Genomic DNA, 110987 nt, shown 5'->3' with positions numbered 1-110987 from the left:
TCTCTCGGAAGAAGCCGGTCAGCTTCGTCACGACCTCCGGCACGTATTCCTCCTTGTCGTAGAGGTCGATATGGGTGGCACCTTCGATCCAGTACAACTCTTTCGGCTCGTTCGCCTTTTCGATCGCTTCGCGGCTGAAATACGCGGTATCGGCTTCCGTGCCGGCAATCATCAGCAGTGGGCGCGGTGAAATGAGATGGATGAGGTCATACGAGGAGTACTGAGCGATCTGATCGACGCTTCGGGCGACCCACCAGTTCGGGGAGTTGGGATGCTGGGCGCGAGGGGTCCGATAGTAGTCGCGTCCCTCTCGGTACAGAGTTGGCATGCCCTCCGCCTCCTCTTCTGTTTCAGGGACGACGCGCAGCAGACGGGGCTCCTTTCCGAGGGCTTCCTCGGTACGGTCCATCCCTGCCTCGTCGAGCATCCCACGGATGACGTCTTCGCTCTGGCCCCCGCCGAGGCCCTCACGGAACAGCGCCCCCATATCGGCGCCGCTGACGGTGGCTACGGCCTTGATGCGATGCTCGGTTTGGGCAGCGTACGGAACGTAGCCTCCAGACGCACAGATACCGAGAGCGCCAATTCGCTCTGGATCGACCTCGTCGCGTGTCGTCAGAAAGGTAACGGCACTCTTGATGTCCTCGGCACGGGCAAAGGGGTTTTCGAGGAAGCGCGGCTCACCTTCACTCTCTCCCTGGTAGGAGGCGTCGAAGGTCAATGCGACGAAACCCTCGTCCGCCAACTTGGTGGCGTAGAGGCCGGCGGTCTGTTCTTTCACGCCACCGAAGGGGTGGGACACGACGATCGCAGGACGACGCGCGCTCGTGGCGTCATCATCGGGGGTGTAAAGCTGCCCGGCGAGCATAAGCCCATTGCTTGGGAACTTGACGTCTGTTTTCATCTTGATCTCCTGGTGAGGGTGCAAACGAGTTCTCGAGGACCTCAGCGTGCAATTGATGGGCGCCGTAAGCATCTCGGCTGGCCACCTAATGAGCCTTGCACAGCCGCGAGCGGCTCAACAGGGGAAGTTTCGTCCAGGGAAGGGTCCTTCCCCCTCTTGCCGGAAGGTGTGCTCCTGCGACAAGCACTGCGTGTCCTCCATCCTGCGCCGGTGCCCCTCCCGAACGCCTGGCGAGGTGGGCTGGGGGCGGATGCGGTTGGCGGGCACTCGACGGCGTCCTGCGTGACTGCGGGGGTTTGAGTCGTGGGAGGCCCCGCTGTATCGGCAAGTCGTCGTGCGGCGGCTCGACGACCACTGACCGCTACCGCTACCGCTTCGTGTGCGGTGGTCCTTCCAGCCCGTTCGTCATGAGCCGGACCATCACGTCGGTGGTGTGGGCGATGGATGTCCGGACCGTATCGGGCCATTTGATGATCTGCTCGGAAGTGTGCACGACGAAAAGGTGGAGGACGAACGGGTCGATGTCCTTACGGATCTCGCCGGACTCGACAGCAGCGATCACCAACTGGTCCCATAGGGACGAGAACGCCTCGAGTTCCGGACGCAAGCGTTCACGCATGTCCTGGGGCAGGTCCCGGTAACTGCGGATATGTGCCGGCGACATGCTGCCGATCTCGAGCCGCACCTTCACGAACGCGCGAATAGCGGCGAACAGACGTTCTCCCGCAGTGGCTGGGCCGGGCAGGTCAGCGACTGACTGTCGCACTCGTTCGTGGGCCACGCGGACGCCGCCGTCCAGAGCCTCCTCGACCAGCGCCTCCTTGGAATCGAAGTAGTAGTAGAGGCTGCCGGTCTGCATGCCGGCCTCCGCTGCGATCGCAGATAACCTCGTGTGCTGATACCCGGTCTCGGCGAGGACCTTGCCCGCGGCGGCGATGATCCGAGCCCGGGTCACCTCAGATTTGGACATGCGCGCCGCGGTGACGTCGTCGTGCTCGGTCGCGGTCATCTGACTCCTCGTGTCGGGCTCGTCCGTACGACTGTATCGCCGACGAATTCTGCAACGGCATTAGATTGTCGTTCCAGTCTAGGCGGAGTCGCCGGATCCGCGTGTTCTCGACGTCGCCGTCGTTCTGGACTGTGCTGCTCACCGAGGTCTGCGGTCGATCGGTGGTAGTCGCGGCTGGGGCCATCGGCGAATCAGGACGCCGGTGGAGACGAGACCAGATACGGCCACTCGCCGTCGGTGGAACGGGTCACGGTCACCGGGACGGAAGTGACATGCAGGGAGCGGGAAACCGGCGTCCGGTCACCGCCCCGGCTGAGCCTCGTAGCCGGCGATCGTGTCGAAGAAGGTGTTGGCGAAGTAGATGAAGCGGCCTCCTTGCTGAAGACCGGTCGTATGGGAGCCTCCTCGTCCACCGGCACCAGATTTTCCTGGGCGGATCGCAGACTGAGTCGCCCCTGCCATTGCGTCTCTTTCTACTTTAATCTAAAGTTTTGTTAGAAATCTTCGCTGCTATGAGGTCCTCGAATTCGAGGAGCGCAGCAACGTCAACGGCTCGGGCATTCGGTGGGACATCCTGTCGGCGCCGCGGCGTCCACATCCTGGCGACCATGCTCCGCGAGTTGGAGCGTCGCGCAGCCGCTACGCGATCAAGACAATGCGTATCGGCGGCGGCCAGGGCCTCGCAGCGACCTTTCAACGAACGTCCTGACCACATCGACGACTACCGCGGCACAGCCTGCGGAAGACCAGCCAAGCGTGAATCCCGCCATATATGAAGGAGAAGGCGAAATGGCAATTCTCAAGACCGATCTCTGCGATCTGCTGAACATCGAGTACCCGATTCTGCAGGCCGGCATGGGCGGTGTGGCCTTCGGCCCACTGGCCGCGGCCGTCTCCAAAGCCGGAGGCCTCGGCACTATCGCGGCGATCTCGCCGACGCCCGAGCGGCTCGAGGAGGAGATCAAGTACGTGCGCAGTGTGACCGACAAGCCGGTGTGCGTGGACATCGGATTTCCGCCGCGTGCACCCCAGAAGCCGGAGCCGGTCAAACACGAGGATCTGCCCGATCCCATCAAGGAGTTGCAAGCAGAGGTCGAAGCGCTGGGCATCGAGGTCAAGCCGGTCGATGACCAGGCGATGGGTATCGACGACGCCAAGCGCAAGATGGAGATCTGCGAGCGGTACGGAGTCGAGGTCATCGCATGTGCGCTGGGAACGCCGGAGTGGGCGGTACAGCACGCGCACAGTTGGGGCGCCAAGACCATCTCGATGGTCGGTCGGGCCTCGCATGCGAAGCGCGCGATCGCCAACGGCACGGACATCGTCGTCGTGCAGGGTACCGAGGGCGGCGGGCACACGGGTGACATCGGTCTGGTGACGTTGCTGTCGGAGGTTCTCGAGTTCGCCACCGTTCCGGTGGTTGCTGCCGGTGGTCTGGTGACCGGCGCCCAGATCGCCGGTGTGCTGACCCAGGGCGCGCAGGGCGCCTGGATCGGCACTCGGTTCATCAACACCGAGGAGTCCAGCGTCGGGCCGAATTACAAGCAGTCGATCGTGGAGGCCGATCACGACACCACGATCCGTTCGCTGCTCTTCGACGGTCTGTACGTGCGCCAGCTGCAAAACCGTTTCACTGAGGTGTGGCAGGGCCGCGAGGATCAGTTGCTCGGTTATCCGAAGCAGCGCGTGGCCATCGGCCCGGTGCGATTCGCTGCTGCCGAAGCGGATCTCGAGAACCAGCAGGCGCTGCCCGCCGGACAGGGCTCGGGTCTGATCCGCGATGTCCTGCCGGCCGGCCAGGTGCTCGAGCGTCTCGTCCGAGAGACTGCGGAGGCCCTCGACGCATCCAGTGGGCGAATCAAGTACTCGCAGTAGATCGTCGCGGGTGGCGCCGGCCTGAACAGGTCGGCGCCACTCCCTCCCTTCGGAGACCGAGTCAAGCGGACCTCCGCCGAGCGACATCCCGACGAAAGGTCTTCGGTGTCTCTGTCTGCGTTCTACCGAGTCGATTCCCATGTCCCCGCGTCTCCCGAACGGGAGATCCTGAGTCCGTTGCCTCGTGCCTTCGGAGGATGGGGGAGTCGCATGCTGCGTGGCATGGCGGTGAGCGGGGTGTTGGCCCGAGCGGCGGAACGGAGAGTCGCCGACCTCGGTCGGTCCGACCTGTCTCCGGCACGATGGACCCTCGATCTGTTCCGTCCGGCGGGCGAGTCACCGTGCTCAGTCGCCACCACGGTCTTGCGTCAAGGACGCAGGCTCTGTCTGCTCGACGCCACGCTGATGCAGGCTGGCGCCGCGGTGGCCCGTGGGACCGCACTGTTCCTGCGTCCAACAGAGTTGCCGCACAGCGGTATCGACGTGATCGCTGAGGTCCCGCAGCCGCCTCCGCCGATTGGCGGTATCGAACGCGTCTATCGCCGGCACGAGGGGGACTGGCTCACGGACGGCGCAGTGCCGCGCGACGCACACGCCAAGAGCGTCTGGCACTTCCCAGTACCGATCGTCGAAGGCGAAGACCTGACGCCCTTCCAGGCCGCAGCGGCTGCCGCCGACATCACCAACGCGGTGGCGAACGCAGGACCTGACGGCTTGGCCTTCATCAACGCGGATCTGACGATGAACATCGTCCGCCGTCCCACCGAGACCGCATTGGGCATGACGCTTGCGGAGCGGTTCGAGGGCGACGGATTGTCGGCCGGGGTGGCCACGATGTTCGACTCCGCCGGGGGATTCGGTTCGGTGTCGGTGTCCTGCCTTCAGCAGCGGCCCATTGTGCTGCAGTAGGTGATGCTCGAGCAATGATCAGCGCGGTGTGGCCGACTACCCGGATCGCCGAGTCAGAACAGGTTGAGTGCTGACCGAGGCGTCGGGAGAGGTTGACGCTGCTGACGATGCGGAGTGGAGGAGTCGACCTCAGGACATCTCGAGCCGGCACTGTTCGGGCGCGCGGGCGTTGTCGATGACGCAGAACCGGTTGCCCTCGGTGTCGGCCAGCACGACGAAATCCGAATCCTCTGGGTACCGGTCCCACGGCACCCGCTGCGCGCCGAGACCGACCAGTCGCTCGATTTCCGCCGCCTGATCGTCGCCGTCGCGGGCGTGCAGGTCGAGGTGCAGCCGTGGTTCGGGTTCCGCGTCGTGTTCGCTCTGCTGGATCGCGAGCAGTGGCCGGCCGTCGGGCTGCGTCAGGTTGGTGAAGCCGTTGTCGCCGACGGGCGGGAGCGCGGTCAACCCGAGTGCCTCGGTCCAGAACCTGGTTGCGCGCCCCACGTCGCGGGCCCCGATCACGGTCGTTCCCAGAATGAGCATGCACCGAATTTATCCGCTGTGCGGGGCCTACGTGGACGATGTGGGGTGTGGAATTCGAAGATGTGGTGTTGCAGCCCCTTGCCGAGCGGTTGTGTCTCGTCGACGGGGTCGTCGGTGTCACGCTCGGCGGCAGCCGCGCCCGAGGGATGCACACGACGGAATCCGACTACGACCTCGGCGTCTATTACCGCGGGGCTCTCGACACCGACGCGCTGAACAACCTCGCGCAGGAGTGGGCGGGCGCGGGGGCGTCGGCGACGCGGACGGGAGAGTGGGGACCGTGGGTCGACGGCGGGGCATGGCTGTCGATCGACGGCAGGGCCGTCGACTGGCTGTACCGCGACCTCGACCGGGTGACCTCGGTCTGGCAGGACACGCAACAGGGTGTGTACGGGTTCCACGCCCAGACCGGTCATCCGTTCGGGTTCGCGGACTTCGCCTACCCGGGCGAACTCGCACTGTCGGTGATTCTCGCCGATCCGTCCGGACATGTCACCGCGCTCCACACCGACGTGCAGCAGTACCCGGACCCGTTGCGCGAAGCGCTGGTGCGGCGACTGTGGGAGGCGGACTTCGTCACCATGCTGGCCCGCAAGGCGATCCCCCGCGCCGATGCGACGTATGTGGCGGGTTGCCTGTTCCGTGTGGTGTGCCTGTGCACCCACGCCCTGCACGCGCATGCCCGACGTTGGCTGATCAACGAAAAAGGCGCCGTCGCCGCGGCCGGTGCGCTCCCGAACGCACCCGCCGACTTCAGCACTCGCGCTCACGCCGTCCTCGGCCGGCTCGGAACGACACCGGACGAACTGACCGCCACCCTCACCCTCGCCGAGCAACTCGTCGAGGACACCCGGAACGCCTGTCCCCTGACGTGACTGTGCGAACCGTCAGGCGTTCTCCCCGAACCGCCCGCGGGCCTCGACCGGAATCAGCGGATTCTCCGCCCGCGCCTTGATCTGCTGGACGGCCCACGTGTTGCCGTCGGGATCGGCGAAACCGAAGAACGTTCCCCCGTCCCGCTCGTCGAACACCGTGATCTCACTGACCTCGACGCCTCGATCGAGCAACTCCTGCCGGGCCGCCGCGGCGTCGGCAACCACCAACTGCAGCCCCCTCAACGACCCCGGCGTCATCTCCGTCTGCGACGGGAGGTCGCCGATCACGATCGAGCAGCCCGAACCGGTCGGGGTCAGCTGAACGACGTGCATGTGCTCGTTGACGGTGTCGTGATCGAGATGGAAGCCCAGCTTGTCGCGGTAGAACGCGACGGATCGATCGATGTCACTGACGGGCAGAATGACCACTTCGAGTGTCCAGTCCATGATGCGACGCCCTCCATTTTTGTGGGGAGTGAAAATGCTTCGCATCAGATGGTGGTGCATCGGCGGCCTCGTTGCCGTTGTTCCGCCGAGAAATCGGGACTACCAGCCGCGCAACCGGCCCGGGGTGACGCGGATGAGCGTCGAGTAGTCCTGCTGGAACTTCTCGGGCGTGTACTCCAGACCGGCCATGTCTCCACTGTACTTCTCGACGTACGCCGCCCACTCCGCAGGCGTCGGACCGTCCGCGTCGACGCGGCCCGTCCCGGTGAACACCGACACCTCACCGCCCTGCGCGCTGCTGTTGAAATTCAGCGCGACCTGCGGATTCTTCTCGATGTTAGCCAGTTTGGCTGTCTCCGGTCGGCTGAAGATCAGGAACTCGGTACCCGACCATTCGAACCACACCGGGGTGGGAACCGGCGTGCCGCTGCGACCGACGGTCGTCAACCAGACGATGGTCTCCCGCTCCAGTCGGTCGGCTACGGATTCGGGGATCGCGGACGCTGAAAGAGTCATTGCGTACTCCTGTGTCGTTTCCGATGCTCAACCCTCAACCGGTATCAACCGCGGCGCAGTGCGCGATCTTCCCGATCGAGGGACTGGCGACTCGCGTCGGTCGAAACGACCACAGCATTGTCGACGTCGTTTCCTCCGACAGATGCTGTAGGAACCGACCCACCCACAGTCCGGGTCAGTTGGTTCGAGCGGGTGCTGCGTCGTCCGCGCGGTTGTGCGACTGGCGCTGTCTGGTCCCACGGACGAGCGCCAGGCTGCACACCAGGCAGGTGATGGTTCCCAGGGCCATCGCAAGGCGAGCTGAAGTCGCGTCGATGATCGAACCTGCGATAACCGCTCCGACCGGTGCGACGCCGACACTGCTCATTGTCAGGAGCGCCGACGAACGACCGAGCAGATGCGTTGGGCTGAGAGTTTGCACGGTGCTGTTCAGTGAGCTTTGAAACCCGCCCAGACCTAGTCCGATGAGCGGCGACACAACCAGATAGAACGCGATAGTGGGCGACAATGCTGCAAACCCCAGCGCGCCGCCGAGTACCACTGTGGTGGCGGCGACGATTCGGAGGCGCACACTCGGCAGCATTGAGATAACGACGCCTCCGATCACAGCGCCGACCGCGTTGAGGGCGTGCGCAGCGCCGAGCTGCGCGGCAGTGCCGTCGAGGGTGACGGTCACCATCGCCGTGACGACCACCATGAAGTTCATCGCGAGTACGGTCACCGCGACGTTGGTCGCGAAAAGTGATCGCAAATCCTTGTCGGCGAGGAGCGATCGCGCCGAATCGCCTACCCCTTTTCCGCTTTCACGCCGAGTCTGGTTCTGTCCGAGCGAAGTCGAGTTCATGAAGCACAACGCAACAATCACGAATATGTACGTTCCCGAATTGATCGCGAAGCAGGTCGCCGGCCCAGCCGCTGCGTATGCGAGGCCGGCCAACCCGGGGCCGATCGAGCGAGCCGCGGACAGCGCAACGGTATTCAGAGAAACGGCCGCGGCGAGTTCCTTCGCGCCGACGAGTTCGAACAGGAAGGACTGACCGGCTGTCCGGTCGAAAGCTTGCACCACCCCGGAGACGGCAATGATCGCGAACAGCACGGGCATGTGGTCAGGTCCGGACCTCGCCGCAACGGCCAGCGCCGCTGCGCACAACGACGACAATGCTGCTGTGACGAAGAGTATTCGTCGTGGCCGGTGTCGGTCGGCGACGGCCCCGGCAAACGCACTGAGGAGCAGAATCGGCGCGAACTGGCACACCGTCACCAACGCGAGCGCTCTGGCGCTTTCGGTTGTCTCGATGATCCACAGACTCAATGCCAAGTTCTGGAACCACACACCGGTGCTGGATGCGACCTGACCGGTGAAGTAGAGGGCGAAGTTGCGCCTACGGAGAGGTCGCGGAACGAGGGAAGACATGGACAGTCAGACCGCGATCCTCCGTTCCAGAAACTCCCCGATCGAGCGCTCGACCACGGCCGCCGAATCCCCACGTGAGTCAGCGTTGCTGGCGTTGATCTCGAGCACCGGAATGCCCGCCTCCTCCAACGCTGCAGTGGTGAAGGTGCCGCCCGGCACGTCGTCGGCCACGAGGTGCACGACGGCGTCGACACCGTGGGCGAGCGCCTCTTTGACGTACCATTGGGACGACCACGGCGGTGTGTAGAGCTGATCGGTGAACCCGACGAAGCGCGCAGCGAGGGTGCGCATCGGGTCGTTCCCGTACCGCGGATACCCGTCGGCGGCGATCGCCAGGTACATCGACCAGACGAATACCGCCCCGTACTTGTCTTGAAAGCGTTGGTAGAGGCCCAAGTCGAACCACAGGCCGCGCCCGATCCACATGAGCCGGATGCGCTCGTCGGGGCAAACGGCCCGACCGCCGCGCACTGCCTGCTCGACCTCGAGGTACAGCGAGCGGGCCGCGTCGCGAGCCCACTCGCTGCCGCGGTGCCACTGCGGGATCATCACGGCGGGAATACTGTCGTTGATCGACACCGGAGTGGGACGAGACGAGGCCAGAAGGTCGCGGGTCCGTCGATTCCACTCGGCCTGCTCGTTGACCAGGCCCATCACTGCGGCCAACCGGTCGAGGTCGAACGTGCGGCCGGTGCGTTCGGTGAGAAACTCGACGAGTTGCCAATTCTCACTGGTCATCAGATCCAGGCGGTCGCTCGCGTACGCATCCTCCCAGCGGTGCGGGACGACATCCCACCAGTCGTCGGGGGCAGTGGTTGCCGAGGACCGCTCGAACGCGAAGAACTCTGTGTCCGGATGCTTCGCCCAGAGGTCGAATACCTTCCGAGTAGCATCGCCGCTGCTCTCGGCAATGACGAAGTCCGGCCGTGGCATACCGCCCCACGGCGCCCGATCGGCAGGCAGGTCCATCGATCCCAGACCGATCGCGTCGTACTGGTACGAGTCGTCCGGATAGCCCTGAGCAGAAATACTCTGCAGACTCTGCGGACCCATGCGCTTGGCCGCCACCACAGACGCCCACCATTGGTTGACCACATAGGGAATGCCCATTGCGCGTAGGATCTCCTGCGGCGCATCCGCGTTGACCAGCGCCAGCGGGACGCCGGATGCCACCTCGGCCCGCATCTCGGCGAACCACTTCTTCTGGTGTGCGGTGGCCGCGGTCGCGGCCGCGAGTCTGCCGATCGGCTCCGCGTGTGCTGCACTCATCGTGTGGATGCCTCGCATTCTTCTCGTTCCAACTGCTCGATGGCCGCGACCAGTTCCTCGCGCTGCCAGGAGTAGGTGGCACCGGTCAGTTTCGCCGTCGGAACAACACTGTCCAATTCCTCGACGAGCGATGGGTAGTCCCATCCCGGCGCGGGGTCATTGCGGCGGACCAGGGACAGGACGGCCTGCGCGCCGGAGCGACGCACGCACTCGGCGCTGTATCGGGCGCGCTCGCCCAGTCCTGAAGTCTGTGCCAGGGGCGAGCACTGGAGCCGGTGTGCTGCGATCGTCGAGTGCGCTGCGCCCAGGTGGGTAGCCTCGCCCACCTCCGTCCAGAGATCCGCCAATGGATCTCCCCAGCTGTGATCCTCGCCTACTACCTGGGCGCCGCCGGCCTCGAGCGCGGCGTAGTCGTGGTCGTGGTCGTGGGCGCTGCCGGTGACGAATATTCGCACTCTGCCCGCTACCGGTTCCCGGGCGGACAGAATGGAATCCGTCAGGCTGAGAGACTCTTCCGGAGGCACGGTCTGGCTCAGCGCATACAGCCGGAGAGCAGTCGTTCCCGACACCGTCGGCTCCTCCGCGCTCCTCCGGGCGCGGACTTCCCGAAGGCGGCCGGCAAGCTCCGCCCGCACGGTGCACGCCGTGCGCAGATTCTCGATCGTGTGCGTCCGGCCTGTCCACTGCGCTACGGCCGCAGCGAACTTGTCGATCTGGTCGACGTTGTACTTCCTGGTCGACTCGCGTCGTATGTGCAGCAGGTCCACGAGGTGGATCGGGGGCACGGTTCGCCCCTCCGCCGCCAGGGCGCGCAGCACGTAGAAGAGCCGCAGCGACGACTGACTGTCCCGCGAGATCACCAGCCCACGAAGGAAATCGAAGTCCCCTGCAAGGATCTGATCGAGGATCGAGTGTGCGCTGGCATCGACTGCACCGCCGAGGAGACGAACCGCCTCGACGGTGGGTTGCCGATCGACGGCGGAGAGCCTGTACGCGCGAGCGCCACAGGACTCGATGATCTCGACGGGGACGTCGACTCCGACGACACCGATCACTGGTCGACCGGTAGCCGCACGCGCTTGATCGAATCGGCTCTCATACCATCGCTGGACACGATCGGATGCCGTCCAGACAGTCATAGCACGTGGCTTTCGGCGAGTTCTGCGATGCGGCCCTGGTCGTAGTCGAGCAGCTCCGCGAGTACCTGCGCGGTGTGTTCGCCGAGAGCGGGTGCAGGCCGCTCCAGGCTGGTCTCGCTCTCGGACATGGTGATCGGCAGTCCGCTGCCGAACAATTCCACGACGTTGCCGTATGTGGGATGGATGAGCGGAACCACCTCGCCGCGGTCGACAACGATCGGGTCGCGCACCGCGTCCCGTGGTGTGCGCACCTCAGCGCAGGGTGCACCGTTGCTTTCCAGCTCCGAAATGACCTTCGCGACAGGCTTGTCGGCAGCCCACTGTCCGATCATGGCATGCAATTGGTCGGCGTTGTGAACTCGTCCGTCCCGGCGGGCGAACTTCGGGTCCGCGATCAGGTCGGACCGGCCGATCGCCGTCAGCACACCGTGCGCGAATCCGTCGGTGGGAGCGCAGATCGCGAAGTACCCGTCCTCGGCCTCGAAGGTGCCGAAGGGGGCGAGCCGGGGCACGAGTGCGCCGGTGCGGGTGGGAAGGCCGATCATTTCGAACGCGTCGAAAGGTTCTGCAGCGACCATCGAGGTCAGTGCGCCGAGCATGGAGACGTCGACGTGCTGGCCGCGGCCGGTGCTCTCCGCCTGGATGACCGCCGACAGGGTACCGATCACGGCGAACAATGGGGCGACGAGGTCACCGATGGGCAACCCGAACCTGATCGGCGCGTCACCCGGGCTACCGGCCGTCATCATCACACCGCTGAGAGCTTGGATGATGGTGTCCATCGCCTTGCCGGTACCTGGGCCACCCTGGCTACCGAATCCGCTGATGGAGGTGTACACGAGTCGTGGATTTGCTTCGACGACAGCCCCGTAGTCGATTCCCAGTCGTTCGGTGACACCGGCGCTGTAGTTCTCGACGACGATGTCGGCGCGGGCGGCGAGGTCCAGGAACACCTGCCTGCCTCGCGGGTCCTTCAGATCGAGGGTGATCGATTCCTTGTTCCGCCCGCGCGAGAGCATCGACACCGACATGTCTTCGTCGCTTGTGCGCTGTACCGACAGGCCACCGGGGGTGACGTAAGGAGAATTGTTGCGGGCGGCGTCGCCGCCCCGTTCGGGGTTCTCGATCTTGATCACGCGGGCCCCGAGTCCGGCGAGCAGAAGTGTCGCGTAGGGACCGGCGAGCGCGGTGGTCAGGTCGAGGACGATCTTTCCTTCGAGGGGACGCTGAGACATCATCGAATCCTTTGCTGTGCTGCGGGTGCGGTGACGACGACGACATCCCCGTCACGTCGAAACTCGGTGGCGAAACCGGCTGTTCGGGAGATCTTCTCGATATAGTCCACCACCCCTTCGGCGCGGCGGTCGTCGGCGGTCAGAGGCACCGGCCGGGCGTCGTCGTCGATCCAGCAGGGCACGAAGCCGGCGCGGACCAGTCCGCCACGGTCGAATGAGCATGTAGCGATGGCCGTGTTCCGGCTCTCCGGATGGAACGGGTAGGACGGCATGGCAGGGTCCGGGCTGAAACCGAACATCTTCTGCCGGCGGTCCGCCCACTCCCGGCGCTCTGCGGAATCACCCCCGGTCGGGCTCAGTGCGTGGGTAACGGTGACGAAATTGCCCAAGCCGTGGAAGATCGGCCTTCCCCTGTATATCTCGATGCCTCGCATGATGTGCGCGTGGTGCCCGATGATCATGTCGGCTCCGGCGTCGATTGCGGCGTAGGACACCGGAGACTCGTAGTCGGCGAGAAGGGCTGGGGTATGGCCGATTCCCTTGTGCAGCGCAACGGCTACGACATCGACCTGATCTCTCAGGGCGGCGATGTCCGATTTCATCCGGGCCAGGCTGTCCGGCGTTGCGAAGGTATAGATGGAAGGCGGGCCTCCGGGAGTGGCGGAGTCGAGTTCATAATGAGTCAACACCTTCACGTAGGCGGCGCCGGCCTTTTGCGACGCAGCCCACGACTCACGCGGCCCGACGCAGTTGTAACTGAGCACACCGACGCGGAGACCGCCGCCCTCGAGCACAGCGGGTTCGCGCGCCTCGGCGAGGTTCGCTCCCCCACCCGCGGTCTTCAATCCTGCCCGGCGCGAGTATTCGATCGTGTCGAGTACACCCTCGGTGCCGACGTCGTAGAAATGATTGCCCGCGAGTGTCACCACGTCGAAACCTGCGTCCGAGACCGCTTCCAGCGCCTTGGGGTCCGCCGGAGGGGCGGGTACATCGGTGCTCGCCTGAACGGTACTGGTCGAATGGGGGACCTCGATGTGCCCGACTGCCACGTCGGCCGACCGGAAAATGTGTGTACTCGGCGCGAAGTAGTACTCGGGGTCGGGCTCGTCGAGGACGAGGTCGCCTACCGCGACCACGGTGCAGGTCTCGCTCACTGTGCCTCCCGGACCAGTTGTCGTTCCCGGTTCACGCTCTGCGACTGGGTAAATCGGGTGAGGAACCGCTGCAGGCGCTCCGTCTGTGGACGCTCGAAGAACTCCTCGGTGATGTTCTGCTCGACCACCTTGCCTCCGACCATGAAGACGCAGCGGTCCGCAACCTGACGAGCGAACTCCATTTCGTGGGTCACGACGATCATCGTCAGCCCCGTGCGCGCGAGATCCTTGATGACGTTGAGAACTTCGTCGACGAGCTCTGGATCGAGAGCGCTTGTCGGTTCGTCGAACAACAGAACGCGGGGACGCGTGGCGACCGCCCGCGCGATCGCGACGCGCTGCTGCTGGCCACCGGAGAGCTGCCGTGGGTAGGCCCCTGCCTTGTCGGGCAAGCCGACCTTCTGCAGAAGCGTTTCGGCCCGAGCCTTCGCGTCCTGACGGGACATTCCGTGCACAGCGACAGCGGCGTCGGTGATGTTGCGAAGCACCGTCCAATGAGGAAAGAGGTTGAATTGCTGAAACACCATCCCCATGCGTCGGCGCTGCCTGGCAACCTGCTCGTCGGTCAGCGGTCGGAGGGCGCCGTGCCGGTGCGCGAATCCCAGGAGTTCGTCGTCGAGGTAGATGGCGCCGCCGTCGATCTCCTCTAGTTGGTCGATACAGCGGACCAGGGTCGACTTGCCTGATCCCGACGGCCCGAGGATCACCACCACCTCGCCTTCGGCAACGTCGAGGTCGACCCCGTCCAGGGCAGTGGTTCCGTGGTAAGTCTTCCGCAAATTCGACACCCGCACAACGGGTGTGGGACGGTCGGTCATCGAGAGATCCTTCGTCGGGTCAGGCCGGAGCGCCAGTTGATCTTGGGTACCTCTTCACGCCGTTGACCCTTGCCGTATCGGCGTTCGAGTCGGCGTTGTACGACTGTCAGCAACGAGACGACGACGAGATACCAGATGCAAGCGACGATGAGCAGCGGAACGACCTGATAGGTGCGGTTGTAGATCAACTGGACGGAGAAGAGCAGATCGGTCATCGCGATGACCGAGACCAGGGAGGTGCCTTTGAGCAGTGAGATGAACTGGTTTCCGGTGGGCGGAACGATGATTCGCATGGCCTGCGGCAGAATGACCCTCGAGAAGGTCCGCCACTTCGTGAAGCCCATCGCGAGGGCCGCATCCCGTTGCCCTGCGTCGACGGCGCCGAGACCGGAACGGATGATCTCGGACATGTAGGCCGCCTCGTGCAAGCTCAGACCGATCAAGGCTGCGGTGAGTGGGCTGATCAGTTCGGTCGACGACCAGGAACCGAAAGTCGGCCCGAATGGGATGCCGATGGAGATGTCCGGCAACAGGTACGCCAGGTTGAACCAGAAGATCAGCTGCACGAGCGGGGGGATGCCGCGGAAGACGCCGACATACATCTGGCAGACCAGGCGGACCGGCAGGAAGTCACTGGATTGGCCGGCTGCGAGGGCCACACCCAGCAGCGACCCGACCGCCATGCCGATGACGGTGATGAATACCGACATCGCCAGGCCCTTCAGGACCGTCGGATAGAAGAGGTAGCCCCAGACGATGTCCCATCCGAAGCGGTCGTTGTTCACCACGAAGTACGCAAGTTGCGCGGCCAGTACGAGAAGAACGGCGGAGATTACCCACCGCATGGGGCGCAGACGCGGACGCGCCTCGGAAACGTCGGCGTGTTCGGGTGTGTGCTGGGTACTGGCCGGCTTGGGCAGGAAGGTAGTCATCGGGGTTGCTTGGTCCTCAGTCTCGAGATGGGCACCGAGGCGCCGGCTCAATCGGCGGGGGTGGGGTTGAGAACAGGAGCGGGAATCGCAATGTCCTCCAGCTGCCACTTCTTCACCAGCTCGGTGTACTGCCCGTCCGCGAACAGCAGCTTGAATGCCTCGAAGAAGACCGGAGCGAGCTCGTTGGTCTTAGGAGACAGCAGAACGAGCTGGTCAGCGAGCGCGCCTTGTTCCTCGGTCTGCGCGACGGTTCGCCAGGTGTCGGGCTGCGCGGCAGCGGTATCGATTGCCCCACTCTGTGTGAGGGCAGCCGAGTCGGCTCGTCCCGACTGGACTGCCAGCAGCGTGGAGTTGGTGTCGGCCAGACCGACGAATTCGACCGGCAGCCCGCCCTTGTTCACGCACCAATCCGAGAGTTTGCGCACCTGCTCCTCGGTGATGGAACCCACCACTCCGGCGGATCGGGTGCCACAGAGCTCGTCCGTGTTCTGCGCCGCGATCCCGCCGGTCTCCGGGATGAGGTACGACGTGCGACTGGTGAGCCATTGAACGCCGTCGAACTGTGCAAGCCGCTCCGGCGTGGCCTTCACCGGCCCGTTGAACGCGTCGTATCGGCCGGACAGCATCCCGGACAGCATTGCGGGAAGCCCGCTGGTGATTTCGATGCGCACGGGGATGCCGAGCACACCTGACAGCGCTTGCTGGATATCAGGATCCATGCCTGTGACTGTCGTGCCATCCGGTCCGACAGTCCGGTACGGGGGATGCGAGTCCCCCGCGAAGACGATCTCGCCCTTGTCTTTGATGGCCTGGGGCAGTTGGTTGTAGAGAACGCCGGCATTTGCCCCCGGTCCCGACAACTGCTCGGTCTCGGCGTTCTTCTGGTCAATCGATGTACAACCTGTCATCGCCAGCGCAGACAGTGCGATGACGGCGAGCAGGGCCTTCGAACGGGCGAGCCTCATGGTCCCTCACTTGATTGTCAGAGGGGCTTCGAGACTCGACGGTCTCCGAAGCCTCGAAGTGACGCGTGCAACGGGACCGAAGCTAGTTGAAAGTATAACGTTCGTCAAGATTCTGACGAGACTTCTATTCGTGGCCGGTTTCGGTGGGGCGTAGATCGAATCGCTCGGCGGCCTCCGCCCGGGCCACCGGATCCAGCCGGTCGTGCAGGTCACGAAACAACTGCTGAGCAGGGGAAGCCGGCCAATCGGCCGGCAGATGATCCAACGGCAGTCGAGGATCCTGCCGAATGACGTCGAGCCACTCCGTCACCAGCAACAATTGCGTTCCGAGCGCGCTCGCCGGACCTGGTTGCCCGGGACCGCCCCATCGCCCGAGGAACCGCTCGTACCGATGCGCGATTTCCTCGATGTCCCACGCATCTCGCAGCATCGCGGGAACGTCCATACTCGATTCGGCACGGCTGTAGAACACCCGCACACGATCAGCGCCCTCGATCCCGTCCAGAACGTCGGCGACGTCCCGAGATGACGGCGAAATCCACAGTCCACCTTGCAAAGAACCGAATCCTGCCCATTGGAGTCGCGCACGAAGTTCGTGGCGCTGCCGCTGCCAGGAGTCGGGAAAGCTGAAGCTGAGCAGCGTCCAGGTGCCGTCCCAGTTGCTTTCGACGGCCCCCGTGCGCCAGATCCGGACGTGACCATCCTGCAAGATCGCCCTCGCCCGCGGCGTCAGGCCTACGTACGCATTGCGTCCATAGCGATGCCGCGTCAGAAGGGCGCCGTTGACCATGCGGTTGAGAGCAGATCGCGTCGCGTGCTCACCAACCCCCAGGGAAGAGAGAGCATCGAGAATGCTGGACGTACTCACAACCACGTCGCGGCCGAGTACATATTGTCCGAGGACCGTCAGTAAGACGCTCTGCGGCTTCACGCCGACTACGGATTCGTTATGCACATTCGCTGCGTTCGTCACGAAATTGACAATACTCTCCTGAGCGCAAAAGGGCAGCATCGATCGCCACGCGCAGCCAACGCTCGCATTGACGCCGCGGTGCGGCCATCAGCCTGCGTGCACCACCGCAAGTCGGCGCAGAAGTGCATCCGTCAGTTAGAAGACAAATTAACGACCCTTCGGACATTGGAAAGTACTGTTTGATGATAGAGGTCCGCATCACATTTGCCTAGCGGCAATTGTGCGGAGGGCCGACACGGGTGGACCGCCACCGCTGTCCAGGCCCATCGACCAGCCGATTCCGTCGCTGCACGCAATAGAGAATCGCGACGCTAGGCTGTCACAGTGAGTGACAGCTCGACGCGATCCCGATATCAGGACTCGCAGCGCCTCCTGACCACCCTGCTGGGTGACTACTGGTTCTGGCGCACCGAACCGTTGCCGTCGAGAGTGCTCGTGGACCTGCTCGCCGAGTTCGGGCTCGCCGAGCCCGCCGCCCGTGCAGCAATCCGCAGGCTCGCCGCCCGCGACCTCGTCGTGGTCTCGAAAGTCGGCCGAACCACCTACTACGGTGTCCCACCGAAGACCGATGAGTTGGCTGCGGCTCGACTCCAGAAGATCTTCCGGTTCGGTTCAGGAGACCGTTCGTGGGATGGTCGGTGGACGTTCGTGATGTTCTCAGTCCCCGAGGACCAGCGAGAAATGCGGCGGATCCTTCGCACCCGGCTTCGTACCCTAGGCCTCGGATTGCTGTACGACGGCGTATGGGTGTCTCCCTGGGATCTCACGCACGACGCCCTGTCAGTGCTCTCCGAAGTGAACGCCGACCGAGCGACAGTCACTCGTGCAAGATTGGCGGACGGCAACTCGGCGAGCGGACATCCTGTTGCCGCATGGAGTCTGCGCGAAATCGCTGATGAATACGAAAGTTTCGCGGACGATACGTCCCGGCTACGCTCCCGAGTACTGCAGGGGCGCACGTCACCGGCCGAAGCGCTGGTCACTCGAACCAAGGTGATGGCTCGGTGGAAGAGTTTCGCCGAAATAGACCCAGACCTGCCGCTCGAGGTCCTGCCACACCAATGGCCGAGAGAGAAGGCGCGACGCTGCTTCATCGAGATCTACGACCACCTCGGTCCACTCGCAGAATCGAGGATGCGAGAGATCGTCGAACGACACTCACCGGAACTGGCCGAATTCGCCGTCCACCGGACAAGTACGGATCTATGGAGAGGCGCACGGATACTGGAACCCAGCGCTGAGTGACCTGGAGTCCGTCCACACAGATACCGCAGTAACACGTCGACCACGTGCTTTCGAAAGATGACGGAAAGGTCCCGCGCGGTCTCCGTCGGCGTTCGGTCAGCCGTGCCTATGCAGCGGCTTCCCCGACAGCGCGAGCATTGCTTCGCCCAGAGCCTCGTTCTGCGTGGGGTGCGCGTGGACGAAGGGCGCCACGTCGGAGGGCAGGGCCTCCCAGGCGACGGTGAGCTGCGCTTCGCCTATGAGTTCACCGACGCGGTCGCCGACCATGTGCACTCCGACGACGGGGCCGGTGTCGCCGGCCCGCACGACCTTGACCCCGCCGGCGGTGTTCAGGATCTGGCTTTTGCCGTTGCCGGCGAGGTCGTACACGACGGACGTGACGTCGCCGTACCGTTCACGGGCTGCGTCCTCGGTGAATCCGACGGACGCGACCTCCGGGTGCGAGTACGTCACCCGCGGAACGAGGTGCTCCGCAACGGGAACGGGTGCGAGTCCGGCGATCTCCTCGGCCACGAAGACGCCGTGCTGGAATCCGCGGTGCGCCAACTGAAGTCCGGCCACGACATCCCCGACGGCATACACGCCGTCGACGCCGGCGCGCAGCCGTTCGTCGGCAACGACGAAGCCGCGGTCGAGAGTGATTCCGTGTTCGGCGAATCCGCCGTCGGCGGTGCGGGGCCCGCGCCCCACAGCAACGAGCAGGACGTCCGCGTCGAGGGTCTCCCCACCCTCGAGTTCGACGAGGACCCCGTCCGCGGATTCCTTCGCCGACTCGACTTTCACACCCGTGCGGGCGGAGATGCCGCGCTTGCGGAAGGCCCGCTCGAGTTGCTTCGAGCACCACGGATCCTCCGCGGCGACCAGCCGGGGAAGCGCCTCGACCACGGTCACCTCGGCACCGAACGACGCCCAGACGCTGGCGAATTCGACCCCGATCACCCCGCCGCCGAGAACGACAGCCTTCTTCGGGACGAACCCGAGCTTCAGTGCGTCGTCGCTGGTGACAATGCGCTCACCGAGTTCGATGAACGGCACCGTGCGGGCGTACGACCCGGTGGCCAGCACCACGGACGACCCCGTGTAGCGGACGCCGTTCACCTCGATCGTCCGGTCTCCGACATAGGTGCCGTGCCCGCTGACGGTGGTGACCTGGTGATGCGCAATCAATCCCTGCAGGCCCTTGTACAGCCGGTCGATCGTGCCGTTCTTGTACTCGTGCACCGCGTCGAGGTCGATGCCGTCGAACGTCGTGCGCACACCGAAAGCTGAGCCGGTGCGGGCGGTGTCGGCGACCTCGGCGGAATGCAGCAGCGCCTTGGTGGGGATGCAGCCCCGGTGCAGGCACGTTCCGCCGACCTTGTCGGCCTCGATCAGCGTGACCGACAGTGCGAGTTGTGCGGCGCGGAACGCGCAGGCGTACCCGCCGGAACCGCCACCGAGAATCAGGACGTCGCTGTGCGTGCCGGTCATCTACAGCCTCCCCAGGACGGCGATCGGGTTTTCGAGGTAGTCGGCGAACAGTCGGAGGAATCCGCCGGCGACGCCGCCGTCGCAGACTCGGTGATCGAAGCTCAGCGACACCTGGGTGACCTTCCGGACGGCCAGTTGCCCGTCGACGACCCAGGGTTTGTCGACGATGCGGCCGACACCGAGGATCGCGGCCTCGGGGTGGTTGATGATCGGGGTGGACCCGTCGACCCCGAACACGCCGTAGTTGTTGAGGGTGAACGTGCCGCCCGACAGTCGCGCCGGCGGGAGTGTTCCCTCGCGGGCCAGATCCGTGGTGTCCCGCAGGTGTTGTGCCAGTTCGACAGTGGTGAGCGCGTCGGCGTTCTCGATCACCGGGACGACCAGTCCGCGCGGCGTCTGCGCCGCGATGCCCAGGTGCACTTGGTTGTAGCGGACGATTTCGTTGCGTGCGGTGTCGACGGTCGAGTTCAGTTCCGGGAACTGCCGGAGCGCGGCGACGGCCAATCGTGCGAGCAGTGCCAGCAGGCCGACCTTCTCGTCGTCGGGCAGTGCCGCGTTGATCGCCCGGCGGGCTGCGAGGAGTTCGGTGGCGTCGACATCCACCCACGTTGTCGCGTCGGGGATTTCCCGGCGACTCGTCGACAGCTTGTCGGCAACGGCCTTGCGCAGACCCTTGATCGGAATCCGCTGTGCGTCGGCGGGCGTTGTGGTGATGGCCCGCTCGACGTCCGCGCGGGTGATGACCCCGCCGGGTCCGGTGGCGGGCAGGGCGGTCAGGTCGACGGCGTTGTCCCGAGCCAGGTTCCGCACGATCGGCGAAATGACGCGCACGCCGCCCGTGGACCGCGGTGCAGGTGCGACCTCCGGGCGACGCACACGCCGGCGCCGCTGCCGGGTGTCCTCGCTGGTGCCGTATCCGATGAGGACGTTGCCCGATCCGGTCCCGGCTCGTTCTTCCTCGCGGTACTGCCGGTGCGCGGCCGGGGCCCCGCTGACGGTGATCAGCGGGGTGCCCACCTTCAGCGTCGCGCCTTCGTCGCCGTGCAGGGAGATCACGGTGCCCTCGAAGGGAATCGGCACCTCGACGGCGGCTTTGGCGGTTTCGACCTCGACGACCACCTGGTCGATGGTGACGGTGTCGCCGACCCGGACTTTCCATTCGGCGATGTCGGCCTCGGTGAGTCCTTCGCCGAGGTCGGGGAGCAGGAACACCTGGTTGCTCATGCGGTCACCGCCCAGCGGGTGTCGACGGAGTCGTTCCACTGCAACCGGTCGACGCTGTCGAGGACGCGGTCGACGCTCGGCAGGTGGAGGTGTTCGAGTTTCGGTGCCGGGTAGGGGATGTCGAATCCGCTGACCCGCAACACCGGTGCGTGCAGGTGATGGAAGCAGCGTTCCTGGACGCGGGCGGCGATCTCGGCGCCGACCCCGGCGAATCCCTGCGCCTCCTGAATGACGATGCACCGACCGGTCTTCCGGACCGACGCCATCACGGTCTCGTCGTCGAACGGCACGATCGACCGCAGGTCGATCACTTCGATGTCGCGACCCGCCGCCGCGGCCGCTTCGGCGGACTCGAGCGCGACGGTCACCGACGGCCCGTACGCGACGATGGTCGCGTCCCGGCCGGACCGGCGAACCGCGGCCTGCCCGATCGGCGCTCCGACCGCGAGGTCGACGTCTGCGCGGGAGAAGTACAGGCGTTTCGGTTCGAGGAAGATCACCGGGTCCGGGTCGTCGATCGCCTTGCGCAGCAGGGTGTAGGCGTCCTCGACGGTGGACGGAGCCACCACCTTCAGGCCGGGGGTGTGGGAGTAGTAGCCCTCGCTGGAATCGCAGTGGTGCTCGACCCCGCCGATGCCGCCGGCGAACGGGATGCGGATGACGATCGGCACCGACAGCGCTCCCTTGGTGCGGTTCCGGATCTTCGCGACGTGCGAGACGATCTGCTCGAACGCAGGGTAGGCGAACGCGTCGAACTGCATTTCGACGACCGGCGTGAACCCGGCCATCGCCATGCCGATCGCGAAGCCGATGATGCCGGATTCGGCGAGTGGGGTGTCGAAGCACCGGTCGTCGCCGAAGTCGCGGGTGAGGCCGTCGGTGACGCGGAAGACCCCGCCGAGGGTGCCGACGTCCTCCCCGAAGACGACGACATTCTCGTCGGCGGCGAGGGCGTCGCGCAGCGCGGTGTTCAGGGCCTGGGCCATGGTGAGCACGGGCATGGTGTCAGTTCTCCTCGGACTCGGCGGCCAGTTCGGCTTCCGCCTGCGCTTGCTGCTCTCGAAGTTGCGGGGTGGGTTCGGCGAAGACGTACCGGAACAGATCCATCGGGTCGGCGGTGCGGTCGACGTTCATGCCCGCGCGCAGCGTCGCCGCGGCGGCCTCGGCCTCCGCCGCGAGGGCGTCCGCGGATGCGTCGTCGAGGAAACCCTTGCCCCGCAGGTACTTCTCCAGCCGGGCCAGCGGGTCGCGCCCGAGCCACTGCTCGACCTCGGCGGAATCACGGTAACGGGTGGCGTCGTCGGCATTGGTGTGCGCATCGATCCGGTACGTGTGGGCCTCGACGATGACCGGACCGTTGCCGGCGCGGACGAATTTCGCGGCCTCGTCCATCACCGCCAGCATGGCAACCGGGTCGTTGCCGTCCACCTGCTCGCTGCCGATTCCGTAGCCGACGCCCTTGTGCGCCAACGTGGGCGCCGCGCTCTGCCGGGCGAGCGGCACACTGATCGCGAAGCCGTTGTTCTGCACCAGAAAGACCACCGGAGCCTTGAACACGGCGGCGAAGTTGAGGGCCTCGTGGAAGTCGCCCTCACTGGTGGCGCCGTCGCCGCAGAACGCCAGCGCGATCGTGTCGTTTCCCTTGCGGTGTTCGCCGTAGGCGACGCCGGTCGCGTGCAGGAGTTGGGTCGCCAGCGGGGTGCACTGCGGCGCACTGCGGTGCCGGGCGGGATCGTAGCCGCAGTGCCAGTTGCCGGCGAGCATGCTGAGGATCTCCACCGGGTCGATGCCGCGCGCGGCGAGCGCCACCGAGTCGCGGTACGTGGGGAACATCCAGTCGCCGGTGTGCAGGCTCATCGCCGCCGCGATCTGGCAGGCTTCCTGACCCCGCGACGACGGGTACACCGCCAGCCGGCCCTGCTTCGTCAACGCTGTCGCCTGCTGATCGAAGCGCCTGCCCAGCACCATGTTCCGGTACATCTCCACCAGGCGGTCGTCGCTCGGCTTCGGGTACCGCGCCTCGCTCTCGGTGAGCTCGCCGGCCGCGTCCAGATACTGCACCGCGCGCTCGGCGGGAAGGAACTTCCGATATGGCCTCGCCAGGGGCGGCTCTACGAGCGTCACGTCTACCTCCAGATGCATTGTGTTCGTCAATGCTCGCAATCGGATGACCGATAGACAACGAGAAGCTGGAACTGGAGACGAATGGCCTAAACTCGCATTGTCGGGAGCAGAATGTCTCTCCGGGGTGTGAGCGACCACAGCAGGGATGGACAGATGGCAGACGACTCAGCGGACACGTACCGACTCGACGCGATCGACCGCCGGATCATCAAGGAACTCGTCGCCGACAGCCGCATCTCGATGCGGGCGTTGGCGGAGAAGGCACACATCTCCCGCGCACACGCGTACGTCCGCATCGAGCGGTTGCAGGAAGCGGGGATCATCGAAGGTTTCACCACCCGGATCTCGCACTCCAAGGCGGGACTCGGATCTTCCGCGTTCATCGCCCTCTCGATCAGGCAGGACTCGTGGCGGGGAATTTCCACCCAACTGCGGACGCTGCCCTTCGTCGAGCACTTCTCGCTGCTGGGCGGCGATTTCGACGTTCTCGTCCTGGTTCGCGCACCGGACAACAGCGCACTGCGTCATGTCGTCCTCGAGCGCCTGCAGAGCCTCGAAGGAGTGCAGGCGACCAAGACGTGGCTGATCTTCGAAGAGGCCAACGGGCCCGGACCGGAATGGGTTCGTTGACGGGACCGATAGGATTTCGTCATGCGCAGCGACCTGATGAAGAACGCCGAACGCAGTGGCGAGCCGGGCACTTTCGTGTTGCAGAACCCGCGAATGCTCAAGGTGGACTTGGCCGGAACCGAGGGACACTTCTTCGCCCGGCAGGGATCGATGGTCGCCTACCAGGGTGATGTCGACTTCGCCTACCAGGGCAGCGGCGGCGTCGGGAAGTTCTTCAAGAAGGCGTTCACTGGCGAGGGCATGTCGTTGATGAAGGTGTCCGGCACCGGTGACGTGTTCCTCGCCCGCGACGCCGACGAGATCTTCCTCCTCGAACTCGAGGGCGAGTCGGTGACCGTCAGCGGTTCCAACGTCCTCGCCTTCGACAGTTCCCTGAACTGGGACATCAACCGGGTCGAGGGCGCGTCGATGCTCAGCGGCGGACTGTTCAACACGACGTTCACCGGCCGCGGCGTCCTCGCCGTCACCATCTACGGCACTCCCGTCGTCCTGAACGTCGATACCCCCACCTACGTGGACATGCAGAGCGCGGTGCTGTGGTCGACGGGTCTGCAGTCGACCATCCGCAAGACCGCGAAAATGGGCGCCGCGATCGGCCGCGGTTCCGGTGAGGCCTATCAGTTGTGCCTCACCGGAACCGGGTTCGTCGTCGTTCAGGCGTCGGAAGGGCACCCGGTTCCCAAGCCGTAACCGCTGCGGCTGCGCGGGGTGCCCCGCTCACTCACCCTGCCCGCACGCGGGCGAGCGCACCGACCGCGACATCGACGAGGAGGAACGCGATGAGGCTGAGGCCGAGCAGCGGCACGAACCAGCCGACAAGGACGACGCCGGCGACCCCGACGACGGCCGTGGCCGGGTGGATTCGGCGCCAGGCGCCCCGCACGGGTGGCCTGCCCATCGGCCGGCGGGTGCCGCGGGTGGGCCTGCGCCGCCACCACAGGAGGTAGCCGCGGACGATCACGGCGAGCAGCGCCACCGCGAGCGCGGCGAGAACCAGTTGGTTGAGCAGGCCGAACAACAGCCCCATGTGCAGGGCGATGCCCCAGGACGTCAGCTTCGCGGCGAGCGGCCAGTCGCCGAACCGCGACAGGTCCGTCACCGCGCCCGTGGCTCCGTCGACGGCGATCGAGTCGGTGGAGAACTGCCACGGCTGACGGGTCTCGGTGACCGTGAACGCGGTGGAGGCGTCGGCGGGGACGGTTGCCTCGACGGCACCGGTGACACCGCCCCGCTCCGCCACGTCGAGGACGGTGTCGAGTTCACCGACGTTGCGGTCGAGGATTCCCGGATCCGACGCCGGGGTGTGCCCTGCGCCGTGCCCGTCGTGACCCCCCGACGCTGCGCTGCCGCCGGCGGGGGCCGACTCCAGTTTCTTGTCGAGCTTCGGGGTGGTCCAGCTCAGGGCGGTGCGGAGTTCGTCGACGTTCTCGCCCGCGTACCTCGACCAGGTCAGTCCGGTGGCCGAGAGGAACACCAGGCCGACCGCGATCCAGATGCCGACCACACCGTGCCAGCTCAGGGTGCGATTGCGGCCGCGGCTGGACCGGTCGAGGGTCCACAGCCGCGCGGTGTCGGCGTTCCGTGCGCGGGCGGTGCGGTAGCGCTGCACCCACAGGTACACGCCGCCGAGCGCGATCACCCACAGCCACGACGCGGCGAGTTCACTGTAGATGCGGCCGGGCTCACCCAGGTGCAGGTGCCGGTGCAGCTGGGAGATCCACGTTCGCATCGGCAGCGCGCCGCTGCTGCCGTACACCACCAGCTCGCCCACCGACCGCGCGTCGACCGGATCGACGAACACGGCGAGGCGTTCCGACTCTCCCAGCGTGGGGTCAGTGAACATCACCCGCGTCGTCTCACCCGGCTCGCTCGCCGGACGCACCGCGGCGACGGCGAGGTCGGGGCGAACCTGCTGCGCTGCCCGCACCTGCTCGGACATTGGCGCTTCGTGACCGGTCGAGTCGACGTGCAGGTAGTCGCGGTAGACCAACTGCTCGACGGACGGTGCCAGGGCGTAGAGGCCGCCGCTCACGGCGGCGATCACCAGGAACGGCGCAACGAGGATCCCCGCATAGAAATGCAGCCGCAGGATCAGCGGGCGAAGACTGCGCGGCGGCGAGGAATCCTTCGACACCGCGGAGGACGGGGCGGACGCGACCGGGTTGTCGCGTTCGAGTTCGGGGATGGACATGACGCTCTCGATTCGATTTCGGGTGAGTCGGGCACCCGGCCCCCTCGAGGCCGCGCAGAGGTGCGCGCCGCTGACTCGAGGTGACACGTCAGGACGCGCCGACTCAGGAAGTGATCGGCACCGGGACTCGATGGAGAATCTGCTGGTGCCGTGCGAGGACACGCCGGACCGGCGAGTCACACAACGGGTGTGCGCGCCGGGCGGCGGTGAGAAATCTGGATCAGACGAGAGCGGGCGGTCCGCGGGTGCCGGCGCCCGCGGCGACCAGCAGCCACAACGACAGTTTCGCGCGGTAGACCGGGATGGCCGTCCACGTGCCGGTATCGACCTGCAGCGGGGCCAGAACGGCGAGCGCGATGCGTGACAGAGCGGCCAGCGCCCGCAGGCATGCACGCTCGGCGGACCGCACCAGCACCGCGGCCGCTGCGATCGCGGCGAGGTGCGCGGCGATCATCGGGGCGGAAAGTCCCAGCCCGTGACCGTGACCGGAGGCCAACGCCAGCGTCGTGTGGCCGATCATCTGGCCTGCCGCGAGCACCGACACAACGAACAACCATTCACGGCCGGCCACCCGGACAGCGGCGACCGACGCGCCGACTGCGGCGCAGGCCGCGAGAAGCAGCACCACCGAGCCCTCGCTCGGCGGCATTCCGCCCCCGGCAACGCCGTGCGCGGCGATGCTGACCGCCCCGGACAGAGAACCCACGAAGGAGCCGCGCACCCGCGCGACCACATCCAACCGTGAATTCACCCCGCGAGGATACCGCTCGACGGGTCAGACGGACGCCCCGGTGGCCGGGTGCAGTCGGGCGAGGACGTCCGTCAGCGTGACGACACCGATCAGTCGTTGATCGTCGGTGACGATCGCCAGATGGCTGCGGGTCTCGCGCATGATGTGCAACGCCTCGTACACCGCGGCGCCTGCGTCGAGCGTCAGCACCGGGCGCATGAGGTCGGCGGCGGTGACTCCCGCGCCGGCCTGCAGACTGTCCCGGACATGCACCACACCGCGGATCCCGTCCTCGTCACGCACGAGCAGTCGGAGGTGACCGCTCCGATCCGCGGCCCCCCTGATCGCCGCCGCGGGGGCGTCCGGGGCGACACTGCTCGGGGACGTGTTCGGCCGCATCATGTCTCGCACGGCGAGCGATTGGAGTTCCAGGGCGCTGGTCAGCTGTCCGTGGTACCGCTCGTCGAGTGTGCCCACCGTCGCCGAGTGCTCGACGAGGTGACGCAGCGCGTCGGGATCCTGGCCCGCTCCCACCTGGTCGACCGGTTCCACGCCGAACTTCCGCAGGCACCAGTTGGCCATGCGGTTCAGGGCCACCAGCACGGGGCGGGTGGCCCACATGAACCCGCGCATCGGGATCGCCAGCAGTGTCGCGGACTTCTCGGGGTGCGCGATCGCCCACGACTTCGGGGCCATCTCGCCGACGACGAGGTGCAGGAACGTGACGATGATCAGGGCGATCACGAATCCGAGCACATCCGCCAGCCACAGCGGGGCGCCCCACCCCTCGAACGCGGGGGTGAGCCAGTGATGCACGGCCGGCTTCGTGACGGCGCCGAGCGCGAGAGTGCAGACGGTGATACCCAGCTGCGATCCGGCCAGCAGCACCGACAACTCGGATGCGCTGCGCAGAGCGGCGCGGGCCGCCCGGCTGGTGGGCGCCGCGTCTTCGAGCCGGTGGCGGCGAGCGGCGATCAGGGCGAACTCGATCGCCACGAAGAACGCGCTGGCCGCGATCAGTCCGACCGTGACCACCACGATGATCCACGGATTACTCATCGACCGATTCACTTTCCAGCACCCGGAGCCGCACGAACAGCGAGGACGGAACGTGCTTGTCGACCGCGCGAACCTCGACGTCGAGGCTGCGGACGGGTGGCTCTGCGTCGTTGATCAGGTCGGCCGGATCCGGATTCACCCGGATCGCGACGACATCCCCGACCACGGGGAGAGCACCGAACTCCGCGATGACGGCGCCGGCGAGCGTCTCGAAGTCACCGGACGGCAGGTCGTGGCCGAGTACGCGTTCGACCTCGTCGATGTGCAGATCGCCCGGCATCGTCCAGCCGTCGGACTCCGAGCCCGTCACCGACACATCGAGTTCGGGATCGTGTTCGTCGGCGATCTCACCGACGAGTTCCTCGGCGAGGTCCTCGATCGTGATGACACCGGCGAAACCGCCGTATTCGTCGACGACGAGCGCCATCTCGTCGCCCGCCGTCGTCAGGTTCTCCAGCACGTCGGGCAGCGGCAGCGACGTCGGCACGACGACGGCCGCGCGGGCCCGAGAGCCGGCCGCACCGTCGGACTGCTCGCCGAGCAGGTCGTGCAGGTGGATGACACCACGGAGATCGTCGGTGGACGTCCCGACGACGGGGTAGCGGGTGTGGCCGGCACCCATCTTCTCGAGAACGCTGCTCAGGGGTTCGTCGGTGTGGACGGTGTCGACGTGGGCGCGAGGAATCATCGCGTGTCCCGCGGTGCGGGTGGGGAAGTCGAGGATTCGGTCGAGCAGCGTCGACAATTCCCGCGGCAAGTCCCCGGCATCGCGCGATTCGGCGACGATGTGCTCGAGGTCGCGGGGGGTCGCCGAGTGCTCGACGTCGTGGACCGGCTCGATCCGCAGCGCGCGCAATAGCAGATTCGACGACTGGTCGAACAGCCAGATCAACCAGCCGAAAAGCTTCAGGTAGAGGGTGGTCGACAACGCGAGCCACCGTGACACCGGTTCGGGCCGGGCGATCGCCAGGTTCTTCGGGAAGAGCTCACCGAAGAGCATCTGGACGAAGGTGGAGAACAGCACGGCGAGGACGGCGCCGACGCCGATCCCGACGGCGGTCGGGATGCCGACTCCACCGAGGAGTTCACCGAGGCCGCGGCCGATCAGGGGTTCGGCGACATAGCCGACGAGCAGGCCGGTGACGGTGATGCCGAGCTGGGCGCCGGACAGCATGAACGACGTGCGGCGAGTGACGGCGAGGGCGCGGGCCGCTCCGGCGTCGCCCGCCTCTGCCCTTGCCTTCAGCCGCGAGCGGTCGACCGACATGTACGCGAATTCCTGGGCGACGAAATAGCCGGTCAGGGCGGTGATCAGTGATACGACGACCACACCGAGAAAGATGCTCAGGAGGGTCGTCATGGGTTCACCCGCGACGTGCGTTCGATGCTGCGGGGGTCACGCTGGGGCGGGCTGGGTCTTCGGGGGCGCGAAGCGCTGGTCATGGCTCTCTCTGTATGCGGGGGATGAATCACCCATAGTAAAGGACTCTTTACTCTCGCGGTCGGCGGGTGCTCGGTCTCACTCCGCGTGAGCTGCCGAGAACGCTCGCATCACCGCGGCCGGGATCCGTCCCTTGTCCGACACCGCGATCCCCTGAGCCCGAGCCCAGGCGCGGACGACCCCGGGGCTCTGCAGGTCCACTTCCGCAGGCACCACGGGCGGAGCCGTCGCAAACGTCGTTTCGAGATCGCTGGTCGCCTGAGCTGATTCCCATTCGTGCAGGCAGGCACCCAGCCAGCGGTAGGTCCACTCTTGTCCCAGTTGCCGCGTCTCGCAGAAGGTCACCGGCAGCGTCGGGAACCGAGCCTGCAATTCGGCCAGCGCCTCCGCGACCTTGGCGCCGCTGACGTGTTCGAGCTTGAACAGCCGGCTGTACCGGTCCTCGACTACCACGGCGGCCCGAGGCAGCGCAGCCAACTCCGCAGCGGCGTACGTCATCCGCCCGGACAGCAGGCTCGCCGCGAGATCCTCGAGCGTTTTGCGTTCCACCACTGCCACGATCTCGTCGCCGACCTCAACCGCGTAGTCGCCCGCGGACAGTCGTCGCCGAATCGTGGTCGCCTGCTGCTTCCCGAAGGTGTACGGATACTTTTCGGCGGTGTCGACGACGATGTCGAGCACGCGGCCGTGGGCCCGCGCCGTCGGCACCGTGACGGCAGGCCTCGCCTGCTTGGCGGTGCGCGGCGACTGCCAGAAGATCATCTCCCGGCCCCGCGCTCGGGTCACCACCAGCTGGGAGCGGTTCTCCCGGGCACGAGTGAGCACCAGGTCGATCGCAGGGCCTCGCCGGGTGCACGAACGGACCTCGAGCCGCTCGAGGATCTCGGCGTCAGCCGGCCACCCCTCGGCCCGGTGGCAGTACACCTTGGATTCGCGGGGCCAGGGCTGCCTTGCCTTCACAACAATGCCGCCCGGTCCCAGCGGAACCCGCACCAGATAGGGAAGCGTCGAATCCGCTTCCGGATTCCGCGCGATCAGCAGGTCGTCGGGCATAGCGCCAGAGTAAGGGACCGTGCGTGGAACACACCACGAAAATCGACGGACAGTAGATCCCGCAGAAACATCTCGAGTTCTATGGGCAGGTCGCGGAATCAGTCGACGCTCTTGATCGTCTTCATGGTGATCAGCGACGTCACCCGCGACACTGCCGGGAGTCCGCTGAGCTTCGTGGCCATGAAGTTCTCGTACGTCGCGAGGTCGCGGACCGCGACCCGGATGAAGTAGTCGGGGATCCCGAACAGCCTGCGGCATTCGATCACTTCGTCGAAGGCAGCGACCCGCGACTCGAACTGCTCGATCGTCGCCTGGTCGTTGACCCCGATCTCCGCGGTGACGATCACCTGGAAGCCCCGATCGAGTGCCTCCTGGCTGACGATGGCGCGGTAACCGGTGATGATGCCGTCCGCCTCGAGCTTCTTGACCCGGCGCAGGCACGGGGACGGCGTCAGACCCACCAGATCCGCCAATTCGGTGTTGGTCAGACTGGCGTCCGCGCGCAGGTGGTCCAAAATTGCCTCATCGATGGCATCCATCGCACTATTATTGCGCATGATGCCACTTTCGGGCATTTGCTCGCAATCGTGCACCGCGATAATTGCTATAGATTTGCGTGGTGATCGATCCAGCAACCCTCCCGACGGCCGCCGCCGACTCCGACCGCCGGCACACCCCGGAATGGCGACGCGCCCTGCAGGCGTCGCTCCCCGTCGGAATCGGGCTCGTCCCGCTGGGGATCGCCCTCGGTGTTCTCGTCGTTCAACAGGGTTTCAACCCCTGGTGGGCATTGGTGTTCACCTCGCTGATCTATGCCGGATCACTCGAATTCATCGCGGTCGGCATGGTGGCCTCGATGACGCCACTCCCGTACATCGCGCTGACGGCGCTGCTGGTGAACTTCCGACACGTGTTCTACGCGTTGAGCTTTCCCCTCGACGCCGTCAAGGGTCGAGCGGCCCGCCTCTACAGCATGTTCGCCCTGACCGACGAGGCGTACGCCATGACGGTCACCGGCGATCGTAAGTCGTTGTCCGGCCGGGTCATCGTGTATTCGCAGTTGTATCTCCACGCGTACTGGATCGGCGGGGCGATGCTGGGAGCGACTGCGGCGCAATGGATCCCGGAGAACATCGTCGGGCTGGACTTCGCGCTGACCGCCTTGTTCGTCGTGCTGTCCATCGAGGCCATTCGGGCCCAACGCGGCTACGCGGTCCCCGCGATGGCGGTGCTGTGCGCGCTGACTGCGCGACTCGTCGACCCCGCACACATGCTGCCGATCGCGATGGGATCCTTCGTGGCCCTGCTCGTCGCCCGGTACCTCCTGACCCGCAGCAAGGTGACCACCCGTGCCTGACGCCGGCTACATCCTCACGGCCATCGCGATCATGGCCGTCGTCACGTTCGCCCTGCGCGCCGTCCCCTTCGCGATCGTCATGCCGTTGCGCTCGTCCGCTGTCGTCGGCTACCTGGGCGTCTACCTGCCCGCGGGAATCATGCTGATCCTGGTGGCGTACTCGCTGAAGAACGTCTCCGTCACCGCGCCGTCACACGGGATACCCGAACTGATCGCGGTGGGGGCGACGGCGGCCGTGCACCTGTGGCGCAAGAACGCGGTGCTCTCGATCGTCGTCGGGACGGCCCTGTACGTCGTCCTGATGAACTGGGTATTCGTCTGAGCCCGGCGCGCCTCACGTTTACGACGCAACCGCGCGGGTAGGCAGGAACCACACGACAGTCGGCCACTTCTCGGGAAGGACGCACTGATGAGTGAACAAGAAGCAGGTTCGGTGACGGGCATTCGGGACAAGGACTACAACCTGATCTGGTTCGTCGAAGCGTCACTGAGCAACGCTCTGCGTCTCGAGGGCTACATCTCGGACGCCGACATGGACGGCGACGCCGAACTGGCCGACTTCTTCCGCCGTGCCCAAGCCGTGAGCCGGAAGGGTGGCGACCTGGGCAAAGCGATGCTCGCCGCCCGCCTGAAGAAGGAACAGTAGGCAGCTTCGCTGCCCGTGAGTGGTTGACGAGCATGGGGACTCGTCAACCACTCACGAGGCGCGCAGCGCCCTATGCAGGCACAAAGAAGCCGCCGGCACCTTACGGTGCCGACGGCTTCGGCGACGGTGCCGTCATATCGCCTCTCGGCAAGTGGTCGCTCGCAGCGACGTCATTAATGTGGTACCCGGGGTATGTCCGACACCGTCAGCTCTATTCAACACCATTCCGGCTCCGATATTCCTGCCAACGAGTCATCCGTTGTGACCGACAGCTGTCGAATGCGCGATCGCGAGCAGCGCAGGCACGTCCTGGCCGGGCCAGATGCCCCCGAGCGCGAGCGCTTGATCGTCGGGGACGCGGTCGGAATCGAGCACTCGGACCAACTCCACGTCGATGTCGCCGGACGTGATGACGGTGTTCGCTCCCGCGCTCGCACACGTCACGGCGTCGACGACGGGTACCGCCGAGCGGGGCGAGCCGCTGCCCGACACCCGGGTGGTCACCTCGGGTCGCTCACCGGGCGAGGCGAACTCGAGTTTCGCCTCGGTGCCTCCCGCCACGATGGCCGTCACCAGGGCCCGCACGTAGACGGGGTCGGCGCAGGCGTCGTACACCCACCGCTCACCCAGCACGGAATGGTGCATCGTGGTGATCAACGCCGACTCCGCGCCTGCCAACGGTGCACCGCGATACGTCACCGGCACCTGCACTACCTGCCCGTCCGCCGTCCGGACCAGGTGGGTTTCGATGCCGACCTCCCCGTCGGGATCGTCGAACCGGTACGCACCCGCCACCTCGAGTGACGACGCGTCGGCCGAACCGATCCACGGCTGGCGCGGAATCCAGTCGCGGAGCATCGCGGCTTTGGTCGGGGTCAGCTGAGCCTGGTAGATGAGGGCCACACCGCCGACGCTACCTCGTCAGCCCGGGCTGTCCGGCTCTGCCAGTGTGGCGGTGAGACCCGAGAGAAGGATGTCGAGGCCGCGTTCCAATTCGGCGGCGCCGTCGTAGGACGCCAGCACCGGCGCCAGGCCACGCAGGCGGGGAAACTCGCCGATCGGCAGGCGGTGCAGCCCGAGGCGCAGGAGGTCGTCGGATTCGTCCGGGCTCTCGACCAGTTCCTGCAGCTCGTTGAGGACGTGACCGTAGAGGAAGCCGAACAGCGCCCGGTAGACGTGCAGCGCGTCGGCGTCGGTGAAGCCGGCCGCGGTGAGGAGCGTCAGGATGTTCTCGAGTGGGCGCAGGGTGCCGAGCGGTCGAAGCCCGAGCGGTGTCGACAGCGGCCGGGTGACCAGCAGCGGCACCACCTGGGGATGAGCGAGCGCCAACCGGCGGAAGCCCCGCGCGACCTCCCGTAGCTGGGCGGTCCACTCACCAGCGCCGGTATCGACCTCGAGTTGTCCGAGGACGCTCTCGGCGACCCCGTCGAGTAGCGCGGCCTTGTTCGGGGCATGACGGTAGAGGGTCATCGGGTCGCGGCCCAGCGCCTTGCCGAGTCGGCGCATGGACAGGCCGTCGATTCCGTCGCGGTCGATGAGGTCGAGCGCGCACGCGAGGATCCGCTCGCGGGTGATCGGGACTCCGTCGGAGTGGATCGAACGGTGAGCGGGCGCCTTGGCCATCACGACTGCTGCGCGCCTTCCATTCGTCCACTGTAGGCCTATACCGTAGATCTACACTGTTGACAGCTGCTGGCCTGCGGCGTTCACTGGTGAGTGCAACCCCGCCGAGAGACGAGAAGCATCGCCATGAGCATCGGGAAGAAGATCCGGCACAAGACCGAAACCGCCGAGGGCGTCGCCAAGAAGAACGTCGGTAAGGCGCTCGGAAACGAACGCATGGAGGCCGAGGGACGCGCGCAGGAGGCGAAGGGCAACGCCAAGCAGGCCGGCGACAAGATCAAACAGGCAGGACGCAAGATCAAGAACACGTTCAAACACTGACCCCGCTCACGCACAATTCCCGAGGTTCGACACCCCGCCCGTGACGTGGACGGGTTCGGAATCCGGAGCACACCCATGGCGATATCGGACATCAAGGAATACACCCACCTCACCGCGGAGGACGTCGAGGCGCTGCGCACCGACCTCGACGCCATCCGGCGTGACGTCACCGATTCACTCGGGGAGCGGGACGCCACCTACATCCGGCGCACGATCGCCTTCCAGCGTGCGCTGGACGCTGCCGCGCGGCTGATGATCTTCGGAAGCCGGGCGAAGGCCGGATGGGTCGCCGGAACGACGGCTCTCGCCGTGGCCAAGAGCATCGAGAACATGGAGATCGGGCACAACGTGTCGCACGGGCAGTGGGATTGGATGAACGACCCGGAAATCCACTCCAGCACCTGGGAATGGGACATGGCAGGCCTGTCGTCGCAGTGGCAGTACTCCCACAACTATCGCCACCACGTGTTCAGCAACGTCGTGGGGATGGACGACGACCTCGGATTCGGCGTCATCCGCATCACCCGCGACCAGCCGTGGAAGCCGGACAATCTGTTGCAGCCACTCCGGAACCTGTTGCTGGCGGCCACGTTCGAGTGGGGTATCGCCCTGCACGGCCTGTATGCCGAACAGTCCCGAGCCGGCACCGCCGCCGAGAAATCCGCCGACACGCGAGCCCTGATCGGCAAGATCGCCCGGCAGTCGGGCAAGGACTACCTGATCTTTCCCGCGCTGAGCGGGCGGCGGTGGCGGCGGACGCTGAAGGCGAACCTCGCCGCCAACCTGCTGCGGAACCTGTGGGCGTATGTCGTGATCTTCTGCGGACACTTCCCGGACGGCGCCGAGAAGTTCACGCCGGCGGAACTGGAGAACGAGACCCGGGCGGAGTGGTATCTCCGCCAGATGCTCGGCACCGCGAACTTCCGGGCCGGCACCGTACTGGCGTTCATGAGCGGCAACCTCTGCTACCAGATCGAGCATCACCTGTTCCCCGACCTCCCCAGCAACCGCTACGCGGAGATCGCGACGAAGGTGCGCGCCCTCTGCGAGAAGTACGATCTGCCCTACACCACCGGTTCGCTTGCGCGGCAGTACTTCCTCACACTTCGCACCATCCACAAGCTGGCGCTGCCCGACCGCTTTCTGTCCGCCACCTCCGACGACGCACCCGAGACGGCGTCCGAACGGAAGTTCCGCGCTCTGTCCACGATGCCCGCGGGCGCCGGACTGCGCACGGCCCTGCGGGCTGCGGTCGAGACCGCAGAACCGGACCGGTTTCGGGAATCACCCCGGGGGTAATTGCTCTGTATGGGTGCACGAGAGAGGGCGAGCGGCCGGACCACACCGGCCGAGCCTGCCCGCCGGCGCACGGCCGGCAAAAGTACGAAGGTTGTTCGTGAGGAACGGACGACAACCGCCGAGCCCCGCCGGGCGGCTCGGTCGTCCACGACGGCGAAGAGGCCCGCGACGACCCGCACACGCACCCGAGACGGCGGATCCCGTGCGTCCGGGCGCCCGCGTCCCGCCGCACCGCAGCGCCCACGCCGAGCAGCACCGGCTGTCGACGAGAACGAACGAGACTGCCCGGCCGACGCGGCGCGCACCCCGCTGCCGCCGCTGACCGACATCCTCGTCAACTGGCTGAAGGCAGAGGTTCAGCGGCTCCTGGACGCGGCGCGAAGTCGCGGCGACGCGGTGACGGCGACGATTCAACAGAAGATCCAGGAATGGACGGACACGCTCGCGGAGGCCGTCGCGGACGGCGGACCCGGCGCGATCGCGGGGCTCGAAGGACTCCGGGCCGCACTGGCGGGCAAGAATCCTGTGTGGGCCGCGATCAAAGGGCTCGTGTCCGGACTCAGCGGCAAGGCCAAGGTCGCCCTCATTCTCCTCCTCGTCGTCGGCCTCCTGCTCGGCCCGGTGCTCCTCCTCGTCCTGCTGCTGGCCCTTCTCGTCGCGGCGCTGATCGCCGCAGTGCGGGCCGCCGCGGGCTGAGCCACCACGGACGAGAATCGGTGAGCGGCACCTGTTCCAGGCGTGGATCGGGGCGGTCCGCCGGTAACCTGTCGGCACCCGAATTCGAGGAAGAGCGGCCGCCACGTAGTCGCCCGAACCGAGGGTCGCGCCGGTGGTTGAGCGTCGCGCGGCTGGGGTAGTCGGCAAGGGCGCACCTCACCGCGCACGGTATTGCGGAACATCACCGAGAACGGTCCTGCGACACATTGCCGAAGTTGGCGAGAAGTGCGCCTGGGACTACTCGGTGAAGGGGTTCGACGATGAAAACCAAAGGTCAGGTGGCATTGGCCGTCGGCGCCGGCTACATGCTGGGCCGAACACACAGAATGAAGATGGCGCTGATGCTCGCGGCCGCGGGTGCGACGGGACGATTCCCCGGCGGACCGCGAGACCTCTTGGAACGCGGTACGAAAATGCTCGCGAGCTCCCCCGAGATCGCCAAGATCGGCGACTCCGTTCGGGGTGAGTTGGTCAACGCGGCGAGGGCGGCCGCGATCACTGCAGCCAGCCAGCGCATCGATTCTCTGAGCAATCGGCTGTTGTCGGGCGGCGAAGAGGTCACGGGCACCGTCAGCGGTGTCACGGACACTGTCGGGGGTGTCACGGACACCGTGAGCGACGTCGCCGATGTGGGTCGACTCGGACGCAAGAAACGCTCTCGTGCACGGGACGACGAGGACGACGAGACCGCTGCCGACGAACCCGAGGACGAGTACGCGGACGAGGACGACGAGTACGAGGAGCCCGCCGAAGACGAGGACGAGGCCGAAGAGGAGCCTGCACCACGCAAGCGCCCCGCGGCGCGGCGTCGCGCGTCGAGCAACGGCAGCAGCCGGCCCTCGAGCAGGTCGCGGACCAAGAAATCCGACGACGACGAAGAAGAGGCACCGGCACGCGGACGCAGGACGCGGGCCAAGGCCACCACTGATTCGTCACCCGTCCGACGCGGCGAGGGGTGAGGGCGATGGCGAACGCGGCGAAGAAGCTACAGGAATCCGCACCGGGAAACGGGGGCATGTCGAGCGTGCTCCAGGAATCGCTGCAACGGCTGGTCGGCACGGTCGCCGAGAAGGCCCTGACGTCCGTCTCGGACAAGGTGGCGAACACTTCGGGAAGGCTCAACGACTACGCCGAGGGCGGCGGCGGAAGCCTGCTGTCCGCAGTCACCGGCAAAGAGCAAGGCAAAGACCAAGAGGGCGATGGCAAGTCGCCGTTCTCCGCGCTCGGCTCGGGCCTGACCGGGCTGAAGGACAGTGTGAAGGACACGGCCTCCGACCTGAAGGACACGATCACCGGCGGCGGTGGCGGCGGGGGTGGCGGTAAGGGTGGCAAGAAACTCAAGCTCACCAACATCGTCGAATCGATCGATGTCGGTGTCCCGGTGCAACTGGCCTACAACCAGTGGACACAGTTCGAGGACTTTCCGTCCTTCATGAAGAAGGTCGAACGGGTCGCACAAGAATCGGACGAGAAACTCGAATGGAAGGCGAAGATCTTCCTCTCGCACCGAACCTGGGAAGCGTCGATCCTCGAGCAGGTGCCCGACGAGCGGATCGTGTGGCGGTCGAAGGGCGCCAAAGGTTACATCGACGGTGCGGTGACGTTCCACGAGGTGACCCCCGATCTCACCCGCATCCTCCTGGTCCTCGAGTATCACCCGAAGGGCTTGTTCGAGAAGACGGGAAACCTGTGGCGCGCACAGGGACGACGAGCGCGCCTGGAACTGAAGCACTTCGGACGTCACGTCATGACGCAGTCGATCCTTCATCCTGAAGATATCGAGGGTTGGCGCGGAGAGATCCGGGACGGCGAGGTAGTCGAGCCCGAGCAGGACGAGGTGGAACCGGAAGAAGACGAGCAGGACGAAGTCGAACCGGACGAGGGCGAAGAAGACGAGGTCGAGGAGGACGAGGGCGGAGAGCCGGAGGAAACAGCCGAGGACGAGGACGAAGAGGAAGAGACGGCGTCCGAGGAACCCGACGAGGAGCCGGAGGACGAGGAGGCTGAGGAGGCTGAGGAAGCACCGAAACGCCGACGCCGCCCCCGTAAGACCGCGGCCTCCAGTTCCGAGCAGGCACCCCCGAAACGTCGGGGCCGCCCGCGCAAGACCGCAGCCAAGTCGGCCGGCTCCCGGCAGGGAGCAAACCGATGACCGCAGTGCAACCCGCAGGTGGTGGCGGCGGCGGAGTCAGCGGCGGACCGAGCTCGAGTAGCCTCGCCGACGTCATCGACACCATCCTCGACAAGGGCCTCGTAATCGATGCGTACGTGCGCGTCTCGCTGGTCGGCATCGAATTGCTGACCATCGACGCGCGCGTCGTGGTCGCCAGCGTCGACACGTACCTGCGGTTCGCGGAGGCGGTGAACCGGCTCGAGATCGGCAGTGGCGAGCCCAAGGGCCTCACGGACCTGGTGGGGGACGTCACCGAGGGCGGCGCCAAATCGAAAACCAAGGGCGCACTGGAGTCCGCCGGTGAGAAACTCGGCGACATCCTCGGCGGCGGACAGGAAGAACCTGAGCGAGAGCGTGTTTCACGTAAATCCAGTCGAGGTGACAAGTGATGGCGAGTTCCAAGGAGACCACCGACGAACCGCAAGTCAGCGGTGTCTACGTGTACGGCATCGTGCCGGCCGACGTGGAGACCGAAGAGGACGCGGTCGGTGTGTGCGACGGGTCGGTCAGCACGGTCAAGCACGGCGACATCGCGGCACTCGTCAGCGAAATTTCGGTGGACAGGCCGCTCGGCAAACCCGAGGACCTCCAGGCCCACGCGCACCTGCTGGACGGCACGTCGCGTGTCGCACCTGTCCTCCCGCTCCGATTCGGGGCAGTCATGACCGATGAGGACGCCGTCGAGGAGGAACTGCTCGCGGCGCACGCCGACGAGTTCGCTGCGGCGTTGGAGGAACTGGAGGGTCGGGCGCAGTACGTCGTGAAGGGGCGATACGTCGAGAAGGCGATCCTGCGTGAGGTGATCGACGAGAACGAACAGGCAGGCAAACTGCGAGACACCATCCGAGATCAGCCCGAGGACGCCACCCGCGACGCACGGATGGCGCTCGGCGAGATCGTGAGCAACGCCATCGTGGCCAAGCGGGACGAAGACACCGCGAAGGTCGTCGAGGCGCTCACGTCGCTGACCGATTCGGTCAACGTGCGGGAACCGACTCACGAGGAGGAGGCCGCGCAGGTCGCCGTCCTCGTCGAGGTCGCTCGGCAGGACGAACTCGAGAAGGCGGTGGGAGCACTGGCCGAGGAGTGGGACGGCCGGGTCGACATGCGTCTGCTCGGACCGCTCGCCGCCTACGACTTCGTGGTGACTGCGAAGCCGGAGGGCTGACCGATGGGTCTGCTGTCGTTCATCGCCACGCTGCCGCTCCAACCGGTGAAGGGTGTGATCTCGTTGGCCGAGTTGATTCAGCGGCAGGTCGACGAGGAACTGCACAACCCCGCGAGTGCACGCCGAGCCCTCGAGGAGTTGGAGGACGCCCGCGCGGCGGGTGAGATCTCCGCCGAGGAGGAAGAGCAGGCGCAGCAGGCCATCCTCGACCGAATGACCGGAACGGGACCGCCCACCACTCCGGAGAAGGAGTGATCGGCCATGGCGGAAGAGCAGCCGCCTCCGTTGCCGGCACCCGAAATCGCGCAGGTCGCACTGCGTGACATCACGCAACTGACCGGCAAGAAGCCGCTCGGTGCGACTTCGGTCATGCCCACCGACGACGGGTGGACGGTGGAAGTGGAGGTCGTCGAGGACCGGCGGATCCCGTCGTCGACGGACATGCTCGCGTTGTACGAGGTGGTGCTGGATCTGGACGGACAACTGTTGTCCTACCGCCGAACCCGGCGTTACGTCCGCGGTGTCGGTGACAGCGGGAGCGGGCAGTCATGACCGTCGCCGGCGGCGGGACGAGCAACCTGCCTCAGAGCTCCGGTGGCGGATTCGGCGGTGGGCACCAGTCCACGAACCTCGGGGACATTCTCGAACGAGTACTCGACAAGGGACTGGTGATCGCCGGGGATATCCAGGTCAATCTTCTCGACATCGAACTGCTGACGATCAAGGTCCGGTTGGTCATCGCCTCCCTCGAGACCGCGAAGGAGGTGGGCATCAATTGGTGGGAGAACGACCCCTGGCTGACCGGGAAGAGCAGCGACCTCGAGCTCGAGAATCGGAAGCTGAAGGAACGCATTGCCGCGCTCGAGTCCGACCGGTCGGTGCGCCCCGCCGTCGAGGCCGGCGAAACGGTGCAGGTGGAGGGACGACGTCGAGGGGAGGACGATGACCGAGAGTGACGGTGTGTGGCTGTACGGCATCACGTCGGCGAGCGTCGGCGATGCGCAACTGTCCGGGGTCACCGGTGTGGCCGGCGAGCCGGTGCGGGTGGTGGCGTCAACGGCCCTCGCCGCGGTCGTCGGATCGGTGAGCCTGAGCGAGTACGGGGAAGGTCCGTTGCAGCGGAACCTCGAGGATCTCGACTGGCTGGCCGCGACCGCGCGAGCCCACGACACGGTGGTGGCCGCGGTCCTGCGCTGTGGGCCCACCATTCCGCTGCGTCTCGCCACCCTGTACCTCGACGACGATCGGGTTCGCCGCCTCCTCGACGAGCGTCACGAGGAGTTCGATGCCGCACTGCGCCAGGTCACCGGGCGGACCGAATGGGGAGTCAAGGCCTACGGTGACCCGAAAACACTGGCGCAGCCATCCGCCGAGGAACCGGGCGCGAAGGGCGGCGGCGGCAAGGGGACCGCGTATCTGCTGCGCCGCCGCGCCGAGTTGACGGCCCAGCAGGACGTAGAACGCAAGGCGGCTGACCATGCGCGCGAGATACATTCCGCCCTGCTGTCCCACGCCGTCGACGGCCGACGCCAGCAGGTGACCGATCCGGCCATCACCGGCAGACGAGCGTGGATGATCTTCAACGGCACCTACCTGGTGGCCGACGAACTCGTCGACGAATTCGCCTCGGCCGTCACGGCACTCGACGCCGACCACGACGGAGTGACGCTCGAACTGACCGGGCCGTGGCCCCCGTACTCGTTCGCGGGGATCGACCAGGCGAACCCATGAGTGAGATCGTCCCGGCCGAGGACAACCGCCGCATCGCCCTCGTCGACCTGCTCGACCGAGTGCTCGGTGGCGGAGTCGTCATCACGGGCGAGATCACCCTCTCCCTCGCCGACGTGGACATGGTGCGAATCTCGCTGCGCACCCTGATCGCCTCGGTGAGCGCACTGGTGCCGGGGCCGGAGGCCGAGGAACCAGTCGATGAGTGATTCCGTGGACCAACCCGAACCGCATACGCTGGACGGGGAGGGGCGGCGCATTCTGCCGCAACGCATCGACGCCGACCCCGAATCGGTCGAGAAAGGCCTGGTGACCCTCGTCCTCACCCTCGTCGAACTGCTGCGCCAGTTGATGGAGAGGCAGGCGCTGCGCCGAGTCGAGCACGGCGATCTCAGCGACGAGCAGATCGAGCGGATCGGTACGACACTGATGCTTCTCGAGGAACGCATGACCGAACTGCGTGACCACTTCGGGCTGACACCCGAGGACCTCAACATCGACCTCGGACCGCTGGGGCCGCTGCTGTCCGACGAGTAGCAAAGGGGTGGGGTCTGCGCACCCTAGGGTGGCTGTCGACGCTGCTGCTGGGAAGGCAGTGTTGGTGTGACCAAGGAAACACCCGACCACACCACCAAGGACACAGCATGTTTCGCCACACCGCCATCCGCGCCGGCCTGATGATCGCCGCAGTCGCAATCTCCGTCACCGGCGCAGCCGGAGTCGCGACCGCCATGCCCACCGCCTCGGGTTCCGACGTCGCACACGTCTCTTCGTCGGACCGCGACGCCCGCGACCGCGACCGTGCCGAACGTTTCGACGACAACACGGACAAGGCGTTCTGCGAGGGCAAGGCCGTCATCGCCAATCCTGGCTGCTCCTCCCTGCCGTACTGAGACGTGTCGGGCGGCGTATCGTCTGCTGCAAGGTAACCCCGCGCCCGGTGGCGTCGTCCATCGGTCCGTCTCTTGCGCGGGGCTTCGAGATGATCGTCCTACGGGAACACCACCCGCCTGAGCACGTCCCGTTGCAGTGGATCGTGGCCTTTGTCGACGACGAACCAGTCCCCGAGCTCTGGCACCCTGGCGACAACGTCACCGCATGCCTCGCCTGGCTCGACGAGTGGCAACTACCCGCCGAGGTTCGATCCCTGGCCGAGGACGTCGAGGTGCGACCGAACGAAGTTCTCCGCGGCGGTTTCTACGTCGACAGGTACCCGAGTTGCGCACCTCGACCCGTGCAGCCCACCAGCGGCGTGGTCATGTCGATCGAGTTCGTCGCGAACATCGAACTCCACACCGGCCGCGGCTGGAAGATGCTGCCCGGCAACGTGCAGCTGCGTCACGTGCCCGACACCGGCACGTGGCGCATGCCGAATCGGCAATTCTCGGTGCCTGGAACCGCCGGTGATCTCCGGTTCATCGAACAGAGCGAGTTCGTGACGCGGTACGGCGTCACCGCACCGGCGTTCCGTCGGGATTCCCGATACTTCCGTGTCGTCCTATGTCTGACCTCGCAAGAATGAATCAGACAGTGCCGCTTCATTTCTCCTCGGTGGAGGGTCGAGCGACGTCGCCTGTGCCCTCCCGCCATCTCCGTTCGATCTGCCGCATCATCGCCGGGTAGACGATCAGGTGCCGGAACGGGGCGATCGCATACATATAGCAGGTACCGAGCAGCCCGTTCGGCTTCGCGTAGACCGCCATCTCGCCGCGGTAGCCGCCGGCACCGTCGGGTACCCAGCCGAGGTGCATGACGCCGTGAACGGTCCGATTGGCGATCTCCGAGGCCCACTCGTCGTCGAGCAGGAAGATGGAGGTGAACGGAGGCAGGTCCGGGCCGGATGGGGCGTCGCGCAGATCCGCCGGCAAGCGGTCGCGGAGCGTCGGCACTCGCGAGCCGACACCGGAGCCCGAGCCGTCCCATCGCAACACGCGCCCGATCGCCCACCGGATCGCGAAGAGGGCCCGGGTGGCGCGGGAAGTGACGTTCGACGAGTCGCCCGACGCGGCCCCCTGCAGTAGCCGGGGGAACTCCTGCACCAGCCGGGCGAAGTCGTGACGGCCGCCCGGAGTCGGCAGCGCCCACACGTCCTCGAGCGTGAAGTCGCGGGTGAGTTCGTGGATTCGCCAGGGCCGCGAGGTGTGCACGCTGTTCGCGATTCTCATGCCGATCCTCCATCCAGACGGCGCCGCTTCTCACGCTAGCACCGGGGGTCAACGCCGCCGCTGCTCCTCGAGGAGCACGGACCAGGAGACACCGGGATGCTCCCTGAGCAGCGCCCGGCGCTGCCGTTCCGTCATCCCGCCCCAGATACCGAACTCGACGCGATTGTCGAGCGCATACGCGCCGCATTCCGTCAGCACGGGACAATGCCGGCACAGGGCCGCGGCCTTGCGTTGCGCGGCGCCTTGCACGAAGAGCCGATCCGGGTCTCCTTCCCGGCACCGCGCCCGCGTGATCCAGTCGAGTTCCACGGGGTGGTCGAGATCGGGGCGCCTGTTCGGAGTGCACATGTGGAGTCATTCCCCTCTCGAAGACCGAACACAGCCGGGTCACTCGGAGGATCGGCCATCCGAGTGTTCTGTCCCGTGCAGGCTGCACTGCATGCCAGAAGCATCAAGCGATCGAAAGATCCATTTGTGTAACACTTTTCGCGGCGCATCGGCGGCAGCGACGAGGCGCGATCAACTACTACCGTGCAGACAGATTAACCGCACTCCGTGCCGATTGCGCGGCGAGCAACAGTCCTGACGTCGTGGGTGCAGACTGGGCCCATGGTGTCGACGCAGCGTGAGCGGGAAGACAAGTACGAGGTGGGTCTCGAATTCGTCCTGCCCGACCTCGAGGACGTGATCCCGCGGGGAGGACGGGTCGAGCAGGCCACCGTGAATCTGAGCAGCGTCTACTACGACACCGCCGATCGCGACCTGCTGCGCCAGCACCTCACGTTCCGCCGGCGGACGGGGGATGCCGACGTCGGATGGCACTTGAAGGTTCCCGCCGACAAGGACCGCACCGAGATCCGGATGCCTCCGGGCGAGAGTGACACGATTCCCGACGAGCTGGCGACACTGATTGTGGGTGTCGCACTGGGTAAATCCGTGCACCCGGTGGCCACTCTGACGACGGTGCGACGCATGCAGCGTGTCCTCGACTCGGATGACCGCCTCGTGGCGGAAGTGGCCGACGACCGGGTGCGCGGCACCGTCGCGGGGGATCGTGCCGTCGTGAGTGAGTGGCGTGAGGTGGAGGTCGAGGCCGGCGACGCCGGAAGCGAGAAACTGCTCGGGAAGATCGGGAAACGCCTCACCCTCCGCGGTGCGAAGCCGTCGCGGTATCCGTCGAAGCTCAGTCGCGTGCTGAGCACCGCTCAACTTGCGGTCGACGGCGGGGACACGAGCCGGGGCACGACCGAATCGGTGCTCGCCGGCTACCTGGACGCCCAGGCGCAGGCGATCGTGGCCGGCGACGTGTGGTTGCGCCGCGGTCTGGACCCGGTGCATCCCACCCTGGTGGGAATCCGGCGGTTCTGCAGCACCCTCCGGGTCTTCACGCGCCTGCTCGAGCCGACCGCCGCGACGGAGCTCGCTGCGGAGTTGTCTTGGTATGCAGGGCTACTCGGCGAAGTGCGGGACCGTCAGGTGCAACGCGCACGCTTCACGGACGCGCTCGCCGACCTGCCGTCCGAACTGGTGATGGGTCCGGTGGCCGCGCGCATCGAGAGCGACCTGATTGCGGAGCAACAGCACCACCTGCAGGACGTGATGGCCACCGTCGACGGTGACCGCTACCGCGCGTTGCTGGCCGCGTTGGCCCGGTGGCGTACGAATCCGCCGCTGACAGCCGCGGCAGCGGACGGTCCCCGGGTGATCGAGCGGGCCTTGCGGAAAGCCGAACGGAAGGCCCACTCCCGGGTAGCGACCGCGGCTGTCGGCACCGACGACACGGCGCTGCACCGGGCACTCGAGGCCGCCACACGTGCCCGCTACGCCGCCGAACTCGCCGCGCCGGTGCTCGGGAAGAAGACCGCGAAGAAGAAGGCAGCCCACTTCGAGAAGATGCAGAAGGTTCTCGGCGAGCACCGGGACAGCGTCGTCGCCGCGGAGACCCTCCGAACGCTCGGGGCCCGCGCCGGTACGACGTCCGGCGAGAACGGTTTCACCTTCGGCCTGCTGTACGGCCTGGAACTGGAGCGGGCGCGGCAGGCCCGCGAGGACGCCGCCCAACTCGCCGCGGACTAGAAGGAGAGCGCGGTCAGTTGGCAGGGGCGGGCGCGAGGTACCGCAGTGTCGGGGGCAGGCCGGTCCCGCAATCGACGAACCAGGCGCCGCCTTTCGCGGTCGCCCCCGACGGAGGGACACCGGGTATCCCGTGCGTCCGCGCGAACTCCGCCAGGGCGTTGAGGACCTCCCCGTGGGTGCAGAAGACGGCTCGATCGGCGTCCGGCGCGTGCAGCACCGCGAAGAGTTCATCCGGCGGTGCGTCCGGACCCAGCAGGGGGTGATCGGCGATGCTCAGTCCGCGCTCGTCGGCGAGCGGCAGAAGGCTCTGCCGACAGCGAGTGGTCGGACTCGAGAACAGCGCCGCGACCTCGATGCCGGTCAGCGCTTCGACGAAGCCCTGAGCCTGCCGATCCCCCAACGTGCTGAGCGGGCGGTCGGCGTCGGGGCCGTCCCAGTTCTTCTTCTCACCGGCGTGGGCATGCCGGAACAGGACGAACAATTCACACACCTCCTCCCGGTCACTTCACGCGACGGGTGCAGCGGATCGTCGTTGAAGGCTCCCACGCGACGACGCCGTTGACCACCCCCGGACCGATGCGCCTCAGCCCGACGAGTGCGAAGACCGAACTCCGCCGCGCGGCGCGAATGCCGCTCGGACCGCGTAGATCACAGCGCCCACACCGAGAACGATCACTCCCGACATCACCGAAACCAGGGGAAGGAACACCGCGAGGACGACACACCCCACGGCGCCGACCACCGTCACGAGGCGCGGCCACACTCTCCCGGAGAGTGTCCAGGCGGACGCATTGGCGATCAGGTAGTAGACCAGCACCGCGAACGAGGAGAACCCGATGACCCCGCGCAGATCCGCTGTCGCGGCGAGGATCGCGACCACGACGCCGACCGCCAACTCCGCCCGGTAGGGCACCGCGAACCGGGGATGTACGGCGTCGAGCAGACGCGGCAGGTGACCGTCGCGGGCCATCGCGAACGTGGTCCGCGAAACACCCAGAATCAGCGCGAGCAGCGAGCCGAGCGCGGCAACCACCGCGGCCACCCGGACCACCGGTTCGAGCTCGTCGAATCCGGCAGCGGCCACCGCCTGCGCAAGCGGGTCCGTGGCGCCGGCGAGTGCGTCGGCGCCGAGGGCCGTCAGCACCGCGACCGAGACGAACAGATATACGACGAGTGTGATGCCCAGCGCGATCGGGATCGCCCGGGAAATGGTTCGGCGTGGGTCCTTCACTTCCTCGCCGAGGGTCGCGATCCGGGCGTACCCGGCGAACGCGAAGAACAGCAGGCCCGCCGCCTGCAGGACCCCGGTGACGCCGTTGCCGGAGTCGATCTCGAGTTCCCCGAGGGTGGTGTCGGAGCCCCACAGGCAGGCGAAGACGACCACCGCGAGGACGGCGAGCACCGCGAACACGATGATCCGGGTGACCAGGGCCGACTTCTGCACCCCCAGACAGTTCACGGCGGTGATGGCGGCGACCGCGATCACCGCGACGACGTGCTCGCGGCCCGGCCACGCATAGGCGCCGACTGTCAGGGCCATCGCGGCGCACGAGGCGGTCTTGCCGACCACGAAACCCCAGCCCGCCAGATACCCGAAGAACGGTCCCAGGCGTTCACGGCCGTAGACGTAGGTGCCGCCGGACTGCGGGTACAGCGCGGCGAGCCGAGCCGACGAGTTGGCGTTGCAGTACGCGATCACCGCGGCCACCGCGAGCCCGACGAGCAGCGCACCGCCGGCGGCGGACGCGGCAGGTCCCAGCGCTGCGAAGATCCCGGCCCCGATCATCGACCCGAGGCCGATCATCACCGAATCGAACACCCCCAGGCGGCGGCGTAGTCCCGGCGTCGCAGCCGGATGCGCGTGGTCTTGTTCCGAAGCGTCGTTGGCGGCCATACGTGGCAGTTCCCCTTCTGGCGTGCGGAAGTCGACCATGTCAACGGTAGTGGCCACTATCGTCAACCCGTATGACCGCACCCACAGCCGTCGGACGAGTCGTCGCCGCCCTTGTGATCCTTGCGATCTCCGGGTTCCTGGCCTCGGGCACCGCAGCAGCCGCGCCCAGCACGGTGCCGTTCCAGGTCGACCCCGTCATCCCTCTCGTCGACCTGCCGGCTCCCCGGCTCGCCGCGACAGTCGGCGAACAACCGGGCGTCGCGGTGCTGAGGGTGCGCCGAACCCCGAGCGACGGAAACCCGCACGCCGTCGTCGTCCACTGGGTCAGTCTCGGCACGGGCGCGACCGGATCTGCGTCGTTCCCCACCCTGAACGCCCAGCCCGTTACCATTCGACCGGGCCCGGGTCAGGTCGTGGCGATCGTCGACCCGCAGGCGATCGGGTCACCGGGCTTCGGAACCTTCTTCGTTCCCTGACGACCCGGCCGGACCGGGTCAGATCGCGGTCTCTTGCGCCGACAGGGCCAGCCATTCGCCGTCCTGTTTGACGAACACGTCGGTAAAGCGTTCTCGCGCCAGCACATTGCCCGTCTCGGTGAGGGTGTTGACGCCGTGGATCACGGCGGTGTCGCCGACGATGTCGACAGTCTGCTCGGTGGGATTCATGGTGAACGCGACCGGGACGATGCTCGCGATCTCTTCTTCGCGGCCGAGTAGCTTGCCCTCACTGGTGACGTGCTTGAAATCGGGGCTCAGGATCGTCTCGATCGTCTCGCGATCACCGGCGGTGATCGCCGTCAGCCACCGCGCTTCCTGAGCGAGAACTGCCTCCTGCTCGTCGGACGCACTGTCCGACGCGGCCGCCGACGTCGACGATGCTGCCGGTTCACTGCTGTCGCCACCGCACCCGGCCAGCCCACCACCCAGCACGACCGTGGCGGCAACAGCGACGATCCCTCTGCGTGTCACGCCGACGTTCATGCAGACAACAGTGACACACGCCGCCTCGGCCGTGGACGGGAATTACTCAGAACTCGATCTTCAGCGCCGGGCTGGTGGGCGTGGCCTGGCAGCCGAGGATGTAGCCGTCGGCGACGGAGGTCAGGGTCTTGATCGGCGCGAACGGATCGCCGTCGAGGGACGCGAACTCCTCGATGTGCACGCGGTGGCGGTCGTAGCCGAGCGTCGGTGTGGGGCACGGTCAAACCCACACCACCGCACGGTGATGCGGGTAGCCGTGACACACATACACCTCTACAGTCTGCTACACGAGTGGCAGATCGTATGAGATCTATGTAGACGCTGACGGATGCCGTGCTCGTCGAGCAACTCGCGGCGACGGACGCGGAACTCGTCGCTCCGTTGACGGAACTGTCCGAGACGCTACCGCGTTTCGCGCGCTACCTCCCCAGGCTCGCCGCCGCACTCGACCGCGTTCGCTCCGGTGACAGCGCGGCCTTCGCTCGGCCGATGTACGACAGCTACCACGACATCTGGATGGAACTTCACGAGGATCTCATCCTCAGCTCGAGCCGCACCCCGCAGCGCGGCCGACGAGGGCTGACCTCACTGGCGACGGCGCAATCGACAATCGCACGCAAGTCTGCGTCAGCCGGTCTCCTCGAGGTCTGCGTGCGCAAGGCAGATATGCGCAAGGTCGTCGAGGGGCACGGAGAGGGTGCGGGCCAGTGCTGCGATGGTCGTAAATGCCGGAGTCGGCATCCGGCCGGTCTCGATCTTGCGCAGAGTCTCCGGCGAGATCGCTGCCGCCTGTGCCACGTCGGCGAGCGTGCGCTCGCCTCGCGCGTGACGCAAACATGCACCCAGGCGTTGCCCGGTCGCGAGTTGGGCAGGAGTCAGCGGGAGACGCACCATGCCGCCAGCCTACTCGAAGTCGGTATGAAAATACCGGACAATCGAGTACGGTGGTATTTTAATACCGGCCATCGGGGCCGGGTGGAGAGGAAACCCCGTGCTGGAACTGAAGACACCTCGAGAGATCGAGGCCATGCGCGTCACCGGCGCGTTCATCGCCGAACTGCTCGACGACCTCGCCCGTCGGGCACAGCCGGGGGCGAACCTACTCGACCTCGAACACCGCGCCCGCCAGCTGATCGCCGAACGCGGCGCCCAGTCGTGCTACTGGGATTACGCGCCATCGTTCGGGCGAGGTCCGTTCCGCAACGTCATCTGCCTTTCGGTCAACGACGCAGTGCTGCACGGACTGCCGCACGACTATGCACTGCGTGACGCGGACCTGCTGACCATGGACATCGCGGTGTCGATCGACGGGTGGGTCGCCGATTCGGCGCGGAGTGTGATCGTCGGCGTCCCGCGAGCCGAGGACGAGCGCCTCATCGAAGCTACCGAACGTGCCTTGGCAGCGGGGATTGCCGCTGCGCTGCCCGGCAACCGCTTGGGCGACATCTCCGCGGCGATCGGCGCCGTGGCGGCGGACTACGGGTACTCGGTCAACACCGAGTTCGGTGGCCACGGACTCGGGCGCACCATGCACGAAGACCCACACGTCCCCAACGTGGGACGGGCGGGACGAGGTCTCAGGCTGCAGCCCGGATTGACCCTTGCACTCGAACCCTGGTTCGCCCGCAGCACCGACAAGATCATCTACGACGACGACGGGTGGACCATCCGCTCCGCCGACGGATCTCGTACCGCTCACAGCGAACACACCATTGCCATCACCGACGGCACGCCACTCGTGCTGACGTGTCCGGACCACGTTGCGGCATCCGCACAGTAGTCCGGCACCTCCACAAACCCAGCCCGGCCGTATCGGCATTGCGTCGATTCTGCCTGCGCACTATAGATGTCACCGCCTCACTCGTGAGGTGAGGGCAACTGCCGCCAATTAACACCTACGCAGCGTCTAGCGCGAAACTGCTCATCAGCATATTTATTATCTGCTACCAGTTCGAGATCGATCTTGCGGTAAGTAGACGGCTGTCGCTGCGGGTGGTGCTGGCCGCCACAGGAGGGTAGACCTCGCATCCTGCGAGATCTACCCATCCACCGTCGGTCCGTCAGAAGGGGTAGGTGGCGAGGGCCGACTGCGCTGTGACCCACTGGGTTTCCGTGAAGGCCTCCAGGTTCGCGCCGAGGCCCCCGACCCGTCCGCCGTTGCCTGAGAACCCGGTTCCGCCGAACGGAATCACGGCCTCGTCGGCGACGGTCTGATCGTTGATGTGAACCAGCCCGGTGGGAATGCGTTCGGCGAGTTCGAGCGCCCGCATTGCATCGTTCGACAGGATTCCCAGTGAGAGTCCGTAGTCGCAGTCGTTGGCGATCGCGATGGCCTGATCCAGCGTGGAGAAGGTCGTGATGGGGGCGACCGGCCCGAACACCTCGTCGGCGAATGCCGGGGCGGAGGTGGGGACATCCGTGAGGACTGTGGGGCGGTAGAACAGGTCTTCGTACGTGCCGCCAGCCGCCAACCGTGCGCCGGCGTCGATGCTGGCGGTGACGAGGGAATGCACCCGGTCACGCTGCTTCTCGTCGATCAGGGGTCCAAGCGCTACCTGCTCGGTGAACGGATCACCGACCGGGAGCTTGTCGGCGTGCTCGGCCAGTGCCTCAGCATAATCCGCGGCGACGGATTCGTGCACGATGTGTCGGCCGGATGTCATGCAGATCTGGCCCTGGTGCATGAATGAGCCGAACGCACCGATCGACGCGGCCTTCTCGACGTCGACGCCCTCGAGGATCACCAGGGCGTTGTTGCCACCGAGTTCGAGGTGGGCTCGCTTAAGGTGCCTTCCGGCGAGTTCTCCGATCGCTCGCCCCGCGCCGGTCGACCCCGTGAAGGCGATCACTCGCACCCGCGGATGGACCACGAGTGCCTCGCCGATCTCGGCGCCGCCAGGTAGGACACTCAGCAGACCTGGTGGGAGACCGGCTTCCTCGAAGATGCGGGCGAGGACAACACCGCCGCATACCGCGGTGCGCGGATCGGGCTTGAGCACGACGGCGTTACCGAGTGCCAGCGCCGGTGCCACCGCCCGGATCGAGAGGATGATCGGGAAGTTGAACGGGGCGATGACCCCTACCACTCCGACTGGGATGCGGCGGGAGAAGCTCATCCGCTGCTGTTCGGATCGCAGCATCTCGCCGTGCGGGTGTGCGGCAAGTGCGGACGCGTTGTAGCACTCCTCGGACGCGACATGGGTTTCCAACCCGGCCTTGGCCCCGATCCCGCCGCTCTCCCGGATCACCCATTGCTGAATCTCCTCGGCATTCTCCTCGAACAGCTGCCCAGCCTTCCGCAAAATTGCTGCCCGCTCTGTGTAGGGTCGGGCGGCCCAGTCCTTCTGCGCGGAAACGGCCTTGGCAACAGCAAAGTCAACGTCCTGTGGAGTGGCGCCGCCGACGGTACTCAACTGCTTACCCGTGGCCGGTTCGATTACCGGCAGATCGGTTCCGTGTCCGGGAACCCAAGAACCGTCGTATACGGCCGATTCCCATACGGGGGTGGAGAGTAGTTCGGTCATGGTGTTCTCATCCTTCTTGTTCCACGAACGCAGTCAGGGTGCAGTCCACCCGCATCACGTCAGAGATGTCCTGCAGCTGGCTGTTTCGGGTAGTCGCGGTGGATCAGGACCCGGCCAGTTCGTCTGTGGCTACGTGCGCTCGGTGTTGCGGCAGTGGCGTGGGGTGGGCGCGGTCTTGTGGGGTTCCCCGGCCGTGGATGATGAAGACGACAGCCGAGATGCCCATGATCACACCCATCCCGGCGAATACGGCTGTGGGGGAGAAGCGTCCGAGCAGGTATCCAGCGGCGATGGGGGAAATGATCCCGAGGATTCGGGCCACTCCGAGTACGAACCCGAATCCGGTGGTGCGGATGCGCGTCGGAAAGGCTTGCGGGATGATCCCGTAGTAGCCGCTGATGCCAGCGTTGAGCAGAACCCCCAACGCGAGGGCGATGACGATGGGCGCGGCGCCGGTGGTGAGTGAGTATGCCATCAGGACTGTGGCAATGGTGGCCAGTGAGAGTGCCGCCGCAGCGAGTGGGCGGACCTTGACAACCCCGGTCAGCAGCCCGAACGCAATGCTGCCGACGATGCCGCCGAAGGGAAGAAGCACGCCGACGTGAATTCCGGCTTGGCCGTCCCCGGTGGATTCGGCAATGAGTTTGGGAGTCCAGTTGATGATGAAGTAGAACGTCGCCATCAGGGCGCCGTAACCTATGGTGAGCAGCGCGGTGTTCGCGATTGTTCCGCGGGTGAAGAGTTCGGCGTACCGGCTCTTGGAGGTCTCGCCGGCAGGCGAGGCAACCGGGACACCAATACGGTCGAGATCGGACACGGATCGTCCCATCCTGGAAGCCAGATGCTGCAGTCGCTGGACCGATTTCGGATCGCGTCGGGTCATCAGATAGTCGAGTGATTCCGGGACGACGAAGAGGGCGACCACCGAAATGGCGGCGGTTGCGGCTGCACCGACCAGGAAGACTGCTCGCCATCCATGGGTGGGGATGAGGTCGCCCGCCACGAGTCCGCCGAGTACGCCTCCGGCGCCGTTCGAGGCGGCGAAGAGTGCCATGGTCAGCCCGATCCGGCGCTGCGAGGAGTACTCGGAGATAATGACGCCTACGGTAGCCATGACGCCACCGATGCCGATGCCGGTGATCAGCCGGGAGGCCATCAGGTGCTCGAAGTTGCCGGCCAGCCCCGAGTACAGCATCCCGGCCGCGACGACGGCGAGGCTGCTCAGTGCGATGATTCGTCGGCCGATTCGGTCGCCGATCGGCGCCAGGAACAGTGAGCCCAGTGCCATGCCGGCGGTGGAGGCGCTCAGCCCGTAGCCGAGTGTGCTGGGAGATATGCCCCATTCCTGGGCCACGTAGTGGGCGGACATGGACATCGCGATCACGTCGAATCCGTCGACGATCAGAACGCCGAGACAGACTGCGATGGTGAGAATCTGGAATCGGCTCATGGCTGAGCCCTTGATGTCGTCGATGATGCTCATGGTCAGCTCCGGAGGGCAGAGGAGGGGGTTGCGCCCGCGGTGGTGGGTGCGCGTAGTCCGAACACGTCGGTGGCAGTGGTGTCGAAGAACGCTTTCTTCTCCGCATCGGAGATGGGGAGTGCGTCCTGGGTGGTCACCTCTTCGGCGACGAATTGGTATGGGTAGTCCATGGCGTACATGACGCGGTCGGCTCCCACGACCTCACGTGCGAACATGATCGCGGGCTGCCAGGGCATTCCGCTGGTGGTGAGCCAGATGTTGTGCCGGAAATACTCACTGGGCTTGCGTTGCAGCGGTCGGATTGTGTCGTAGCGGCCGGCCGCGACCTGGGCGGCGTGCATGTAGTCGATGCGGTGGAGCCAGTACGGCAGGGCTTCGCCGAGATGCCCGACTACGAGTTTCAGGTTCGGGTACCGGTCGAACAGGCCGGACGTGATCAGCTTGAGGAGATGCATGCCGGTCTCGACACCGAATCCGAAGATCGCCCCGTCCAGGCCGGCCTTACGCAGTGGGTCGATCATGTCGTTGCTCGGCGTGTTCGGGTGCAGATAGACAGGGACACCGAGGTCCTCGGCGGCCTCGAAGATCGGCCGGTACTTCGACTCGTCGAGGTAGCTGCCGCCGATGTGGGAGTTCGCGATGATCCCGCGGAGCCCGAGATCGCCGACGGCGCGGTCGAGTTCTCGGACCGCCGCGTCGGGATCCTGCAGAGGAAGGGCGGCGAGCGCGGAGAACCGGTCCGGGTGGCGTCGGCAGGCGTCCGCGAGGCGGTCGTTGGTGATCGTGGCGATCTCCCGGGCGGCTGCGAGGTCGAGCACATTGGTACCGGGGGAAGTCAGAGCGAGGATCTGGTGGTCGATCCCGGTGGCGTCCATATCGGCGAGCCGCTCGTCACCGAGATCCTGCAACCGGCGGCGCACGGCAACAGGTTTCGGGGCGTCACTGCCGAGATAGAAGCCCATCAGCGAGTCGAAGCCTCGGTCGTTGGAGGTGCCCGCATCGAGCATCCGCCGGTAGAGGTCGAACAGTTCCGGCGGTGCGTAGGCTTCCTCTGCGGCGATTCTGCGGTATCCGCGAGAAGAGTCGGTGTTGTCCGTCATTGCGGGGTTCCCTCGATCGTGTTCATTGGTGTGCGCCGGAGGTGGTTCCACCGTGCAATGCCCGGCAGATCCTGTGTGGGGTCGGCGAATCGGATGATGGCGTGTTCTTCGGTGCAGGCGAGCAGTGAGTATTCGCCGTGGGTGCGACCGAGACCGGACTGTTTGATTCCCCCGAATGGCGCCGACGGGACGGACGCACCGAGCCGGTGCACGTTGACGAAGGTGCTGCCCGATTCGATCCGCCGCGCCACACGCATCGCGTGGTCGAGGTCCTGCGACCACACCGAGGACGCGAGACCGAAGTCGGTTCCATTGGCGGCGGCGATGGCTTCGTCGTCGGTGTCGAACGGCAGAATCGGGATTACGGGGCAGAACTGCTCGGTGACCACCAGCTCGTCGTCAGGCGAGAGACCGGTGACGATCGTGGGGAGCACGTAGAAGCCCTCGTCCCACCTCGCGGAGTCGGCGATTCGGCCGACGGTGCGCACGTGCGCACCGTCGGCGCGGGCCTGATCGGTCAGCCGGTTCGCGCGACGGTGGCCGTCCTCGGTGGCGAGTGGGCCGAAGTCGACGGTCGGATCAAAGCCGTCGCCGACGACGATCTGTCCCGCCAGGTCGGTGTACATGTCGACGAACTCATCGAAATGACTGCGGTGCACGTAGATCCGCTTGACGTTGAAGCAGATCTGCCCTGCACAGCCGAGGCTGCCGGCGACCAGCTCCCGTACCATTGACTCGTCGACGGTCGCCGATTCGAGGACGACCGCCGCGTCATTGCCGCCCAGCTCCATCGATACCTTCTTGATGGTGGCCGCACTCGCCCGGATCACCTCTCGCCCGCCGGCGATCCCGCCGGTGAAAAACACACCACGAATATCGGGGTGCGAGGCAAGGGCAGAGCCTGCGGTCGCGCCCTCTCCGGGGACGACCGCGAGGACCCCGTCGGGCAGAACCGCGGCCAGTGCGGTCAAGAGAGCGGTCAGGCCGAGTGGGGCGACCTCGGGAGGCTTGACGACGACGGTGTTGCCGGCGACGAGGGCGGGCGCGATGGCGGTGAACGCCAGATGGATCGGGGTGTTCCACGGGGAGATCACCGCGACGGGGCCGAGCGGAACCCGGCGGACCAGCACCTCGGCCGCGCCGCCGGAGTGGGCTTCGTCGGAGAGGTCCCGCTCTTGTTCCGCGGCGCCGGCCAGAGAGGCGAATTCCCTCAGCAGCTTTCCTGCCCCGGCCACGTCACCGCGGGATTCGCCCAACGTCTTGCCGATCTCGAGGGTCAGCATGACTGCGAGGCGGCCCGCGAGATCTTCGGCGATCTCCGCCGCAGCGATCATCAACTCAGCGCGCGCGGTGGCTCCGATATCCCGCCAGGCGGGGAAGGCCTCTCGCGCAGCCCGTACTGCTCGATCGACGTCTATTTGGCCGCAGCGGGCGTATTTGCCGACCACCTCGTCGGTGCGGGCCGGATTGATCACCTCGCCATAGATAATCGTGGAGGAGCCGCCGCGGGAGGGATTGGCTGTCCGCCAGTAATCGGGAATCGCCGCGTGGGCCGTGGTCTCGGATGTGGTCAGTGGGGAAGTGCTCACGACTGCCACACCTCGCCGGTGACGGGATGGGCGTAATGGAACCCGACCACATCGGTGTTCGGGAACAGCTCGTACCCGGGGGTGATCTCGTCGGGTCCGACCGGATCCTCGGGGTAGGTGATGGTGGGGATCACCTGGTTCATCGGCGGCGTCTCGGACCAGCCCTTGCTGTACTCGGCGTGCCAGAAGGGGCGGTAGTCGAGGCGCTTGATCTTCCACACCCCGTTCTCGCGGACGTATTCGTTCTCGTATAGCGCGCCCTCCCACCACTGCCCGTAGGAGGACTTTCCGGCGAACTGTCCTCGGGCCGATTCGTGCACGCCGGCCTGCATGATGCAGCGGAAGCGGCCGTGCGCGGTCGTGCCGTCGGGGTCGACAGTGATGACGTCCTGTAACTGCGGGTGATCGAGCAGGAACCCATGGACCGGACCGTTGTGGCCCTGGGTGAACCGTGCCCGGAACCGATCCAGATAGAGGCGTTCGATCCCGGCCCGGCCGCGGTAGACGCCGCCGCAGAACACAGCCTCGCCCTCATCGCTGAACAGCTCCGTCACCTCACGGTAGAGGCATTTGTCCAGGTAGTAGCCGTAGGTGTGCTGCAATCGTCGCACCGCGAGCTCGCCCTCGAGCACATCCACCCTCCGGGTCAGGCGGGCCACGGTGTCCTCGATCGGATGGGCGAGAGTGGTGGTCGTTTCGGTCATGATTGTCCTTGGTCTCTCGGGGGCTCGAAGTCCGACCCGCAGCCATTCGGGGTGGGTCGGCGCACTGACACCATGCAGATGTGATGGTGATCACGAACTAACACCGCAGGTTGGTCGTTCACCAAGGCTGCAACCGTCGAATTCCTCTATATGGGACACTCGAGTGCAATGGCCCAGTTCACCCCCACCGCATCGGACGACCCTGCCGATCCGGTCTCGCAACCTACGGGGCGCCGACGCAAAGATGCCGCGACGTCGGCGGAGTTGGCCCTACGGGCAGTCACCCTCATCGCGCAGCGCGGCACGCTCACCGTTAGCGAGCTGGCACGCGAACTGGATGTGGCGTCATCCACTGCGCATCGGGTCTTGACCAACTGCCGCCGGGCAGGCTTCGCTCGCCAGGAAAGCCCCGGCGCCCCATACGTGATCGGCCCGGCGATGCACGAGATCGCGCTGACCGTGACCGGCCCCCGCAATCTCCGAGAAGCCGCCGGACCCGTGCTGTCACAGTTGCAGAACCACGTCGACGAAATGGTTTCTTTCTACGTACTCGAAGGCAAGTACGTGCGAGTGGTACAGACCTACCCGGGCAGCCGCACCAAAACCGTGGCGCCCTCGCTGGGCAAGTTGCTTCCCGCCCACTGCACTGCAGGTGGCAAAGCGCTGCTCTCGCGGGAAACACCGGAACAACTCCGCAGACGGTTCCCCGGCGGGCTCCTAGCGCAGTACACCGAGCGATCGATTACCGACTGGTCGACGCTGATGGACGACCTCACCGTGACCCGTCAGCGAGGGTGGTCGGTCAGCGTTGGCGAATTCGATCCAAGGCTCACCAGTATCGCCGCCCCCGTGGTTCTCTCCACCGGTGCCGCCGTGGGAGCGGTCGTGCTGACTGGGTACGCTTCCTGGCTCCGGACCCGAGCCGAAATCGAGGCCATCGCTCCCCGTGTGATGGAGGCTGCCACCGCTGTCACCGCCCGCATGCGTAACTAGAAGTCGTCGGGTTGCCATGCACTCTTCGGGGGCAGCCCTTCCCGCATAGCGGAATCTGGTGGGCAGATTCTTGGATCGACCTGCGGCCAGGTGATGTTGTGGCACACATCACCAAACGAGCGCGCTTCGCGAATCCACCATCCCGAGCGCGCGTTCGTTGCCCGCCTTTCGAAGGAGTTGTTGTTCGTGGACCGCTTCCCCATCCCCGAAGATCCGTTCGATGCGCCGATGCGCCTGGAGGCCGACATCACCGACCTCGAATGCGTCCAGGGCGAAGTGCCGGCGCACCTCGACGGCACCTACTACCGCGTCGTGGTCGACCGCCACTACCCCTCGTTCGTCGACAACGATCTCGCATTGTTCAACTCCGACGGCATGGCAATGTCCTTCACCTTCCACAAGGGACGGGTCGACTTCAAGAGCAGATATGTACGTACCCCCCGCTTCGTTGCTGAGGAGAAGGCTGGCAAGTCGCTGTTCGGCGCCTACCACAACGCGCTCACCGACGACCCGTCTGTGGCCGGAGTTCGACGCGGCCTCGCGAACACCAACATCTTCTTTCATGGCGGCCGCCTGTATGCCTCCAAGGAGGACAGTCCGCCCATCCTGCTCGACCCGGTGACCCTCGAGACCCTCGGTGAATACGACTTTCAAGGCGCGCTCACCTCGGAAACCTCCACGGCGCACCCGAAGATCGACCCCCGCACCGGCGAAATGGTGTTCTTCGGCTACGCCGCCAAGGGAGAGGCGACACCCGACATCGCATACTACGAGGCTGATCCGAACGGTCAGATCATCCATGAGACCTGGATCCGGGCGCCCTACTCGTGCATGATCCACGACTTCGCGGTAACTCAGAACTACGTCGTCTTCCCCATCGTTCCACTCCGCAGCAGCATCGAATGGCTCGAGAAGGGCAACCCCCAATTCTTTTGGGATCCAAACGAAGACGTGCACCTAGGCGTTCTTCCACGCAAGGGGACAGACAAGGACCTGCGCTGGTTCCGTGGCTCGAATCGATTCGCAAGCCACATCATGGGCGCCTACGACGACGGCCGCTACCTACACCTCGACTCACCGGTCGCCGAAACGAACTACTTCCCGTGGTTCCCCGACCTGTCCGGCGCTCCCTACAACCCGGACCGGAGCAAGACCCGCCTGACGCGATGGACGATCGACCTGTCGGGGGAGTCGGAGACCTTCACCGAACGCCGACTGATGGACGCCGCAGGCGAATTCCCTCGCATGGACGATCGGCAAGAAACCCTGGACTACAACTGGGGAGTCATGGCGATCAACGACCATCCCGAACAGCACAAGACGGGCGGCGGCTTCCGGTGGGTCGGCGCCGTCGACTTGTCCAGCGGAAGAACCAAGTACTACGACCCGGGCGAGAACTCCACCGTCGGCGAGCCGATCTTCGTTCCCGGCAACGACACCGCCGGCCCCGGCGCCGGCTACGTATTCGTCGTGGTGGCGCGGCGCGACCACATGCACAGCGAATTGGTCATCCTCGACGCACAACACATCGATCGTCCTCCCGTCGCCACGCTGAAACTGCCCATGCGACTCAAATCCGGGCTGCACGGCAACTGGGTCGGGGCCGACGAGATCGCCGGCCGAACCGCCTGACACACCCACATTGTCGAAAACGTCACCGCCCGGCCTGACCACCAGGCGACCAAGTTTCACGAAAGCGAGGCGACTCCCATAACCAAGTCAATCGGCGTCACCGCCACCGACGACGAAAACTGGGCACCTACCGCCGTGCCCTTCGGTGAACTGTTCGACAGCTACGAGCAGATGGCGCAGAAATGTCCCTGCAGTGGGCCCGCGCCGCTGCTCGACGCCGTCACCGGTCACTGCGACAGCTGGCCGTCCGGCGCGCTGCACATCGAGCGCTTCGCGGCTAAGGATCTCGAGGAGCCGGGCCGCGCCGAGGGTTCGAGGTGGAGCTGACGCTGAGCGGCAAAACCGTCACGGTGGCACCCGAGCAGTCGACCCTGCAGGCCGTCACCGCCGCCGGCGTCCAGGTGGTGCTCTCGTCGTGCGAGGAGGGGACCTGCGGAACCTGCGAGACGGCCGTCCTCGGCGGCACCGTCGAGCATCAGGATTCCCTGCTCACACCCGACGAGCAGGCCGCCAACGACACTATGATGATCTGCGTCTCGCGCGCGACCTGCCCACGTCTGACATCGGAACTATAGGTCTGCGCGGGGCACGACGGATCGGCTCCGGAAGACTCTGTCGGGCGCTCACCCGCATTTCACTCCGGGCATACCGCGAAGGTGCGCCGCTGCCCCCCTTGTCCGTTCGACTCGGGCGGCGAGCGCGGGGCGGCGAGCGCGGGGCGACCAAATGAGGTGATCCATCAGACTCACCACCTCCACTGCCGAGAGACCTTGGAAGCATCCACGCCCTTACCAGATAGAACGTTGTCTAATTGTGTCCGCACGTAACCGTCACAAAGATCCGGACGAGAACACAATTCATCGCCCCGCTCCGCCAACCTGTCGACGGGCAATGTTGACATTCAAGCGCAGCTCGCTACGTACCGCCCACGCCGAAAACATCGCCAACGAGTCCAGCGAAGCCGCGAAAAGGGTAATCAACGGCCGAGCTTCGCAGCGGAACTGCTTCGATTCGCCCAGAGCTGGACTCCGTACGGCGGAGCGCAGCGCCGGAGGGCGACATACTTGTTCGATTCGGCATGACGCCGGAGCGGCCGCGAAAGCAGTCCGGCAGGCGATCTCCATTTGCGAGTGCGATGCGGACTCACCCAGGCTCTAGCTAGTTGAGGCATACCCTGCCGCCTAGTTGTACTCGGCCGCGGGGTTGGAAGCGGGCGTGTCGGCTTGAACTGAAGAGAACCTCCGGTTGGGGTGTGGCTTGTCCAAGGCCCACAATCAACCGGAGGTTCTCGTGCCCCATAGCAATGCCCGAACCACGTTCCACAGCAGAGTGCTGATCGTCGATCGGTACCGTGAGGGCCGCCGAAAGCCCACATCGCGGAAGCAATGGGCATTCCCCGCCAGTGCGTGAGCAGGTGAGTGGATTCGCTGGATTCAAGCTGAGCTCGCCCAGCCGGGAAAACTCTGCTGCGGCCGATTCGTGAAGACCGGGTGCGGTTCCACCCACACGACCGATAAATTCAGCTTCGCCGCGCAGTCTGCATAAGTGAATGTTCCCTTTCGCACCTGCGGGAGGCCCGAGGTGACAAGGAGCGTGCACACCGTGGACCGAGAGAACGTGAGCGCCACCCTGACCGTCGCTGTGCCCGCCGCGAGGGTGTTCGCGGTGCTGGCGGATCCGAAAACCCATTCGGCGATCGACGGCACCGGATGGGTGCAGAAAGCTGCCGACCCGGCGCCGCTGACCGAGGTGGGGCAGATCTTCCGGATGGACATGTACCACCCCAACCATCCGGACGGTGACTACCAGGTGGCCAACCAGGTCGAGGTGCTGGACCCGCCGCGCGCCATCGGCTGGCTGACGGGGCAGGAGAAGGACGACGGTCACCTGGAGTTCGGCGGCTGGACCTGGCGTTACGACCTGGTGCCGCGTGGTCCGTCCGAGACCGAGGTCACGCTCACCTACGACTGGTCGGCGGTACCGCAGTTCATCCGGGAGTACCTTCAGTTCCCGCCGTTCGGTCCCGAGCATCTCACCAACTCGCTGCACCACCTGGCCGAGCTTGCCGCACCGACGTCCAGGGCCGGGACGGCCGACGGCTAGGCATCTGCCGGTCGGCGTCGAGTGAGCCTACGGTTGGGCGATCCGCTCGCGCAGCCATGAGTCGATGCCGCTGAGCGCCGTCCTGGCCAGTGCCGTGGGGTGACCCGTGAACCCGTGGGGCGACTCGGGATAGATCCGGAGTTCGACGTCGTTGCCGGCGGCGGACAGCCGACCTGCCATCGCGAGATTGTCTTCCAGCAACACGTCTTTGCTCCCGACGACCAGCAGCGCCGGGGGAAGGCCGTGGAGGTCGCCGTAGATGGGAGAGATGTCCGGAGCAGTGCGGTCTTCCACGTGGCCGACGTAGGCCTGGATGAAATATTCGTCCGCGATCCGACGGCCGGCCGGAGTCTGAGCGCTCACGTCATAGGTGCCGAATTGGAGTGCGGCGCCGGTGAACCCGTCGACGGCTCCTCTGTCCCGCAGCCGGAGCAGGGTTGCCAGAGCGAGTGTCGCTCCCGCCGATCGCCCCCCGATCGCCAGTCGGGATGATCCGAAGCGGGCTCCGGCGTGTTCGACGAGCCAGAGCGCCGCCGCTTCACAGTCATCGGGTGCGGCCGGCCACGGGTGCTCGGGTGCCAGCCGGTAGTCGACGCTGACGACGGCGACGTGGAGAGCCTCTGCGAGCGCACGGTTACGCACGTCGTCTCGCGCTGCGGAGTCCATGTAGAAGCCGCCGCCGTGTATGTCCAGACAGACGCCCCGCGCTCGGCCGTCGGTGGGAGTGAAGATCCTCACCGGGACACGCACTCCCGCGGCTTCGACCATCTCTTCGATCGCCGGTGGATCGGCGGGAGAAGGAACGGACCGCCGCGCCCGCGTGTCCCTCAACTCCTCGGGACTGCTGGGGCCACGGCCGGCCGCCCGCGAGTTGTAGAAGCTTCGGGCTTCATCGACCTGCTCCGCAGGCACGTCAGCCAACACACCGTCCAGCGCGAACCGCACACGCCCTCCTCACACTCGGGGTCTCGTCACGACTCTATTGCCGCGACTTGCGCGAGACAGGTAGCCGGTCAGCGGTCGTCATCCGGGGCAAACATGGTGAGGGCTTGTCGGATACTCCACACATGGCATCGCCGCATCGCGGTGTCAGGTGGTGGGTATGGTGCCGCCGTCGATGGTGATCTCGGTTCCGGTGATGGCGGCAGCCTGGTCGGAGGCGACGAACGCGACGAGCGCGGCCACTTCGTGGGGTTGGGCTGGTCGGCCGAGCGGGATGCCTCCGAGGGCGTCCATGAGCTGCTGCCGGGCGGCCTGGGTGTCGGTGCCCGACTCCCGCGCTATCCGTTCGACGAGGCGGGTGGCGGCGTCGGTCTCGACGAATCCGGGGGCAATGCTGACGACGCGGATCCCCTGGGGGCCCAGCTCGTTGGCCAGGGCCTTGCTGTAGTTCGACAGTGCAGCTTTCGACGCGGCATAGGCGATGGTCGATTCCAGCGGGAGTCGACGTTGAATCGAGGTGATGTGCACGATCACCCCGGAGCCTTGCTCGAGCATCGTCGGCACGAGGGCCCGGTCCAGCCGGACTGCGGCGAGCAGGTTGGTATCGAGGTCGGACTGCCAGTGCGCATCGGTGAGAGCCAGGACCCCGCCCGGCGGGGCCGAGGAGCCCCCCACGACGTGCACGACGACGTCGACCCCGCCAAACTCGGCCAATGCCCGGGCGGCGAGTGCCTGAACGCCCTCCGCGGTGCTCACGTCGGCTTGCACGAACAAGTCGGCAGCCCGCTCCGGCCGTGAACGCGCGGCGCTCATCACCTGGGCGCCAGCCGCGGTGAGCTGGGCGACGACCGCGGCGCCGATGCCGGCAGTGCCGCCGGTGACGACCACACGCTTTCCTGCGTAACCGGAGGAACCGGCACCGGCGGGGATGGCCTCCGTGGTGGTCATGGTGCGATTTCCAGACGGCTGATGAGTTCACCGTTGACGGTGAAGTCGAATGTCACCGTGGCGGTGCCGCCGGGGAAGTTGCCGTCGAGACGGGTGGTGACCAGGTAGCGGTCCTTGTCGCCGTCGGCGGCGGCGACACCGAGGACCTCTGTCGTGTAGTCGAACTCCGACGCCGCCCCCGTCTGCCAGCCTCGGATCTCGGTGGTCCCGCGACGTGTCGTGCCCTCGTCGATGACGACCGCGTCGTCGGTGAACAGCGCGACCAGAGCGTCGATGTCGCGGCGGGCGTCGGCCTCGAAGTAGCGGGTGACCGCCCGAGGAACAGCTGAAGTCATGACATCTTCCTTTCGGAGCGGGATGTGCCGTCTGCGAACAGAGCCTTCGCTACATACGCTATATGCACTGATGTAGCGGTACAAGTAGTAATGTAGCGGAATGGTAATTACACGCGCTGGGGATGCCCGGGATCGCTTGCTTCTCGCTGCGGCACAGCTGTTGGAGGAGTCCGTCGATCGGACGGTGAGCACCAGGGCGGTGTGCGAACGGGCCGGTGTGCAGGCCCCGACGCTCTATCACCACTTCGGCAACAAACAGGGTCTCATCGACGCGGTGCTCAACCACGGCTTCACCCAGTTCGTCGCGCCGGCTCATGCGCCGGGCGTCTCCGAAGACCCGCTCGACGACGTGCGTGCAGGGTGGGACCGTCACGTCGAGTTCGGGTTGACCAACCCCACCTTCTACGCCCTGCTCTACGGACGGGTCGAGCCCGGCACACCGTGCAGCATCACCGCGCCCGCGCTGACGATGCTCGTCGAACTGCTCGACGCCGCCGCCCGCGCAGGCGCGTTGGCGGTGCCCCCGCGCGATGCCGCCGCCCAGCTCCTGGCCGCGAATGTGGGAGTCACCTTGGCCCTGATCACCCAGCCCGAAGGGCAGGTCGACCAGGACTTGTCCGGCCGCGTCCGTGAAGCGGCCATCGCGGGGGTTGTCACCCACCCGTCCGAGCCCCGTCGGCCGGGCTCGACCCGCCCGACACCGACCCGGGCGAGTGCCGCAGTCGCACTCCGCGCGCTCGTCGAGGACGACCCCGATGGGCTCAGCCCCGGCGAGTCCGCGCTGCTGCAGGAGCTGCTCGACCGACTCAGCACACGCTGAGGCGGGCACGTCCGACGCAGGGATTCGCCGTGCTCACGGATTCTTCCGCTCCACCACCGATCGCGCCTGGCGGTACTGTCCCGGTCATGACCGTGCGCGTCGACATTTCGCTGCTGCTCGCGTCCGCCCGAATCGGCGTCGGCGTGCTGCTCGTCGCGGCGCCGACTGTCGTGCTGCCGCGGGAGGCCGCCGGTAACGGTACGAACGCCCTGTTGATGCGGACGGTCGGGATCCGCGACCTCGTCCTCGGTGGGGGTGCGGTTGTTGCCCGGACGCGGGGCCGGCGCGACGAGTTCCGCCGGTGGGCGTCGGCCGGACTCGCCAGTGACACCGGCGACCTGCTGGCGGGGATCTGCAGCGCCCGCCTGGTCGGACGGTCCGGCGCGATCAAGGCTGTCGCGGTAGTGGCTCCGTGGGTGGCTGCCGGCGTTGCCGGCCTTGCCGGACCCCGACCGCGCGGCGACTCAGTGCTCTTGTAGCGCCTCGAAATCCGTGGCCGAGTCTCATCCGGGATGGCCACACGGTTGCCCTCTCTGTGATTCAATCTCGCCATGCGCAAGGCACTGCTGGTCGTCGCGTTGATCGCGTGCGGGTCCGTTGTCGGGGCCGTGCCTGCTGGGGCGGCACCGACGCAGCCGTCCTGGTCGGGCGAGTACTCGCTGCAGCGCTTCGCCGCGACGAAGGAAGGTACGAGTTTGGCCGCGCGGCAGTGGGAGCCCGACTTCGCCGATACGTACACATTCGAGACGAGTTGCACGGACGACTCCTGCGTGGCCACCGTGACCGATGGGCCCACGCCCGTCAACCCGACACTGCCGCAACCGCCCCGGTACACCTGGGACGGAACCAGCTGGGTCCACACCTACGACTGGGAGTGGGACTGCTACCAGGGCGAGGGCGTGCCGAAGGTGTGGGCACCGGCGCACTCGGTTGCGTACTACACACCGCAACCCGACGGGACGCTGACCGGTTCCTGGCGTACCGATATCGACAGTGGCCCGTGCGAAGGCTCGGTGATCATGGACGTCGCGGCCTATCCCGTCGCACCGTCTCCCGGACCATTCGGCAGCAGCTCATAGGCGCGGGCTGAGGCCCGAAGCAGTCGGCCGGCCACGTCGATGTCCGACCATCCGAGACCCGAGCACACCGGTTGTATCGACTCGTAGTGAACCGCTGCGAGCCGGTGCCACTCGGCGTCCTAGGCCCGCTCGAGGTGCGTCTGCACTGCGGCCGGCACGGCTGCAGCCAGCTGCCGGCACCCGGTGGCGCAAACCAGCCGAGGTGGCGGATCGGCTTCTGACCTGCACTCTTCGTGCGACCAACGCCTGGTGATGCCGCAGAAGACCCCTGTTGAGCCATGAAACCTTGCGTTGGTGCCATTGCGGTGCCATAGTGGTGCCATGCACTTGATCTCGTATGTGAGCGGCCAACGGACCGCGCAGCGCTTCACCGGTTGGGTGCGCTAGCCCACCGCTTTCCGCCACACCCAGTCCCCGACCTGCGGGGATGTTTCACCTACCCATGAGAAGGGGACAGCCATGCCCAATTTCGAGACACCCGAACCGATTTCCGTCGCGCTCGAGCTCGGCGTCGGCACTGTGCGGATCACCGCGAGCGACCGGACCGACACCACCGTCGACGTGCGTCCGAGCGACGAATCCGACGAGTCGGACGTGCAGGCCGCCCAGCGGGTCCGCGTCGGCTACGAGAACGGCGTGCTCGAGGTCAGGGGACCGAAAGCGCGCGTTTTCGACTTCTCCCGCAAGACCAGGTCGGTGGATGTGTTCATCGACCTGCCCAGCGGTTCGCAGGTGTCCGGCGAGATGCAGATGGGGGACCTCAGCGGCACGGGCCGACTCGGAAACTGCAGGTTCAAGACCTCCACCGGAAACGTCCGGCTCGAGCGGACCGGTCCACTGCGTGTAGACACCGCGGCCGGTGACGTCACCGCGGACGGCGTCGCGGGCAACGCCGAGATCCACACCGGCTCCGGGAAGATCCGCATCGGCGAGACCGAGGGCTCCGTGGTCGTCAGGAACTCCAACGGCGACACCATGATCGACGCGGTCGCCGGCGACGTCCGGGTGCGCTCGGCGAACGGCGACATCTCCGTCGACCGGGCCGGCGCGGGCGTCGAGGCGAAGACGTCCAACGGCCGCATCCGCCTCGGCGAGGTGGCCCGTGGCTCGGTCGAGCTCGGGACCGCGATGGGCGACCTGGAGATCGGCATCGCCGAGGGCACCTCCGCACGGCTGGATGTGCGCACCAAGTTCGGGCGGGTGCACAACCGATTGGACGACACCGCCCGGCCCGAGGCGTCCGACGAAACCGTCGAGGTACGCGCGCACACCTCGTTCGGCGGCATCACGATCCGCCGTTCCTGATCCACTTCTGGCCCTGGAGAAAGAGGAAACCATGACCGTCAAGCAATCTCCGACGACCGCCACGCGAGGAAACCCGATGAGTCGCACGGTTCCCATCCCGCAGGGCCTCCCCATGGAGCGCGATGCGGGCCCCTTCGACCCGCCCCGCCGAATCACCCGGCTGCGCGATGCTCGCCCCGTCAGTCCCATGGTCTTCCCCGACGGTCACGAGGGCTGGATCGTCACCGGCTACGACGCGGTCCGCCAGCTCATGGCCGACACCCGGTTCAGCTCCCGCCAGGACCTCGGCATTCTCCACGTGCCGTACGAGACCCCCGGCATGCCCGCCGCCACCGAGCCGTCCCCGCAGGTGCCGGGCCTGTTCATCGCCATGGACCCGCCGGACCACACCCGGCTGCGGCGCAAGCTCACCGGCGCCTTCACCGTCAGACGCATGAAGCAACTCGAAGAGCACATCATCGACATCGCCGAGCGGCAACTGGACGAGATGGCGCGCCTGACCCCGCCGGTCGACCTTGTCAAGGAATTCGCGCTGCCTGTGCCCTCGCTGGTGATCTGCGAACTGCTCGGTGTTCCTTACGCGGACCGGGAGAACTTCCAGGTCAACACCGCCAAGTTCCTTGTCAAGGACCAGTCGCTCGACGAGAAGATTGCCGCGTACGGCGCACTGGCCGCGTATCTGGCCGAACTCGTGACGCAGAAACGCGCCGCGCCCGGCGAGGACATATTGTCCGACCTGGCCCGCCAGGACGACCTCACCATCGAGGAGCTCACCGGCATCGCATTCCTGCTGCTGCTCGCGGGCCACGAGACCACCGCAAACATGCTGGCACTGGGCACCTTTGCACTCCTGGAGCACCCCGAGCAGCTGGCCGAACTGCGCGCCGACCCGGATCTGATGCCCGATGCCGTCGAGGAACTCATGCGCTACCTGTCCGTTGCCGACATCTTCTATCGCTACGCGACGGAGGACATCGAACTCGGCGGTGAAACGATCGGCAAGGGATCGACCGTCGTCGTCTCATTACTGGCCGCCAACCGCGACCCCCGGCGCTTCGACGACCCCGACACCGTGGACATCCGCCGCAAAGCCCGCGGTCACCTGACCTTCGGCCACGGCGTCCATCTGTGCCTGGGCCAGCAACTGGCCCGCATCGAGATGCGCGCCGGTTTCGAGGGACTGCTGCGTCGCTTCCCGACCCTCGAGCTCGCCATCCCCGCCGGAGACGTGAAACTCAAGACCGACATGAATATCTATGGCGTCCACGAACTTCCGGTCACCTGGACGGAAGCTGCCAGGTGAACTGAATGGGACCGCACCCGGCGGGTGCGGTCCCATTCGACAGCCGCACGAGACACCGGAGCGTCATTGACCCGCGCGCTGAGCCTCCACGAAGCGCCGACCCGGCGTCGGGTCGACGCCGAAGCTCTCGGCGTAGCGCTCGTGAACTTTCTCCCACGCGTCCCACTCGTGCGCCTCGGCTTCGGAGAGGAACCCACCGGCGAGATGAGGCTCGAGCCGCGAGAAGTAGGTCTCCCAGCCGGCTGCGGTCTGCGCTGCGAGCGTGCGGTCTGTGAAGACGTGGATGAAGATCAACCGACAGCCATCTTCGTGAGCGGACAGATCGAAGCTGTACTGCTCGCCGCCGAAGGTCCACGCCAGGCGATGGGGTGCATCGACCTCGGTGACCTCGCCGGTCGCGCCATAAGCCTCGAAGGTCTCTCCCGTCGCCGGTGTCCAGTCGGCGGCTGCGGGAAACCAGCGCTCGAGCTCTGCCGGCTCGCTGACCGCCCTCCACACGCGCTCCACCGAGTGGGCGACCGTGCGCTCGAAGCGCAGCGCTGGGCGCCCGTCGATCGTCTCCAGGGTTCCGTCTGTCATGGGTTCTCCTCCAGGTGTCGTTCGAGCGCGTCGAGGCGATTCGACCAGTACGTGCGGTAGGGCTCCAGCCACTGGTCGACCTCGGCAAGGGGTTCCGGGCTCAGCGCGTACAGACGCTGCTTGCCGTTCGCGCGCACCACGACCAGCCCGGCCTCGCGCAACACCTTGAGGTGCTTGGACACGCCGGGCTGGCTCAGCGCGATGCGCTTCACCAGGTCTCCGGCGGGCCGCTCACCATCACGCAGCAGGTCGAGAATCTGCCTGCGGTGCGGCTCGGCCAGGGCGGCGTAGGCGCTCATGCCGTCATATTACCAGTTGGTGATATGAGCGACAACCGATGAGTTTCGCGCGCTCATGCTGTCTATACGGAATGAGATCGGGCTCGACACGAAGGAGCGCACCCATGGTCATCGTCGCGGGACACATCACGGTCGAACCGCAGCAGCGCGAGCCCTACCTCGCGGGCTGCGTGAGCGTCGTCGAACAGGCTCGGCGTGCAGCCGGCTGCCTCGACTTCGCCATCACCGCCGACCTGATCGATCCCTGCCGCATCAACATCTTCGAACGCTGGGAGTCGCAAGCGGCGGTCGACACTTTCCGCAGCAGCGGTCCCAGTGACGAGCAAAGCACTGCAATGCTTTCGGCCTCGGTCGCGGAGTACGACATCGCCGACGTGCGGTCGTTGTCCGGGGACAGCACGGCATGAAGCACGTGACGTAGGCGCCGAATGAAGGGCGGGCGCGATACCCTGCGTCTGTGGCCGGCAACGCAAGCCTTCGAATCACACGCCTGCGAACTCTGATCGAGCATCCTCGCACCGGCGACCGAACTTATGGCGCGAGGCACGATCGCGTCGGCCGACATGCGGGTCTGTCGCGTATCGCGGACATGATCCGCGACGACATCGCGCTCGCGCGAGTGGTGTTCTCGACGCCGACTCTGCCCGGACAGCTCGCGGTGTCCGATCCGATCGGTGATGCACCTCCTGGAATCACCTACGCGGTCGAGACGCCACACGATGCAGGCATCGTCATCACCATCGACGGCGTCCCTCCGGATTGGGGATGGGTGCCGGAAGGCGGCATCGAGACCGTCAGCCCAGCACTTCGAGCGCTGGCGGACGAACTGGCGGAACTCATGAACGGATACAACCGCGACGGCACGGATATCGACAGGCGGTTCTTCGGAAGTGTTCGCGTGCGCGGCGAAACCCTGGTGTGGTGAATGTGGAGAACGTTCCGCTGAGACTGTGAGGAGTCCACGTGACACGTGAGGGAAGTATTCGGATCGGCAACCGGACTGTCACTTATCTCGAAGCCGGCGACCCGGGCGGACCACTCGTTCTGCACAACCACGGGGGACCCTCGAGCAGGCTGGAGGCCGAACTGTTCGATGCTTCTGCCAAGGCACGTGGATTGCGATTCGTCTGCGCGGATCGGCCGGGGATAGGCGGGTCCGATCTTCAGCCGGGCCGCACCTTCGAGAGCTGGACCGAAGATCTTCTGCTGCTGGCCGACTCCTTCGGCGCACACCGATTCGCGGTAACCGGCTGGTCGGAGGGCGGACCTTGGGCTCTGGCCGCCGCCGCGTATCTCGATCCCGCGCGCCTCGCCAACGTCGTGTGCATCGCCGGTGGCAACTACGGAACGTTCGGATCGAACTGGGCCGCGGAGTATCTCAGTAGCGTGGATGCACTGGGCGGTCGCCTGGCGCTTCACTTCCACCCGGGTTTCACCCTCATGTACGAGATACTCGGCATGAGCGCCAAGCACTTCGAGGATCGCTACGCGAAGGCGATCACGCAGTCGGCGTGCCCCGCGGATCAGGAGGTGCTGGCCGACGAGAAGGTCCGCGAGGTGTTTCTCGGGGCAGCGCGAGAGTGTTTTCGGCATGGCGCGGACGGACTCGTCGTCGACGCCACGATGCTCTACAAGGCGTGGCCGTTCGACATGACCAGAGTGGAGCGCCCGGTTCATTTCTGGCAGGGTAGCGCTGACACCCTGGTGCCCGAGGTCATCAACAAGACCGTGGCGGACAAGACCCCGGGAGCTGTCTGGCACCCGATCAGTGGTGGTGGTCATTTCATCGCCCTCAGTCACGCGAACGACATTCTCGCGCTGGTAGCGAACGATCTTGCACCAGAGCGGAACTGAATTCAACGATCGGTCGTCACTTGCCGCAACGATGCGTCCAGACTCCGCATCAGCTCTCCCACCCGGCCGCCACCACCCGGGGCGGTGGGGTAACGCGTCAGCACGCTCACCACGACGGGGCCGGCCAGACCTCCTGTCTTCTCGATGTAGTCGGCGCCGACGTCACGGTCGTCGCCGGCATCGAGCTCGATTGCGCGAGCCGTGTGGGCGGCCGCTCCGAGGATGTGCTTGACCTGGTGCGCCTTCGCCAGCGGGTGCAGGTACGCAGCTCCTCCCGCGTGGCCGGCGGCGCGAGCCGCGTCGACTGCGGCTTCACATTCCCTCTCGCGAGCTGTCCGTGCTGCCCGGTGCGCCGCCAACGCGGTCACGCGTAGCGTCTTCGTCCGGTTGCCCCCAGCGGCGAATCTGCGCGCCTCGTCGAGCACAGCTCGTGGGCGCGGATCATCCGGACAGTCGCGCTCGAAGATCGCCACAGCGGGCTCGGCGCAGGCCACGGCATAGGCCGTGATCTCGCGCAGTTCAGCCATGCTGAGTTCGATCATCAAAATTCGTTTGCCCTATGCCGGCTCGACTTTGGCGACCGCCTCGCGAGTGAGTTCGGTCAGTTTTGCAACGTTCTCGGGTGTGGCCGGGTAGCCGGCCGAGGTTACGCCGACCACGTAGTCGCCTGCGAGCGCGCCGTATCCTATGTGCGTGTCAGCTCCCTGAGTTACCACGCCGGCGAATGCCTTGTCGCCGACATCGGGTGGAGCTGGTAGCGGCGCAAAACCCTGGACGACTTCGCTTTTGCCGATCGCTTCCTCGAATGCGGTCGAGGCTGCGTCGGAGCTGGGATATTGATCAACCGAAATAGTTACCCTTCTGCCCTCACTCCCTTCGTAGATCACCATTCTCGTCGCTTCGGGGGTGCCGGAAGCATTCGGGTTTTCACTCGTCGTGGCCTGGTCATCTACCTCGGGAAAGTAGTTCTGCACCACGTCCGACGCGACCAGAACATCCTCCGGCAACAGGTTCGTCGCGGATGTCGTCACGTCCTGCTGCGATTCGGCATCGGATTGTGTGGATTGTTGTCCACACCCGGCCGCCAGCAAAACTCCCACCGAGATGATCGAGAAGAGGGCGACAGACGCGCGCCCGCCGATCCTTCGCACGCGGTACCGCTTCGTTGACTGCTCCACGCTCGACACCCCTGTTACTCGTGGCGATGTTCATGACACTGTCTCATTGTCGCCGTTCGGGAGGCTCTCGACAATCGTCGCGCGTCATTCGGTGGCGGAAGCCGGGAGCGGTAGGTACGCCTCGATGTATGACGCGACATCGAGGCCTTCGGTCGCGCCGACGACAGCCTGCAGTGCGCTGATCACCACGAAACCGTCGCGGACCAGCGCCGAGTCGGTGCCGCTCCCGAGGCGTTCGGTGTTGGCGTAGCGCAGCAGTCGCACGGTGTCGGGGGACTTCTCGAACGTCAGCCCGAGCAGTCCGCGAGAGCACCGAGGTCGACATCCGGAACATTGACATTCAGTACCGTCCGCGGAGCGCTGTGCGCGACCATCCACCGGGTGACGGCGACGGCGACCTTGCTCGCGGTGTCGAAACGGTGCTCCGGCGGAAACCCGCAACTGACCGCCAGCCCGCGCACACCCAGCGTGGCGGCGGTCAGAGCGCACCGTTCTCCCACGCCGCCTTCGTCAGTCGCGAGATCGGCATCCCCTGCATCGTCTCCGCCACCGATGCCACGAAGAGGATCCCCGACGGCGCTCTCGTCGAGGTCGACGGCACCACCGGCACCGTCACGGTCATCCAGACCGCGGACTGACACCCGAACCCGACCGCATCGGGGAGCTGGCTGTTACCGCTCGATCACCGACACCGTGTTGTCGGTGAGGTTGACGACGTAGGCGGTGTGGCTGTTCGGGTCCACCGCGACACCTTGCGGACCGTCCCGCACCGGGACTGTGTCGGTGACGGTGCGGGTCTCGGTGTCGATCATCGAGACGGTGGCGTCGCCGAAATTGGTGACGTACACCGTGTGCGCCGACGGATCGACGGTCGCTCCGTAGGGTTGATTCCCGACCTGGAGTGTGTCTGTGACGGTGCGGGTTTCGAGGTCGACCACGGACACCGAACCGTCGTCCGCATTCGGGACGTACGCCGTCCGGGCCGCGGGATCGATCGCGGCATCGTGGGGACTCTTACCTGCCGCGATCGTGTCCGTGACGGTGAGCGTGCCCGCGTCGATCACCGACACGCCGCCCCCTTCCCCCGTGTTCGCGACGTACAGCGAATGCGTGGACGGATCGACGCCCATGCCCCCGGGTTGATTCCCGACCCTGATCGTGGCGGTGACGGTCCTTGTGTCGGCGTCGATCACGGACACCGTGTCGGCGTCGACGTTGGCGACGTAGACGGTGTGGGTGACCGGATCCCATTCGATTCCCTGCGGTCCGGCGCCGACGGCGATGGTGCCCGTGACCGCTCGGGATCCGATGTCGACCACCGACACCGCACCCTCGGTCAGGCTCGTCACGTACGCGGTGTGGGTGGACGGATCGACCGCCACCCCACCCGGTGCCCGACCGACCCCGATGGTGCTGACGCGCTCGTCGGCGTCGATCACCGACAGCGAATCGTCGCCACTGCTCGTGACGTAGGCGGTGCCGGTGGACCCGTCGACCGTCACATCCAGGAGCGGGCCCTGCCCGGCACCCACCGTGGCGGTGACCGTGGGCCGACCCGGCGGAGCGTCGTCGACGGCGCTGTCGCTGCCCGACCGACCGCACGCCCCCACGCTCAGAAACGTCACGACCACGGCAATCCAGGCCGTCCGCCTGCCGCGCACACCACGAACCCCGACCATTGCGTCCACGACTTCTCCCCGTCGACTCGGATCACCCAGTGGACATTTTGTCACCGATGACGCACCGCGCACCAGCGCAGCGACGAGGCCGCGCCGGTGGCGATTCCACACTGGCGATGACGTTCCGATCCGGCTGCGGTCAAACCGGCAGTTGGAATGCGCGGATCGCGTTCTCGCGCAGGAACGCCGACCGGGTGTGCTCGTCGAGTTCGAGTTTGTCGAGCCCGGACAGGCAGTCGGGCGCCGGCCAGGCGGGGTGGTTGGAGCCGAACAGCACCTTGTGCCTGCCGTGCCCGCGGAGATAATCGACGATCTCGGCCGGATAGCGCGACACCTTGTACGCGGAGGTGTCGATGTAGACGTTCGGGTATTTCGTGGCCAGGGAAATGGCCTCGCCCGTCCAGGGCACACCGATGTGGCCGGCGATGATCCGCAGTTCGGGGAACTCGAGAGCCACATGGTCGAGGTACGGGATCGGACGACCGGGTTCGGAGGGACACAGGGGGCCGGTGTGGCCGATCTGGGTGCAGAAGGCGATGTCGAGGTCGCAGCATGCTGCGTACAGCGGGTAGTACCGGCGGTCATCGGGAGGCAGATCCCACAGCCACGGCAGGACCCGCAGTGCGCACGCGCCGTATTCCTCTACGCACCAACGTAATTCTCGCACTGCCTGCATCGGCCGATGGAGGTCGACGGACGCGACCATGACGAACCGGTCCGGGTGGCGTTTGACGATGTCGCCGACCTCCTCGTTGCCGATCAGCGGTCCGGTGGGGCCGTGCCAGGCGCTGATGAGGCCCATCTCGACACCGGCTTCGTCCATGCGGTCGAGGGTCCACGACAGCGGTGGTTCGGCCTGTGGAATGGATCCCTTCGACCATCGTCGCAGCGAATCCAGGAACGGCATGTCGAGCCATCGCTGGGTCGGGTGCTGCATCCAGGCGTCAATCGTATTGGTCATCATCTCGTCCCTTGAACTGTCGAGGCGACGTCCGAACATGCCAGACCGGTGTCGCCGGTTCCCTTGCCCTCCATGTCCCGGTGCCGGGTTTCGGGCAGGGCGAGGGCGCAGGCGAAGCTGAGCAGGCCGAACCCGGCGAGCATCCACCCGACCGCGGTGCTGCCGTGGCGGGAGGTCAGTTCCGCGGCGAGCATGGGTGCGGTGCCGCCGCCGATGACTCCGGCGATGGCGTAGGCCATCCCGGCGCCGGTGTAGCGGTATTCGGTGTGGAACATCTCCGGCAGCAGAGCGCCCGCGGGCCCATAGGAGACGCCCATGATGACCAGGGCGAGGGTCAGGCCGGCGAGGAACGCGACCGGGGAGCCGGTGTCGAGAAGGGGGAAGAGCACAAGCCCACCGGGGACGGCCACGATGCAGGAGGAGAGCACCAGCTTACGGCGGCCGATTCGGTCGGAGTAGACGGCGGACAAGGTGATTGCCGCGCAGAAGGCGGCTGCGGCGATCAGGCCGAGAGAGAGCACGGTGGTGCGGCTCAGACCGAGGGCTGCGGTGCCGTACGAGGTGAGGTACGCCGTGCCGATGTAGAAGAACGCGAACATCATTGCCAAGGAGCCCGCGGCGAGGAGCAGCTCACGGGGCTGGTTCTTGAAGACGCCGAGGAGCGGGCCTGCGCCGGAGCGGCGGGTCTGCGTGTGGGTCGCCTGCCGGGCGAACATCGGTGTCTCCTCGACCTTCAGCCGAACGTAGAGGCCGATCAGCACGAGGAGGGCGCTGGCGATGAAGGGGATCCGCCAGCCGTAGTCGAGGAACGCCTGGGAGGTCTCACCGACGAAGAGGTTGACCACCAGGAAGGTGCCGTTGGACAGTGCGAAGGCCAGCGATGGCCCCAACTGTGGGAACACCGCGTACAGCCCCCGTTTGCCGGTGGGGGCGTATTCGGTGGCCAGCAGGGTCGCACCCGCCCATTCACCGCCGACGGCAAGTCCTTGCGCGATCCGCAGCGCGATCAGCGCGAGCGGCGCGGCCACGCCGATCGTGCCGGCGCTCGGCAGCAGTCCGATGAGCACGGTACTGATGCCCATCAGCAGCAAGGTGCTGACGAGGGTCTTCTTGCGGCCGATCCGATCGCCGAAGTGGCCGAAGATCGCGGCTCCGAGGGGGCGGGCCACGAACGCGACGGCGAATGTGGCGAAGGAGGCGACGGTGCCGGCGGCCGGACCGAGGGCAGGGAAGAAGACCTTCGGGAAGACCAGGGCTGCCGCGGTGCCGTAGATGAAGAAGTCGTAGAACTCGATGGTGGTGCCGGTGCAGCTTGCAATGGCGACGCGATGCATCGGGGTGGTCGGTGGGCTCGTCACCGGATCGACGGTTCGTGACATCGTGGATCTCCTGCTCGATGGGCCCATCCGCCCGCTGGCGGAGGGGCTGAGGTACGACGAGCAGTGTGAGCGCCGTTACAGCGGGTGCGACACCCCCTAAAGTGGGTTAGATTCCCGGGCAACTACTTTCGTGGGTGCCGACGGGGCGCGCCGGGGCGCGACGCCACTGGCGGGGAGAGGTCAGCGGAGAAGGCCGCGCTCGCGGGCGGCGAGGATTGCCTGCACGCGGTTGCTCGCGTGCAGTGTGCGCATGGCGCTCTTGAGGTAGGACTTGACCGTGTTGGGCAGCAATCCGAGGGCCTCGGCGATCTCACGGTTGCTCAGACCGCGTGCGACGTGCTCGAGCACGTCGATCTCGCGGGGCCGGAGCAGTGTGGGCGGTTCCTGGGATCCGTCGGCCCCCAGCACGGGTGCAAACCGGCTCCCGACGGCCTCCACTTTGGCGCGCAGGATTTCGTCGTCGATCTGGCCGGCCAGGTTCGTCAGTTCCTGAGCGATGTCGTGCAGGTCTGCACGACTGAGTGCCGGCCTGTCGGCATCGGCAGTGGTGCGCATGAGGCTCAGCCGCCGCCGGACTTCGTCCTCGACCGCGATGTCGCGCTCGAGTCGCCGGACCAGCGGGGTGAAACTGTCGAACCAGCGGTCACCCAGGCGCACGTGGGTGCGGGCCGCGAGGTAGATCAGGATCCGGGGTGTGCGGTCGACGATGATCGGTAGCGCTGCCAGGGTCTCGATGGCCTCCGGTCGCACGGCGTGGTCGTAGACGTGCGTGATGCCCTGTGCCGAGATGTAGTCGGCCACCGAGACCGGGCGGGCGAGCATCAGGGCCTTGCCGCCGAGTCCCTCACCGTTGCGGACCACGAGGTTGACCGCCGAGCGGGTGCGGACCCCGGTCAGGTCGGTGATCTCCATCGCGGCTGCCCCGTGATGCACCGGCCCGCCGAACACCATGTCCATTCCGGCGTGCTTGCGGAGAGTCTCCAGCGAGCGCGCGAGGATGCGCCGTTCGATCGGCGTATCGGTTTCGAAAGACAAGGTCACATCGGCCTCCAACTGAACATCTGATATCGAGGCTAGTGAGTGCCGTCACACCGTGGCAACGTCGTACCCCACAAGGGGGGTACGACGCCCCCGGACCTACCTTCGGGGGTCCCGCTCGTTCGTTTCCCGGGTCACATTTCTCCTCGAGAATGGAGGAGCGCACATGAACAGCAGGCTGAGTCATACGATCGGTCCGACCGAGCGGCCGTTGCTCGAGATGACGATCGGCGACAACTTCGACCGGATCGTCTCGAGGTTTCCCGACCGAGAGGCGGTGGTCGATGTACCCACCGGGCAGCGGTGGACGTACACCACGCTGCGTGCAGACGTGAATGCAGTGGCCTCGGCGCTGCTCGAGGACGGAATTGCTCCCGGCGATCGGATCGGGATCTGGGCGCCGAACTGCGCGGAGTGGGTGATCGTGCAGCACGCAGCGGCGAAAGTGGGGGCGATCCTGGTCAACCTCAATCCCGCCTACCGCTCCCACGAGCTCGAATACGTGGTCACACAGTCGGGGATCCGGCTGATGTTCGCAGCCCCGTCCTTCAAGACCTCCGACTACGAGGCGATGGTCGCAGAGGTATCGCCCCGGTGCCCGGGGCTCGATCAGGTGATAATTTTCGGCAGCGACGAGTGGGCTTCACTCCTGATCCGCGGAGATCAGGCCTCATCGGAACGGCTCACCGAGGTGCAGGCGAGCCTGTCTCCGGACGACCCGATCAACATTCAGTACACGTCGGGGACCACCGGGTTCCCGAAGGGCGTCACCCTCTCGCATCGCAACATCCTCAACAACGGGTTCTTCGTCGGCGAGCTGCTCGGCTACACCGAGCAGGACCGGATCTGTGTGCCGGTGCCGTTCTACCACTGCTTCGGCATGGTCATGGGCAACCTCGGAGCGAGCACGCACGGCGCCTGTGTCGTCATTCCGTCACCGTCGTTCGACCCGGTCGCCACGCTGACAGCCTGTGCGCAGGAGCGGTGCACGTCGATATACGGAGTGCCGACGATGTTCATCAGCATGCTCAACGTTCCTGATTTCGACTCCTACGACCTGTCGTCGGTACGCACCGGCGCCATGGCGGGTTCACCGTGCCCGGTGGAGATCATGAAGCAGGTCACCGCGTGGGTCCCGGAGGTGGCGATCGCCTACGGGATGACCGAGACCTCCCCTGCCTCCACCCAGACCTGGGTCGACGACTCCCTGGACCGCCGGGTGTCCACCGTCGGTCGCGCGCACCCCCACGTGGAGGTCAAGGTCGTCGACCCGGCGACCGGCGAGACCGTGCCACGAGGGACATCCGGCGAGCTGTGCATCCGCGGCTACTCGGTGATGCTCGGCTACTGGAACGAACCCGGCAAGACCGCCGAGGCCCTCGACGCCGGCGGCTGGATCCACAGCGGCGACCTCGCGGTCATGGACGCGGACGGGTTCGTCGCCATCACCGGGCGCATCAAGGACATGGTGATCCGGGGAGGAGAGAACATCTACCCACGGGAGATCGAGGAGTTCCTCTACACCCATCCCGACATCCTCGACGCGCAGGTGATCGGTGTACCCGACGCCAAATACGGTGAAGAGCTGATGGTCTGGCTGCGACTGCGCGCGGGCGTCGAACCGATCGACGTCGCCGGCCTCCGAGAATTCTGCGAGGGCCGACTCGCGCGCTACAAGATCCCGCGCTACGTGCACTGCGTCGACCAGTTCCCGATGACGGTCAGCGGGAAGGTCCGCAAGGTGGAGATGCGCGAGCGAGCCCTTCAGATCCTCGGCCTGTAGGCCCGAACACGCCGATACTCGAACAACATTGACGACAATCTGTACGGAGGAACTTGTATGAGCTGGACTATCGAACGGCGCGGTCGCGTCGCTGTGGTGACGATGAACACCAACCCGGTCAATGCGCAGAACCGCGCCTTCTTCGCCGACCTGCACGAAGCGTTCGATCGACTCGAACGCGAGCACCCGGACTCCCCGGTGGTGCTGACCGGTACCGGCGCCCGGTTCTCGGCGGGACTCGATCTCGGAGAACACTTTCCGCTGTTCGCCGGGGACGAGGCGGCGGTCGCGTCCTGGTTCCAGGACTACCGGGCGACGAACATGCGATTGTTCACCTATCCGCGGCCGACGGTGGCCGCGGTGAACGGGCACGCCTTCGCCGGCGGCCTCATCACCGCCGCCGTGTGTGACCGCCGGGTCGCCGTCCCCGACGGGGCCCGGTTCGGGATCAACGAGGTGCCGATCGGAATCCCGATGCCCGCGGTATATCTGCGGATGCTGGCCTACGCCTGGGGAGAACCCGTGGCGTCCCGCACGTGCCTGCAGGGCGAGATCTTCACCTCGGCCGAGGCGCACACCATGGGCATCGTCCACGAACTGGTGCCGGCGGAGAAACTGCTCGACCGGGCCGTCGCCGTCGCCGAACTGACCCCCGAGGACTGCATCGAGAACTACGCCTACACCAAGCGGGCCCTGCAGGCGCCGGCCCTGCGCGACATCGCGGACCTGTCCGACCCGCTCGACCGGAGGGAACTGGCCGCCGGCATGACGAGCGAGCCGTCCCGGCGCGCCCACCGTCGGTACTGGGAGCAGCTCAAGGGCCGTCCCGCGGAGTGGTGAGCAGGGTGGACAGCGGCACCAACGAGCGGTTGCCGGCCTGGGTGATCTGGCGGCAGAGGCCATTTCCCGATGCCAACCTGCTTCTGAGGTCCGTACCCCGGGCCACACCCCCGGCCACCTGGCGTTGTGGCGGCCGGAGGAGCGACTACTGGTGGTCGGGGATGCACTGTCCGACTACGACGTCGGCTGGGTCAACAGTGCGCTCGACGGGCCCGACGCGACTGTCACGGCCCTGCAGTCTCTGCACCGGCTGACCGACCTTCGGCCGCGAGTGCTGCTGCCCGCGCACGGCCCGATTCCCGCCGACCCCGACGCAGCACTGGCCAGTGCACGGCGTCGGGCCCAACGTCTCGTCGACGACCCGGACGGAGCAGTATGGTATGGCTTCCGCCGAATCTTCGCTTTCGCGTTGATGATTCGCGACGGCATTCTCGTCGACGAGGTCGAGGCCTACCTGCACGCGCGCGCGTGGCTGACCGACGCCGCACGGTTGTTGCGCCTGACCCCGAGTCGTTCGCCGCCGAACTGGTCGACACGATGGTGCGCGGCGGCGGCGTCGTCGTGCGGAGTGGCCGACTGCATGCTGCCGCCGAGTACACGCCGGTCACGCCGGGATCGATGCGGGTGCCGTTCCCGCGGGCGTGGCCGTCGCAGGCGTCTGCAGGTTCACATTGCCCGTAAACTGCCGCTGGTTGCCGGCTTCTATCCGATCACCCGCTCGAACAGCAACACCACACCGAGCACGATCATCGCGGCACCGGAAATCCAGGTCACCACCCGTGCTGCGGCAGGCCGCGCGCGCAGCACCAGCCGCGCGCCTGTCCCCACCCCCGTGTACACCACCGCACAACTTGCCGTGTGCACCACACCCAACAGCACGATCTGCACCGCGAGCGGCCACCGCCCGCCCGTGTCGGTGAACTGCGGCAGCAGCGCCAAGAACAGCAAAAACACCTTCGGGTTCAGCCCACTGATCCCCAAACCCTTGACCGCCTGCCGCACCCACGATTCCGGTGCCTGCTCCATCCCGGCCTGCGGCGGCACCGACGGCTTCACGAGCGTCGCGATCCCGAGCCACACCAGATACGCCGCCCCGACCGCCGTCAACGCGGTCAGTACCAGCGGCGACCGGGCCACCAACGCCGCGACTCCGGCCGCCACCACCGCGGTCATCAGCAGATGACCCGTCAACAGCCCACCCACTGCGGGCGCCACGGTGCGATGACGCAGTCCCGCTGCGATCGCGTACGCCCAATCCGCCCCCGGCGTCAGAACGAACAGGAATGACACCGCCCAGAACGCCGCAACGGTACCGATCGCCATGAATCTCACTCATCCTTCACGCTCCCGGAACACCAGCTCACCTGGCGGTTCCCACAAGAAAGATTAGGAAGATCGACGGAGAATACGTTGCCAAAGATTCCATCATCGGCAGGACATTGGGGGAAAATCTTCCACATGGACACCGTGGACAGGAAGATTCTTGCTGAGCTCCAACGAGATGGTCGGCTTTCCGTCACCGAACTCGCCGACCGGGTCCGACTCAGCATCTCGCCCTGTCACCGCCGGTTACGCGCGTTGGAGAGCTCCGGCGCGATCAGCGGTTACCGTGCCCAGCTCGACGCCCGCGCACTGGGCCTCACCTTCGAGGCGCTCGTCTTCGTCACGATGCGTGCCGCCGACCGCGACACCATCGAGGCCTTCGAACGGGCCGTCGCCGCGATTCCCCACGTCCTGCAAGCACAACGACTGTTCGGTGACCCCGACTACCTCCTGCGGGTCATCACCCGTGACCTCCCCGGCTTCCAGACGCTCTACGACGAATCTCTCGCCACCCTCCCCGGCGTCCAACGCCTCAGCTCCACCCTCGTCATGAAGAGCGTGGCCGACAACCGTCCCCTGCCCCTGTAGGACTTCCAGGTAATGCCAGGACCTCCCACGTCCTTCGGATCGGTCCTACGCTGATTCGGTGGACAATCGCAGCGAAATCCGTGCGTTCCTGACGTCGCGTCGGGCGAAGATCACGCCTGAGCAGGCGGGTCTTCCCGCCTATGGCGGTAACCGGCGGGTGGCCGGGCTGCGCCGCGAAGAGGTGGCGCTGCTGGCCGGTGTGAGCATCGACTACTACATCCGGCTCGAGCGCGGGAATCTGAGCGGTGTCTCCGAGAGCGTCCTGGACGCGCTGGTCGGGGCGTTGCAACTCGACGAGGCCGAGCGCGAGCACCTGTTCGACCTCGCCCGGACCGCCGGAACCACCTCACGCTCCCGGCGACGGCCCACCCAGCAGCGTGTCCGTCCCGCCGTGCAGCGGATCCTCGACGCCATGACCGGCGCGCCCGCCTTCGTGCGCAACGGCCGCCTCGACGTGCTCGCCGCGAACACGCTCGGTCGTGCCCTCTACTCACCGATGTACGAGGACCCCCGGCGACCGGTCAACATGGCCCGGTTCATGTTCCTCGGCCCGCGTTCACACGACTTCTGGATCGAATGGGACAGGGCCGCCCACGACACCGTCGCGATCCTCCGGACGCAGGCCGGCCGCGACCCCTACGACAAGGACCTCACCGACCTGATCGGCGAGCTGTCGACCCGGAGCGAGCACTTCCGCACCCTCTGGGCCGCGCACAACGTCCGTCTCCACCGCACCGGGGTCAAACACCTGCATCACCCGGTGGTGGGCGACCTGGACCTGTCGTACGAAGTCCTCGAATTACCCGCGGACACCGGTCTGACCATGCTCACCTACAGCGCCGAAGCCGGGACGCGCTCCAAGGAGGGCCTGGACCTCCTGGCCAGCTGGGCCGCCACCCTCGAGCAGTCGGCTCCGATTCACGCACCCGAATCGCCCTGATAGCCCGACTGCGATTCCACCACCCACGCCGCGATCTGCGCCCGTGAGTTGAACCCCAACTTCGTCAGGAGATGTTCGACGTGCCCCTGCGCGGTGCGGGGTGAGATCACCAGTCGCGCGGCAATCTCCTTGTTTGTCAGTCCCTCGGCGATCAGTCCGGCCACCTCACGCTCGCGCTTCGTCGGTGTGGGCGACGAACCGGCAGAGGTCGCCGAGGGCGAAATCTGCTCGCCCAGAGCGAAGGCGACGGCTTCGTCGAACCCGAGCGCCTCGCCCTTTCGGTGGGCCGCGGCGAACGCCTGCGCACCCAGAGCCTGCCGGGTCGTGCGGTCGCACTCGTCCTGGTACACGCTCAGTCCGGGCACCAACACCGCCGAACTCCCGACCGACCGGGTGAGCTTCTCAGCGGCACCCATCAACACGACCGCGCGCTGCATGCTCTGCTCCTCGGCGGCGATCCACGCGAGTGTCTGCAGGCACACACTGGCATTGAGCCGGTCATTCACCCGGCGATCGAGCTGGAGCGCCTGCCCGACCAGCCGCACCGCGCGCCTTCCGTCCCCGAGCCGCCACACCGCAACAGCCAACGCCCACAGCGAATACGACCGATACACCGACTCGCCGTGCGCTTCGGTGATCGCGAGAACACGCTCATGACATTCGATGGCCCGTTCCGTATCGTTCAACAGGTCGTGCACCATGCCGAGACCCACGATCGCGGCGACCTCGAAGACGTCGTTGCGGTCTCTGAACCCCTGGACGGCCTTCTCGAGATGTGTGCGCGCGTGGGGAAGACGCCCCGCGAACAGAGCCGCATATCCGACAGTGTGCTCGATGTGCGCGCGCACCAGCGGGTCGGTCGTCTGCGCGGCGAGCGTCTGCGCTTCCTCCGCCACAGCATCCGACACCCGAATGTCGCCCTGCACCCCGGCCAGCACACTGCCGGCATAGAGCGCCTTGACGCGATCGGCCGTAGGCTCCGCAGGCTGTCGAGCAAAGATGCGGTCCAGCCACCGCCGCCCCTCGCCGAACAGACCCCGGGACAGCCAGAACGGATAGAGGGCGGCAGCGATCCGCAGCCCTATCTCGGGACTGTCGGACACGCAGAACTCCAGCGCCTCACGGATATTCGGCTGTTCCCGCCCCAGCCTGGCGATCAACGCGAGCTGACGAGAACCGATCCATTCGGATTCCGCCTCGACCGCGAGCCGCTCCACCCAGTCACGGTGCCGGCGGCGAAGTTCGGGGTACTCGCCACTCTTCTGCGCCTTCTCCCGCCCGTAGGCGCGCACCGTCTCGAGCATCCGGAACCGCACCGCGGAACCCGACTCCTCCCTCGTGAGGATCGACTTGTCCACGAGGAACGTCACCGTGTCGAGGATATCCTCGGCTGTCAGGTCGCAGACCTGCTCGGCCGCCTCGAGTTCGAAACTGCCCGCGAACACCGACAGCTGCGCCCACATTCGTTGTTCCGTAGGCGTACACAGGTCGTAACTCCAGTCGATACACATCCGCAACGTCTGCTGTCGCGACGGCGCATCCCTGCTGCCGCGGGTCAGCAGCACGTAGCGGTCGGTCAGCCGCCGTAGTATCTGTTCGGGCGTCATCGCACGAAGCCGGGCCGCCGCCAATTCGATCGGCAAGGGCAGCCCGTCCAGCCGCTGACAGATGCGGGCGATGGTGGCCTTGTTGTCCTCGGTGAGCTCGAACCCGGGGACGGCGGCGACGCCCCGTTCGGCGAACAAGGTCACCGCGTCGTTGCGGGGCAGACCTTTCGGCAGATTGTCGGGATCCGGGACGGGCAAGGGCGGGATCAGCAGCGCCGTTTCCCCACCGATTCCGAGCGGTTCGCGACTCGTCGCGAGAATCCGCAACCGGGGGCACACGCGAAGCAGGATTTCGGCGAGCTTCGCGGCCGCCACCACCACCTGCTCGCAATTGTCGAGCACCAGCAACAGCTCACGCGGGGCGAGGAACTCGACGAGCACCTCGTGCGAGGGTCGCGCCGACTGGTCTCGTACGCCCAGTGCGGCCGCCACCACTCCCGCCAACAGCGAATCGTCGAGCAGCTCACCGAGTTCCACCAACGTCACACCATCCGGGAATTGGCGTTGCACCTTGGCGGCCGCACGCAGAGCGAGCCGGGTCTTCCCCACCCCGCCGATTCCGGTCAACGTCACCAGCCGCGACGTCGACAACAAGTTCGTCGCCTCCGCCAGTTCCGACCGCCGGTCCACGAAGCTGGTCAACTCCAGCGGAAGCCCGCCCGTTCGACCCGACACCGCCGGTGCCCACGACGGCCGGCGCCACGCGCCGTCCTCTGCAGGACCCGCGCCCGCGCCGGACGTTTCTCCCTGCACTGCACCCGGTTCCGGATGCATCGCCATCTCGTCGACCGGGAAGCCGTGGTGACGTTGGGACTCGCGCAGTTGCCGGCCCAGTTCCACCGAGGAGGGGCGGGCCCCGGGTTCGGCGGACATGGCTCGTTCGATGACCGCGCTCACGTCCTCGGGAACGCCGTGCTCGCGGGGGTTCGGAATCGGCTCGGACGTGATCCTCAAAAACTGCGCCATCAGTTGCTCACCACTTCGGCGCTCGAACGCCGCGTGACCGGTGATCGCCGCGAACAAGGTGGCACCGAGACCATAGACATCGGCAGCCGGGCTCGGAGGCTCGCCCGCCACCACCTCGGGAGCGGTGAATGCCGGCGACCCCGTCACGATCCCGGCCGCGGTCACGAACCCACCGACGATGTGAGCGATCCCGAAATCCGTCAGAGCAGGCTCCCCGTAGTCGGTGAGCAGAATGTTCCCGGGCTTGACGTCGCGGTGGAGGATCCCGAGACGGTGCGCCGTCTCCAGGGCGCCCGCCATCTTCACCCCGAGCCGCAACGCCTCGTCCACCGGGAGCGGCCCGTGCCGCCGGATCCGCTCGTCGAGAGATCCCTGGGCGTGATACGGCATGACGATGAACGGCCGACCGTTCTCGGTGACACCGGCATGGAGAACATCGACGATGTTGGGATGACCGGTCAGCCGACCGCCCGCACGCTGCTCCCGCAGGAACCGTGCCCGGTTCTCCTCGTCGAGGTCTGCGGTGAGGACCTTCACCGCGACCGTGCGGTCGAGTGCACCCTGGGTGCAGCGGTACACCACCCCGAACCCGCCGCGCCCGATCTCCTGCGCGTCCTCGAATCCGGCCGCCGCCAACTCCGCCGTGACCGAACCGGACACGTCGCTTTGGGTCGCGAACGGATCGACATCAGGCATCGACTGATCGATCCATCCCACTCGAGGCACTGCCGACGAATGCCACCTGCTCACCTCTCGACGATGTACCCACACTATCGCCGACCGCCCCTTCGATGGCCGACTTGCGACCTACGGTCCGGTCAGTTCGAGCGAGCGGAGTTCCCCATCGGTGCGACGGATTACGTGGTATCCAAACTGGACATTCACCCAATTCCCGGTCGGAACATTTTCGCCCCGCCCCTGAATAACTCGGCATGTCGCCGGGTACCCGACATCCACGCTGCACGCGGGGTCGGCGGCCCCAGTGGCAGCCAGGTCCCCTGACCGGTCCCCCTCGGCCGGGTGGCCGTCTGCCGCTCGTGCCCGAGGAGCCCCCCTCTTCCCCGGCCACGGGCGGCGGTGCGGGCGGAATACGATGACAGTCAACCGAACTGACATCCGGTTGTCGGTCAGTCTCTCGATCAGTTGTGACTGTGCAGAGGCGTTCCCGCGAGAGCGAGGTGTGCCTCGCCGAGTGCTTCGGCCTGGGTGGGGTGCGCGTGGACGAGTGCCGCGACTTCCTCGGGGTACGCGCCCCAGTTGACGATCAGTTGCGCTTCACCGACGAGTTCGCTCACGCGTTCTCCGACCATGTGGACCCCGACCACCGGCCCCTGCGTGGCTCCGGCGCGCACGAGTTTGACGCCGCCGGTGGTCCCGAGAATCTGGCTCTTGCCGTTGCCGGCCAGGTCGTAGACGACGGTGCTGACGTCGCCGTGGCGCTCGCGGGCCTGATCCTCGGTGAGCCCGACCGAGGCGACCTCGGGGTTCGAGTACGTCACGCGGGGAATTCCTTTGTCGTCCAACGAGGTCGGGTGGCGCCCGGCGATGGTGTCGGCGACGAAGATGCCCTGCTGGAATCCGCGATGCGCGAGTTGCGGTCCGGCAACGATGTCGCCGACCGCGTACACGTCCGGCTGTGCGGTGCGCAGGGAGTCGTCGACCGTGACGAAACCGCGGGGGTCCGTGTCGATGCCGTTCTCGGTGAGTCCGATGTCGGCAGTGCGGGGACCGCGGCCGACCGCGACCAGCATCAGGTCGGCCTCGATCGTGTCGCCCGACTCCACGGTGACGCTGACCGTGGAGTCGTCCTGGACGGCCTTCGCGAATCGCGTGCCCGTCATGATGGTGATGCCCCGCTTGCGGAGTGCCCGGGTGAGTTGCTTCGAGGCCCACTCGTCCTCGGAGGCGATGAGCCGGGGCAGCGCTTCGACGATCGTGACGTCTGCGCCCAGGGAGGCCCAGATGCCGGCGAACTCGACGCCGATGACACCCCCGCCGAGCACGACGACGCGCTTCGGAAGCTCGGGAAACGTCAACGCTTCGTCGCTCGTGAGGATTCGGCCGCCGATCTCGAGTCCGGGCAGGCTCCGAACCTGTGAGCCGGTCGCGAGGACGAGGGACGTTCCGGTGATCGTGCGGTCGCCGACGTGGACTGTGCGGCCGCCGCCGTAGCGCCCGGTGCCGTGGACCACCTCGATCTCGTGGCTCCGCACCAGTCCCTGCAGGCCCTTGTAGAGGCGTTCGACGATCGAGTTCTTGTACGCGTGCACTCCGCCGAGGTCGATCCCGTCCAATGTCGCGCCGATCCCGAAGGACGACGCGTGCGTGACGGTGTCGGCGACCTCGGCGGCGTGCACGAGCGCCTTGGTGGGGATGCACCCACGGTGCAGGCAGGTGCCGCCGACCTTGTCCTCCTCGATAAGGGTGACGGTCTTGCCCAACTGCGCGGCGCGGAAGGCGCAGGCGTACCCGCCGGATCCACCGCCGAGAATCAGGACGTCCGGTTGGTCGGGCATGGGGGAACTCCCTCGGTCGGGCACGTCATGGAACGTGCCGGAAAGGTCGAATGGCAGGGTTTCAGCTGAGTGCGATCAACGTCAGCGGATCGGCCAGGATCTGAGCAATGGTCGCCAGGAACGTCGATCCCTGTTCGCCGTCGACCAGTCGATGGTCGAACGACAAGCTCAGTGTGGTGACCGACCGCAACGCGATCTCGCCCTGGTATTCCCACGGCTGCCTGCGGATGGCCCCGAAGCAGAGAATCGCCGCCTCGCCGGGGTTGAGAATGGGTGTGCCCGAGTCGACTCCGAAGACACCGACATTGGTGATCGTGATCGTGCCGTCGGCCAGGTCGGCCGGTCCGGTCTTCCCGTCCTTGGCCGTGGTCGTCAGATCCGACAGCGCGAGCGCGAGGTCGCGCAGGCCGAGGGTGTGCGCATTCTTGATGTTCGGCACCATCAGTCCGCGCGGGGTGGCGGCCGCGATGCCGAGGTTCACGAAGCGTTTGAGGGCGATCTCCTGGGCGTCGTCGTCCCAGAACGAATTCAGGGTCGGGTTGGTGCGCAGCGCCACGAGCAGGGCCTTGGCCACCAGGGTCAGTGGGGTCAGCCGCACGTCGGTGAAGTGCTTCGTATCGCGTAGCTGCGTCAGGAGGTCGAGTGTCGGGGTGACGTCCACCGTGACGAACTCGGTGACGTGTGGCGCGGAGAACGCGCTGCGGACCATCGCCGCGGCGGTGTGCTTGCGGACGCCCTTGATCGGGATCCGTTCCTCGTCGCCGTCCGCCGGCTGGACGGGAGCCGCCGGTGGTGTCACCGGGGTGGTGCGGTGGCGCTCGAGGTCGTCGCGGGTGACGTCACCGTTGACCCCGGTTGCCTCCACATCGACGAGGTCGACTCCGTGTTGCCTCGCGGCGAAGCGGACGGGGGGAGATGCCAGGGGACGTGCCGGGTTCGGCGCAGGCGCGTCGTCGACCCGGGTTCCCGCCACCGGACGTCGCTGCCGGCGTCGGCTCGTGGTCTCCTCGGCCACGCCGTAGCCGACCAGAACGGGGGTCCGCTCGGCCGGGGTCTGCGCAGAATCTTCGTCGGCGACCGCGACGTCGATGAAGGGGCTGCCGACGTCGATGGTCGTCCCCTCCTCGGCGTGCAGCGCGACGACCGTTCCGGCATAGGGCGAGGGCAACTCCACGGACGCCTTCGCCGTCTCGACCTCGGCGATGATCTGGTTGAGCGTGACGGTGTCACCGACCCCGACCAGCCAGGTCAGCAGCTCGGCGTCGGTGAGACCCTCACCGAGGTCGGGCAGCAGGAATGTCTTGACAGTGGGCATGGAAAACTCCTGGTCCTACGCGGTGAAGGTTCGATCGACTGCGTCGAGGATGCGGTCGACGTCCGGCAGGAAGTGCTCTTCGAGTTTCGCCGGCGGATACGGGACGGTGAACCCGCCGACCCGCGCCACCGGTGCTTCGAGGTGATAGAAACAGCGCTCGCCGATGCGGGCGGCGATTTCGGCGCCGATCCCGAGGAACACGGGCGCCTCGTGGGTGACGACCAGGCGTCCGGTGCGCTGCACGGACGCGGCGATGGTGTCGACGTCGAGCGGGGAGAGGGACCGCAGATCGATCACCTCGATCGACCGACCCTCACCCGCAGCGACTTTCGCCGCCTGCAGTGCGGTCGTCACGAGCGGCCCGTAGGCCACGACGGTGGCGTCGGTGCCCGGTGCGACCACCCGGGCCTTGTGCAGTGGACTCGACTCGGCCTCCGGGTCGATCTGCCCCTTCTCCCAGTAGCGGCGCTTCGGTTCGAAGAAGAGCACCGGATCATCCGAGGCGATGGCCTGCTGAATCATCGTGTGCGCGTCGCCGGCGTTGCTGCACGTCACCACCCGGAGGCCCGCGGTCGCGGCGAAGTACCCCTCCGGGGATTCGGAGTGATGCTCGATGGCGCCGATCCCGCCGCCGTACGGGACGCGGATGGTGATCGGCATTGTGACGTTGCCGCCGGTGCGGTAGTGCAGTTTGGCGACCTGCGACACGATCTGATCGAAGCCGGGGTAGATGAACCCGTCGAACTGGATCTCGCACACCGGCCGGTAGCCGCGCATCGCGAGACCGACTGCGGTACCGATGATCCCGGACTCGGCGAGCGGGGTGTCGATGACGCGGTTGGGTCCGAAGTCCTTCTGGAGTCCATCGGTGATGCGGAAGACGCCGCCGAGTTTGCCGATGTCCTCGCCCATGAGCAGGACCTTCGGGTCGCTCTCGAGGGCGCGGCGCAGTCCGGCGTTCAGGGCCTTGCCCAGCGGAAGTGTGGTCGGGACGGCCGCGGAGATGTCTGTGCTCATGCGTCGGTTCCTTCGAAGCTGTCGAGGTACACGGCGAACTGGCGCCGCTCTTCGTCTACGAGGGGATGGGGTTCGGCGTAGACGTTGTCGAACAACGACATCGGCTCGGGTTCGACGGTCTCGAGGCATCCGCGGCGCAACGCCGCGGCGGTGTCATCGGCGCGCTGTTGCACGGCAGCGAGGTAGTTTTCGTCGATCGCACCGGCCGATTCGAGGAGGGCCCGGATGCGGTCGAGCGGGTCCTTGCGTTTCCATTCCTCGTCGAGAGCGGCCGGGCGGTACCGGGACGGGTCGTCGGACGTGGTGTGCGGGCCCATCCGGTAGGTGATCGCCTCGATCAGGGTGGGTCCGCTGCCTTCCCGGGCCCGTTCGAGCGCGGCCCGGGTCACGGCGATCACGGCGAGGACGTCGTTGCCGTCGACGCGCACGCTGGGAACACCGAAGCCCCGGCCTCTGGCGGCGATGCTCACCCGCGATTGCAGACTGACCGGTTCGGAGATCGCCCACTGGTTGTTCTGGCAGAAGAACACCACGGGTGCGTTGAAACTCGCGGCGAACCCAAAGGCCTCGGAGATGTCGCCCTGGCTGGTGGCGCCGTCGCCGAAGTAGGTGATCGCTGCGCCGTCGGTGCCGTCGAACTGCACGCCCAGCGCGTACCCGGTGGCGTGCAGCGCCTGCGCGCCGACGATGATCGCCGGGGTCGTCATGTTGTATTCGAACGGGTTCCACCCCGAGTGCGTCGACCCCCGCCAGAACCGGAGCATGTGGGTGGGGTCGACGTCGCGGCAGTAGGCCACTCCGTGTTCGCGGTAGCTGGCGAAGACGAAGTCGTCGGGATCGAGGGCGCGAGCCGAACCGACCTGTGCCGCTTCCTGCCCCAGCAGCGGAGCCCACAGGCCCAGTTCGCCCTGCCGCTGCAGCGCCGTCGCCTCCGCGTCGATGCGCCGCACCACGACCAAGTCTTCGTACAGCGCGCGTACCGCCTCGATGTCGACATCGTCGACGTACGAGGAGAAGTCCGGATGCGTCACTCGCGCACCGGTTTCGGTGACCAGTTGCACCACGTCGTCATTGTCGAACACGAAAACCTCCGAAGGGGTTGAAACGGGAGAGCCGACGCCCGCGAATGACCTTTTCGGTCAAAATGATGTATTCACACAACCATCAGGATCCAGCATGCGCAAGCGTTAGTACTGAAAATAAGCAGAATGCCCAATAATCACATTTCAATCCGTGGCATACTGCGCTACATGACGAAACTGGACCGGACCGACGCCCGCCTGTTGCTCGCCCTGTGCGACGCCCCGCGCGCCACCGGTGTGCAATTGGCATCCCTGCTGGGCATGGCGCGGAATACCGTGCAGGCACGAATGTCTCGCTGGGAAGAGCAGAAGGTGCTCGCCCCCGTAGACCGGTGCGTGTCACCCCGCGATCTGGGATATCCGTTGCAGGCATTCGTCACCGCGGTGGTCGACCAGCATCGCCTCGAAGACGTGATCGAACACCTCCGGGACATCGCCGAGGTGGTCGAGGTCGTCGGCATCTCCGGGGCGGCGGACCTCCACATCGGCGTGGTCGCCGTCGATGCCGACGATCTGTACCGCGTCGCCGGCCTCATCCTCGCCGTGCCCGGCATCGAGCGCACGACGGTCTCCGTCGCAATGCGCGACGCGATTCCCTACCGAACCCGTCCACTGCTCGAGCGGATCGCCGAGGAGCAATGACGAAGGCGCGACCCCACCGGGGGCCGCGCCCATCATCGGGTCAACGACGTGCGGTGACGACGTCCGGGCCGACGTCTTCGGAACTGCGCGTGGAACTTACCCGTGTTCTGAGCACCAGAACCAGCATCACCGCGACGAGCATGACCGCCCCGACAACCCACAGGCCTGCGCGCGAATTCCCGGTGGCGTCGAACAGCCATCCCGTGACGTACGGGGCCCCGAAACCGCTCATGTTGCCCACCGAGTTGACGACGGCGATACCTGCCGCCGCACCCGCGCCGGTCAGGAAGGTGCTGGGCAGGTACCAGAACACCGGCAGGGCACAGAAGACACCGACCGCGTTGATCGTGACCGCGATCATCGTCGTGAGCGGCGACTGCATGTACAGGGCGATCGGGATGGAGACGGCGCCGATCAGGGTCGGGACGGCGACATGCCAGATCCGCTCCCCAGTCCGGTCGGAGTGCCTGCTCCACAACACCATTGCGACGGCACCGATCGCGAACGGCACAGCGACGATCAACCCGGTGGTGAACAGGGTGAAGTCGGTATCGAACGACTTCTTGAAGCCGGCGACGATGCTGGGCAGGAAGAAGCTGAGCGAGTACAGGCCGTAGGTGATCCCGAAGTAGACGAGCCCCAGCATCCACACCCGGGAATCGGTCAGCGCCCGGCGAACCGACCCGCTGATGTGGGAACCGGATTCGGACGCCTCGGATTCGAGTTCACAAGTGAGCCACGCCTTTTCGTCGTCGTCCAGCCACGTGGCCTGCGACGGCCGGTCCGTCAGGTAGAACCACGTGACCACCGCGAGCACGACGGCGGGTATTCCCTCGATCAGGAACATGACGCGCCAACCGGACAGCCCGAACAGCCCGTCCCAGTATTGAATGATGGCGCTCGACAGCGGGGCCCCGAGCGCCGACGATACCGGGAGAGCGAGCAGGAACAGGCCCATCAGCCGCACCCGATAGGCGCGGGGGAACCACAGGGTCAGGTAGAGCAGGACGCCCGGGAAGAACCCCGCCTCGGCGATACCCAGCAGCATGCGCAGTGTGTACAGCGATCCGACGTTGGGCACGAAGGCCATCGCGGCCGCGATGATTCCCCACGTGAGCATGATCCGGGCTATCCATCGACGTGCGCCGAACTTGTGCAGCGCGAGGTTGCTCGGCACCTCGAACAGGAGGTACCCGATGAAGAACAACCCCGAGGCGAGACCGAACATGGTCTCGGTGAGTCCGAGTTCCTCGCTCATGGTCAACTTCGCCAGCCCGATGTTGGTCCGGTCGAGGTAGTTGACGAAATAGGCGAGGCCGAGGAACGGGATGAGCCGCCGAGCGACCTTCCGGACCACCCTCGCCTCGATCTCGGGTTTCTGCAGTACAGACGACATGAGTGTCTCGACTTTCCGATAATTTGGCACGGTTCGGACCGCCGTGCCATGCTCGGGCCGAAGTCCGTGCGCGACAGGCGTTCACGCTGAGTTGGAATTACGAGAAGATCTTCCCGGGGTTCATGATTCCGCGCGGATCGAGGGCGTTCTTCACCGATCGATGTATGTCCAGCACCACCGGATCGAGTTCCTGGGCGAGGCCGTCCATCTTCAGGAGACCGACACCGTGTTCGCCGGTGACCGTGCCGCCGAGTTCCAGTGCCGCGTCGATGATGTCCGCGAAGGCGGCCTGCGCCCGGGCACGGGCGGCCTCGTCGTCGCGGGGTGTGATGAGCAGTGGGTGCAGGTTCCCGTCGCCGGCGTGTGCGATGTTGGCGATGGTGGTCTCGTGGGCGATGCCGATCTGTTCGATGCGCGCAAGCATCTCGGGGACAGCCCGTTTCGGCACGCACACGTCTTCGGTGAGCACCGGTCCGAGCCGTTCCATTGCCGGATAGGCCAGACGACGCGCCGCGAACAACGCGTCCGCCTCCTCCTGGTCGGTGGAGACGGCAGACCACGTGGCTCCGGCTTCGTCGAAGCAGGACAGCATCTTCTCCGCTTCCTGATCGCCGACGACGCCCGCGGTGTCGACGCGGCCGAGGAGAACGACGTTCGCGTCCACCGACAAGCCCATCTTCTTCCACGCGTCGACGGCGATGAGGCACTGCTTGTCCACCAACTCCAGCGCCGACGGGGTGAGTCCCGCCGCGGCCACGGCACTGACGGCCCGGCCCGCGTCGACGATGGAGTCGAAGTAGCCGGCCACGGTGCGTTGCGGGTCCTGGAGCGGGCGCAACTTGACGGTGATCTCGGTGATGACGCCGAGCGTTCCCTCGGAACCGACAATGAGACCCGCCAGATCGTAGCCGGCCACCCCCTTGGCGGTCTTGCGGCCGAGGCGCACGAGTTCGCCGGTGCCCGTGACGATCTGCATGCCGAGAACGTAGTCGCGGGTGACGCCGTACTTGACGCAGCACAGCCCGCCTGCGTTGGTGGCGACGTTCCCGCCGATCGTGGACCACGGCGAACTGGCCGGATCCGGCGGATACCAGAGTCCGTGTTCGGCGCACGCGGCGCGGAGATGGTCGTTCACCACGCCGGGCTCGACGACGGCGTACCGCTCGAGTTGATCGATGTCCTTGATCGCGTTCATACCCTCGAGCGCGAGGACGACGCAGCCGTCGGTGGCGTTCGCTCCGCCGGACAGGCCCGTGCCGGCACCACGGGTCACGACGGCGGTGTCGTGGTCGAGGCAGGCTCGCACGACGGCCTGGACTTCCTCCGCCGTTCGCGGTCTGACGACGGCGAGCGGGGCGGAGTACGGCGCCCACTCGGCTTCGTCGTGCTGGTACTTCGCGACGACGTCGGGGTCGCGGACGACGCGATCCGCCGGAAGGGATGCCAACAGTGCATCGATCAACATGGCGAGAACCAGTCCTTTGCAGGCGAGAAGGTGATGTCTCGAACATAGCTGTGATCTGGGTCTCGGCCAATGTAGATTTCATCTACCTGATCCGGGGATGTATGGATGGAGACACCAGTGAGTACTGCCGATCGCGGCTGGATGGAACTGCTGCTCGACGACGCACCCCTCGACGAACTCGATACCCTCCGGCGCACGTTGATCGAGGAATCCGGCCCGTCCGACAGGGCCGCGGTGGAGCGCGAAGCCAACGCCGCACTCCGCCTCCGGGCGCAGCTCGACCAGCGCCGGCAGCGCAGCAATGAGCTCGCGGCGCTGAACGACATCGCCGTCCGGCTGACGACTGTTCGGTACGGCCGAGTGTTGCTGCAGGAAGTGGTCGATCAGGCCCGGCGGCTGCTCGGTGTGGATCTCGCCTACATGGGGTCGGTCTACGACGAGGAATTCGTCATCGAGGTCACCAGCGGGGCATTGACCCCGAATCTCGTCGGAATCCGACTGTCACTGGACGAAGGACTCGTCGGCCTGATCGTCCGCAGATCCGCACCGGAGTGGACGCCCGACTACCAGAGCGAGCCGGCCTTCCGGCACATCACCGGAGCCGACAGCGCGGCCCGGTCCGAAAACATGCGGGGCCTACTGGGGGTGCCTTTGCGGGTGGCCGATCGCGTTATCGGTGCACTGTTCGCGTGTAAGCGCCAGGAGCGGGCCTTCACCGAATCCGAGATCGCACTGCTGTCGGCGCTGGCAGCGCACGCGGCGATCGCGATCGAGAACGTTCGCTCGCTGGAGCGTGAGCGGGACACCGTCGCACGGCTCGAATCGGTGAACGCCGAATTATCGCAGCGCACCATCGAGCTCGAACAGATACTGCAGTGGGATCGGACCCTGACGCAGGTGGTGCTACTCGGGGCGGGGGTGCAGCGTCTGGTGCAGGAGGTCGCGCAACTCTCCCGGCAACCGGCATATTTCGTGATGGACGAATCCGCGCTGCCCGCGGAACTGCTGCCGCACTCCGACACTGTGTCGGCGGCGGTCCGCGAGTTGCGCGTGGGCGGAAACGATCACGCCGAACGCGGCGGGGTGGTCGCGCAGCGCGTCGCGGCGGCCGGCGAGATGCTCGGCGCACTCCTGTCGGTCGGAACAGAGGAGCCGACCACCCGTCTCCTGCTCGAACGGGCGGCACCCGCGATCGCGCTGTCGCTCGCCGGGGAGCGTGCCGCGGGCGAGGCGACGCGTCGCGCGCGGGACGCGTTTCTCGTCGACCTGCTGACACACCCCGCCGCCACCGCCCAGGACGAGCGTCGACAACTGAGATTGGCCGGACTGAACCCGGACACGACGTACTGCATCGCCGTCGCGGTCGCCACGGGTCAGGACACGATCCGTGCGGCTCTCGGGACCTTGCCCTTCCCTCCGGGAACCGTTGCAGCGGAGCATGGTTCCCGAGCACTCGCCGTCGTGCCCGCCAAGGATTCCGCCTCCGTCCAGGCGGTGTTCACTTCCGGGCGGCTCGACGCGACGATCGGTATCGCCGAACCCGCTCGCGGTGCGCAGGCTCTCGCGCACGCCTACGTCGAGGCTCAGCAGACCGTCGACGTGCTCGACACGCTCGGCCGGGCGGGGGAGGTCTCGTCCGCCCGGGGTCTGGGCATCTACCGAATCCTGCTGAGTCACATGGCACGGGAGCACCTCGACGAGCTGACCGAGGCCCAACTGGGTCCATTGATGGCGGAGCAGTCCACACGCGGTGTGTCACTGATGGAGACACTGTCGGAGTATCTCGCGCACGGCCGGCGCCATTCGGCGACCGCGTCGAGCCTCGGCATACACGTCAACACCCTCTACCAACGCCTCGATTCGATCGATACCCTCCTCGGCCCGGCGTGGCGCGACCCCGACACATCCCTCGATCTGCAGGTGCTGATGCGGTTGCGGAGAACCGCGGAACTTCTCGGTACACGAACGCGGTGATGCGGCTCAGGCGCTGATGCCGCCGGTGAGGATGGCGGCGAGTTCGGCGTAGGCGTGTGCGTCGTCGAGCCCGGTGCTGTCGCGGACCCCGCGCTGCTGGATGCGGACCATCATGGTGGCGGCGAGGTCGGCGGCGAACGCGGCGTGCACGTCGCGGAAGTCACCGGCGGCGACGCCTTCGGTGATCAACTCCTGGACTCGACCGGCCGCGAACTGTGTGTTCCGTTCGTAGACCTCCCGCGCCGGCGGGAAGGCGTCGAGGTCTGCCATGAACTGGTCGGACGCAGCCGCGAGCGCGTTGCCGACGGCCGACAGGTATGCGGTGATCCGCTCGCGAGCCCCGGAGATCGGCTCGATGTGCGACTCGACGTCCTCGGTCGCGCGGCGGAAGAAGTGCACGGTGGCGGCCCGGACGAGCTGCTCTTTGCTGCCGGCGAGGGTGTACAGCGTCGACTTCGAGCAGCGCAGCCGGTTCGCGATCTCGTCGAGAGTCAGGTGCGCGAACCCCTCGACCAGGAAGAGGTCGACGAGGGCGTCGAAGAGCTGGGTGCGCCGTCGGGTGGCGAAACCGGTTCGGGTGGGCTGCTCCATGACAGAAATAGTACTGGGCGACGCCTTGCAGTACTATTCCGCAATCAGTACCCTGGGGCGTAATCCAGTACTGTTTTCCGTAGCCCTTCTTCGAGGAGAAACCGTGGCCGTCGATCGTTTGCTGCCTACTGACGAAGCCCGTGACCTGATCCAGCTCACGCGCGACGTCGCCGACAAGGTCCTGACGCCGATCGTCGACGAGCACGAGAAGTCCGAGACCTACCCCGAGGGAGTGTTCGCCACCCTCGGGGAGGCCGGACTGCTGAGCCTGCCGTACCCGGAGGAGTGGGGCGGCGGCGCACAGCCCTACGAGGTATACCTGCAGGTGCTCGAGGAGATCGCCGCCCGCTGGGCCGCCGTCGCGGTCGCGGTCAGCGTCCACAGTCTCGCGTGCCACCCGCTGATGGCGTTCGGCACCGACGAGCAGAAGCAGCAGTGGCTCCCCGACATGCTCGGCGGCAACACCGTCGGCGCCTACAGCCTGTCCGAACCGCAGGCCGGGTCCGACGCCGCTGCGCTGGCATGCAAGGCCGCCGCGATGAACGGCGGGTACGTGGTCAACGGCGCGAAGGCGTGGATCACCCACGGCGGCATCGCGGATTTCTACAACCTCTTCGCCCGCACCGGTGAGGGGTCGAAGGGCATCTCCTGCTTCCTGGTGCCCAAGGACACCGAGGGGCTGACGTTCGGCAAGCCCGAGGAGAAGATGGGTCTGCACGCCGTGCCGACCACGTCCGCGCACTACGACGACGCGTTCGTCCCCGTGGAACGGCGGATCGGCGCCGAGGGTCAGGGTCTGCAGATCGCCTTCAGCGCGCTCGACTCCGGCCGGCTCGGGATCGCCGCCGTCGCCGTCGGCCTTGCGCAAGCCGCGCTCGACGAGGCGGTGGCCTACGCGCAGGAGCGGACCGCGTTCGGCAAGAAGATCATCGACCACCAGGGCCTCGGGTTCCTGCTCGCCGACATGGCCGCCGCCGTCGATTCCGCGCGCGCCACTTACATCGACGCCGCCCGTCGCCGCGACGCCGGCCTGCCGTACTCCCGCAACGCGTCCGTCGCCAAACTCGTCGCCACCGACGCCGCCATGAAGGTCACCACCGACGCCGTCCAGGTCCTCGGCGGCTACGGCTACACCCGCGACTTCCGCGTCGAACGGTACATGCGGGAAGCGAAGATCACTCAGATCTTCGAGGGCACCAACCAGATTCAGCGTCTGGTCATCAGCCGCACCCTCGCCGCGAACTGACGCACCCCCACCTCAGAAAGGCCTTCCTCGCATGCCCACCTCCGTGATCGTCGCCGGTGCCCGTACCCCGATCGGCCGCCTGCAGGGCTCACTTGCCGGGTTCTCCGGCGCCGACCTCGGCGCCCTCGCCATCGAGGCGGCGCTCGGCAAGGCCGGTGTCGCCCCCGACCGTGTGCAGTACGTGATCATGGGACAGGTTCTCACCGCCGGTGCCGGGCAGATGCCGGCCCGGCAGGCTGCCGCGAAGGCCGGGATCCCGATGGGTGTTCCGTCGCTGAACATCAACAAGGTGTGCCTGTCCGGGGTCGAGTCGATCATTCTCGCCGACCAGTTCATCCGGTCCGGTGCGTTCGACGTGATCGTCGCCGGCGGCATGGAGTCGATGAGCCAGGCCCCGCATCTGCTGCCCGGTTCGCGCGGCGGGTTCAAGTACGGCGACGTCACCCTCGTCGACCACATGGCCCTCGACGGGTTGCACGACGCATTCACGGATCAGCCGATGGGACTGCTCACCGAGGCCGGCAACGACAAGGACGTCATCGCCCGCGAGGACCAGGACGCGTTCGCCGCCCGCTCGCACCAGCTGGCCGCGAAGGCCTGGGACAGCGGGGTCTTCGACGACGAGGTCGTCCCCGTCGAGATCCCCGCCCGCAAGGGGGAGAGCACCTGGCTGCGCCGCGACGAAGGCATCCGACCCGACACCACCCCCGAGACCCTGGCGCGGCTGCGCGGCGCATTCCGGAAGGACGGCACGGTCACCGCGGGAAACGCGTCGACGATCAACGACGGCGCCGCCGCCGTGGTCGTGATGAGTAAGGAACGCGCGGAGGCCGAGGGGCTGACCTGGCTGGCGGAGATCGGCGAGCACGGCATGGTCGCCGGACCCGATTCGGGTCTGCAGCTCCAGCCGTCCGGAGCGATCACGAAAGCCTGTGATGCGGCCGGTATCTCACCGACCGAGCTGGATCTGATCGAGATCAACGAGGCGTTCGCCGCGGTCGGGATCGCCTCCACCCGGGAGCTCGGCGTCGACCCGGATCGGGTCAACGTCAACGGCGGTGCCATCGCCCTCGGCCACCCCATCGGCATGTCCGGCGCCCGGATCACCCTGCACCTTGCGCTCGAACTGCAGCGCCGCGGCGGCGGCACCGGCGCCGTCGCGCTCTGCGGAGGCGGCGGACAGGGCGACGCCCTGATCCTCCGGGTTCCTCATGCGTAGGGCGGTCTGTTCCGTCGGAAGCGCCAGGTCATCCACCGGACGGACAGGGCCAGCACCCGCGGCACCACGAGATACACCGCGGTCGGGACGACGACGCCGGTGAGCATCAACGCACGCAGCCAGGTGGGCCAGGCTGCCGCGGTGGGGCCCAGCAAGGCCATCACGGTCATGCCCAGCGTGACGAGCGGGAAGATGGATACCCAGGTGACCGCCACCCTGACGTGGATGGACGGGGCGGCGACCGGAACGAACGCCGGATGCCGCCCGGCCTGGTGACGGCTGCCCCGCGCAGCGGTGGGAGCGAGTTGCTCGACCACGGCAGATGCGAGCGCGAGACCTTCCATCCTGCGGCAGCCCTCCTCGGGAAACTCCAACTACTTAGTTGCGGTTAGCAGCGTAAGCGACGGTTCGTCCACTCGCAACCAAACAGTTGGAGTTTGTCCTAGGATCGCCCCATGGCGTGGGACACCGAACGAACCAAGCGGCTTCTGCTCGAGGCGGGAGTCACGGAGTTCAGTGCGTTCGGGCTGTCCGGTGCGCGCGTCGACCGGATCGCCGAGAAGGCGGGCGTCAACAAAGAGCGTATCTACCAGTACTTCGGCAAGAAGGAAGCGTTCTTCAGCGCCGTCCTCGAGCGCGAACTGGCGACGTCGCTGGCCGCTGTCGAACTGTCCGGGCACGGGGTCTCGGCCATTGCCGACTACGCCGGCCGCAGATTCGATCACCAACGCGCGCATCCCGCCTTTTCCCGCCTGCTGTTCTGGGAAGGTCTCGAACTCGACGCCCCCGTCGCGGAAGAATCGCGACGGACACACGCCCGGTCACTGATCGCCAGCGCACGGGATGCGGTACCCGAACTCTCCGAGACCGCAGCTCAGGAACTACTCATCGGCGTGATCACCCTCGTCGACGGATGGGTGGCGCTCCAGACCGCGGACAAACTGTTCGCGACACCGTCGCCGGATGGTCGCGATCGGGACGCCCGGCGACGCGAGTTCATCGTGATGACCGTCGAGGCAGCGACGCGCGCCGCCCTCGAGCGGCTCAGCGCAACGGGATGAACCGCGGCAGCTTCCCGGTGGTCTGATGACGCTGGAGACGCTCGACGACGCGGATCTGGATCTCCGGTTCGCTCAGGCCGTGTCGGCGCAGCGCGGCGATCACCGACACGGTCAGCCGGTCCACGTCGGGAGTGCCCACGACGAGAATCTCCGCACCGTCGACGGTCTGCCTGACCTGGTATTCGGAGACACGAGGATCCGTACCGAGGACGTGCCGGAAGACGCTCGCGGGGATCGTGCACGCCGGGTAGCGGAAATCGTCGTCGCGCCGCCCGCCGATGTCCGCGAGCCGAGCGAATTCACTTCCGCACGGGCATTTTCCGGGTAGCCACGTGACCTGATCGCCGAGGTCGTAGCGGATGAACGGGAACGTGCGGTTGGCGAGGCCGGTGGCCAGCGTGCGGGCGGCAGGCATGTCGGCAGCCACCGGCATCCCGTCGTCGTCGACACGTTCGAGAATCACCTCGTCCTCGCACACGTGCAGTCCCTCACCGTGACCGCAACCCACCGCCTGCACCCCGATCTCGGTCGATCCCCACAGGTTGTGCACGGGAATGTTCCACGCCTCGCGAATCGCCTCGCGATCCTCCTCGAGCAGCGGTTCGGAGTTGGTGCTCACCCGCACCGGACTGATCTGCAGATCGCCTGCCGCCGCCGCGCGGGCGAGGCGCCCGATCACCGTCGCATAACCGACGAGGTGAGTGGGCCGCGCGGCCGCCACGGCGGCGAGGACCTCGTCGAACGGTGCGCCCGCGGGGATCACGACCGTGCTCATCCCCTGCGCGGTCGGCACATCGAACAGAGGTGTGCTGGCATGCGGTGGGCCGCCCGCCGCCAGCACGGCGAGGCGCGCACCCGACCCCCGTGACGACCCGCGCCGCTCCTCCCGCGCCTGCATCCGCCAGGCCAGGGAGGCGGCGGAGACGAAGAAGTCCCAATCCCACACGTACACGCCGCGCACACCGCTCGATCCGCCGGAGCTGAAGATCTGCTGGTCGCCTCGGGTGTACGAAAACCATTGCTGCTCAGCCAGTGTGCTTTCGGCGTGCTCGCGGTCGAGGTCGGCAACCGTGACGATGGCGTCCCACTCGTCCTGCGTGTCGCGTTTCGTCATCATCGGCAACCGCGCCAGGTCGGCAACCGTGGCCGACGAAGGATCGAGACCACGCAATCGGCCCGCGTGAAACGGCGATCGTTCGCCGGCGTACGTGAGGAAGGACCGCAGCCGCTGGTCGCGGTACCGATCGATCTGCTCCCGCGTCCAATCCAGCCGCTCGACATGGTCCTCGAGAGCTGCCTGCACCCCGTGGAGATGGGCGGCACGCATGCGCTCGTACGCCGTTCGCGCGGCGTCCACCGATTCGTCCTCGGAGACCGATCCCACCATCCCGGTTCCTCTCGCTCAGTGCCGTGCCCGGCGCCGGTCACATCGACCATCGCACGCGTGCGGAACTCGGCGCGTAACGATTCGTCGTCGAAATCGGACGTGCGTGTGGAACCGGAACGTTCCAGGTGAGACCTTAGGGCTAGAGGTCGAGGACCAATCGGTCGGACGTGCACCGAGATACGCAGATCATCATGGTGTCGCCGCGTGCACGTTCGTCCTCGGTCAGAACGGTGTCGCGGTGATCGGGTTCGCCGTCGAGGACTGGGGTTTCGCAGGTTCCGCAGAGTCCTTCTCGGCACGACGAGAGGACAGGCACACCGTGGCCGAGAGCGGCGTCGAGGATGGATTGCTTCTCTTCGACGTGCAGGGTCACACCGGTGCGGGCGAGTACGACATCGAAGGCGGTGACGCTCGAGTCGGATCGGGTTGGTGCGGTGAATCGCTCGGTGTGGAGGGTGACCCGGCCGTTGGTCGCGCACACGGCGTCGAGTGCGTCGAGCAGCGGTGTGGGACCGCAGGCCATGACGGCGGTGCCGGGCGCCGCAGCGGCGAGGTAGCCGTCGAGGTCGAGTAAGCCGTGTGTGTCCTGCGGATGCACCTGCACCTTGTCTCCGTGCCGTGCAAGGCGGTCGAGGAAGGCCATGGACGACAGGCTTCGCCCACCGTAGAGCAATCGCCACGGCCGCCCGTTCCGTTCGGCTTCTTCGACCATCGGCAGGATCGGGGTGATGCCGATTCCGCCGGCGACGAACAGGTACGCGGCGGCATCGGGGAGTGCGAAGTGGTTGCGCGGTCCGCGGACTCGGATCGTGTCTCCCGCGGCGACCTGTCGGTGTACGTAGGCCGATCCGCCTCGGGAGGCGGGTGCGTCGAGGACGGCGACCGTCCACCGGTCGGTGGTGTGCGGGTCGCCGCACAGCGAGTATTGCCGGGTCAGCTCGCCGGTCAGGCACAAGTCGATGTGGGCTCCGGGCCGCCACGGTGGCAGGACCCCACCTGCGACGGGCACGAGAGTCAGGGAGACGACGCCGTCGGCCTCGGTGGTGACGGCGTCGACCCGCACATCGGCTTCGACAACCTCGCGTGGGATCGGTGCCGATTGCGCGGCCGGACCGGCCGGTGCGGGCCGTGGACCGGTGATGGATGGGTCGGCCAACGCCATCCAGGTGCGGCGTTGGAACATCGCGATGGTCGATTCGCAGTTGGTCATCAACCGGCCTTGCGGTACCGCTCCGCAGTCGTAACCGGCCTGCTGTGCTGCCACGACGGTCTTGTCTTCGGCGAAGGTGCGGTCGTAGATGTCGAGCCACTGCTCGAGGACAGCCGGATCGGTGCCGGGCTTGACGAAGGCGTCGACGACGAACCGGCTGCTGTGCGGCCCGAGTGGCACGGTGCGGGCGACCATGCCGACGAAGTCGTCGACCGACAGGAACGACACCGGCCACAGGTACAGCAGTCGGAATCCGTCCAGCCCGCCCCGAGCGGCGAGTCGTTCGGTCAGTTCGGTGACGGGAGCGACCTGGACCGCGACGTTGTCGAACTCAGTGCACTGGTAGTTCGCCTTGGTGGTGTGGAAAGCGGTGGCGTAGGTGTCCTGGTGCACGAGCGGGCAGTGATAGCACTCGAGGGTATTCTCGGTGAACAGCTTCCAGTTCGCCGGAATGTCGTAGGTGTATGTACCGCCGTGCTCCCAGTCCGCGAAATCGAGGTTCAGCTCGTCGACGAGGGCGTGTGCCCCACCGAGATATTCCGCCAGCGGTTCGGCGGCGACATCGGGGTTGGCGAAGACGAATCCCCGGAAGGTTTCCACCTGTATCGGCCGCAGTCCGAGGGTCTGGCGGTCGAAGGCGTCCTCGTCCCGAAGGCCCGGCGCCGACCGGAGCGACCCGTCGTGCGTGTAGGTCCAGCCGTGGTAACGGCATTGGAACAGCTGCCGGCATCCGGTGCCCTCGGCGACCGGGTGCAGGCGGTGCCGGCAGACGTTGACGTGACCGTGCAGAACACCGTCCCGGTCACGGACGACGACGATGGGCAGATCACCGAGTTGGGCGGTCAGGTAGGCGCCTGGTTCGGCGAGGTCCTTCTCGCGGCCGACGTACTGCCAGGCGCGTCGGAAGATCAGCTCCCGTTCCTGTTCGTACACGGCAGGATCGCTGTACATCGCGGCAGGCAACTGCCAGCCGGCCGCGAGCGAGTCGGTGATTCGCTCGGTGTCGCCATCGATTTCGGTCATGTCTGTCATTGCGGATTCCTCCTTGGCACGGTCGGTTCCTAGATGTGGGGCTGGGCGGCGACCGGCTGGTCTTCGGGGACTTCGCGCCAGGCCAGGGGTGTGCGGTCCTGGACGAGTTTGCGATAGACGAAGAGCACGACGCCGATCAGCAGGAGCGCCAAGCCGAGGAACACCTCTTTGAAGCTGCCGACGTAACTCAGGCCGGGGTTGAGGGCTCCGACGACGAGGATGACGACATTGAAGACGGCCACGACGACGGCGATGGGGATCCAGATGCTCGGGAGGCGGATCGGGCGGGGCCAGTGCGGACGATCCTTGCGCAGCAACAGGAACGCGATGACCGCGAGGGTGATTGCCAGGATGTATCCGAGGTTGCTGGCAATGAGGATGGCCACCGGATTGCCGACGAACACCAGGATACCGAGGTTGATGACCATCGTCGCCCAAAGCGCCCGGCTGGGCACGCCGCGGGAGTTGAGTTGGTCGAGTTGGGTGATCGACATCTTCTCCGCCGAGAGTCCGTAGAGGGCGCGGCCGGCGTCGGCGGAGGAGGAGACCATACTCAGAAACAGTGCGCCGCACAGGATGACGGTGATGGTCCCGGACAATCCGCCGGAGACGTGTCCGATGCTGACGATGCCGTAGGTGATCGGGTTGGCGAGGAATTCGTCCTCGGTCAGTTGCCCTGCTGTCGCGAGCGGCACGATGGTGTAGGTGCCGACCATGAACAGGGCGATCGAGGTCAGGGCGCGGGAGGTGTCGCGGGCCGTGTCGCTGTACTCGGGGGCGAAGACCGCGCACAGTTCGGAACCGTAGATCGCCCACGCGGAGACGTAGAGCCAGACCACGAAGGCGGTCCAGTTCCCGTCCAGATGGGAGGACAGGTTGGCGCCCGACCATTGCCCCGAGGCGAACGGTCCGATCGCCAGGGCCAGGAGCACGATGACGAAGGCGACGCCGATCACCTGGTTGAAGCGCAGGGCCACGCGGATGCCGAGCACGTTCAACGCGGTGCACGCGATGACGGTGCATGCGGAGATCACGTGCGGGAGACCGAAAGCGACGTTGCCGAGGGTGAACAGGGTCCAGGTGTTGTCGGGGAACCATTGGGCGTGGACGAGCTGGCCGATGGTGAGCCCGACGAGCGAGAGGACCAGCGCCCAGCCGCACCAGTAACCGAAGGCGGCAATCGGCGCGATCGGGGTGAAGTAGCGTTTCCAGCCTTCGGCGGCGAACATCGCCACACCGCCGGCCTTGTCGGCGAACATGGCGGCCATCTCGGCGAACAGCTTGTTCTGGCACAGGGCCACCACCGACAGCAGCACGCAGATCGCGACGGCGGGGACGGCACCGATCGCGCCGATGGCGTAGCCGACGGAGATGAACAGGCCGTTGGCGATCGGCAGGGCGAGCATGAACCCGTCGTACCAGCGCAGGGTCTTGGGGGGATGGGTGTCGGTAGCCGGGCTCGGTGATGTGGTGTTGTCGGACATGGGTTTACCTCGAGACTGGAGGTGGAGGGAGGGGACGGGGAGCCTGCAGGTGTTCAGATCGGGCTGACGGCGCCGTCGGGCATCTCGCTCGCCTCGATCTCGAGGTTGCCGAGCAGTTCGGCCATGGCGAGGAACTTCGGCAAGTTCTCCGCGTCGGCGTTGGCTGCGTCGGCGGCGTCCTTGGTCTCGTAGATCCACACGTCGATCCACGTTCCGTCTTCGCGACGCGAGCACAGCGGCACCGACCACAGCGCAGGATGGGCGGCCTTGACTTCCCTGATCGCCTCCTGGCGGCGTCCGATAAAGGTTTCGATGTCGTTGTCGGAGAGGGTGAATCGGACAACTTCCACACAGTAGGGCATGGTCAGTTCTCGCTTTCGAATTCGGTCATGATCTGGCGGGCGGTCTGCAGGCCGGACTCGATCGCGCCGTCGATGAATCCGGCCCAGCCGCGGGCGTAGTCGCTGCCGGCGAGCCGGATGCGGCGGGTGGTGTCGCGGGCGGCGTGGGAAACGGCGTCGAGTTGATGCGGGGCCAGCATCGGCCAGGTTTCGCCGGAGAGCGGGTCGGCGGTCCAGTCGTGGGCGTCGACGGCGACCACCTCGAGGTCGGGTCGCCATTTGCGCAGTTCGGCCTCCACGGCTCGGGGATCGTTGAGGTCGATGAGACCGGACCGGGGTCCGAACGCCACGATCAGGCTGTCGCCGTCGAGGGGGTACTCGTACTGGACGAAGTTCAGTACCGCGTCGCTGTCGGCGAGAGCGGCGAACCTGCCGACGTCACCTTTGACGCGGACCCACACCTTCACCCCGCTCGACGCCTGTCCTTCCTCGGCGACGGCAGTCACCCCGTGACCCAGACCGGGGGTGACCGCTATGGTGTCGAGAATGTTCAACGGGACCGTGACGATCACCCGTCGGCCGTGGAGGATCGTGCCGTCGCTGCAGGTGACGGCGACGCCGTCGGCGGTTTCGTCGATGCCGGTGACGAGGGTGTTCAAGCGGATGTCGGCGGCGGTGGCGTCGGCGGCGATCGCGTCGAGCAACGACCTGGTGCCCCGGGCGAATTTATAAGTGGCACAGGCCTCGAACATCAGCTTCCAGTCACCCCTGGAGAGGGCGCACCAGCGCAACGCCTGAGTGTGGCCGCTGCGCGCAGGATCGCCGCTGAAGTTCAGTGCCCACATTCCGTCGAGCAGCGCGCGTTGCTGCGGATCCAGGTCTAGTTCGGCGATCTTCTCGGCCACGCTGACCTGGTCGAGAGCTTTGATCTCCTCGGAGAGGGGAAAGAAGTCGTAGGGCTGCGGCAGCACCCGCCGTGCGTCAGCCAGCATCTCGGTCATCGATGCGTCCAACAGATCGAGCATTCTGTCGGCCGTACCGGTGCGCACTTCGCCGTCGACCCGCCAGTAGGCGGTATCGAGTTCCGGGCTCGCGATCAGATCCAGGCCGTAGCGGGAGATTTCCGCCCACACGTGCGGCTGGATCCAGTGCACCCAGGTACCGCCCATGTCCAGCTCCCGGCCGAGGCTGGTTTCGCGAGTCCAGGTGCGTCCGCCGAGACGATCGCGCGCCTCGACGATTGTGGTCCGGATGCCGCGTTGGACGAGTTCGCGGGCGGCGGTGATGCCGGCGAAGCCACCGCCGACGATGATCACATCGGTGTCGTACTGCATGTCGAACTCCTGTATTTGCCGGAGGGAAGGCGTGGCTGTGTGGTTACGGGGATACCGGTGCGGTATCCGTTGATTTGGTTGCCGGACGGGAGTTTTCGACGGAAGGAATTCGCTCGAATTCCTGCGCATAGGAGCCCATCGTGATGTCGATCAGGTCACCGGTGGGCTGGTCGATACCGAACTGGATGCCGACGGTGCGATAAGCGTTCAGGTCGATCAGAACCATGCCCTCGACGCCGACGTTCTTCTCCAGCCAGGAGAACAGGTAGGTCTTCTCGCGCAGTTTCCAGTAGGTGCAGCTGTCGGTGTCCCCGACACCGATCTCGGCGCCGCCGAGGCAGAGCCAGGTGAACAAATTCTGGTTGAGGTAGATGTGGTCGTAGACGTCGTCGTGGCTGTAGGCGTACCGGATGCGGCGTCCGATCAGCTCGTCGGTGGTCGGATGAGCACCGGACGCGTCGGCATCTGTGCCGTCGACCTGCCCCTGGAACCATCGCTGACGTGCCCGGTGCGGAGTGGGCTCGAGTCCGAGGTAGCCGATTGCACCGGTGACCTGGCCGCTAGTGATATCGAGGGCAGCGCTGACCACCACCGGGTGGTTCTCGGCGTTGCGGCGGTGGTGGAGGTAGAACAGGCCGGGCTGCATCTCGAACAGCTCGAACGTGTCGGTCCCGGACCGGGCACCGCTCGCGTCCTCGAGCTTCCAATGCAGCTCATCGCCCTGGAAGGTCAGTATGAGGGTGAATCGTTCCGCGGTGTCGACGTAGCGGCAGTGGACGGTGATCACCTGGCCGTCGAAAGCTCGGCTGTAGGCGGGCCGGTATTCGTCGAAGCCGTCGGCCATCTCGCTCAGGGACGCCCAGTCGTCCTTGTTCCAACTGAACACGGGGGCGGGAGTTGTCATGGTGTCGGGATTCCTTGCAGATCGAGGGGAAGTGGTCATGTGTCCGTGAGGCGACGGTGGAACGGGGCGTGACTTCCCTCGTCCTGTGATCTTGATCGGCCGTCGCAACGGGCGCACCGACCGATGGAGCAAACTATCCATCTGGACAATTGTGAGTGACAACACATAGACTGCACCAGGTACGAGAACTGGTCAAGTGGACAGCGGGAATTTTTCACGGTCGACACACACGGGCTGCCGTGCACCGCCAATTGAATGGACAATGGCGGCTGAATGGACAATGGCGGCGACGGGTCTCGCTGCTCCACGACTGGAGCGGCTTGGCTGCGAGAACAGAACTGGAGAACCGACCGATGACCACCCCCGAGGCGGAGTCCGCCCGCCAGACCCCCCGCTACGGTGAGGGCCGGGCCGCCCTACTTGCGGCGGCCGTGCGCGTGGTTGCCGATCAAGGACTACGGAAACTGACGTACCGGGCTGTGGCACGAGAGGCCGGGGTTGCCCATGGGTTGGTTGCCCATCACTTCGGGACCCGAGATGCGCTACTCGAGGCGGCGCTGCAGTTCTCGCTGGGCAACAGCGTCACGTCCGTCAGCGCGCGCCCAGGAAGTGGAGACCTCGACGCCCTCTTCGCCGGCCTGGTAGCGATGGTCGAGACCAACCCGGACGATCAAGCCTTTCAATACGAGCTGATCCTCGAATCCCGACGCCGCCCGGACCTCCGTCCCCACGTCGAGTCGATCTACGCAGCATACGTCGATGCACTGCAAATCGAACTCGAGTGCGCCGGAATCGATCCCGACCCCGCCCTCAGCCACCTGATCTACTCTGCCGCCGACGGACTCGTCTTTCACCAGATCACGATCGGCAGCCCTGAGCTGACCGAGAGATCACTCGCGCATCTGCGGAACTTGCTTCAACAGAGCAAATCCGAGCGGGCAGCAGCGGCCAGTCTGACCGAATAGGCCAGTGAGTTGTTCGCATCGGAACGCCACCAGATAATGGCCGAGTGCCTCCCGATACCGGTCCTGCGTCCCGAGCCATCGCACACGTGCGCGGCCTCGCCGAAGGCGTTCCGCTCGATCGGGCACTCCGTGTGACATTGCACTTCCATCCAGACCTCCCATACATTGGGGGTTCCACGCTGAAAGCAATTGCGGACCGAGGCGCGTACCTGTCACAGTTCGAGACCCAGACCGGCAACGGCGGACTCACTGCCCACCCCGGCGGCGACAGGTGGAGGTGGGAGAGCCGCATCTTCGGAGGCGCCTACGACGAGCACGAGTCGGCGGAGCGACCCAAGTATGGATCGCTGAACTACCGCGCCGACCCATATGGAGGATCACCTCGTTTCGGCTCCTCCTACTTCCTGCTGGCGGAGCACACCCTCGAGCGCACCACTTTCTGCTTCCCCGACAGCGTCTTCGAGCCCGACCTGTTCGGCACCGCCGACGCGATGAACTTGGTGGATGCCGCAGCGGCGGTGCAGTTCGACGATCCCCTGGACGACTACATCGAGGCCCACGTCCACGGCACCATCGACATTGCGTCGGACGTCGAGGCGCTCGTTCTCGACCCGAGCTACCGCGACACGCCCTTCAACGAGATCGCCCAGTCACTCGCGTGCCCGGTGTTGTGGCACGACGGGTACACGGTGAGCGTCGAGGAGATTGCACACCATCCCGACTACCGAGGACCGCACATCGTCGATCTGGCCCGAGACATCGCACACGAAGGCGATCTCACTCCATACCTCCTCGGTCGTGCACGGGGTGAATCGTGCGATCCACAGGACCTGAAAAAGTTGTGGCACTACATTGCCCGATACGGCATCCGAAAATAGATACGACACCGGCGGAACGGCGGACGGTTCGAGCACGTCTATTCCGACGTCGGACGGACGCGCTCGCGCAGTCGCCCAACACCGCGTTCGCCGCGGCAGTCCCGCCACGACGGCATGCCGGCGCGGCGACAGGGACCCGTCCTGTCGCCGAGTCGGCGTCGTGTGTGGTGTTGTGGCCCGTGGTCAGGCCGCTCCGGGCCGGGCCCGGTTGTGGGCAGGGATCGGCTTCCGCTCCCAATCGACCTGCCTGGGCGGAATGAACATGGGATGCCGATCAGCTCCCATCTCGATTTCCCAGTCACTGTGGTGGAGCAGCCGGTGATGGCACCCGCACAGCAGCACCAGATTGTCCATATCGGTCGGACCACTCTTGGACCAATGGACGATGTGGTGGCCCTCGCACCACGACGGCGGCGCACCACACCCCGGGAACGCGCACCCCCGATCCCTCGCCACCAACGCCTTTCGCTGCCGCTTGGTGACGGTTCGGGTCGACACACCGAGATCGAGCGGCGACCCGTTCCCGTCGAGCACGATCGGCGTCACAATCGAATCGCAGCTCAGGAGCCGAGCCGCGGTGATGCTCAGCGGCCCCATCCATTCCGTCCACGCCACCCCATCGACGGCAAAAAGGCCCTCGCCTGTTGCGGGGGCACCGTGCGGTTCCCGCGCACCGCAGTCGCCGTGGTCGACCAGATCCTTGACGTTGACATGCAGCGAGACGTGCGGTCGTTCCCCGCCTTCCTCGCCGGCGACCCCCGAATCGAGGTAACGCCGGAGG

General features: G+C 66.4%; 118 protein-coding genes and 5 pseudogenes (1 of these 123 running past the window's edge). 54 read left to right on the top strand and 69 right to left on the bottom strand.

Going from position 1 to position 110987, the window contains the following annotated elements; genetic code table 11:
• Positions 1-904, bottom strand: partial view of an alpha/beta hydrolase gene (locus tag RJ1_RS16940; RefSeq protein WP_073361787.1) — the 5' portion only. Its footprint begins 17 nt before the window's first position; only the first 904 of its 921 coding nucleotides appear in the window; it begins with the start codon at positions 902-904; the stop codon falls past the left edge of the window.
• A gap of 367 nt (positions 905-1271) precedes the next feature.
• Complete coding sequence (locus tag RJ1_RS16935; protein WP_073361757.1) at positions 1272-1913, bottom strand: TetR/AcrR family transcriptional regulator; 642 nt, start codon at positions 1911-1913, stop codon at positions 1272-1274.
• A 789-nt stretch (positions 1914-2702) separates the two neighbouring features.
• On the opposite strand from RJ1_RS16935, the gene RJ1_RS16930 reads away from it, so the two are divergent.
• Positions 2703-3788 carry an NAD(P)H-dependent flavin oxidoreductase gene (locus RJ1_RS16930; protein WP_073361755.1) on the top strand — a complete coding sequence of 362 codons (1086 nt, stop codon included), beginning with the start codon at positions 2703-2705 and terminating at the stop codon, positions 3786-3788.
• A 210-nt stretch (positions 3789-3998) separates the two neighbouring features.
• Positions 3999-4697 (top strand): acyl-CoA thioesterase domain-containing protein, encoded by a 699-nt coding sequence (locus RJ1_RS16925; RefSeq protein ID WP_073361753.1) that lies wholly within the window; start codon positions 3999-4001, stop codon positions 4695-4697.
• A gap of 129 nt (positions 4698-4826) precedes the next feature.
• Here the strand turns inward: RJ1_RS16925 and RJ1_RS16920 are convergent, their stop codons facing one another.
• On the bottom strand, positions 4827-5222 hold the full coding sequence (locus tag RJ1_RS16920) for a VOC family protein (RefSeq protein WP_073361752.1): 396 nt from the start codon (positions 5220-5222) through the stop codon (positions 4827-4829).
• Between the two features lie 38 nt (positions 5223-5260).
• Here RJ1_RS16920 and RJ1_RS16915 point away from each other — a divergent pair, with 38 nt between their 5' ends.
• Positions 5261-6097, top strand: coding sequence for a nucleotidyltransferase domain-containing protein (locus RJ1_RS16915; RefSeq protein WP_073361750.1), 837 nt, complete (start codon positions 5261-5263; stop codon positions 6095-6097).
• 12 nt (positions 6098-6109) lie between these two features.
• Here the strand turns inward: RJ1_RS16915 and RJ1_RS16910 are convergent, their stop codons facing one another.
• From RJ1_RS16910 to RJ1_RS16860, 11 genes are all read right to left on the bottom strand, one after another.
• Entirely contained in the window at positions 6110-6544 is a 435-nt protein-coding gene (locus RJ1_RS16910) for a VOC family protein (protein WP_073361748.1), read from the bottom strand.
• Between the two features lie 99 nt (positions 6545-6643).
• Complete coding sequence (locus tag RJ1_RS16905; protein ID WP_073361746.1) at positions 6644-7060, bottom strand: TIGR03667 family PPOX class F420-dependent oxidoreductase; 417 nt, start codon at positions 7058-7060, stop codon at positions 6644-6646.
• A gap of 175 nt (positions 7061-7235) precedes the next feature.
• On the bottom strand, positions 7236-8474 hold the full coding sequence (locus RJ1_RS16900) for an MFS transporter (protein ID WP_083400579.1): 1239 nt from the start codon (positions 8472-8474) through the stop codon (positions 7236-7238).
• Between the two features lie 6 nt (positions 8475-8480).
• The gene (locus tag RJ1_RS16895) at positions 8481-9743 is read right to left on the bottom strand and encodes a 2-hydroxyacyl-CoA dehydratase family protein (RefSeq protein WP_073361742.1); all 1263 of its coding nucleotides are present in this window, start codon (positions 9741-9743) and stop codon (positions 8481-8483) included.
• Complete coding sequence (locus RJ1_RS16890; protein ID WP_073361740.1) at positions 9740-10798, bottom strand: 2-hydroxyacyl-CoA dehydratase family protein; 1059 nt, start codon at positions 10796-10798, stop codon at positions 9740-9742. Before RJ1_RS16890 ends, RJ1_RS16895 begins: the two co-directional genes overlap by 4 nt.
• A gap of 80 nt (positions 10799-10878) precedes the next feature.
• Positions 10879-12117, bottom strand: a complete 1239-nt coding sequence (locus tag RJ1_RS16885) for a CaiB/BaiF CoA transferase family protein (RefSeq protein WP_073361738.1) — start codon at positions 12115-12117, stop codon at positions 10879-10881.
• Positions 12117-13271, bottom strand: a complete 1155-nt coding sequence (locus tag RJ1_RS16880) for a CapA family protein (protein ID WP_073361736.1) — start codon at positions 13269-13271, stop codon at positions 12117-12119. The genes RJ1_RS16885 and RJ1_RS16880 overlap by 1 nt, the downstream gene beginning before the upstream one ends.
• On the bottom strand, positions 13268-14089 hold the full coding sequence (locus RJ1_RS16875) for an amino acid ABC transporter ATP-binding protein (protein ID WP_073361734.1): 822 nt from the start codon (positions 14087-14089) through the stop codon (positions 13268-13270). Before RJ1_RS16875 ends, RJ1_RS16880 begins: the two co-directional genes overlap by 4 nt.
• Positions 14086-15021, bottom strand: coding sequence for an amino acid ABC transporter permease (locus tag RJ1_RS16870; protein WP_073361732.1), 936 nt, complete (start codon positions 15019-15021; stop codon positions 14086-14088). The genes RJ1_RS16875 and RJ1_RS16870 overlap by 4 nt, the downstream gene beginning before the upstream one ends.
• Positions 15022-15068: 47 nt before the next feature.
• On the bottom strand, positions 15069-15986 hold the full coding sequence (locus tag RJ1_RS16865) for a transporter substrate-binding domain-containing protein (protein WP_073361730.1): 918 nt from the start codon (positions 15984-15986) through the stop codon (positions 15069-15071).
• 124 nt (positions 15987-16110) lie between these two features.
• Positions 16111-16959: a PaaX family transcriptional regulator gene (locus tag RJ1_RS16860; protein WP_205415365.1), complete on the bottom strand. Its 849-nt coding sequence runs from the start codon at positions 16957-16959 to the stop codon at positions 16111-16113.
• Between the two features lie 324 nt (positions 16960-17283).
• On the opposite strand from RJ1_RS16860, the gene RJ1_RS16855 reads away from it, so the two are divergent.
• Positions 17284-18204, top strand: a complete 921-nt coding sequence (locus tag RJ1_RS16855; RefSeq protein WP_073361726.1) for a PaaX family transcriptional regulator — start codon at positions 17284-17286, stop codon at positions 18202-18204.
• Positions 18205-18300: 96 nt separating this feature from the next.
• On the opposite strand, the gene lpdA (RJ1_RS16850) is transcribed toward RJ1_RS16855, so the two are convergent.
• From lpdA (RJ1_RS16850) to pdhA (RJ1_RS16835), 4 genes are read right to left on the bottom strand one after another with little or no spacing between them, the layout of a single operon-like run.
• Positions 18301-19674, bottom strand: coding sequence for a dihydrolipoyl dehydrogenase (gene lpdA / locus RJ1_RS16850; protein ID WP_073361724.1), 1374 nt, complete (start codon positions 19672-19674; stop codon positions 18301-18303).
• Entirely contained in the window at positions 19675-20898 is a 1224-nt protein-coding gene (locus RJ1_RS16845; protein WP_073361722.1) for a dihydrolipoamide acetyltransferase family protein, read from the bottom strand.
• Entirely contained in the window at positions 20895-21899 is a 1005-nt protein-coding gene (locus tag RJ1_RS16840) for an alpha-ketoacid dehydrogenase subunit beta (RefSeq protein ID WP_073361720.1), read from the bottom strand. Before RJ1_RS16840 ends, RJ1_RS16845 begins: the two co-directional genes overlap by 4 nt.
• A gap of 4 nt (positions 21900-21903) precedes the next feature.
• Positions 21904-23040 (bottom strand): pyruvate dehydrogenase (acetyl-transferring) E1 component subunit alpha, encoded by a 1137-nt coding sequence (gene pdhA / locus RJ1_RS16835; protein WP_073361718.1) that lies wholly within the window; start codon positions 23038-23040, stop codon positions 21904-21906.
• Positions 23041-23175: 135 nt separating this feature from the next.
• Here pdhA (RJ1_RS16835) and RJ1_RS16830 point away from each other — a divergent pair, with 135 nt between their 5' ends.
• Positions 23176-23652, top strand: a complete 477-nt coding sequence (locus RJ1_RS16830) for an Lrp/AsnC family transcriptional regulator (RefSeq protein ID WP_073361716.1) — start codon at positions 23176-23178, stop codon at positions 23650-23652.
• A 21-nt stretch (positions 23653-23673) separates the two neighbouring features.
• Positions 23674-24342 (top strand): AIM24 family protein, encoded by a 669-nt coding sequence (locus RJ1_RS16825; RefSeq protein ID WP_073361714.1) that lies wholly within the window; start codon positions 23674-23676, stop codon positions 24340-24342.
• Positions 24343-24373: 31 nt separating this feature from the next.
• On the opposite strand, the gene RJ1_RS16820 is transcribed toward RJ1_RS16825, so the two are convergent.
• The 6 genes from RJ1_RS16820 to RJ1_RS16795 all read right to left on the bottom strand — a co-directional run bounded on the left by RJ1_RS16820 (position 24374) and on the right by RJ1_RS16795 (position 30665).
• The gene (locus RJ1_RS16820; protein WP_073361713.1) at positions 24374-25843 is read right to left on the bottom strand and encodes a PepSY-associated TM helix domain-containing protein; all 1470 of its coding nucleotides are present in this window, start codon (positions 25841-25843) and stop codon (positions 24374-24376) included.
• Positions 25844-26063: 220 nt separating this feature from the next.
• Positions 26064-26594: a hypothetical protein gene (locus RJ1_RS16815; protein ID WP_174694996.1), complete on the bottom strand. Its 531-nt coding sequence runs from the start codon at positions 26592-26594 to the stop codon at positions 26064-26066.
• A gap of 24 nt (positions 26595-26618) precedes the next feature.
• Positions 26619-27632, bottom strand: a complete 1014-nt coding sequence (locus RJ1_RS16810) for a hemolysin family protein (RefSeq protein WP_073361709.1) — start codon at positions 27630-27632, stop codon at positions 26619-26621.
• Complete coding sequence (locus RJ1_RS16805) at positions 27625-28992, bottom strand: hemolysin family protein (RefSeq protein WP_073361707.1); 1368 nt, start codon at positions 28990-28992, stop codon at positions 27625-27627. Before RJ1_RS16805 ends, RJ1_RS16810 begins: the two co-directional genes overlap by 8 nt.
• Before the next feature lie 159 nt (positions 28993-29151).
• Positions 29152-30126 (bottom strand): ERCC4 domain-containing protein, encoded by a 975-nt coding sequence (locus RJ1_RS16800; protein ID WP_073361705.1) that lies wholly within the window; start codon positions 30124-30126, stop codon positions 29152-29154.
• Positions 30127-30224: 98 nt separating this feature from the next.
• On the bottom strand, positions 30225-30665 hold the full coding sequence (locus RJ1_RS16795; RefSeq protein WP_073361703.1) for an Lrp/AsnC family transcriptional regulator: 441 nt from the start codon (positions 30663-30665) through the stop codon (positions 30225-30227).
• Between the two features lie 77 nt (positions 30666-30742).
• Between RJ1_RS16795 and RJ1_RS16790 the strand changes: the two genes are divergently transcribed.
• The 3 genes from RJ1_RS16790 (at position 30743) to RJ1_RS16780 (ending at position 32129) form a co-directional block, all read left to right on the top strand.
• A complete protein-coding gene (locus RJ1_RS16790; protein ID WP_073361701.1) occupies positions 30743-31483 on the top strand; it encodes an AzlC family ABC transporter permease in 741 nt (246 codons plus the stop codon).
• Positions 31476-31805: a branched-chain amino acid transporter permease gene (locus tag RJ1_RS16785; protein WP_073361698.1), complete on the top strand. Its 330-nt coding sequence runs from the start codon at positions 31476-31478 to the stop codon at positions 31803-31805. The genes RJ1_RS16790 and RJ1_RS16785 overlap by 8 nt, the downstream gene beginning before the upstream one ends.
• Positions 31806-31892: 87 nt before the next feature.
• A complete protein-coding gene (locus tag RJ1_RS16780) occupies positions 31893-32129 on the top strand; it encodes a hypothetical protein (protein ID WP_073361696.1) in 237 nt (78 codons plus the stop codon).
• 252 nt (positions 32130-32381) lie between these two features.
• Here RJ1_RS16780 and RJ1_RS16775 read toward each other — a convergent pair whose 3' ends face one another.
• A complete protein-coding gene (locus RJ1_RS16775) occupies positions 32382-33032 on the bottom strand; it encodes a CG0192-related protein (protein ID WP_073361694.1) in 651 nt (216 codons plus the stop codon).
• Between the two features lie 18 nt (positions 33033-33050).
• A complete protein-coding gene (locus tag RJ1_RS16770; protein WP_073361692.1) occupies positions 33051-33752 on the bottom strand; it encodes a TetR/AcrR family transcriptional regulator C-terminal domain-containing protein in 702 nt (233 codons plus the stop codon).
• A gap of 126 nt (positions 33753-33878) precedes the next feature.
• Between RJ1_RS16770 and RJ1_RS16765 the strand changes: the two genes are divergently transcribed.
• From RJ1_RS16765 to RJ1_RS16695, 15 genes are all read left to right on the top strand, one after another.
• Positions 33879-34073 carry a CsbD family protein gene (locus RJ1_RS16765; protein ID WP_073361690.1) on the top strand — a complete coding sequence of 65 codons (195 nt, stop codon included), beginning with the start codon at positions 33879-33881 and terminating at the stop codon, positions 34071-34073.
• Between the two features lie 75 nt (positions 34074-34148).
• Positions 34149-35372 carry a fatty acid desaturase family protein gene (locus tag RJ1_RS16760; RefSeq protein WP_073361786.1) on the top strand — a complete coding sequence of 408 codons (1224 nt, stop codon included), beginning with the start codon at positions 34149-34151 and terminating at the stop codon, positions 35370-35372.
• 9 nt (positions 35373-35381) lie between these two features.
• Entirely contained in the window at positions 35382-36068 is a 687-nt protein-coding gene (locus RJ1_RS47750; protein ID WP_240319845.1) for a hypothetical protein, read from the top strand.
• 281 nt (positions 36069-36349) lie between these two features.
• Positions 36350-37048, top strand: coding sequence for a hypothetical protein (locus tag RJ1_RS46760; protein WP_073361688.1), 699 nt, complete (start codon positions 36350-36352; stop codon positions 37046-37048).
• A 5-nt stretch (positions 37049-37053) separates the two neighbouring features.
• Positions 37054-38241: an SRPBCC family protein gene (locus tag RJ1_RS16745; RefSeq protein ID WP_073361686.1), complete on the top strand. Its 1188-nt coding sequence runs from the start codon at positions 37054-37056 to the stop codon at positions 38239-38241.
• Positions 38238-38651: a gas vesicle protein GvpJ gene (gene gvpJ / locus RJ1_RS16740; protein ID WP_073361684.1), complete on the top strand. Its 414-nt coding sequence runs from the start codon at positions 38238-38240 to the stop codon at positions 38649-38651. Before RJ1_RS16745 ends, gvpJ begins: the two co-directional genes overlap by 4 nt.
• A complete protein-coding gene (locus tag RJ1_RS16735) occupies positions 38651-39430 on the top strand; it encodes a GvpL/GvpF family gas vesicle protein (RefSeq protein ID WP_073361682.1) in 780 nt (259 codons plus the stop codon). The genes gvpJ and RJ1_RS16735 overlap by 1 nt, the downstream gene beginning before the upstream one ends.
• Before the next feature lie 3 nt (positions 39431-39433).
• Entirely contained in the window at positions 39434-39685 is a 252-nt protein-coding gene (locus RJ1_RS16730) for a gas vesicle protein GvpG (RefSeq protein WP_073361680.1), read from the top strand.
• 6 nt (positions 39686-39691) lie between these two features.
• On the top strand, positions 39692-39982 hold the full coding sequence (locus tag RJ1_RS16725) for a gas vesicle protein GvpO (RefSeq protein ID WP_073361678.1): 291 nt from the start codon (positions 39692-39694) through the stop codon (positions 39980-39982).
• The gene (locus tag RJ1_RS16720; RefSeq protein ID WP_073361676.1) at positions 39979-40386 is read left to right on the top strand and encodes a gas vesicle protein; all 408 of its coding nucleotides are present in this window, start codon (positions 39979-39981) and stop codon (positions 40384-40386) included. The genes RJ1_RS16725 and RJ1_RS16720 overlap by 4 nt, the downstream gene beginning before the upstream one ends.
• Positions 40373-41161, top strand: coding sequence for a GvpL/GvpF family gas vesicle protein (locus RJ1_RS16715; RefSeq protein ID WP_073361674.1), 789 nt, complete (start codon positions 40373-40375; stop codon positions 41159-41161). Before RJ1_RS16720 ends, RJ1_RS16715 begins: the two co-directional genes overlap by 14 nt.
• Positions 41158-41367 (top strand): gas vesicle protein, encoded by a 210-nt coding sequence (locus RJ1_RS16710; protein WP_073361672.1) that lies wholly within the window; start codon positions 41158-41160, stop codon positions 41365-41367. The genes RJ1_RS16715 and RJ1_RS16710 overlap by 4 nt, the downstream gene beginning before the upstream one ends.
• Positions 41360-41695, top strand: a complete 336-nt coding sequence (locus tag RJ1_RS16705; RefSeq protein WP_073361670.1) for a gas vesicle protein K — start codon at positions 41360-41362, stop codon at positions 41693-41695. The genes RJ1_RS16710 and RJ1_RS16705 overlap by 8 nt, the downstream gene beginning before the upstream one ends.
• 107 nt (positions 41696-41802) lie before the next feature.
• Positions 41803-42051, top strand: coding sequence for a hypothetical protein (locus RJ1_RS16700; protein ID WP_073361668.1), 249 nt, complete (start codon positions 41803-41805; stop codon positions 42049-42051).
• A gap of 47 nt (positions 42052-42098) precedes the next feature.
• Entirely contained in the window at positions 42099-42680 is a 582-nt protein-coding gene (locus RJ1_RS16695) for a hypothetical protein (protein ID WP_240319846.1), read from the top strand.
• A 16-nt stretch (positions 42681-42696) separates the two neighbouring features.
• On the opposite strand, the gene RJ1_RS16690 is transcribed toward RJ1_RS16695, so the two are convergent.
• Both RJ1_RS16690 and RJ1_RS16685 read right to left on the bottom strand, forming a co-directional pair.
• Positions 42697-43323 (bottom strand): DUF2867 domain-containing protein, encoded by a 627-nt coding sequence (locus RJ1_RS16690; RefSeq protein WP_174694995.1) that lies wholly within the window; start codon positions 43321-43323, stop codon positions 42697-42699.
• A gap of 48 nt (positions 43324-43371) precedes the next feature.
• Positions 43372-43671 (bottom strand): WhiB family transcriptional regulator, encoded by a 300-nt coding sequence (locus RJ1_RS16685; RefSeq protein ID WP_073361666.1) that lies wholly within the window; start codon positions 43669-43671, stop codon positions 43372-43374.
• Between the two features lie 261 nt (positions 43672-43932).
• On the opposite strand from RJ1_RS16685, the gene RJ1_RS16680 reads away from it, so the two are divergent.
• Positions 43933-45399: a CYTH and CHAD domain-containing protein gene (locus RJ1_RS16680; protein ID WP_073361665.1), complete on the top strand. Its 1467-nt coding sequence runs from the start codon at positions 43933-43935 to the stop codon at positions 45397-45399.
• 13 nt (positions 45400-45412) lie between these two features.
• Here the strand turns inward: RJ1_RS16680 and RJ1_RS16675 are convergent, their stop codons facing one another.
• Together RJ1_RS16675 and RJ1_RS16670 are read right to left on the bottom strand one after the other, a co-directional pair.
• Positions 45413-45880: a SixA phosphatase family protein gene (locus RJ1_RS16675; RefSeq protein ID WP_073361663.1), complete on the bottom strand. Its 468-nt coding sequence runs from the start codon at positions 45878-45880 to the stop codon at positions 45413-45415.
• Between the two features lie 102 nt (positions 45881-45982).
• On the bottom strand, positions 45983-47293 hold the full coding sequence (locus RJ1_RS16670) for an APC family permease (protein WP_205415405.1): 1311 nt from the start codon (positions 47291-47293) through the stop codon (positions 45983-45985).
• A gap of 71 nt (positions 47294-47364) precedes the next feature.
• Between RJ1_RS16670 and RJ1_RS16665 the strand changes: the two genes are divergently transcribed.
• Positions 47365-47769: a hypothetical protein gene (locus tag RJ1_RS16665; protein ID WP_073361659.1), complete on the top strand. Its 405-nt coding sequence runs from the start codon at positions 47365-47367 to the stop codon at positions 47767-47769.
• Between the two features lie 18 nt (positions 47770-47787).
• Here RJ1_RS16665 and RJ1_RS16660 read toward each other — a convergent pair whose 3' ends face one another.
• Together RJ1_RS16660 and RJ1_RS47745 are read right to left on the bottom strand one after the other, a co-directional pair.
• A complete protein-coding gene (locus RJ1_RS16660; RefSeq protein WP_240319847.1) occupies positions 47788-48261 on the bottom strand; it encodes a nuclear transport factor 2 family protein in 474 nt (157 codons plus the stop codon).
• 58 nt (positions 48262-48319) lie between these two features.
• Complete coding sequence (locus RJ1_RS47745; RefSeq protein WP_255284886.1) at positions 48320-48454, bottom strand: hypothetical protein; 135 nt, start codon at positions 48452-48454, stop codon at positions 48320-48322.
• Positions 48455-48468: 14 nt separating this feature from the next.
• Between RJ1_RS47745 and RJ1_RS47740 the strand changes: the two are divergent.
• A pseudogene (locus RJ1_RS47740) lies at positions 48469-48591 on the top strand (zinc ribbon domain-containing protein); the annotation flags it as partial.
• A 309-nt stretch (positions 48592-48900) separates the two neighbouring features.
• On the opposite strand, the gene RJ1_RS16655 reads toward RJ1_RS47740, so the two are convergent.
• On the bottom strand, positions 48901-49167 hold the full coding sequence (locus RJ1_RS16655; RefSeq protein WP_073361655.1) for a helix-turn-helix domain-containing protein: 267 nt from the start codon (positions 49165-49167) through the stop codon (positions 48901-48903).
• Positions 49168-49264: 97 nt separating this feature from the next.
• Here RJ1_RS16655 and map point away from each other — a divergent pair, with 97 nt between their 5' ends.
• Positions 49265-50053, top strand: coding sequence for a type I methionyl aminopeptidase (gene map / locus RJ1_RS16650; protein ID WP_073361653.1), 789 nt, complete (start codon positions 49265-49267; stop codon positions 50051-50053).
• Between the two features lie 280 nt (positions 50054-50333).
• Here the strand turns inward: map and RJ1_RS16645 are convergent, their stop codons facing one another.
• From RJ1_RS16645 to RJ1_RS16625, 5 genes are all read right to left on the bottom strand, one after another.
• Positions 50334-51797, bottom strand: coding sequence for a benzaldehyde dehydrogenase (locus tag RJ1_RS16645; protein WP_073361651.1), 1464 nt, complete (start codon positions 51795-51797; stop codon positions 50334-50336).
• 103 nt (positions 51798-51900) lie between these two features.
• Positions 51901-53280, bottom strand: coding sequence for an MFS transporter (locus tag RJ1_RS16640; RefSeq protein WP_073361649.1), 1380 nt, complete (start codon positions 53278-53280; stop codon positions 51901-51903).
• 2 nt (positions 53281-53282) lie between these two features.
• Positions 53283-54380, bottom strand: a complete 1098-nt coding sequence (locus RJ1_RS16635; protein ID WP_073361647.1) for an amidohydrolase family protein — start codon at positions 54378-54380, stop codon at positions 53283-53285.
• On the bottom strand, positions 54377-55969 hold the full coding sequence (locus RJ1_RS16630) for an aldehyde dehydrogenase family protein (RefSeq protein ID WP_162850346.1): 1593 nt from the start codon (positions 55967-55969) through the stop codon (positions 54377-54379). Before RJ1_RS16630 ends, RJ1_RS16635 begins: the two co-directional genes overlap by 4 nt.
• The gene (locus tag RJ1_RS16625) at positions 55966-56673 is read right to left on the bottom strand and encodes a nuclear transport factor 2 family protein (RefSeq protein ID WP_073361643.1); all 708 of its coding nucleotides are present in this window, start codon (positions 56671-56673) and stop codon (positions 55966-55968) included. Before RJ1_RS16625 ends, RJ1_RS16630 begins: the two co-directional genes overlap by 4 nt.
• Positions 56674-56841: 168 nt before the next feature.
• Here RJ1_RS16625 and RJ1_RS16620 point away from each other — a divergent pair, with 168 nt between their 5' ends.
• From RJ1_RS16620 to RJ1_RS16605, 4 genes and pseudogenes are all read left to right on the top strand, one after another.
• On the top strand, positions 56842-57666 hold the full coding sequence (locus tag RJ1_RS16620) for an IclR family transcriptional regulator (protein WP_073361641.1): 825 nt from the start codon (positions 56842-56844) through the stop codon (positions 57664-57666).
• Between the two features lie 186 nt (positions 57667-57852).
• Positions 57853-59298, top strand: coding sequence for a carotenoid oxygenase family protein (locus RJ1_RS16615; protein WP_205415366.1), 1446 nt, complete (start codon positions 57853-57855; stop codon positions 59296-59298).
• A gap of 189 nt (positions 59299-59487) precedes the next feature.
• Positions 59488-59873 (top strand): annotated as a pseudogene (locus RJ1_RS16610) (2Fe-2S iron-sulfur cluster-binding protein); the annotation flags it as partial.
• 1027 nt (positions 59874-60900) lie between these two features.
• Positions 60901-61401 (top strand): SRPBCC family protein, encoded by a 501-nt coding sequence (locus tag RJ1_RS16605; RefSeq protein ID WP_205415367.1) that lies wholly within the window; start codon positions 60901-60903, stop codon positions 61399-61401.
• Positions 61402-61428: 27 nt separating this feature from the next.
• Here the strand turns inward: RJ1_RS16605 and RJ1_RS16600 are convergent, their stop codons facing one another.
• From RJ1_RS16600 to RJ1_RS16590, 3 genes are all read right to left on the bottom strand, one after another.
• Positions 61429-62346, bottom strand: a complete 918-nt coding sequence (locus tag RJ1_RS16600; RefSeq protein ID WP_073361638.1) for an alpha/beta hydrolase — start codon at positions 62344-62346, stop codon at positions 61429-61431.
• Between the two features lie 144 nt (positions 62347-62490).
• The gene (locus RJ1_RS16595; protein WP_073361636.1) at positions 62491-63291 is read right to left on the bottom strand and encodes an SDR family oxidoreductase; all 801 of its coding nucleotides are present in this window, start codon (positions 63289-63291) and stop codon (positions 62491-62493) included.
• A complete protein-coding gene (locus RJ1_RS16590; protein ID WP_073361634.1) occupies positions 63288-63626 on the bottom strand; it encodes a nuclear transport factor 2 family protein in 339 nt (112 codons plus the stop codon). Before RJ1_RS16590 ends, RJ1_RS16595 begins: the two co-directional genes overlap by 4 nt.
• A gap of 100 nt (positions 63627-63726) precedes the next feature.
• Here RJ1_RS16590 and RJ1_RS16585 point away from each other — a divergent pair, with 100 nt between their 5' ends.
• The 5 genes from RJ1_RS16585 (at position 63727) to RJ1_RS16565 (ending at position 68133) form a co-directional block, all read left to right on the top strand.
• Positions 63727-64446 carry a TetR/AcrR family transcriptional regulator gene (locus tag RJ1_RS16585; protein WP_073361632.1) on the top strand — a complete coding sequence of 240 codons (720 nt, stop codon included), beginning with the start codon at positions 63727-63729 and terminating at the stop codon, positions 64444-64446.
• Positions 64447-64532: 86 nt separating this feature from the next.
• Positions 64533-64925: a hypothetical protein gene (locus tag RJ1_RS16580; protein WP_073361630.1), complete on the top strand. Its 393-nt coding sequence runs from the start codon at positions 64533-64535 to the stop codon at positions 64923-64925.
• 72 nt (positions 64926-64997) lie between these two features.
• Positions 64998-65525: an Rv2253 family sensor-like surface protein gene (locus RJ1_RS16575; RefSeq protein ID WP_073361628.1), complete on the top strand. Its 528-nt coding sequence runs from the start codon at positions 64998-65000 to the stop codon at positions 65523-65525.
• A gap of 459 nt (positions 65526-65984) precedes the next feature.
• Positions 65985-66830: a DUF4097 family beta strand repeat-containing protein gene (locus RJ1_RS16570; RefSeq protein WP_073361626.1), complete on the top strand. Its 846-nt coding sequence runs from the start codon at positions 65985-65987 to the stop codon at positions 66828-66830.
• A gap of 76 nt (positions 66831-66906) precedes the next feature.
• Entirely contained in the window at positions 66907-68133 is a 1227-nt protein-coding gene (locus tag RJ1_RS16565) for a cytochrome P450 (protein ID WP_073361775.1), read from the top strand.
• Between the two features lie 63 nt (positions 68134-68196).
• On the opposite strand, the gene RJ1_RS16560 is transcribed toward RJ1_RS16565, so the two are convergent.
• Complete coding sequence (locus RJ1_RS16560; RefSeq protein WP_073361624.1) at positions 68197-68712, bottom strand: SRPBCC domain-containing protein; 516 nt, start codon at positions 68710-68712, stop codon at positions 68197-68199.
• Positions 68709-69011, bottom strand: a complete 303-nt coding sequence (locus RJ1_RS16555; protein WP_073361622.1) for an ArsR/SmtB family transcription factor — start codon at positions 69009-69011, stop codon at positions 68709-68711. The genes RJ1_RS16560 and RJ1_RS16555 overlap by 4 nt, the downstream gene beginning before the upstream one ends.
• Before the next feature lie 104 nt (positions 69012-69115).
• Here RJ1_RS16555 and RJ1_RS16550 point away from each other — a divergent pair, with 104 nt between their 5' ends.
• The 3 genes from RJ1_RS16550 (at position 69116) to RJ1_RS16540 (ending at position 70865) form a co-directional block, all read left to right on the top strand.
• On the top strand, positions 69116-69418 hold the full coding sequence (locus RJ1_RS16550) for a putative quinol monooxygenase (RefSeq protein ID WP_073361620.1): 303 nt from the start codon (positions 69116-69118) through the stop codon (positions 69416-69418).
• A 182-nt stretch (positions 69419-69600) separates the two neighbouring features.
• On the top strand, positions 69601-69936 hold the full coding sequence (locus tag RJ1_RS16545) for a hypothetical protein (protein WP_240319850.1): 336 nt from the start codon (positions 69601-69603) through the stop codon (positions 69934-69936).
• Positions 69937-69974: 38 nt separating this feature from the next.
• Entirely contained in the window at positions 69975-70865 is an 891-nt protein-coding gene (locus RJ1_RS16540) for an alpha/beta fold hydrolase (protein WP_073361616.1), read from the top strand.
• Positions 70866-70867: 2 nt separating this feature from the next.
• On the opposite strand, the gene RJ1_RS16535 is transcribed toward RJ1_RS16540, so the two are convergent.
• From RJ1_RS16535 to RJ1_RS45895, 4 genes are all read right to left on the bottom strand, one after another.
• Positions 70868-71407 (bottom strand): putative immunity protein, encoded by a 540-nt coding sequence (locus RJ1_RS16535; RefSeq protein ID WP_073361614.1) that lies wholly within the window; start codon positions 71405-71407, stop codon positions 70868-70870.
• Between the two features lie 15 nt (positions 71408-71422).
• Positions 71423-72043, bottom strand: coding sequence for a hypothetical protein (locus RJ1_RS16530; protein ID WP_073361773.1), 621 nt, complete (start codon positions 72041-72043; stop codon positions 71423-71425).
• An 84-nt stretch (positions 72044-72127) separates the two neighbouring features.
• Positions 72128-72307, bottom strand: coding sequence for a hypothetical protein (locus RJ1_RS16525; protein WP_073361612.1), 180 nt, complete (start codon positions 72305-72307; stop codon positions 72128-72130).
• Between the two features lie 23 nt (positions 72308-72330).
• A complete protein-coding gene (locus tag RJ1_RS45895) occupies positions 72331-72504 on the bottom strand; it encodes a SurE domain-containing protein (RefSeq protein ID WP_240319851.1) in 174 nt (57 codons plus the stop codon).
• Between the two features lie 24 nt (positions 72505-72528).
• Between RJ1_RS45895 and RJ1_RS16515 the strand changes: the two are divergent.
• Positions 72529-72681: pseudogene (locus RJ1_RS16515) on the top strand (PEP-utilizing enzyme); the annotation flags it as partial.
• A gap of 33 nt (positions 72682-72714) precedes the next feature.
• On the opposite strand, the gene RJ1_RS16510 reads toward RJ1_RS16515, so the two are convergent.
• From RJ1_RS16510 to RJ1_RS16495, 4 genes are all read right to left on the bottom strand, one after another.
• On the bottom strand, positions 72715-73722 hold the full coding sequence (locus RJ1_RS16510; RefSeq protein ID WP_073361610.1) for a beta-propeller fold lactonase family protein: 1008 nt from the start codon (positions 73720-73722) through the stop codon (positions 72715-72717).
• Between the two features lie 139 nt (positions 73723-73861).
• On the bottom strand, positions 73862-74683 hold the full coding sequence (locus RJ1_RS16505; protein ID WP_073361608.1) for an amidohydrolase family protein: 822 nt from the start codon (positions 74681-74683) through the stop codon (positions 73862-73864).
• A complete protein-coding gene (locus RJ1_RS16500; protein WP_083400585.1) occupies positions 74683-76062 on the bottom strand; it encodes an MFS transporter in 1380 nt (459 codons plus the stop codon). Before RJ1_RS16500 ends, RJ1_RS16505 begins: the two co-directional genes overlap by 1 nt.
• A 180-nt stretch (positions 76063-76242) precedes the next feature.
• On the bottom strand, positions 76243-77103 hold the full coding sequence (locus RJ1_RS16495; protein ID WP_073361771.1) for a helix-turn-helix transcriptional regulator: 861 nt from the start codon (positions 77101-77103) through the stop codon (positions 76243-76245).
• A gap of 163 nt (positions 77104-77266) precedes the next feature.
• On the opposite strand from RJ1_RS16495, the gene RJ1_RS16490 reads away from it, so the two are divergent.
• The 4 genes and pseudogenes from RJ1_RS16490 (at position 77267) to RJ1_RS47285 (ending at position 80404) form a co-directional block, all read left to right on the top strand.
• A complete protein-coding gene (locus tag RJ1_RS16490) occupies positions 77267-78883 on the top strand; it encodes an AMP-binding protein (protein ID WP_073361606.1) in 1617 nt (538 codons plus the stop codon).
• Between the two features lie 57 nt (positions 78884-78940).
• Entirely contained in the window at positions 78941-79723 is a 783-nt protein-coding gene (locus RJ1_RS16485; RefSeq protein WP_073361604.1) for an enoyl-CoA hydratase/isomerase family protein, read from the top strand.
• 37 nt (positions 79724-79760) lie between these two features.
• Positions 79761-80000: pseudogene (locus RJ1_RS48840) on the top strand (MBL fold metallo-hydrolase); the annotation flags it as partial.
• A gap of 191 nt (positions 80001-80191) precedes the next feature.
• Positions 80192-80404, top strand: a complete 213-nt coding sequence (locus tag RJ1_RS47285) for a hypothetical protein (protein ID WP_205415368.1) — start codon at positions 80192-80194, stop codon at positions 80402-80404.
• Between the two features lie 21 nt (positions 80405-80425).
• Here the strand turns inward: RJ1_RS47285 and RJ1_RS16475 are convergent, their stop codons facing one another.
• Positions 80426-81046: a LysE family translocator gene (locus RJ1_RS16475; RefSeq protein WP_073361602.1), complete on the bottom strand. Its 621-nt coding sequence runs from the start codon at positions 81044-81046 to the stop codon at positions 80426-80428.
• Between the two features lie 135 nt (positions 81047-81181).
• On the opposite strand from RJ1_RS16475, the gene RJ1_RS16470 reads away from it, so the two are divergent.
• Together RJ1_RS16470 and RJ1_RS16465 are read left to right on the top strand one after the other, a co-directional pair.
• Positions 81182-81634 carry an Lrp/AsnC family transcriptional regulator gene (locus RJ1_RS16470; protein ID WP_073361600.1) on the top strand — a complete coding sequence of 151 codons (453 nt, stop codon included), beginning with the start codon at positions 81182-81184 and terminating at the stop codon, positions 81632-81634.
• 58 nt (positions 81635-81692) lie between these two features.
• Positions 81693-82574 carry a helix-turn-helix transcriptional regulator gene (locus RJ1_RS16465; RefSeq protein ID WP_073361598.1) on the top strand — a complete coding sequence of 294 codons (882 nt, stop codon included), beginning with the start codon at positions 81693-81695 and terminating at the stop codon, positions 82572-82574.
• On the opposite strand, the gene RJ1_RS16460 is transcribed toward RJ1_RS16465, so the two are convergent.
• The 5 genes from RJ1_RS16460 to pdhA (RJ1_RS16440) all read right to left on the bottom strand — a co-directional run bounded on the left by RJ1_RS16460 (position 82553) and on the right by pdhA (RJ1_RS16440) (position 91077).
• Positions 82553-85843 (bottom strand): protein kinase domain-containing protein, encoded by a 3291-nt coding sequence (locus RJ1_RS16460; RefSeq protein ID WP_073361596.1) that lies wholly within the window; start codon positions 85841-85843, stop codon positions 82553-82555. The genes RJ1_RS16465 and RJ1_RS16460 overlap by 22 nt on opposite strands.
• 443 nt (positions 85844-86286) lie before the next feature.
• Positions 86287-87663, bottom strand: a complete 1377-nt coding sequence (lpdA, locus tag RJ1_RS16455; protein WP_073361594.1) for a dihydrolipoyl dehydrogenase — start codon at positions 87661-87663, stop codon at positions 86287-86289.
• Between the two features lie 61 nt (positions 87664-87724).
• Entirely contained in the window at positions 87725-88978 is a 1254-nt protein-coding gene (locus RJ1_RS16450) for a dihydrolipoamide acetyltransferase family protein (RefSeq protein WP_073361592.1), read from the bottom strand.
• 15 nt (positions 88979-88993) lie between these two features.
• Complete coding sequence (locus tag RJ1_RS16445; protein WP_073361590.1) at positions 88994-89995, bottom strand: alpha-ketoacid dehydrogenase subunit beta; 1002 nt, start codon at positions 89993-89995, stop codon at positions 88994-88996.
• The gene (pdhA, locus tag RJ1_RS16440; RefSeq protein WP_073361585.1) at positions 89992-91077 is read right to left on the bottom strand and encodes a pyruvate dehydrogenase (acetyl-transferring) E1 component subunit alpha; all 1086 of its coding nucleotides are present in this window, start codon (positions 91075-91077) and stop codon (positions 89992-89994) included. Before pdhA (RJ1_RS16440) ends, RJ1_RS16445 begins: the two co-directional genes overlap by 4 nt.
• A 168-nt stretch (positions 91078-91245) precedes the next feature.
• Here pdhA (RJ1_RS16440) and RJ1_RS16435 point away from each other — a divergent pair, with 168 nt between their 5' ends.
• Positions 91246-91719 (top strand): Lrp/AsnC family transcriptional regulator, encoded by a 474-nt coding sequence (locus RJ1_RS16435; protein ID WP_073361583.1) that lies wholly within the window; start codon positions 91246-91248, stop codon positions 91717-91719.
• A gap of 40 nt (positions 91720-91759) precedes the next feature.
• Here RJ1_RS16435 and RJ1_RS16430 read toward each other — a convergent pair whose 3' ends face one another.
• Together RJ1_RS16430 and RJ1_RS16425 are read right to left on the bottom strand one after the other, a co-directional pair.
• Positions 91760-93115 (bottom strand): MFS transporter, encoded by a 1356-nt coding sequence (locus tag RJ1_RS16430; RefSeq protein ID WP_073361581.1) that lies wholly within the window; start codon positions 93113-93115, stop codon positions 91760-91762.
• Positions 93116-93212: 97 nt separating this feature from the next.
• Positions 93213-94580, bottom strand: a complete 1368-nt coding sequence (locus tag RJ1_RS16425) for an FAD-binding oxidoreductase (protein WP_073361579.1) — start codon at positions 94578-94580, stop codon at positions 93213-93215.
• Positions 94581-94685: 105 nt separating this feature from the next.
• Here RJ1_RS16425 and RJ1_RS16420 point away from each other — a divergent pair, with 105 nt between their 5' ends.
• Positions 94686-96554: a helix-turn-helix domain-containing protein gene (locus RJ1_RS16420; RefSeq protein ID WP_174694994.1), complete on the top strand. Its 1869-nt coding sequence runs from the start codon at positions 94686-94688 to the stop codon at positions 96552-96554.
• 6 nt (positions 96555-96560) lie between these two features.
• Here RJ1_RS16420 and RJ1_RS16415 read toward each other — a convergent pair whose 3' ends face one another.
• On the bottom strand, positions 96561-97145 hold the full coding sequence (locus tag RJ1_RS16415; protein ID WP_073361575.1) for a TetR/AcrR family transcriptional regulator: 585 nt from the start codon (positions 97143-97145) through the stop codon (positions 96561-96563).
• 103 nt (positions 97146-97248) lie between these two features.
• On the opposite strand from RJ1_RS16415, the gene RJ1_RS16410 reads away from it, so the two are divergent.
• Together RJ1_RS16410 and RJ1_RS16405 are read left to right on the top strand one after the other, a co-directional pair.
• The gene (locus RJ1_RS16410) at positions 97249-98391 is read left to right on the top strand and encodes an acyl-CoA dehydrogenase family protein (protein ID WP_073361573.1); all 1143 of its coding nucleotides are present in this window, start codon (positions 97249-97251) and stop codon (positions 98389-98391) included.
• Positions 98392-98422: 31 nt separating this feature from the next.
• Entirely contained in the window at positions 98423-99610 is a 1188-nt protein-coding gene (locus tag RJ1_RS16405) for an acetyl-CoA C-acetyltransferase (RefSeq protein WP_073361571.1), read from the top strand.
• Here the strand turns inward: RJ1_RS16405 and RJ1_RS16400 are convergent.
• A complete protein-coding gene (locus RJ1_RS16400; protein ID WP_073361569.1) occupies positions 99601-99954 on the bottom strand; it encodes a putative antibiotic biosynthesis monooxygenase in 354 nt (117 codons plus the stop codon). The genes RJ1_RS16405 and RJ1_RS16400 overlap by 10 nt on opposite strands.
• A 111-nt stretch (positions 99955-100065) precedes the next feature.
• On the opposite strand from RJ1_RS16400, the gene RJ1_RS16395 reads away from it, so the two are divergent.
• Entirely contained in the window at positions 100066-100671 is a 606-nt protein-coding gene (locus RJ1_RS16395; RefSeq protein ID WP_073361567.1) for a TetR/AcrR family transcriptional regulator, read from the top strand.
• Here the strand turns inward: RJ1_RS16395 and RJ1_RS16390 are convergent.
• The 7 genes and pseudogenes from RJ1_RS16390 to RJ1_RS16355 all read right to left on the bottom strand — a co-directional run bounded on the left by RJ1_RS16390 (position 100655) and on the right by RJ1_RS16355 (position 108363).
• On the bottom strand, positions 100655-102058 hold the full coding sequence (locus RJ1_RS16390; RefSeq protein ID WP_073361565.1) for a phenylacetate--CoA ligase family protein: 1404 nt from the start codon (positions 102056-102058) through the stop codon (positions 100655-100657). The two genes, RJ1_RS16395 and RJ1_RS16390, sit on opposite strands and share 17 nt — an antisense overlap.
• 139 nt (positions 102059-102197) lie before the next feature.
• Entirely contained in the window at positions 102198-103121 is a 924-nt protein-coding gene (locus tag RJ1_RS49305; RefSeq protein ID WP_378379339.1) for a PDR/VanB family oxidoreductase, read from the bottom strand.
• Positions 103122-103238: 117 nt separating this feature from the next.
• A pseudogene (locus RJ1_RS49300) lies at positions 103239-104219 on the bottom strand (aromatic ring-hydroxylating oxygenase subunit alpha); the annotation flags it as partial.
• A gap of 110 nt (positions 104220-104329) precedes the next feature.
• Positions 104330-105784 (bottom strand): APC family permease, encoded by a 1455-nt coding sequence (locus tag RJ1_RS16370; RefSeq protein WP_073361563.1) that lies wholly within the window; start codon positions 105782-105784, stop codon positions 104330-104332.
• A gap of 53 nt (positions 105785-105837) precedes the next feature.
• On the bottom strand, positions 105838-106134 hold the full coding sequence (locus RJ1_RS16365; protein ID WP_240319852.1) for a hypothetical protein: 297 nt from the start codon (positions 106132-106134) through the stop codon (positions 105838-105840).
• 14 nt (positions 106135-106148) lie between these two features.
• Positions 106149-107588 carry a flavin monoamine oxidase family protein gene (locus RJ1_RS16360; RefSeq protein WP_143048914.1) on the bottom strand — a complete coding sequence of 480 codons (1440 nt, stop codon included), beginning with the start codon at positions 107586-107588 and terminating at the stop codon, positions 106149-106151.
• Positions 107503-108363, bottom strand: a complete 861-nt coding sequence (locus RJ1_RS16355) for a MoaF C-terminal domain-containing protein (protein WP_073361558.1) — start codon at positions 108361-108363, stop codon at positions 107503-107505. The genes RJ1_RS16360 and RJ1_RS16355 overlap by 86 nt, the downstream gene beginning before the upstream one ends.
• A 353-nt stretch (positions 108364-108716) precedes the next feature.
• Here RJ1_RS16355 and RJ1_RS16350 point away from each other — a divergent pair, with 353 nt between their 5' ends.
• Entirely contained in the window at positions 108717-109328 is a 612-nt protein-coding gene (locus tag RJ1_RS16350) for a TetR/AcrR family transcriptional regulator (protein WP_073361556.1), read from the top strand.
• Between the two features lie 44 nt (positions 109329-109372).
• Positions 109373-110206, top strand: a complete 834-nt coding sequence (locus RJ1_RS16345; RefSeq protein ID WP_073361554.1) for a DUF3626 domain-containing protein — start codon at positions 109373-109375, stop codon at positions 110204-110206.
• A 183-nt stretch (positions 110207-110389) separates the two neighbouring features.
• On the opposite strand, the gene RJ1_RS16340 is transcribed toward RJ1_RS16345, so the two are convergent.
• Positions 110390-110987, bottom strand: a 598-nt coding sequence (locus tag RJ1_RS16340) for an HNH endonuclease signature motif containing protein (RefSeq protein WP_143169555.1), incomplete at its 5' end; no start/stop codon positions are given.

The sequence above is a fragment of the Rhodococcus jostii NBRC 16295 genome (genome assembly GCF_001894825.1).
In the GTDB taxonomy this organism is placed as follows: domain Bacteria; phylum Actinomycetota; class Actinomycetes; order Mycobacteriales; family Mycobacteriaceae; genus Rhodococcus_F; species Rhodococcus_F jostii.
This window is presented reverse-complemented; position numbering and strand designations above follow the sequence as displayed.

Excerpts from the sequence above, each read along its gene's own strand:
- RJ1_RS16595 (WP_073361636.1), bottom strand. The coding sequence starts at position 63,291 with ATGACCACCACGGAGGCCATCCCCGCCGGTGCCGGTTCCTCCGGTTAC.
- RJ1_RS16435 (WP_073361583.1), top strand. The coding sequence starts at position 91,246 with ATGACGAAACTGGACCGGACCGACGCCCGCCTGTTGCTCGCCCTGTGC.
- RJ1_RS16735 (WP_073361682.1), top strand. The coding sequence starts at position 38,651 with ATGGCGAGTTCCAAGGAGACCACCGACGAACCGCAAGTCAGCGGTGTC.
- RJ1_RS16450 (WP_073361592.1), bottom strand. The coding sequence starts at position 88,978 with ATGCCCACTGTCAAGACATTCCTGCTGCCCGACCTCGGTGAGGGTCTC.
- RJ1_RS16840 (WP_073361720.1), bottom strand. The coding sequence starts at position 21,899 with ATGCCCGTGCTCACCATGGCCCAGGCCCTGAACACCGCGCTGCGCGAC.
- RJ1_RS16925 (WP_073361753.1), top strand. The coding sequence starts at position 3,999 with ATGCTGCGTGGCATGGCGGTGAGCGGGGTGTTGGCCCGAGCGGCGGAA.
- RJ1_RS16870 (WP_073361732.1), bottom strand. The coding sequence starts at position 15,021 with ATGACTACCTTCCTGCCCAAGCCGGCCAGTACCCAGCACACACCCGAA.
- RJ1_RS16805 (WP_073361707.1), bottom strand. The coding sequence starts at position 28,992 with ATGACGACCCTCCTGAGCATCTTTCTCGGTGTGGTCGTCGTATCACTG.
- RJ1_RS16920 (WP_073361752.1), bottom strand. The coding sequence starts at position 5,222 with ATGCTCATTCTGGGAACGACCGTGATCGGGGCCCGCGACGTGGGGCGC.
- RJ1_RS16800 (WP_073361705.1), bottom strand. The coding sequence starts at position 30,126 with ATGCCCGACGACCTGCTGATCGCGCGGAATCCGGAAGCGGATTCGACG.
- RJ1_RS16635 (WP_073361647.1), bottom strand. The coding sequence starts at position 54,380 with ATGACGGACAACACCGACTCTTCTCGCGGATACCGCAGAATCGCCGCA.
- pdhA (WP_073361718.1), bottom strand. The coding sequence starts at position 23,040 with ATGCATCTGGAGGTAGACGTGACGCTCGTAGAGCCGCCCCTGGCGAGG.
- RJ1_RS16500 (WP_083400585.1), bottom strand. The coding sequence starts at position 76,062 with ATGTCACGAACCGTCGATCCGGTGACGAGCCCACCGACCACCCCGATG.
- RJ1_RS16395 (WP_073361567.1), top strand. The coding sequence starts at position 100,066 with ATGGCGTGGGACACCGAACGAACCAAGCGGCTTCTGCTCGAGGCGGGA.
- lpdA (WP_073361594.1), bottom strand. The coding sequence starts at position 87,663 with ATGCCCGACCAACCGGACGTCCTGATTCTCGGCGGTGGATCCGGCGGG.
- RJ1_RS16645 (WP_073361651.1), bottom strand. The coding sequence starts at position 51,797 with ATGACCGAACTACTCTCCACCCCCGTATGGGAATCGGCCGTATACGAC.
- RJ1_RS16475 (WP_073361602.1), bottom strand. The coding sequence starts at position 81,046 with ATGGCGATCGGTACCGTTGCGGCGTTCTGGGCGGTGTCATTCCTGTTC.
- RJ1_RS16510 (WP_073361610.1), bottom strand. The coding sequence starts at position 73,722 with ATGGTCGGGGTTCGTGGTGTGCGCGGCAGGCGGACGGCCTGGATTGCC.
- RJ1_RS16550 (WP_073361620.1), top strand. The coding sequence starts at position 69,116 with ATGGTCATCGTCGCGGGACACATCACGGTCGAACCGCAGCAGCGCGAG.
- RJ1_RS16765 (WP_073361690.1), top strand. The coding sequence starts at position 33,879 with ATGAGCATCGGGAAGAAGATCCGGCACAAGACCGAAACCGCCGAGGGC.
- RJ1_RS16430 (WP_073361581.1), bottom strand. The coding sequence starts at position 93,115 with ATGTCGTCTGTACTGCAGAAACCCGAGATCGAGGCGAGGGTGGTCCGG.
- RJ1_RS16560 (WP_073361624.1), bottom strand. The coding sequence starts at position 68,712 with ATGACAGACGGAACCCTGGAGACGATCGACGGGCGCCCAGCGCTGCGC.
- RJ1_RS16545 (WP_240319850.1), top strand. The coding sequence starts at position 69,601 with ATGATCCGCGACGACATCGCGCTCGCGCGAGTGGTGTTCTCGACGCCG.
- RJ1_RS16490 (WP_073361606.1), top strand. The coding sequence starts at position 77,267 with ATGAACAGCAGGCTGAGTCATACGATCGGTCCGACCGAGCGGCCGTTG.
- RJ1_RS16370 (WP_073361563.1), bottom strand. The coding sequence starts at position 105,784 with ATGTCCGACAACACCACATCACCGAGCCCGGCTACCGACACCCATCCC.
- RJ1_RS16535 (WP_073361614.1), bottom strand. The coding sequence starts at position 71,407 with ATGATCGAACTCAGCATGGCTGAACTGCGCGAGATCACGGCCTATGCC.
- RJ1_RS16770 (WP_073361692.1), bottom strand. The coding sequence starts at position 33,752 with ATGGCCAAGGCGCCCGCTCACCGTTCGATCCACTCCGACGGAGTCCCG.
- RJ1_RS16565 (WP_073361775.1), top strand. The coding sequence starts at position 66,907 with ATGAGTCGCACGGTTCCCATCCCGCAGGGCCTCCCCATGGAGCGCGAT.
- RJ1_RS16625 (WP_073361643.1), bottom strand. The coding sequence starts at position 56,673 with ATGACCGAAACGACCACCACTCTCGCCCATCCGATCGAGGACACCGTG.
- RJ1_RS16640 (WP_073361649.1), bottom strand. The coding sequence starts at position 53,280 with ATGAGCATCATCGACGACATCAAGGGCTCAGCCATGAGCCGATTCCAG.
- RJ1_RS16575 (WP_073361628.1), top strand. The coding sequence starts at position 64,998 with ATGCGCAAGGCACTGCTGGTCGTCGCGTTGATCGCGTGCGGGTCCGTT.
- RJ1_RS16580 (WP_073361630.1), top strand. The coding sequence starts at position 64,533 with ATGACCGTGCGCGTCGACATTTCGCTGCTGCTCGCGTCCGCCCGAATC.
- RJ1_RS16505 (WP_073361608.1), bottom strand. The coding sequence starts at position 74,683 with ATGACCAATACGATTGACGCCTGGATGCAGCACCCGACCCAGCGATGG.
- RJ1_RS16875 (WP_073361734.1), bottom strand. The coding sequence starts at position 14,089 with ATGACCGACCGTCCCACACCCGTTGTGCGGGTGTCGAATTTGCGGAAG.
- RJ1_RS16685 (WP_073361666.1), bottom strand. The coding sequence starts at position 43,671 with ATGTGCACTCCGAACAGGCGCCCCGATCTCGACCACCCCGTGGAACTC.
- RJ1_RS16845 (WP_073361722.1), bottom strand. The coding sequence starts at position 20,898 with ATGAGCAACCAGGTGTTCCTGCTCCCCGACCTCGGCGAAGGACTCACC.
- RJ1_RS47750 (WP_240319845.1), top strand. The coding sequence starts at position 35,382 with ATGGGTGCACGAGAGAGGGCGAGCGGCCGGACCACACCGGCCGAGCCT.
- RJ1_RS16905 (WP_073361746.1), bottom strand. The coding sequence starts at position 7,060 with ATGACTCTTTCAGCGTCCGCGATCCCCGAATCCGTAGCCGACCGACTG.
- RJ1_RS16710 (WP_073361672.1), top strand. The coding sequence starts at position 41,158 with ATGAGTGAGATCGTCCCGGCCGAGGACAACCGCCGCATCGCCCTCGTC.
- RJ1_RS16910 (WP_073361748.1), bottom strand. The coding sequence starts at position 6,544 with ATGGACTGGACACTCGAAGTGGTCATTCTGCCCGTCAGTGACATCGAT.
- RJ1_RS16930 (WP_073361755.1), top strand. The coding sequence starts at position 2,703 with ATGGCAATTCTCAAGACCGATCTCTGCGATCTGCTGAACATCGAGTAC.
- RJ1_RS16915 (WP_073361750.1), top strand. The coding sequence starts at position 5,261 with ATGTGGGGTGTGGAATTCGAAGATGTGGTGTTGCAGCCCCTTGCCGAG.
- RJ1_RS16705 (WP_073361670.1), top strand. The coding sequence starts at position 41,360 with ATGAGTGATTCCGTGGACCAACCCGAACCGCATACGCTGGACGGGGAG.
- RJ1_RS16670 (WP_205415405.1), bottom strand. The coding sequence starts at position 47,293 with ATGGCCGCCAACGACGCTTCGGAACAAGACCACGCGCATCCGGCTGCG.
- RJ1_RS16485 (WP_073361604.1), top strand. The coding sequence starts at position 78,941 with ATGAGCTGGACTATCGAACGGCGCGGTCGCGTCGCTGTGGTGACGATG.
- RJ1_RS16415 (WP_073361575.1), bottom strand. The coding sequence starts at position 97,145 with ATGGAGCAGCCCACCCGAACCGGTTTCGCCACCCGACGGCGCACCCAG.
- RJ1_RS16405 (WP_073361571.1), top strand. The coding sequence starts at position 98,423 with ATGCCCACCTCCGTGATCGTCGCCGGTGCCCGTACCCCGATCGGCCGC.
- RJ1_RS16620 (WP_073361641.1), top strand. The coding sequence starts at position 56,842 with ATGGCCCAGTTCACCCCCACCGCATCGGACGACCCTGCCGATCCGGTC.
- RJ1_RS16555 (WP_073361622.1), bottom strand. The coding sequence starts at position 69,011 with ATGAGCGCCTACGCCGCCCTGGCCGAGCCGCACCGCAGGCAGATTCTC.
- RJ1_RS16420 (WP_174694994.1), top strand. The coding sequence starts at position 94,686 with ATGGAGACACCAGTGAGTACTGCCGATCGCGGCTGGATGGAACTGCTG.
- RJ1_RS16585 (WP_073361632.1), top strand. The coding sequence starts at position 63,727 with ATGGTAATTACACGCGCTGGGGATGCCCGGGATCGCTTGCTTCTCGCT.
- RJ1_RS16760 (WP_073361786.1), top strand. The coding sequence starts at position 34,149 with ATGGCGATATCGGACATCAAGGAATACACCCACCTCACCGCGGAGGAC.
- RJ1_RS16865 (WP_073361730.1), bottom strand. The coding sequence starts at position 15,986 with ATGAGGCTCGCCCGTTCGAAGGCCCTGCTCGCCGTCATCGCACTGTCT.
- RJ1_RS16715 (WP_073361674.1), top strand. The coding sequence starts at position 40,373 with ATGACCGAGAGTGACGGTGTGTGGCTGTACGGCATCACGTCGGCGAGC.
- RJ1_RS16590 (WP_073361634.1), bottom strand. The coding sequence starts at position 63,626 with ATGACTTCAGCTGTTCCTCGGGCGGTCACCCGCTACTTCGAGGCCGAC.
- RJ1_RS16820 (WP_073361713.1), bottom strand. The coding sequence starts at position 25,843 with ATGTCCATCCCCGAACTCGAACGCGACAACCCGGTCGCGTCCGCCCCG.
- RJ1_RS16390 (WP_073361565.1), bottom strand. The coding sequence starts at position 102,058 with ATGGTGGGATCGGTCTCCGAGGACGAATCGGTGGACGCCGCGCGAACG.
- RJ1_RS16745 (WP_073361686.1), top strand. The coding sequence starts at position 37,054 with ATGGCGAACGCGGCGAAGAAGCTACAGGAATCCGCACCGGGAAACGGG.
- lpdA (WP_073361724.1), bottom strand. The coding sequence starts at position 19,674 with ATGACCGGCACGCACAGCGACGTCCTGATTCTCGGTGGCGGTTCCGGC.
- RJ1_RS16425 (WP_073361579.1), bottom strand. The coding sequence starts at position 94,580 with ATGTTGATCGATGCACTGTTGGCATCCCTTCCGGCGGATCGCGTCGTC.
- RJ1_RS16780 (WP_073361696.1), top strand. The coding sequence starts at position 31,893 with ATGAGTGAACAAGAAGCAGGTTCGGTGACGGGCATTCGGGACAAGGAC.
- RJ1_RS16935 (WP_073361757.1), bottom strand. The coding sequence starts at position 1,913 with ATGACCGCGACCGAGCACGACGACGTCACCGCGGCGCGCATGTCCAAA.
- RJ1_RS16360 (WP_143048914.1), bottom strand. The coding sequence starts at position 107,588 with ATGCGCAGGAATTCGAGCGAATTCCTTCCGTCGAAAACTCCCGTCCGG.
- RJ1_RS16830 (WP_073361716.1), top strand. The coding sequence starts at position 23,176 with ATGGCAGACGACTCAGCGGACACGTACCGACTCGACGCGATCGACCGC.
- RJ1_RS16400 (WP_073361569.1), bottom strand. The coding sequence starts at position 99,954 with ATGGAAGGTCTCGCGCTCGCATCTGCCGTGGTCGAGCAACTCGCTCCC.
- RJ1_RS16570 (WP_073361626.1), top strand. The coding sequence starts at position 65,985 with ATGCCCAATTTCGAGACACCCGAACCGATTTCCGTCGCGCTCGAGCTC.
- RJ1_RS16895 (WP_073361742.1), bottom strand. The coding sequence starts at position 9,743 with ATGAGTGCAGCACACGCGGAGCCGATCGGCAGACTCGCGGCCGCGACC.
- gvpJ (WP_073361684.1), top strand. The coding sequence starts at position 38,238 with ATGACCGCAGTGCAACCCGCAGGTGGTGGCGGCGGCGGAGTCAGCGGC.
- RJ1_RS16355 (WP_073361558.1), bottom strand. The coding sequence starts at position 108,363 with ATGACAACTCCCGCCCCCGTGTTCAGTTGGAACAAGGACGACTGGGCG.
- RJ1_RS16680 (WP_073361665.1), top strand. The coding sequence starts at position 43,933 with ATGGTGTCGACGCAGCGTGAGCGGGAAGACAAGTACGAGGTGGGTCTC.
- RJ1_RS16460 (WP_073361596.1), bottom strand. The coding sequence starts at position 85,843 with ATGCCTGATGTCGATCCGTTCGCGACCCAAAGCGACGTGTCCGGTTCG.
- RJ1_RS16350 (WP_073361556.1), top strand. The coding sequence starts at position 108,717 with ATGACCACCCCCGAGGCGGAGTCCGCCCGCCAGACCCCCCGCTACGGT.
- RJ1_RS16825 (WP_073361714.1), top strand. The coding sequence starts at position 23,674 with ATGCGCAGCGACCTGATGAAGAACGCCGAACGCAGTGGCGAGCCGGGC.
- RJ1_RS16900 (WP_083400579.1), bottom strand. The coding sequence starts at position 8,474 with ATGTCTTCCCTCGTTCCGCGACCTCTCCGTAGGCGCAACTTCGCCCTC.
- RJ1_RS16810 (WP_073361709.1), bottom strand. The coding sequence starts at position 27,632 with ATGAGTAATCCGTGGATCATCGTGGTGGTCACGGTCGGACTGATCGCG.
- RJ1_RS16690 (WP_174694995.1), bottom strand. The coding sequence starts at position 43,323 with ATGAGAATCGCGAACAGCGTGCACACCTCGCGGCCCTGGCGAATCCAC.
- RJ1_RS16445 (WP_073361590.1), bottom strand. The coding sequence starts at position 89,995 with ATGAGCACAGACATCTCCGCGGCCGTCCCGACCACACTTCCGCTGGGC.
- RJ1_RS16720 (WP_073361676.1), top strand. The coding sequence starts at position 39,979 with ATGACCGTCGCCGGCGGCGGGACGAGCAACCTGCCTCAGAGCTCCGGT.
- RJ1_RS16730 (WP_073361680.1), top strand. The coding sequence starts at position 39,434 with ATGGGTCTGCTGTCGTTCATCGCCACGCTGCCGCTCCAACCGGTGAAG.
- RJ1_RS16885 (WP_073361738.1), bottom strand. The coding sequence starts at position 12,117 with ATGTCTCAGCGTCCCCTCGAAGGAAAGATCGTCCTCGACCTGACCACC.
- RJ1_RS16795 (WP_073361703.1), bottom strand. The coding sequence starts at position 30,665 with ATGGATGCCATCGATGAGGCAATTTTGGACCACCTGCGCGCGGACGCC.
- RJ1_RS16655 (WP_073361655.1), bottom strand. The coding sequence starts at position 49,167 with ATGGTGCGTCTCCCGCTGACTCCTGCCCAACTCGCGACCGGGCAACGC.
- RJ1_RS16470 (WP_073361600.1), top strand. The coding sequence starts at position 81,182 with ATGGACACCGTGGACAGGAAGATTCTTGCTGAGCTCCAACGAGATGGT.
- RJ1_RS16725 (WP_073361678.1), top strand. The coding sequence starts at position 39,692 with ATGGCGGAAGAGCAGCCGCCTCCGTTGCCGGCACCCGAAATCGCGCAG.
- RJ1_RS16700 (WP_073361668.1), top strand. The coding sequence starts at position 41,803 with ATGTTTCGCCACACCGCCATCCGCGCCGGCCTGATGATCGCCGCAGTC.
- RJ1_RS16665 (WP_073361659.1), top strand. The coding sequence starts at position 47,365 with ATGACCGCACCCACAGCCGTCGGACGAGTCGTCGCCGCCCTTGTGATC.
- RJ1_RS46760 (WP_073361688.1), top strand. The coding sequence starts at position 36,350 with ATGAAAACCAAAGGTCAGGTGGCATTGGCCGTCGGCGCCGGCTACATG.